This is a genomic window from Aeromonas sp. 97A (assembly GCF_051919185.1).
GTDB lineage: Bacteria > Pseudomonadota > Gammaproteobacteria > Enterobacterales > Aeromonadaceae > Aeromonas > Aeromonas veronii.
The window spans coordinates 749,731-865,073 of record NZ_JBQBFF010000001.1 but is presented as its reverse complement, the minus strand read 5'-3'; the positions used below and the strand labels follow the sequence as shown (position 1 = coordinate 865,073).

The 115,343-nt window shown below is 58.4% G+C and carries 89 protein-coding genes, 3 pseudogenes and 1 CRISPR repeat array (2 of these 93 only partly in view); of the genes and pseudogenes, 36 read left to right on the top strand and 56 right to left on the bottom strand.

Going from position 1 to position 115,343, the window contains the following annotated elements; translation table 11 throughout:
* From nuoH to ACTG27_RS03875, 10 genes and pseudogenes are all read left to right on the top strand, one after another.
* Positions 1-597 carry the 3' portion of an NADH-quinone oxidoreductase subunit NuoH gene (gene nuoH / locus ACTG27_RS03920; protein ID WP_005337244.1) on the top strand. The gene continues 372 nt to the left of window position 1, outside the view, so only the last 597 of its 969 coding nucleotides appear in the window; its start codon lies off the left edge, out of view; its stop codon occupies positions 595-597.
* 10 nt (positions 598-607) lie between these two features.
* Positions 608-1,150 (top strand): NADH-quinone oxidoreductase subunit NuoI, encoded by a 543-nt coding sequence (gene nuoI, locus ACTG27_RS03915; protein ID WP_005337245.1) that lies wholly within the window; start codon positions 608-610, stop codon positions 1,148-1,150.
* Positions 1,151-1,160: 10 nt separating this feature from the next.
* Complete coding sequence (gene nuoJ / locus ACTG27_RS03910; protein WP_069527995.1) at positions 1,161-1,712, top strand: NADH-quinone oxidoreductase subunit J; 552 nt, start codon at positions 1,161-1,163, stop codon at positions 1,710-1,712.
* A complete protein-coding gene (gene nuoK / locus ACTG27_RS03905) occupies positions 1,709-2,017 on the top strand; it encodes an NADH-quinone oxidoreductase subunit NuoK (RefSeq protein WP_005337247.1) in 309 nt (102 codons plus the stop codon). Before nuoJ ends, nuoK begins: the two co-directional genes overlap by 4 nt.
* A pseudogene (gene nuoL, locus ACTG27_RS03900) lies at positions 2,014-3,860 on the top strand (NADH-quinone oxidoreductase subunit L). The gene nuoK and the pseudogene nuoL overlap by 4 nt, the downstream one beginning before the upstream one ends.
* 98 nt (positions 3,861-3,958) lie before the next feature.
* Positions 3,959-5,501, top strand: a pseudogene (gene nuoM / locus ACTG27_RS03895) (NADH-quinone oxidoreductase subunit M).
* A complete protein-coding gene (gene nuoN, locus ACTG27_RS03890; RefSeq protein WP_075115877.1) occupies positions 5,498-6,961 on the top strand; it encodes an NADH-quinone oxidoreductase subunit NuoN in 1,464 nt (487 codons plus the stop codon). The pseudogene nuoM and the gene nuoN overlap by 4 nt, the downstream one beginning before the upstream one ends.
* A gap of 232 nt (positions 6,962-7,193) precedes the next feature.
* Complete coding sequence (locus ACTG27_RS03885; protein WP_439979122.1) at positions 7,194-8,330, top strand: FIST signal transduction protein; 1,137 nt, start codon at positions 7,194-7,196, stop codon at positions 8,328-8,330.
* Positions 8,327-9,784, top strand: a complete 1,458-nt coding sequence (locus ACTG27_RS03880) for an HD domain-containing phosphohydrolase (RefSeq protein ID WP_439979121.1) — start codon at positions 8,327-8,329, stop codon at positions 9,782-9,784. The genes ACTG27_RS03885 and ACTG27_RS03880 overlap by 4 nt, the downstream gene beginning before the upstream one ends.
* A gap of 1 nt (position 9,785) precedes the next feature.
* Positions 9,786-11,330, top strand: a complete 1,545-nt coding sequence (locus ACTG27_RS03875; protein WP_439979119.1) for an HD domain-containing phosphohydrolase — start codon at positions 9,786-9,788, stop codon at positions 11,328-11,330.
* A 64-nt stretch (positions 11,331-11,394) separates the two neighbouring features.
* Here the strand turns inward: ACTG27_RS03875 and purL are convergent, their stop codons facing one another.
* On the bottom strand, positions 11,395-15,306 hold the full coding sequence (purL, locus tag ACTG27_RS03870; RefSeq protein WP_439979118.1) for a phosphoribosylformylglycinamidine synthase: 3,912 nt from the start codon (positions 15,304-15,306) through the stop codon (positions 11,395-11,397).
* A 294-nt stretch (positions 15,307-15,600) separates the two neighbouring features.
* Here purL and ACTG27_RS03865 point away from each other — a divergent pair, with 294 nt between their 5' ends.
* Positions 15,601-16,665 (top strand): tyrosine-type recombinase/integrase, encoded by a 1,065-nt coding sequence (locus ACTG27_RS03865; protein ID WP_064341161.1) that lies wholly within the window; start codon positions 15,601-15,603, stop codon positions 16,663-16,665.
* Positions 16,666-16,699: 34 nt separating this feature from the next.
* On the opposite strand, the gene ACTG27_RS03860 is transcribed toward ACTG27_RS03865, so the two are convergent.
* From ACTG27_RS03860 to ACTG27_RS03790, 15 genes are all read right to left on the bottom strand, one after another.
* Positions 16,700-17,227, bottom strand: a complete 528-nt coding sequence (locus ACTG27_RS03860; RefSeq protein ID WP_064341162.1) for a phage N-6-adenine-methyltransferase — start codon at positions 17,225-17,227, stop codon at positions 16,700-16,702.
* Positions 17,224-17,769 (bottom strand): Rha family transcriptional regulator, encoded by a 546-nt coding sequence (locus tag ACTG27_RS03855; protein WP_064341163.1) that lies wholly within the window; start codon positions 17,767-17,769, stop codon positions 17,224-17,226. Before ACTG27_RS03855 ends, ACTG27_RS03860 begins: the two co-directional genes overlap by 4 nt.
* Entirely contained in the window at positions 17,762-18,028 is a 267-nt protein-coding gene (locus ACTG27_RS03850; protein WP_192848972.1) for a hypothetical protein, read from the bottom strand. The genes ACTG27_RS03855 and ACTG27_RS03850 overlap by 8 nt, the downstream gene beginning before the upstream one ends.
* Positions 18,000-18,224 (bottom strand): hypothetical protein, encoded by a 225-nt coding sequence (locus tag ACTG27_RS03845; protein WP_064341165.1) that lies wholly within the window; start codon positions 18,222-18,224, stop codon positions 18,000-18,002. The genes ACTG27_RS03850 and ACTG27_RS03845 overlap by 29 nt, the downstream gene beginning before the upstream one ends.
* Positions 18,221-18,538, bottom strand: a complete 318-nt coding sequence (locus tag ACTG27_RS03840; RefSeq protein WP_192848973.1) for a hypothetical protein — start codon at positions 18,536-18,538, stop codon at positions 18,221-18,223. The genes ACTG27_RS03845 and ACTG27_RS03840 overlap by 4 nt, the downstream gene beginning before the upstream one ends.
* A gap of 1,091 nt (positions 18,539-19,629) precedes the next feature.
* Positions 19,630-24,118: direct repeats of the CRISPR family, unit length 29 nt; unit sequence CGGTTCATCCCCGCGTGCGCGGGGAGCAG.
* A gap of 83 nt (positions 24,119-24,201) precedes the next feature.
* Positions 24,202-24,495 (bottom strand): type I-E CRISPR-associated endoribonuclease Cas2e, encoded by a 294-nt coding sequence (gene cas2e / locus ACTG27_RS03835; RefSeq protein WP_064341168.1) that lies wholly within the window; start codon positions 24,493-24,495, stop codon positions 24,202-24,204.
* Positions 24,495-25,409 (bottom strand): type I-E CRISPR-associated endonuclease Cas1e, encoded by a 915-nt coding sequence (gene cas1e / locus ACTG27_RS03830; RefSeq protein ID WP_439979117.1) that lies wholly within the window; start codon positions 25,407-25,409, stop codon positions 24,495-24,497. The genes cas2e and cas1e overlap by 1 nt, the downstream gene beginning before the upstream one ends.
* On the bottom strand, positions 25,409-26,035 hold the full coding sequence (cas6e, locus tag ACTG27_RS03825) for a type I-E CRISPR-associated protein Cas6/Cse3/CasE (protein ID WP_234784142.1): 627 nt from the start codon (positions 26,033-26,035) through the stop codon (positions 25,409-25,411). The genes cas1e and cas6e overlap by 1 nt, the downstream gene beginning before the upstream one ends.
* Entirely contained in the window at positions 26,026-26,673 is a 648-nt protein-coding gene (gene cas5e / locus ACTG27_RS03820) for a type I-E CRISPR-associated protein Cas5/CasD (protein ID WP_064341170.1), read from the bottom strand. Before cas5e ends, cas6e begins: the two co-directional genes overlap by 10 nt.
* Position 26,674: 1 nt before the next feature.
* On the bottom strand, positions 26,675-27,811 hold the full coding sequence (gene cas7e, locus ACTG27_RS03815; protein WP_064341171.1) for a type I-E CRISPR-associated protein Cas7/Cse4/CasC: 1,137 nt from the start codon (positions 27,809-27,811) through the stop codon (positions 26,675-26,677).
* A 19-nt stretch (positions 27,812-27,830) separates the two neighbouring features.
* Positions 27,831-28,346: a type I-E CRISPR-associated protein Cse2/CasB gene (gene casB, locus ACTG27_RS03810; protein WP_064341172.1), complete on the bottom strand. Its 516-nt coding sequence runs from the start codon at positions 28,344-28,346 to the stop codon at positions 27,831-27,833.
* Complete coding sequence (gene casA, locus ACTG27_RS03805) at positions 28,343-29,866, bottom strand: type I-E CRISPR-associated protein Cse1/CasA (protein ID WP_234784143.1); 1,524 nt, start codon at positions 29,864-29,866, stop codon at positions 28,343-28,345. The genes casB and casA overlap by 4 nt, the downstream gene beginning before the upstream one ends.
* A gap of 14 nt (positions 29,867-29,880) precedes the next feature.
* Positions 29,881-32,583: a CRISPR-associated helicase Cas3' gene (cas3, locus tag ACTG27_RS03800; RefSeq protein ID WP_439979116.1), complete on the bottom strand. Its 2,703-nt coding sequence runs from the start codon at positions 32,581-32,583 to the stop codon at positions 29,881-29,883.
* Between the two features lie 54 nt (positions 32,584-32,637).
* On the bottom strand, positions 32,638-33,624 hold the full coding sequence (locus ACTG27_RS03795) for a helix-turn-helix transcriptional regulator (protein WP_064341175.1): 987 nt from the start codon (positions 33,622-33,624) through the stop codon (positions 32,638-32,640).
* Between the two features lie 100 nt (positions 33,625-33,724).
* Positions 33,725-33,916, bottom strand: a complete 192-nt coding sequence (locus ACTG27_RS03790; protein ID WP_064341176.1) for a DUF3283 family protein — start codon at positions 33,914-33,916, stop codon at positions 33,725-33,727.
* Between the two features lie 115 nt (positions 33,917-34,031).
* Here ACTG27_RS03790 and umuD point away from each other — a divergent pair, with 115 nt between their 5' ends.
* The 17 genes from umuD to mltF all read left to right on the top strand — a co-directional run bounded on the left by umuD (position 34,032) and on the right by mltF (position 48,565).
* Positions 34,032-34,475: a translesion error-prone DNA polymerase V autoproteolytic subunit gene (gene umuD, locus ACTG27_RS03785; protein ID WP_025327594.1), complete on the top strand. Its 444-nt coding sequence runs from the start codon at positions 34,032-34,034 to the stop codon at positions 34,473-34,475.
* Positions 34,456-35,715: a translesion error-prone DNA polymerase V subunit UmuC gene (gene umuC, locus ACTG27_RS03780; RefSeq protein WP_323968039.1), complete on the top strand. Its 1,260-nt coding sequence runs from the start codon at positions 34,456-34,458 to the stop codon at positions 35,713-35,715. Before umuD ends, umuC begins: the two co-directional genes overlap by 20 nt.
* 452 nt (positions 35,716-36,167) lie before the next feature.
* Positions 36,168-36,608 (top strand): hypothetical protein, encoded by a 441-nt coding sequence (locus ACTG27_RS03775; RefSeq protein WP_439979115.1) that lies wholly within the window; start codon positions 36,168-36,170, stop codon positions 36,606-36,608.
* Between the two features lie 75 nt (positions 36,609-36,683).
* On the top strand, positions 36,684-37,178 hold the full coding sequence (locus ACTG27_RS03770) for a hypothetical protein (protein WP_064341936.1): 495 nt from the start codon (positions 36,684-36,686) through the stop codon (positions 37,176-37,178).
* A 78-nt stretch (positions 37,179-37,256) separates the two neighbouring features.
* Positions 37,257-37,619, top strand: coding sequence for a hypothetical protein (locus ACTG27_RS03765; RefSeq protein ID WP_064341937.1), 363 nt, complete (start codon positions 37,257-37,259; stop codon positions 37,617-37,619).
* Positions 37,616-37,831 (top strand): hypothetical protein, encoded by a 216-nt coding sequence (locus tag ACTG27_RS03760; protein WP_064341938.1) that lies wholly within the window; start codon positions 37,616-37,618, stop codon positions 37,829-37,831. The genes ACTG27_RS03765 and ACTG27_RS03760 overlap by 4 nt, the downstream gene beginning before the upstream one ends.
* A complete protein-coding gene (locus ACTG27_RS03755) occupies positions 37,831-38,166 on the top strand; it encodes a type IV toxin-antitoxin system YeeU family antitoxin (protein WP_439979114.1) in 336 nt (111 codons plus the stop codon). Before ACTG27_RS03760 ends, ACTG27_RS03755 begins: the two co-directional genes overlap by 1 nt.
* The gene (locus ACTG27_RS03750; RefSeq protein WP_421353888.1) at positions 38,156-38,419 is read left to right on the top strand and encodes a hypothetical protein; all 264 of its coding nucleotides are present in this window, start codon (positions 38,156-38,158) and stop codon (positions 38,417-38,419) included. The genes ACTG27_RS03755 and ACTG27_RS03750 overlap by 11 nt, the downstream gene beginning before the upstream one ends.
* Positions 38,420-38,467: 48 nt before the next feature.
* A complete protein-coding gene (locus tag ACTG27_RS03745; protein ID WP_064341940.1) occupies positions 38,468-38,731 on the top strand; it encodes a hypothetical protein in 264 nt (87 codons plus the stop codon).
* Between the two features lies 1 nt (position 38,732).
* Complete coding sequence (locus ACTG27_RS03740) at positions 38,733-39,050, top strand: hypothetical protein (RefSeq protein WP_064341941.1); 318 nt, start codon at positions 38,733-38,735, stop codon at positions 39,048-39,050.
* Positions 39,051-39,306: 256 nt separating this feature from the next.
* Entirely contained in the window at positions 39,307-40,233 is a 927-nt protein-coding gene (locus ACTG27_RS03735) for a DNA cytosine methyltransferase (protein WP_064341942.1), read from the top strand.
* 173 nt (positions 40,234-40,406) lie between these two features.
* Positions 40,407-41,861, top strand: coding sequence for a DNA sulfur modification protein DndB (locus ACTG27_RS03730; RefSeq protein WP_439979113.1), 1,455 nt, complete (start codon positions 40,407-40,409; stop codon positions 41,859-41,861).
* Positions 41,862-41,949: 88 nt separating this feature from the next.
* Entirely contained in the window at positions 41,950-43,197 is a 1,248-nt protein-coding gene (locus tag ACTG27_RS03725; RefSeq protein ID WP_064341944.1) for an AAA family ATPase, read from the top strand.
* 172 nt (positions 43,198-43,369) lie between these two features.
* Positions 43,370-45,343 carry a cobaltochelatase CobT-related protein gene (locus ACTG27_RS03720; protein ID WP_064341945.1) on the top strand — a complete coding sequence of 658 codons (1,974 nt, stop codon included), beginning with the start codon at positions 43,370-43,372 and terminating at the stop codon, positions 45,341-45,343.
* 201 nt (positions 45,344-45,544) lie between these two features.
* Complete coding sequence (locus tag ACTG27_RS03715; protein WP_064341947.1) at positions 45,545-46,102, top strand: helix-turn-helix transcriptional regulator; 558 nt, start codon at positions 45,545-45,547, stop codon at positions 46,100-46,102.
* On the top strand, positions 46,083-46,922 hold the full coding sequence (locus ACTG27_RS03710) for a tyrosine-type recombinase/integrase (RefSeq protein ID WP_064341948.1): 840 nt from the start codon (positions 46,083-46,085) through the stop codon (positions 46,920-46,922). Before ACTG27_RS03715 ends, ACTG27_RS03710 begins: the two co-directional genes overlap by 20 nt.
* Before the next feature lie 158 nt (positions 46,923-47,080).
* Positions 47,081-48,565, top strand: a complete 1,485-nt coding sequence (gene mltF, locus ACTG27_RS03705; RefSeq protein ID WP_005344877.1) for a membrane-bound lytic murein transglycosylase MltF — start codon at positions 47,081-47,083, stop codon at positions 48,563-48,565.
* A gap of 372 nt (positions 48,566-48,937) precedes the next feature.
* On the opposite strand, the gene ACTG27_RS03700 is transcribed toward mltF, so the two are convergent.
* The 20 genes from ACTG27_RS03700 to trmJ form a co-directional block, all read right to left on the bottom strand.
* Positions 48,938-49,162: a zinc ribbon domain-containing protein gene (locus ACTG27_RS03700; RefSeq protein ID WP_005333789.1), complete on the bottom strand. Its 225-nt coding sequence runs from the start codon at positions 49,160-49,162 to the stop codon at positions 48,938-48,940.
* A 123-nt stretch (positions 49,163-49,285) separates the two neighbouring features.
* The gene (gene der, locus ACTG27_RS03695; RefSeq protein WP_005333794.1) at positions 49,286-50,782 is read right to left on the bottom strand and encodes a ribosome biogenesis GTPase Der; all 1,497 of its coding nucleotides are present in this window, start codon (positions 50,780-50,782) and stop codon (positions 49,286-49,288) included.
* A 74-nt stretch (positions 50,783-50,856) separates the two neighbouring features.
* Complete coding sequence (bamB, locus tag ACTG27_RS03690) at positions 50,857-52,041, bottom strand: outer membrane protein assembly factor BamB (RefSeq protein WP_439979112.1); 1,185 nt, start codon at positions 52,039-52,041, stop codon at positions 50,857-50,859.
* On the bottom strand, positions 52,034-52,684 hold the full coding sequence (locus tag ACTG27_RS03685) for a YfgM family protein (RefSeq protein WP_040066512.1): 651 nt from the start codon (positions 52,682-52,684) through the stop codon (positions 52,034-52,036). The genes bamB and ACTG27_RS03685 overlap by 8 nt, the downstream gene beginning before the upstream one ends.
* Positions 52,685-52,687: 3 nt before the next feature.
* On the bottom strand, positions 52,688-53,965 hold the full coding sequence (gene hisS / locus ACTG27_RS03680; protein WP_005351051.1) for a histidine--tRNA ligase: 1,278 nt from the start codon (positions 53,963-53,965) through the stop codon (positions 52,688-52,690).
* 137 nt (positions 53,966-54,102) lie between these two features.
* On the bottom strand, positions 54,103-55,218 hold the full coding sequence (gene ispG / locus ACTG27_RS03675) for a flavodoxin-dependent (E)-4-hydroxy-3-methylbut-2-enyl-diphosphate synthase (RefSeq protein ID WP_005333801.1): 1,116 nt from the start codon (positions 55,216-55,218) through the stop codon (positions 54,103-54,105).
* Between the two features lie 10 nt (positions 55,219-55,228).
* On the bottom strand, positions 55,229-56,197 hold the full coding sequence (gene rodZ, locus ACTG27_RS03670; RefSeq protein ID WP_106844529.1) for a cytoskeleton protein RodZ: 969 nt from the start codon (positions 56,195-56,197) through the stop codon (positions 55,229-55,231).
* A complete protein-coding gene (gene tapF / locus ACTG27_RS03665; protein ID WP_106844530.1) occupies positions 56,187-56,978 on the bottom strand; it encodes a PilW family type IVa pilus biogenesis/stability lipoprotein TapF in 792 nt (263 codons plus the stop codon). The genes rodZ and tapF overlap by 11 nt, the downstream gene beginning before the upstream one ends.
* A gap of 11 nt (positions 56,979-56,989) precedes the next feature.
* Entirely contained in the window at positions 56,990-58,093 is a 1,104-nt protein-coding gene (locus tag ACTG27_RS03660; protein WP_005344856.1) for a bifunctional tRNA (adenosine(37)-C2)-methyltransferase TrmG/ribosomal RNA large subunit methyltransferase RlmN, read from the bottom strand.
* A 167-nt stretch (positions 58,094-58,260) separates the two neighbouring features.
* Positions 58,261-58,689: a nucleoside-diphosphate kinase gene (gene ndk, locus ACTG27_RS03655; protein ID WP_005333805.1), complete on the bottom strand. Its 429-nt coding sequence runs from the start codon at positions 58,687-58,689 to the stop codon at positions 58,261-58,263.
* A gap of 267 nt (positions 58,690-58,956) precedes the next feature.
* Complete coding sequence (pepB, locus tag ACTG27_RS03650) at positions 58,957-60,240, bottom strand: aminopeptidase PepB (protein ID WP_439979110.1); 1,284 nt, start codon at positions 60,238-60,240, stop codon at positions 58,957-58,959.
* On the bottom strand, positions 60,237-61,541 hold the full coding sequence (pepB, locus tag ACTG27_RS03645; protein ID WP_439979109.1) for an aminopeptidase PepB: 1,305 nt from the start codon (positions 61,539-61,541) through the stop codon (positions 60,237-60,239). The genes pepB (ACTG27_RS03650) and pepB (ACTG27_RS03645) overlap by 4 nt, the downstream gene beginning before the upstream one ends.
* A 173-nt stretch (positions 61,542-61,714) precedes the next feature.
* Entirely contained in the window at positions 61,715-62,053 is a 339-nt protein-coding gene (fdx, locus tag ACTG27_RS03640; RefSeq protein ID WP_005333808.1) for an ISC system 2Fe-2S type ferredoxin, read from the bottom strand.
* Between the two features lies 1 nt (position 62,054).
* Positions 62,055-63,902, bottom strand: a complete 1,848-nt coding sequence (hscA, locus tag ACTG27_RS03635; RefSeq protein ID WP_368167021.1) for a Fe-S protein assembly chaperone HscA — start codon at positions 63,900-63,902, stop codon at positions 62,055-62,057.
* A gap of 28 nt (positions 63,903-63,930) precedes the next feature.
* On the bottom strand, positions 63,931-64,449 hold the full coding sequence (gene hscB, locus ACTG27_RS03630) for a co-chaperone HscB (RefSeq protein WP_042013204.1): 519 nt from the start codon (positions 64,447-64,449) through the stop codon (positions 63,931-63,933).
* A 118-nt stretch (positions 64,450-64,567) separates the two neighbouring features.
* Positions 64,568-64,891, bottom strand: a complete 324-nt coding sequence (gene iscA / locus ACTG27_RS03625; RefSeq protein ID WP_005333812.1) for an iron-sulfur cluster assembly protein IscA — start codon at positions 64,889-64,891, stop codon at positions 64,568-64,570.
* A gap of 15 nt (positions 64,892-64,906) precedes the next feature.
* The gene (iscU, locus tag ACTG27_RS03620; RefSeq protein WP_005333813.1) at positions 64,907-65,290 is read right to left on the bottom strand and encodes a Fe-S cluster assembly scaffold IscU; all 384 of its coding nucleotides are present in this window, start codon (positions 65,288-65,290) and stop codon (positions 64,907-64,909) included.
* Positions 65,291-65,331: 41 nt separating this feature from the next.
* A complete protein-coding gene (locus ACTG27_RS03615) occupies positions 65,332-66,546 on the bottom strand; it encodes an IscS subfamily cysteine desulfurase (RefSeq protein WP_021229687.1) in 1,215 nt (404 codons plus the stop codon).
* A gap of 53 nt (positions 66,547-66,599) precedes the next feature.
* Positions 66,600-67,103, bottom strand: a complete 504-nt coding sequence (iscR, locus tag ACTG27_RS03610) for a Fe-S cluster assembly transcriptional regulator IscR (protein ID WP_026035025.1) — start codon at positions 67,101-67,103, stop codon at positions 66,600-66,602.
* A 92-nt stretch (positions 67,104-67,195) separates the two neighbouring features.
* Complete coding sequence (trmJ, locus tag ACTG27_RS03605) at positions 67,196-67,918, bottom strand: tRNA (cytosine(32)/uridine(32)-2'-O)-methyltransferase TrmJ (RefSeq protein ID WP_005359790.1); 723 nt, start codon at positions 67,916-67,918, stop codon at positions 67,196-67,198.
* 186 nt (positions 67,919-68,104) lie between these two features.
* On the opposite strand from trmJ, the gene ACTG27_RS03600 reads away from it, so the two are divergent.
* The gene (locus ACTG27_RS03600) at positions 68,105-68,521 is read left to right on the top strand and encodes a hypothetical protein (RefSeq protein ID WP_123172865.1); all 417 of its coding nucleotides are present in this window, start codon (positions 68,105-68,107) and stop codon (positions 68,519-68,521) included.
* Here the strand turns inward: ACTG27_RS03600 and ubiT are convergent.
* Positions 68,474-69,007: a ubiquinone anaerobic biosynthesis accessory factor UbiT gene (ubiT, locus tag ACTG27_RS03595; RefSeq protein WP_439979108.1), complete on the bottom strand. Its 534-nt coding sequence runs from the start codon at positions 69,005-69,007 to the stop codon at positions 68,474-68,476. The genes ACTG27_RS03600 and ubiT overlap by 48 nt on opposite strands.
* Positions 69,008-69,196: 189 nt before the next feature.
* Here ubiT and ubiU point away from each other — a divergent pair, with 189 nt between their 5' ends.
* Both ubiU and ACTG27_RS03585 read left to right on the top strand, forming a co-directional pair.
* Positions 69,197-70,192 carry a ubiquinone anaerobic biosynthesis protein UbiU gene (gene ubiU, locus ACTG27_RS03590; protein WP_042080116.1) on the top strand — a complete coding sequence of 332 codons (996 nt, stop codon included), beginning with the start codon at positions 69,197-69,199 and terminating at the stop codon, positions 70,190-70,192.
* Between the two features lie 11 nt (positions 70,193-70,203).
* The gene (locus tag ACTG27_RS03585; RefSeq protein WP_139731969.1) at positions 70,204-71,076 is read left to right on the top strand and encodes a U32 family peptidase; all 873 of its coding nucleotides are present in this window, start codon (positions 70,204-70,206) and stop codon (positions 71,074-71,076) included.
* A 64-nt stretch (positions 71,077-71,140) separates the two neighbouring features.
* On the opposite strand, the gene nlpI is transcribed toward ACTG27_RS03585, so the two are convergent.
* The 7 genes from nlpI to queA form a co-directional block, all read right to left on the bottom strand.
* On the bottom strand, positions 71,141-72,085 hold the full coding sequence (gene nlpI / locus ACTG27_RS03580) for a lipoprotein NlpI (protein WP_005351017.1): 945 nt from the start codon (positions 72,083-72,085) through the stop codon (positions 71,141-71,143).
* Positions 72,086-72,175: 90 nt separating this feature from the next.
* Entirely contained in the window at positions 72,176-72,544 is a 369-nt protein-coding gene (locus tag ACTG27_RS03575; RefSeq protein WP_019446086.1) for a rhodanese-like domain-containing protein, read from the bottom strand.
* Positions 72,545-72,628: 84 nt separating this feature from the next.
* Positions 72,629-73,576, bottom strand: a complete 948-nt coding sequence (gene secF, locus ACTG27_RS03570; protein ID WP_005337322.1) for a protein translocase subunit SecF — start codon at positions 73,574-73,576, stop codon at positions 72,629-72,631.
* A 10-nt stretch (positions 73,577-73,586) separates the two neighbouring features.
* Complete coding sequence (gene secD / locus ACTG27_RS03565) at positions 73,587-75,440, bottom strand: protein translocase subunit SecD (protein ID WP_005337324.1); 1,854 nt, start codon at positions 75,438-75,440, stop codon at positions 73,587-73,589.
* 18 nt (positions 75,441-75,458) lie between these two features.
* A complete protein-coding gene (gene yajC / locus ACTG27_RS03560; protein ID WP_005337327.1) occupies positions 75,459-75,794 on the bottom strand; it encodes a preprotein translocase subunit YajC in 336 nt (111 codons plus the stop codon).
* Positions 75,795-75,846: 52 nt separating this feature from the next.
* The gene (gene tgt, locus ACTG27_RS03555; protein ID WP_005337329.1) at positions 75,847-76,983 is read right to left on the bottom strand and encodes a tRNA guanosine(34) transglycosylase Tgt; all 1,137 of its coding nucleotides are present in this window, start codon (positions 76,981-76,983) and stop codon (positions 75,847-75,849) included.
* 74 nt (positions 76,984-77,057) lie between these two features.
* Entirely contained in the window at positions 77,058-78,110 is a 1,053-nt protein-coding gene (gene queA / locus ACTG27_RS03550) for a tRNA preQ1(34) S-adenosylmethionine ribosyltransferase-isomerase QueA (RefSeq protein WP_040066529.1), read from the bottom strand.
* A gap of 212 nt (positions 78,111-78,322) precedes the next feature.
* Between queA and ACTG27_RS03545 the strand changes: the two genes are divergently transcribed.
* The 3 genes from ACTG27_RS03545 (at position 78,323) to ahpF (ending at position 81,720) form a co-directional block, all read left to right on the top strand.
* Positions 78,323-78,769: a CBS domain-containing protein gene (locus ACTG27_RS03545; protein ID WP_041235032.1), complete on the top strand. Its 447-nt coding sequence runs from the start codon at positions 78,323-78,325 to the stop codon at positions 78,767-78,769.
* A gap of 680 nt (positions 78,770-79,449) precedes the next feature.
* The gene (gene ahpC / locus ACTG27_RS03540; protein ID WP_005337335.1) at positions 79,450-80,016 is read left to right on the top strand and encodes an alkyl hydroperoxide reductase subunit C; all 567 of its coding nucleotides are present in this window, start codon (positions 79,450-79,452) and stop codon (positions 80,014-80,016) included.
* 123 nt (positions 80,017-80,139) lie between these two features.
* Entirely contained in the window at positions 80,140-81,720 is a 1,581-nt protein-coding gene (gene ahpF, locus ACTG27_RS03535) for an alkyl hydroperoxide reductase subunit F (protein WP_439979107.1), read from the top strand.
* Between the two features lie 135 nt (positions 81,721-81,855).
* Here ahpF and ACTG27_RS03530 read toward each other — a convergent pair whose 3' ends face one another.
* The 10 genes and pseudogenes from ACTG27_RS03530 to ACTG27_RS03485 all read right to left on the bottom strand — a co-directional run bounded on the left by ACTG27_RS03530 (position 81,856) and on the right by ACTG27_RS03485 (position 107,587).
* Positions 81,856-82,572 (bottom strand): SIMPL domain-containing protein, encoded by a 717-nt coding sequence (locus ACTG27_RS03530; RefSeq protein ID WP_021229694.1) that lies wholly within the window; start codon positions 82,570-82,572, stop codon positions 81,856-81,858.
* Positions 82,573-82,628: 56 nt separating this feature from the next.
* Positions 82,629-83,189 carry a hypothetical protein gene (locus ACTG27_RS03525; protein WP_005337339.1) on the bottom strand — a complete coding sequence of 187 codons (561 nt, stop codon included), beginning with the start codon at positions 83,187-83,189 and terminating at the stop codon, positions 82,629-82,631.
* Positions 83,190-83,275: 86 nt separating this feature from the next.
* Positions 83,276-96,964 carry a beta strand repeat-containing protein gene (locus ACTG27_RS03520; protein WP_439980487.1) on the bottom strand — a complete coding sequence of 4,563 codons (13,689 nt, stop codon included), beginning with the start codon at positions 96,962-96,964 and terminating at the stop codon, positions 83,276-83,278.
* A gap of 492 nt (positions 96,965-97,456) precedes the next feature.
* A pseudogene (locus ACTG27_RS03515) lies at positions 97,457-98,266 on the bottom strand (retention module-containing protein); the annotation flags it as partial.
* 263 nt (positions 98,267-98,529) lie between these two features.
* Entirely contained in the window at positions 98,530-100,455 is a 1,926-nt protein-coding gene (locus ACTG27_RS03510; protein ID WP_439979106.1) for an EAL domain-containing protein, read from the bottom strand.
* A 3-nt stretch (positions 100,456-100,458) separates the two neighbouring features.
* Complete coding sequence (locus ACTG27_RS03505) at positions 100,459-101,211, bottom strand: transglutaminase-like cysteine peptidase (protein ID WP_005350994.1); 753 nt, start codon at positions 101,209-101,211, stop codon at positions 100,459-100,461.
* A gap of 135 nt (positions 101,212-101,346) precedes the next feature.
* On the bottom strand, positions 101,347-102,672 hold the full coding sequence (locus ACTG27_RS03500; RefSeq protein ID WP_421340157.1) for a TolC family outer membrane protein: 1,326 nt from the start codon (positions 102,670-102,672) through the stop codon (positions 101,347-101,349).
* Positions 102,673-102,709: 37 nt separating this feature from the next.
* On the bottom strand, positions 102,710-104,143 hold the full coding sequence (locus ACTG27_RS03495; RefSeq protein ID WP_420939610.1) for an HlyD family type I secretion periplasmic adaptor subunit: 1,434 nt from the start codon (positions 104,141-104,143) through the stop codon (positions 102,710-102,712).
* Positions 104,136-106,280 (bottom strand): type I secretion system permease/ATPase, encoded by a 2,145-nt coding sequence (locus tag ACTG27_RS03490; RefSeq protein WP_439979105.1) that lies wholly within the window; start codon positions 106,278-106,280, stop codon positions 104,136-104,138. Before ACTG27_RS03490 ends, ACTG27_RS03495 begins: the two co-directional genes overlap by 8 nt.
* Positions 106,281-106,657: 377 nt before the next feature.
* Positions 106,658-107,587 (bottom strand): TIGR01212 family radical SAM protein, encoded by a 930-nt coding sequence (locus ACTG27_RS03485; RefSeq protein ID WP_005337371.1) that lies wholly within the window; start codon positions 107,585-107,587, stop codon positions 106,658-106,660.
* 611 nt (positions 107,588-108,198) lie between these two features.
* On the opposite strand from ACTG27_RS03485, the gene gltB reads away from it, so the two are divergent.
* Together gltB and ACTG27_RS03475 are read left to right on the top strand one after the other, a co-directional pair.
* Positions 108,199-112,656: a glutamate synthase large subunit gene (gltB, locus tag ACTG27_RS03480; RefSeq protein ID WP_439979104.1), complete on the top strand. Its 4,458-nt coding sequence runs from the start codon at positions 108,199-108,201 to the stop codon at positions 112,654-112,656.
* Between the two features lie 12 nt (positions 112,657-112,668).
* Complete coding sequence (locus ACTG27_RS03475) at positions 112,669-114,084, top strand: FAD-dependent oxidoreductase (protein ID WP_005346752.1); 1,416 nt, start codon at positions 112,669-112,671, stop codon at positions 114,082-114,084.
* Positions 114,085-114,219: 135 nt separating this feature from the next.
* Here ACTG27_RS03475 and ACTG27_RS03470 read toward each other — a convergent pair whose 3' ends face one another.
* Entirely contained in the window at positions 114,220-114,981 is a 762-nt protein-coding gene (locus tag ACTG27_RS03470; protein ID WP_107682170.1) for an amino acid ABC transporter ATP-binding protein, read from the bottom strand.
* Positions 114,978-115,343, bottom strand: partial view of an amino acid ABC transporter permease gene (locus ACTG27_RS03465; protein ID WP_439979103.1) — the 3' portion only. The gene runs 291 nt beyond the window's last position; the window shows 366 of its 657 coding nt (coding positions 292-657); the start codon falls outside the window, past its right edge; its stop codon occupies positions 114,978-114,980. Before ACTG27_RS03465 ends, ACTG27_RS03470 begins: the two co-directional genes overlap by 4 nt.

Sequence of the window (115,343 nt, the reverse complement as noted above, 5' to 3'; positions counted from 1 at the left end):
TATGCGGTGCTGTTCGCCGGCTGGTCGAGCAACAACAAATACTCATTGCTCGGCAGCTTGCGCGCCTCGGCCCAGACCCTCTCCTACGAGGTGTTTCTCGGGCTATCCCTGATGGGGATTGTGATCCAGACCGGCAGTTTCAACCTGCGGGATATCGTCGAGGCACAGGCAGACTTGTGGAACGTGGTGCCCCAGATCCTGGGCTTTGTCACCTTCCTGTTTGCCGGTGTCGCCGTCACCCACCGTCACCCGTTTGACCAGCCGGAAGCCGAGCAGGAGCTCGCCGACGGCTATCACATCGAGTATGCGGGGATGAAGTGGGGTCTCTTCTTCGTGGGCGAATATATCGGCATCGTGCTGATCTCCTCGCTCATCGTGACCCTCTTCTTCGGTGGCTGGCACGGCCCCTGGCTGCCACCCTTCATCTGGTTTGCCCTGAAGACCGCCTGTTTCATGGTGTTCTTCATCCTGCTGCGGGCCTCCCTGCCTCGCCCGCGCTTTGACCAGGTGATGTCGTTTGGCTGGAAAGTCTGCTTGCCGCTGACCCTGATCAATATGCTGGTCACCGCGGCAGTTGTACTGATAAGTACGCAGTGAGGCACTCAATATGAAAATTGTTAGCATCATTCAGGGTGTCGGCACCCAGTTACGCAGTCTGGCCATGGTCTTCTCCCATGCCTGGCGGCCCCGTGAAACCCTCAACTATCCGGAGCAGGCTGTCTATGCGGCCCCCCGCTACCGCGGTCGCATCGTGCTGACCCGCGACCCCGATGGGGACGAGCGTTGCGTGGCCTGTAACCTCTGCGCGGTCGCCTGCCCGGTCGGCTGCATCTCGCTGCAAAAATCCGAGCGGGAAGATGGTCGCTGGTATCCGGAGTTCTTTCGCATCAACTTCTCTCGCTGCATCTTCTGCGGCCTGTGTGAAGAGGCCTGCCCCACCACCGCCATACAGCTGACACCGGATTTCGAGATGGGTGAGTATCGCCGCCAGGATCTGGTGTACGAGAAGGAGGATCTGCTGATCAGCGGGCCCGGCAAATACCCGGACTACAACTTCTACCGCATGAGCGGGATGGCCATCGACGGCAAGCCGAAAGGGGATGCCGAAAACGAAGCCAAGCCCATCGATGTCAAGAGCCTGCTGCCCTGAGGAGTCAATCATGGAACTGGCATTTTATGCCTCGGCCCTGGTGGCCATTTACAGCACGCTGCGGGTGATCAGCACCAGCAATCCCATGCATGCGCTGCTCAATCTCATCATCTCCCTCATCGCCGTGGCCATGATCTTCTTCTGCCTGGGTGCCGCCTTTGCCGGTGCCCTGCAGGTGATCGTCTACGCCGGCGCCATCATGGTGCTGTTCGTGTTCGTGGTGATGATGCTGAACCTGGGTTCAGCGCAGGCACAGGAGAAAAAGTGGCTCACCCCCATGACCTGGGGGGGCCCTGCCCTGCTCTCGCTGATCCTGCTGGGCTTTCTGGCCCACGGCATTCTCGGAGTGACCGGGGGCCTGATCGGGGTGACCGAGGTGACCGCCAAGCAGGTGGGTGTCGAGCTCTTTGGCCCCTATGTGCTGGCGGTGGAGCTTGCCTCCATCCTGCTGCTGGCGGGTCTGGTAACCGCCTATCACCTGGGTCGGGAAGAGAAGAGCGGTGAAGTGCTCTCCGTCCCGCGCTCTACTTCCCGCTCTGCACAAGAAGGAGGTCAGCAATGAATGGAATCCCCATGGAGCACGGGCTTTTGCTGGCCGCGGTGCTCTTCTGCATCGGCTTGTGCGGTCTGCTGATCCGCCGCAACCTGCTCTACATCCTGATGAGTATCGAAATCATGATGAATGCCTCGGCACTGGCGTTTGTGGTGGCGGGTAGCCGCTGGGCCCAGGCCGATGGCCAGATCATGTATATCCTGGTGATTTCTCTGGCGGCAGCGGAGGCCAGTATCGGCCTTGCCCTGTTACTGCTGCTCTATCGTCGTTACCACACCCTGAACGTGGACACTGTGAGCGAGATGCGCGGATGAGCCTCTTATATCTGACTTTTCTATTTCCGCTGCTGGGATGGCTGGTGCTGGCCTTCTCCCTCGGCCGGTTTGGCGAGCGTACCTCGGCGCTGATCGGGGTGGGCTCCATTGGCCTGTCGGCCCTCACTACCCTGTGGGTCGGCATCGACTTTCTGGGCAACCCGCCCGAGGGGGGCGTCTATATCCAGCGCCTGTGGCAATGGATGGCGGTGGGCAACTTTACCCCGAGCTTCTCGCTGGCACTGGATGGCCTGTCTCTGACCATGCTGGGGGTGGTGACCGGGGTGGGTTTCTTTATCCACCTGTTCGCCTCCTGGTATATGCGCGGGGAAGAGGGTTACTCCCGCTTCTTTACCTACACCAACCTCTTTATCGCCAGCATGCTGTTTCTGGTGCTGGCCGATGACCTGCTGTTTGTCTACCTCGGCTGGGAAGGGGTAGGGCTGTGCAGCTATCTGCTGATCGGCTTCTACTACAAGGATCGCAAGAACGGAGCGGCGGCCCTCAAGGCATTTGTCGTGACCCGGGTGGGTGATGTCTTCCTCGCCATCGGTCTGTTTATCCTCTATCGGGAACTGGGCACCCTCAATATCCACGAGCTGCTGGTTCGTGCCCCGACCCTGTTTGCCGAGGGCTCCCCTGCCCTGTCGCTGGCCTGCCTGATGCTCCTGGGCGGCGCGGTCGGCAAATCAGCCCAGCTGCCGCTGCAAACCTGGCTGGCGGATGCGATGGCAGGCCCGACCCCTGTCTCCGCACTGATCCACGCCGCCACCATGGTGACCGCCGGTGTCTACCTGATTGCCCGTACCCACGGCCTGTTCCTGCTGGCGCCAGAGATCCTCCATCTGGTCGGGCTGGTTGGCGCCATCACCCTGGTGCTGGCAGGCTTTGCCGCGCTGGTTCAGACCGATATCAAGCGGATCCTCGCCTACTCCACCATGAGCCAAATTGGCTACATGTTTCTGGCACTGGGTGTCGGCGCATGGGAAGGGGCCATCTTCCACCTGATGACCCACGCCTTCTTCAAGGCGCTGCTGTTCCTCTCCGCCGGTGCCGTGATCGTTGCCTGCACCATGAGCAGAACATCTTCAAGATGGGTGGCCTGCGCAAGAGTTTGCCGCTGGTCTACGCCTGCTTCCTGGTGGGGGGCTCGGCGCTGGCGGCGTTGCCGCTGGTCACTTCCGGTTTCTACAGTAAGGACGCTATCCTGTGGCAAGTAGAAGCCTCTGGCCAAAGCGCGCTGCTGTGGGCTGGTCTGGTAGGGGCATTCCTCACCTCGCTCTATACCTTCCGGCTGATATTTATCGCCTTCCATGGCAAAGAGCAGACCAAAGCCCATGCGGGCCACGGTCTGGCTCACCATCTGCCGCTGCTGGTGCTGCTGGTGCTCTCTACCGGCATAGGCGCGCTGATCACCCCGCCACTGGCAGGTGTACTACCCGCAGGCCCGGGGGACCATATCGAAGAGGGTCGCCATGCCCTGGAGGTTGCCTCCGGCATCATCGCCATTGCAGGCATCGCGCTGGCCGCGTTTCTGTTCCTTGGTGAGCGCCGGCTGGCCACATCCATTGCCAACAGTGCGCCGGGTCGTCTGCTCAGCACCCTCTGGTTCAACGCCTGGGGCTTTGACTGGCTCTATGACCAGCTGTGGGTCAAACCCTATCTGCTGGCGACCCGTCTGGTCGGGCAGGATCCGCTGGACTGGATGATGGGCCTGCCCGCCTGGTTTGCCCTGCGTGGCAACCAGCTGCTGGCCTGGACCGTGACCGGCAAGTTGCGCTGGTATGCCGCCTCCATGGGGATCGGCGCCGTGCTGGTGCTGGCGCTGTTGCTGCTGGGGTAACGCGATGAACAACCGGACAATCATACAGCCAGGCTGTTTGCTCTCCCTGATGGAACAGGGAGCGCAATCTCATATGAACTTGAACGAGAGCTGATACCGTGACCTTACTCTGGATCTTGCTAATTCCTTTTATCGGCGGCTTGCTCTGCTGGCAGATGGAGCGTCTCGGCGGACAGTTTGTCCGCTGGGTTGCCCTGCTCTCCATGAGCGCCAGCCTGCTGCTCCTGTGCCATCTGGCTAAGTGGTGATTTCTCTCTTGCCACCACCGGCCTCGATAGCGCGGGCGTCTCTGGTGCTGCCTCCGCCTGGGCCGCCGAGTGGCGCCTGCCGTGGATCCCCCGCTTCGGCATCTCTTTGCATCTCGCGGTGGATGGCCTGTCGCTCTTGATGGTGATCCTCACCTGCTTTATCGGAGTACTGGCCATCCTCTGTTCGTGGAAAGAGATCGTGCAGCGCATCGGCTTCTTCCACCTCAACCTGCTCTGGATCCTGGGCGGCGTGCTCGGGGTCTTTATGGCGCTGGACCTGTTCCTCTTCTTCTTCTTCTGGGAGATGATGCTGGTCCCCATGTACTTCCTGATTGCGCTCTGGGGCCACTCGGTCACTGACGGCAAATCACGGATCAACGCCGCGACCAAGTTCTTCATCTACACCCAGGTGAGCGGCCTTATCATGCTGGTGGCCATCATCGGGCTGGTGCTGACCCACCAGCATGCCACCGGAGTCTTCACCTTCAACTATCTGGAGCTGCTCAATACCCCGATGAGCAAGGGCGTTCAGTGGCTGCTGATGCTGGGCTTCTTTATCGCCTTCGCGGTCAAGATGCCACTGGTGCCGCTGCACGGCTGGCTGCCGGATGCCCACAGTCAGGCGCCGACCGCAGGTTCGGTGGATCTCGCCGGTATTTTGCTCAAAACCGCAGCCTACGGTCTGCTGCGTTTTGCCTTGCCGCTCTTCCCCGAGGCGTCCGCCGAATTTGCCCCCTACGCCATGGTGCTTGGCCTGATCGGTATCGTCTATGGCGCCATCGTGGCCTTTGCCCAGACCGACATCAAACGGCTGGTAGCCTACACCAGCATCTCCCACATGGGTTTTGTGATGATCGCCATCTACTCGGGTAGCGAGCTGGCCCTGCAGGGTGCGGTGGTGCAGATGATCGCCCACGGTCTCTCCGCTGCCGGCCTCTTTATCCTCTGCGGTCAGCTCTACGAGCGGTTGCACACCCGGGATCTGCGCCAGATGGGCGGCCTGTGGGGACGCCTGCGCTATCTGCCCGGTGTGATGCTCTTCTTCTCGGTGGCGTCACTTGGCATGCCGGGCACCGGCAACTTTGTCGGCGAGTTCCTGATCCTGGTCGGCAGCTTCCAGGTTGCCCCTGTCATCACGGCGGTCGCCACCTTCGGTCTGGTACTGGCCTCGGTCTACTCCCTCATCATGTTGCAGCGCGCCTGCTTTGGCCCCGCCAAGGATGAGAGCATGCTCAAGGGACTGGATCGCCGCGAGCTGACCATGATGATGGTGATCGCGGGCCTGCTGGTTCTGCTTGGCCTCTATCCCCAACCCGTGATTGACACCGCCAGCAGCAGCCTTATCAACGTGCTGCACTGGTATCTGCTGCCGACTGCTGGAGCCCTGCAATGACTTTCTCCGCTTCCCAACTGCTGGCACTGCTTCCCCTGCTGTTGACCACCGGGGCCATGGCAGCCCTGATGCTGGCCATCGCCTGGCGCCGCTGTGTCACCACCGCCTTTACCGTGACCATTGTTGGCCTCAACCTTGCTCTGTTCTCGCTGCCCATCGTGATGGCGCAAGGGGATCAGGGGGTCACCCCGCTGCTGCAAGTTGACAGTTACGCCGTCTTCTACATGGGACTGGTGCTCATCGGCGCCCTGGCCACCTGCACCTTCGGTCAATCGTGGCTGAAAGCCTACCCGGACAACCGGGAGGAGTTCTTCCTGCTGCTGCTGATCGCCACCGCTGGTGGTCTGGTGCTGGCCTGCTCTCGTCACCTCGCCTCTCTCTTTATCGGGATCGAGATGCTGACCCTGCCGATGTTCGGTCTGGTGGGTTACGCCTACCGCGAGCGCCACTCGCTGGAAGCCGCGGTGAAATACATGGTGCTCTCTGCTGCCGCCACCGCCTTCCTGTTGTTTGGCATGGCGCTACTCTACGCACAGGCGGGCAGCCTGAGCTTTGCCGCCCTGGGGCAGACCCTGGCCGAGAGCCCGGCTCACCATCCGCTGCTGATGGGCGGTTTGGGGTTAATGCTGGTCGGCTTTGCCTTTAAATTGTCGCTGGCCCCCTTCCACCTCTGGACCCCGGATGTCTACGAAGGTGCCCCGGCACCGGTCGCCACCTTCCTCGCCACCGTCAGCAAGGTGGCGGTCTTTGCCGTGCTGCTGCGCTTCTATCTGGCGGTACCGGCGGCGAGCGATCCCATGATCCACTGGCTGCTGGCAGCCATGGCGGTCATCTCCATCCTGGTCGGCAACCTGCTGGCTCTGGTGCAGACCAACGTCAAACGGATGCTGGGTTACTCCTCCATCTCCCACTTCGGCTACCTGCTGGCGGTGATCGTGGCGAGCCGATTCGGCCAGATGCCGGTGGAAGCAGCCGGGGTCTACCTGCTGATGTATCTCTTCACCAGCCTGGGTGCCTTTGGGGTGGTGAGCATGATGTCGAGCCCCTATCGCGGCAAGGATGCCGACTCCCTGCACAGCTATCGTGGTCTGTTCTGGAAGCGCCCCTATCTGACTGCCGTACTGACGGTGATGATGTTGTCACTCGCGGGCATCCCGATGACCCTCGGCTTTATCGGCAAGTTCTACCTCATCGGCGTCACCGTCGAGGCGCAGCTCTGGTGGCTCTCCGGTGCCATCGTGCTCGGCAGCGCACTGGGTCTCTACTACTATCTCAAGGTGATGGTGACCCTCTATCTGCGCGAACCAGGCATGCAGCAGCGGGATGCCAGCGCCGACTGGGCGCTCTCCTCCGGTGGTGTGGTGGTGCTGCTCTCAGCAGTGCTGGTGGTGTTGCTGGGGCTCTATCCCCAGCCGGTCATCAGCCTGGTACAAGGGTTCCAGCACGTGGTATTGCAGTAACCTTTACCGTCGCTACCCCTCATTACCCGCAAAACCGGCAGCCTTGGCTGCCGGTTTTCTATTTGCGTAACAACAGCATCGCGCACTCCGCGAGCCAGCAAATGACAGATCAATCAGCGAGGGTGATGCCCATCATGGTTTTTGCCATACAACCAGAACCGGGCGAGATCCTCATACCCTCTTGAATTCCTTATTGATATATTGGTTATATTCTGGAATGGAGTTCAGATTGATGAAGCAACACTACGTTTGCCAATTTAACCCGACAGAACTGGCCGCCACGCTGGCACCCTTGCAAGGAGGCAAGCTGACCATACTGCTGGCCGAACAGGATTGCGCGCAGGTCCCCCTGTTGCAGCAGTTGTGCCGCGACTTCAACATCGCCCTGAATGGCGTCATCTTCCCCCAGCTGATCGGTGCGCAAGGATTGTTGCCGCAGGGTGCTTGGCTACTGCCCAGAGCCCACCCCTATCACGCCACACTGCTGCCCCTGACACCGCAGGCCAGCGCAGCATCCCTTGCCCACCTGATTGCGGAACAGGTGGAGAACATGCTGGCCACCTGGCCAACCCCTTCGCCGCCACCAACCCTGTTTCTGACCTTCGACAACCTCATTCCCAATATCGCCTCCATTCTGGATGCGCTTTATCTGCAGCTGGCCAATCGCGTCAACTATGCCGGCGCCAACGCAGGCAGCGGCAGCTTCACCCCTATTGCCTGCCTGTTCGACAATCAACGGCAACTTGCCTACGGGGTCACCTGCACGCTGCTGCCCAGCAACAGCTTTCCCTTTCTGGAACATGGTTATCAACTCTCGGCCCAACCAATGCTGGCCACCAGCAGTGAAGCGAACAAGATTGCCTACATCGACTGGCAACCGGCCTTTCAAAAATATCAGGGGCTGATCCGCCAGCAATTCCAGCACACTATTGTGCGCGAGGAGCTCTACCGTTTCGTGGTGCACATGCCACTGGGCCTGCTGCGGGCCAACGGGGATGTGATTGTCAGGATCCCCGTCGAGGCAAACGATGACGGCGCCCTGCTCTGCGCCGGCGAGGTCGCGGAGCACAGCATCCTCACTCTGCTGAAGGCGCCAGAGAGTGCCACCGAACATGCCTGCTCACTGGCCAGGCGCCTTAACCAGCAACAAACCCTCACCCGGGCACACTTGCTGGAGGTCTACTACTGCGCGGGACGCCAGCTGCACTTCGACCAGCAGACGGTGACCGAGCTGCACACCCTGCTGACCCACTCGGGGGCCGGCGATCTGGCAGGAGCCCTCTCCCTTGGCGAAATTGGCAGCGTGCGCCACGGGGATTACCCCCAATGTCATAACGGCACCATTCTCTGTAACGGGGCATTGATATGAACAACGACCACGCCATGGCCATCGTCTGCGATCTGGCGCTCTGCATCGGGCGTGAAGTGACGCTGGATGCGCTGCTCACCAAGATACTGCAACGCTTCATGCATCACTGCGCCACGCCGGTTGGTGCGGTATTGCAGCAACAACGGGAGGGATACAAGCTGCTCAAGGTGATCGGCGACGAGCAGCTTCGCCAGCACACCGGCACCACCCTGGCCCTGCCCGGGTGGGTTAGCGAGGAGGAGCACTGCCTGCTGCAACAGACGCTCCCCCTGCCGGGCAGCCGCCCCTACCAGTTTGCCTATCGGCTCAAGGTTGAAGGGGGTTATCTCATCTTGCTGCTCGCCCCCCAGCCACATCAGCAGATCGTACCGGTCTGCCATCTGTTCAGCCCGGTGCTCGGCAACCTGGCCCGCGCCATTTCCCTGTGCAAGGACAGCGAGCTGCTCGCCCTGCGTCAGCAGGCCGAACTGAAGGATCTGAAACACTTCAACGAATCCCTGCTCAAGGCTATCCCGATCCCGGTGTTCTACAAAGATATCGAAGGGCGGTTTCTGGGCTGCAACCAGGCCTTCAATCAGGTGATCGGCATCGGCAAGGAGGCGCTGCTGGGTCGACAGGTCGAGGAGCTGCTGCCAGTCGGGCTTGCCGAGGCCTACAGCATGCGGGAAGCCGAATTGCTGCGAAGTCGCCAGCCCCAGTGCATCGAACAGCAGTTGCATGACCGCAATGGCATGCGCTATCAGGTCATCTGTTTCAAGGATCTCTTCTATGACCATCAGGGGATGGTTGCCGGCATCATCGGCACCCTAGTCGACATCACCCGCCTCAAGGAGAGCGAGCGCCACCAGCGTGACCTGCTGTTCCAGACCATCAGTGCCCTCGCCAGCGCCATCAGTCACAAGGATCGCAACAGTGCGGGCCATGAGCTGAGGGTGCGCGATTTGGCACTGGCCATCGGGCAGGCCATGCAACTGCGGCAAGAGCGGCTGGATGCGCTTGGACTGGCGGCCATGGTGCACAATATCGGCCTGCTGCAGATCCCCACCGAGATCATCACTCGCCCCCGTGAATTGCGGCCGGTGGAGTTCGAACTGATCAAGCAGCACCCCCAGGCCGGCCACGATATTCTCAAACAGATCGACTTCCCCTGGCCCATCGCCACTATAGTGCTGCAGCACCACGAAAACCTCGATGGCAGCGGCTATCCGCAGGGGCTGGCGGGCAGCGCCATTACCCTGGAGGCGCGCATTATCCGGGTGGCCGATTCGCTGATCGCCATGACCTCCCATCGCCCGTTCCGCCGGGCCATGCCTCTGAGTGACGCCATTGCCGAACTGACCCGCTATGCCGGGATCCATTACGATGAAAAAGTGGTCAACAGCTGTATCGTGCTCTGGCAGACCGGCTACCACTTCGGCCCTCCCATCAGTCAACTTGCAGACAAGGCGGGATAAGATGTCCGAACTCCTCACCTCATGTGCACTCCCCCACCCACTGACCGATGCGCTCCCCTCCTCGGCGCTGTTGCTGACCCAGGTGATGGATCAGCTTCCCTATCGGGTGCTGCTCAAAGACACCCGATTCAGCTACATCGCGGGCAACCGCCTGCTGGCGGCGGATCTCGCCCTCTCACCAGAGGCACTGGTGGGCAAGAATGACTGCGACTTCTTTCCCCCCGAACTGGTACAGCGCTATCGGGAGGATGACGCCCGAGTCATGCGCGAGGGGATACACCAGCACATCGAAGAGCCCTATCTGAAGGGGGGAGAAGCCCGCTGGCTCAGCACCACCAAGTTTCCCCTGCGTGATGAGGCGGGGAGTATCGTGGGGGTCGGCGTCTTCTTCGAAGACATTACCGAGCAGAAGTGGCAGCAGGAGAAACTGCAACAGTACAGCTGGACCCAGCAGGCGATCAGCCGCGCCCACCACGCCCTGCTCAAACCGGGCGATGAGCCGCAACTGCTGCAGGATATCTGCGATGCCATCGCCGTCGATGACCGTTTTCCGCTGGTGGCAGTGCTGCAAGGCCAGCACGATCTCGCCCAACCACCGAGGATCGTTGCGCAGGCAGGCAGTGCCGATGCATCGGAACAAACGTTGTGGTTGAACGATGATGCCCTCACCCAGGCCATCCTCCACCAGCGGCGCCTCAATCAGGTGATCTTCCACGAGCGGCCCCATACCGGTCGCCACCCGTTGCGCTCCCGCCTGCAGATCCCCTTGCCACTGCAGGAGGATCTGGCCGGTGCGCTGATCATTCACAGCGACCAGCCACGGCTGTTCAGCCAGGAGGAGGAGCAACTCTTCATCCAGCTGACCGACTACCTCACCTATGGCCTGCAGGCGCGCCATACCCAGCAGGCTTATCTGCGCTCGCAACAGGAGAAGATCTTCCATGCCCGCCAGCTGGAGCTGGCACTGGAAGATGCGCTGGGTGCCATCGCCGCCGTGCTGGAGCAGCGCGATCCCTATACCGCTGGCCATCAGAAACATGTGGCCAAGCTGGCCCAAGCCATCGGCCGGGAGCTCAGGCTGGAAGAGAAGCGGCTGCGGGGGATCTATCTGGGTGCCATGGTGCACGATATCGGCAAGATCCAGGTACCGGCTGAAATTCTCACCAAACCGGAACGCCTCACGCCGCTGGAGTTCGAGCTGGTCAAGGAACACCCCGCCATCGGCTATCTGGTGCTCAAGGATATCGACTTCCCCTGGCCCATCGCCCGGATGATCCACCAGCACCACGAGTATCTCGATGGCTCCGGCTATCCGCAGAGGCTCAAGGGGGATGAGATCCTGCTGGAGGCCCGCATCCTCACCGTTGCCGATATCGTCGAATCCATGTCCTCGGATCGCCCCTATCGCGCCGCCCTCGGCATTCCCCAGGCCCGTGAGCAGATCATCCAGATGCGCGGCCATCAGCTCGATGCGGATGTGGTGGATGCCTGTCTGCGGATCCTCGACCGGGGAGACTTTATCCCCCAACCGCTCGGCAAGCCGTAACGACACGGATAAAAAAACCGGCCAATTGGCCGGTTTCTGTTTTTATGCGCTGGCGCTGTCTCTATTAACCCAGACGAACCCGGGCGTTGCGGAACATCCGCATCCAGGCGCCGTCCTCGCCCCAGTTGTCGGGGTGCCAGGAGTTGGCCACGGTGCGGAACACCCGCTCCGGGTGCGGCATCATGATGGTGGCGCGGCCATCGGTGGTGGTCACGGCGGTGATACCATCCGGCGAGCCGTTCGGGTTGGCCGGGTACTGCTCGGTCACGCTGCCGCGGTTGTCGACAAAGCGCAGCCCTACCAGACCGCTCTGCTGCAGTGCGTTCAGGTGAGCGGCATCGCGCACCTCGACACGCCCTTCCCCGTGGGAAACGGCAATCGGCATCACCGAGCCTGCCATGCCGGCGAAGAAGGCCGATGGGGACTCCTGCACCTGCACCAGACTGAAGCGGGCCTCGAAGCGCTCGGAGCGGTTGCGCACAAAGCGCGGCCACAGATCTGCGCCCGGGATGAGATCCCGCAGGTTGGACATCATCTGGCAACCGTTGCAGACACCCAGAGAGAGGGTATCGCCACGCTCGAAGAAGCGCTGGAACTGCTCGCGGGCGTTGTCGTTGAACAGGATGGACTTGGCCCAGCCTTCCCCCGCCCCCAGCACGTCACCGTAGGAGAAGCCGCCGCAGGCCACCAGGGTCTGGAACTCTTCCAGCTTGATGCGACCGGAGAGAATGTCGCTCATATGGACATCGACCGCCGCGAAACCGGCACGATCGAACGCCGCCGCCATCTCTACATGAGAGTTGACCCCCTGCTCGCGCAACACCGCCAGACGGGGGGAGACCCCGCGGGCAATGTAAGGTGCAGCCACATCCTCGGACGGGTTGTAAGTCAGCTTGGCATGCAGACCCGGATCGGTGGCGTCCTGACGGGCCGCGTGCTCACTGTCGGCGCACGCCGGATTGTCGCGCAGGCGCTGCATCTGCCAGCTGGTCTCGCCCCAGATGGTGCGAAGGGCAGTGCGGCTGGCACGATAGACCTCCTGACCGCCCCGCTGCAAGGTGATGATATCCCCTTCGCGCACGGTACCGAGCACATGGGAGCAGGCTGCAAGACCGTGACCGGCCAGCAGGGTCATCACCGTCTCTTTGTCTTCACGACGCACCTGAATGACGGCGCCCAGCTCTTCGTTGAACAGCGCCGGCAGCAGCTCGCCGCCGATGCGATCAAGCTGGATGTCGAGGCCACAGTGACCGGCAAACGCCATCTCGGTCAGGGTGACGAACAGGCCGCCGTCAGAGCGGTCGTGATAGGCGATCAGTTTGCGATCGGCCACCAGCGCCTGAATGGCGTTGAAGAAGCCCTTGAGCTGGACCGGATTGTCGAGATCCGGCGCCTTGTCACCCAGCTGGCGATAGACCTGCGCCAGTGCCGAGGCGCCGAGGCGCTGCTTGCCATTGCCAAGGTCGACGAGGATAAGGTCGGTTTCACCGAGATCGGTACGCAGCTGTGGCGTTACAGTGTTGCGCACATCCTCGACCCGGGCAAAAGCGGAGATGAGCAGAGAGAGCGGCGAGGTGACGCTGTGCTCCTTGCCATCCTGCTGCCAGCGGGTCTTCATGGACATGGAGTCCTTGCCCACCGGGATGGTGATGCCAAGGGCCGGGCAGAGCTCCTCGCCCACCGCTTTGACCGCCTCATAGAGACCGGCATCTTCCCCCGGGTGACCGGCAGCGGCCATCCAGTTGGCGGAGAGCTTGACCCGCTTCAGCGACCCGATATGAGTCGGCGCCAGGTTGGTAAGCGCTTCCGCCACCGCCATGCGAGCGGAGGCGGCGTGGGAGAGCAGCGCCACCGGGGTACGCTCGCCCATGGACATGGCTTCGCCGTGATAGCTGTCGTAGGTCGCAGCGGTGACGGCGCAATCGGCCACCGGGATCTGCCAGGGGCCAACCATCTGGTCGCGATTGACCAGACCGGTCACGCTGCGATCGCCGATGGTGATAAGGAAGGACTTCTCCGCCACGGTCGGCAGGCGCAGTACCCGCTCGGCCGCGTCACTCAAAGTGATGCCATCGAGCTGGAGCGCTTTGCCTTGTGCAGGCAGAGTCACCACGTCGCGGTGCATCTTGGGCGCCTTGCCGAGCAGCACGTCCAGCGGCAGATCGATGGGCTGATTGTCAAAGTGGCTGTCAGAGAGGGTCAGATGCTTCTCTTCGGTCGCGGTACCGATGACGGCATAGGGCGCGCGCTCACGCTCGCACAGGGCCTTGAACAGCGGCAGCTTATCTTGTGCTACCGCCAGCACGTAACGCTCCTGGGATTCGTTGCACCAGATCTCCAGCGGGCTCATGCCCGGCTCGTCGCTCTGGATGGCGCGCAAATCGAAACGACCGCCACGCTCACCGTCGTTGACCAGCTCCGGCATGGCGTTGGAGAGACCGCCCGCCCCCACATCGTGGATAAAGACGATAGGGTTGTCGTCACCCAGCTGCCAGCAGCGATCGATCACCTCCTGGCAACGGCGCTCCATCTCGGGGTTGTCACGCTGCACCGAGGCAAAGTCGAGATCTTCGGCTGACTGGCCGGAGGCCATGGAGGATGCGGCACCACCGCCCAGACCGATGTTCATCGCCGGGCCGCCCAGCACGATCAGCGCCGCACCGACAGGGATATCCCCTTTCTGGACATGTTCGGTGCGGATGTTGCCGATGCCGCCCGCCAGCATGATGGGTTTGTGGTAGCCACGCACCTCGACGCCGTTGTGGCTCGGCACCTCCTCTTCGAATGTACGGAAATAGCCGAGAATGGCCGGACGGCCGAACTCGTTGTTAAACGCGGCGCCGCCGAGCGGCCCCTCTTGCATGATGTCGAAGGCGCTGACGATACGGCTCGGCTTGCCGAAATCCTGCTCCCAGGGCTGCTCGAAGCCGGGAATGCGCAGGTTGGAGACGGAGAAACCGACCAGACCCGCCTTGGGCTTGGCACCGCGACCGGTGGCTCCCTCGTCGCGGATTTCGCCGCCGGAGCCGGTGGCTGCGCCCGGGAATGGGGAGATGGCGGTCGGGTGGTTGTGGGTCTCCACCTTCATCAGGATGTCGACCTGTTCCTGGTGATACTGGTATTCGCCGTTGGCCGGGCTCGGGAAGAAGCGGCCACCCTGGCTCCCTTCCATCACGGCGGCGTTGTCTTTATAGGCAGAGAGGACATGATCCGGCGTCTGCTCGAAGGTGTTCTTGATCATCTTGAACAGCGACTTGGGCTGCTGCTCACCGTCGATGGTCCAGTCGGCGTTGAAGATCTTGTGACGGCAGTGCTCGGAGTTCGCCTGGGCGAACATGTAGAGCTCGATGTCGTTGGGGTTGCGACCCAGCTTGGTGAAGTTCTCTACCAGATAGTCGATTTCGTCATCGGCCAGCGCCAGACCCAGCGCCACGTTGGCTTCGGCCAGGGCTGCGCGACCACCGCCCAGCACATCCACCTGGGTGAAGGGGCGCGGCTCGTGGTGAGCAAACAGGGCAGCAGCTTCACTCATCTCGGCAAACACCACTTCCATCATCCGATCATGGAGCACGGCAGCAATGGCGCTGCGCTGGGCGGCACTCAACTCACCCTGCCCCTTGATGGTCAGGTAATAGGCAATACCACGCTCCAGCCGCTTGACCTGTTTCAGGCCGCAGTTGTGGGCGATGTCGGTTGCTTTGGAAGACCAGGGAGAGATAGTGCCGGGGCGGGGGGTAACAAGAAACAGCTGACCGCTGGGGGTGTGTTCGGGGATGGTCGGGCCGTAGCGCAAGAGCTGGCCCAAGGTCGCTCGCTCGGGGGGAGAGAGGGGGCTTGTCAGCTCGGCAAAGTGCACATACTCGGCATAGACATCCTCTATCTCTACTCCACTCTCGTTTCTCATCTGTGCGAAGCGTTGCAGCAGTTTTTGGACACGAAAATCAGACAGTGCTGGGGCACCACGCAAGATATCCATATGACCTTTCTCACCAAGTTTTAAAGTGGGGGGGAATTGAGACGCGCGTATTATAGGGATCTGGCTCACAGCGGACAAACGTTTTTCTCACTTCGTGCAGTGTGACTCTGCGCACACTCCTGGTAGAGAGTGCGGCGCACCGCAAGTGATTGATGGCTCTGGTATTACATGTCGCTAGTTATCCAATATCATTTAGATGACAACCTTTTGATTTGTTTGACTAGCTTAAATCACACTAGCCTGAATACTTTATAATAATGTAAAGTATTGGTCAGGATGATATGGAGACATCAAATGGCATCATTCAAGGAAAGAGCTGGCGGTACAGTATGGGTGCGGGTCAGCGTTAAAATTGATCGGAAATTCAAACAGTTAACGTACACAGCACCCAACATGGAGGAAGCCAAGCTATGGGCTGCAAGACAGGAGGCGGGGCAGAAACTCGAATCTAAAGGTGGTCAGGGGATGACAGTGTTCGAGCTGCATTGTGCTTACATGAACAGAACCCCAAATCCCAGCACAAAGGAGTTCATCAAGTATTGCCTCAATCGAGCACTCAATTGGTTTGGTGGTGTAAGTGAAGGTGACAGCTTAGAGACCAAGCAGGCCAAGCGGAATACCCTGATGCCTCACAACATTACGCCTAACAAAGTAGAAGAGTACCTTAGACAACCAAACTACGACTTCAACACCTTACGCTGCGACATACTGTACCTGCGCCGCATTCTTCGTATTGGAGGCTTTAACCATCTTGACGGAGTGCGAATTGGAGGTGAGCGGGTCAAGCCTAAAAGGCTGATCACTCAAGAGGAATATCAGCAGCTTCTCAATGTTGCCATGACCAAACACATATGGATGATCAGACTGCTGTTTGAGAGTGGCTGGCGAAGAGGTGAGGTATTCAATCTACGCCCATGCGATTTGCGATTCGGTTCTAATCCTGTAGCCGACTTCCTCGATGTGAAGTCAGGCGAGCCCAGGGTTAGAGTGATGACTGAGGGATGTCAGGCTGTATTAATGGATCTGATGGCCGAACATATTCGCCAAGGGAAAGACCAGTACACACGCTTTTGCACCTACCATAACCCTCGGGAAATTTCCCAGATGATTCTACGTTATCGTAAACGAGCGGGATTAGGAGATCATGTCCACCCCCATGCATTCCGCCACCGCTTCATTACTGCTGCCCAATCAAATGCGGGGCTGACGGCCAAAGAGGTAATGTTGTATACGGGGCACACCGATGTGAACACCGTCAATCGGTACACCCAACCAGATCCAAAGCTGGCACAAGAAAAGATGCGCCGTATTAGCCGCGTCACGACAAGCTACCCAAACCCTAAGTTCTTCATGGACTGACCAACAAAAAGCCCCTCGATTGAGGGGCTTTCTATTAGAACGAAGAGACGGCCTTCACCGGTAGCAATGGATCGTCATTGCAAGCCATGAGGGCGTCACGCTCCACGTAGCTCGTCTGCATAGCGCCCCGACCGAAGGGGTGCCACACCAAGAACATGCTGCCCTTGTTGTTGCCTCGCGCCGGTTCGCCGGTCTCGGGGTGCAGGAAGGACAAGCGCCCGCCTGTTACAACCACCACCTCCTGACAAGTCGCCTTCGCTTTCTTAAACCAGCCGGTTGATTGGTCGAGCATGACCAGCATGACCGTCCCGATGCCTTCCGTTCTGGCCTCGTTCGCTGCGTCCCCCCATGGGCCAATGTTGCTGTACGGCGGATTGCACCACGCATACTCCCCAGGCATAGCGAACCACGTCCACGGCGTAGCCAAGGCGTTGTGGCGCTCGTCTATGAAGATGGGCAACTGGGTATTGATGACACTGGCCGCAACGTCCACAACCAACGGATAGCGGGCCGCCATGTACTGGAACACCGGTCTCGGTGTGCGGTAGTGGTCGCGGTTCATTGCGCCCCCAATGTTAACGAGAGGCTATGTTGCGCCTCCCCTCGGAGTTGGAACTCTTCGAGAGCCAAGGTGCGCTTATCAATCCTGCGCTTTGCCAACCCGCCCCCGTGGAAACTCCCCTCGTTTGCCGAGTCCATTGCGCGGAGAGTGTGATCGTTGATGCGCCGATTCAACTCGTCACGCTTGCGGATCATGGTTTCCATCCAGTCGAAGGCGTTGATGAACGCCTCCTTGAATGCGCCCGCTTTGGCTCCTGTAAAGCCCATGATAAGGAACACACAGCCGTTGCGAGTAATCAGGTACTGAGGTTGTATGTCGCCATTTTTATCAATGAAATCAGTCTGCTCAAAATTGAGCGACCTAAACTCATCACTACAGCTAAGCTGCCGGATGGCCCTAAGTACGTTCTTGTGACTTCTCCCAAAAGCCTCCGCAATGATGCGAGAGTTGGTCACTATCTGATCGCCTTTGACCGAAACCAATGCGCGGAACACCCCCTCGTCCAGTTGGTCTTCCACGGTATTCGCTGTGACTTCAAACATGATGAATCCCTTCAAGATGTAAGAGAGCCAAGTAGAGAATGCGCCAGTGCTTGAGGCGCATCACGACTAGGCTGTCGTCTGTTGTCATTCGGTTGCGCCGGTTGATGACCACCGGCACTTCCGGCCCTCTGCTTTTGGCCAAGCTGCGCTCTGCTTGCGCCATCGCCTCCAAGAAGTTGAGGCGCTCCACGCGCTTGGCCTCGATATGAAGAAGGGGCGTCCCCACTAGGTCAGCCCCTCCGGTCATTCGCTCGTTCACACCACCGCCGCCCGATAACGGCGTCATCAGGTGACAGGCCCAAGAGAATGTTGATGCGGCCATACGACAGACCTTCCTCGATGCACTCTTTCAGGCGGGCGTCCAGTTCATCCGTCCATTGGAAGGTGAAGGACGGGCGGTAGAACAGGTGCTTCTGGGTGACAAGGCGCTTCCAGTGCTCAAGGGTGGTGCTCATGCTGGGATCTCCTGCAATGAGGCCACCGGCACGGACACGACCGGCATCATCATCCCAAGCGGGTGATGTGGCAGGATGGGGAGTCTTGCTTGGGCCAAGTTGGTGAAGAACTCGTAACGCAGACTCGGGCCTTGATTGGAGACGAGAATGCAATGCTTGAGGGTCACACCACTGAGACCATGCGCGTGGCTCAAGATAGCCAAGTCGAGGTGAATGACCTCTTCGTTGGGCTCAACGTAGTAGATGAAGATGTCCACGCAGCCATCTTCGTTGACGCCCGCGTAGGTGAATGGATGCCGCTCGGCCATCTTCATTGATGCCCGCATAAGTGAATGGATGCCGCTCGGCCAACTGGGTGAGCGTGACATCGAAGTACCCCTCAAGGGCACTGCGGGCCTGCTGTTTCAACATAACGATCCTTGTTAGTTATCCCGTTGCTTCATCGACCTCGCACACCTGTCGCAGATGAATTGCCACTTCGGGCGCTTCACGCACTTCTTGCAGAACAGGCATGGACGAGTCCAATAGTTGACCTTGAGAGGGGCGACAAACTTCGCGCCGTCAAACTCTCTGATGCCTTCGCGCACCAAGATCCTTTTGAGGGTGTCAACACACACACCTACTCGCTCGGCCTGTACTGGTAAGCTCTCTGGCGGTAACGAACGGAGCCACTCAAGTTGCTCGTTCGTCAGTTTGGTTTTCTTCGGCATAGTTCCCTCTCACACCAAGGCATAAAAAACATACCACACACTCACCCCGTTGCAATCTCAAAGAACATAAACGGGCTAGTGTATTTTTATACAGCATAGCCAAAGGTCTAAAGGGTGTGATGGACACAACAAAACAAACAATCGTCTTTGTCTTTTGGTCAAAAAAATGCTACCCTCAATTCACTTTTTAAGAGGCTCAAGCGGCTTTAGCACGCCCCTCTGCGTTTGCTTCGCACGCAGGGGCGAAGTAAAAGTTGGAAGGATTCTTAAACGGCTTAAACTTTAAGGGTTTACGACTCTTGAGGGGTGGCCAAGTGAATTGAAAAAAGGGGGGCCGCGTGTCCGCTGAAATGTCACTGGAGGAACGGCGTCAGTACGTCCGTGACAACTACCCAGATGTGGCAGAACTAATCAGACTCGCCCGCCTTCACTTCGGTGAGTCTGTCGAGATAGTGGTTACACTGGATGAACCAATAACAAAGGGGCCGTGAGCCCCTTTGTTTATTCCTCGATCCCCAGGATGTCGTTAGCCGTTCGCAGCGGTAGGCAAAGCATTCGGGATGCGTCCTCCGCACTGTGGCCATCGTTGATTAGCTGGTAGACATTTGAGTACTTAGAGTTGTGGCTGTAGCTGGTCTCCATCCCAACGAGCGTGGGGAAGGGCACAGCGCGGGATCAAGCTCAACATCTACATACGGTTCATCCCAACATGCGCGGGGAGCTGCTGGATGCCTTGATAGCAATGCAAGGCCAACTGCGCGGTTCATCCCCACGGGTGCGGGGAGCTGCAAGTGTTCCTCCTCGATCCTGCGACACTGAGCGGTTCATCCCCGCGTGCGCAGGGAACAGCAATGGCGCCTCGCCACGCCACAGCAGAGACTGGCTTCATCCCCGCGTGCGCGGGGAGCAGGAACGATCTGGTGTTGACCGGCTACGTGGTCGACGGTTCATCCCCGCGTGCGCGGGGAGCAGCCGGTACGCACCTCCTTGGCCTTCTCCGGGTACGGTTCATCCCCGCGTGCGCGGGGAGCAGGCCGCCTTGGTGGCCTTCACCACCAACGTGAACGGTTCATCCCCGCGTGCGCGGGGAGCAGTAGCAAACCAACGAGATAGCTAACAGGAGAAACGGTTCATCCCCGCGTGCGCGGGGAGCAGTTAATCTGTGCGTTGGCAGAGTCAGCAACTACCGGTTCATCCCCGCGTACGCGGGGAGCAGGTTGGTGATAGTGCAAGTGAATTCCTCCGCAAACGGTTCATCCCCGCGTGCGCGGGGAGCAGTATCCAGGCGGCGGTACTCTTCGCGGCTGACGCGGTTCATCCCCGCGTGCGCGGGGAGCAGAAGCGAGCGCGAGCACCTGCGCGCCGTGGTCGGCGGTTCATCCCCGCGTGCGCGGGGAGCAGTTCCCCTGGGCATCGACCACAGTGTGATCGGCCGGTTCATCCCCGCGTGCGCGGGGAGCAGCCAAGCAACCCCCCAGAGGCGTTTTAAGAGGGCGGTTCATCCCCGCGTGCGCGGGGAGCAGGCGGCCGTCAGCTCCTGACCCTGCTCGGTAACCGGTTCATCCCCGCGTGCGCGGGGAGCAGCGGCGCAGGATGGCGCAGGCCACGGCCTGTTGCGGTTCATCCCCGCGTGCGCGGGGAGCAGAACGCACAGAGCGCCACCTTGGCGGTAGATATCGGTTCATCCCCGCGTGCGCGGGGAGCAGTGGTGTGCTGGCGCTCACGGCTCCATGTACCCCGGTTCATCCCCGCATGCGCGGGGAGCAGGCAAGGCCTGCGATGCAGATGGCCTTGATAACCGGTTCATCCCCGCGTGCGCGGGGAGCAGTTGCTTGGTGCTCAAAAATCGGAGCGCAAGCCCGGTTCATCCCCGCGTGCGCGGGGAGCAGTCGATCATGTAGAGGTTGTTCATCCGCCACCACGGTTCATCCCCGCGTGCGCGGGGAGCAGAGGCGTCATCCAAACACTCCCAGGCCAGCGGCCGGTTCATCCCCGCGTGCGCGGGGAGCAGTGGGTCAGCGCTGGGCGGTCGCCTGGCTTCCACGGTTCATCCCCGCGTGCGCGGGGAGCAGGAGGATCGTGCCACCTGCCACCACCTCGCGCTCGGTTCATCCCCGCGTGCGCGGGGAGCAGCAGCGCGATGGCCTGCGGGATTTTCTCGTGGTCGGTTCATCCCCGCGTGCGCGGGGAGCAGGATAACGCTCGGCGCACCGACCACACCGATCCCGGTTCATCCCCGCGTGCGCGGGGAGCAGGGCGCGATCCGCCTCAGACTGCGCACGGTCCGCGGTTCATCCCCGCGTGCGCGGGGAGCAGGGGAACCGCTTGAGCGCAATTGTGAATTCCTGCGGTTCATCCCCGCGTGCGCGGGGAGCAGGAGCGGTGCCAGTTCGAAGATCTCTTTGCCGTCGGTTCATCCCCGCGTGCGCGGGGATCAGCGCAGTTTCTTCCCCGCCACCGAGCGGGTGATCGGTTCATCCCCGCGTGCGCGGGGAGCAGTTCAGCCTGAGCGAGGAGCAGGTCAAAGCCAACGGTTCATCCCCGCGTGCGCGGGGAGCAGATAATGCTGAACGACATTATGCGCAGTTGTGGCGGTTCATCCCCGCGTGCGCGGGGAGCAGCTCAAGTTCCCGGTCTATCAGTCGGTTGGCAGCGGTTCATCCCCGCGTGCGCGGGGAGCAGACAAGTGGAATGGAACGTAACATAACAAAAAACGGTTCATCCCCGCGTGCGCGGGGAGCAGAAGCGAAGAAGGTTGAGAGGACCATCACCACGCGGTTCATCCCCGCGTGCGCGGGGAGCAGCGGATTTCTCCTGCTGGTCTGGGTACGGCTAACGGTTCATCCCCGCGTGCGCGGGGAGCAGGTAAACTGGCCGGGGACATCGCTCCCGCCATCCGGTTCATCCCCGCGTGCGCGGGGAGCAGCTATACGGTGTTATTCCGGAGCGGTTCATACACGGTTCATCCCCGCGTGCGCGGGGAGCAGATGACAGACGGAGTGATCGCCCAATGATCGGCCGGTTCATCCCCGCGTGCGCGGGGAGCAGGTTGAATCCCGGGCTGAGTTCGAGGCGCGCCGCGGTTCATCCCCGCGTGCGCGGGGAGCAGCCCCATCTGCTTTTTGCCGGACGCGAGATCATCGGTTCATCCCCGCGTGCGCGGGGAGCAGTGGCGATGATCTCATTGCCGATGATCATATTGCGGTTCATCCCCGCGTGCGCGGGGAGCAGCAGGTCATCATGGAATCAAACCAGGTGCGGTACGGTTCATCCCCGCGTGCGCGGGGAGCAGGTCCAAGCTGAACACCGACACCGGTAATATCGCGGTTCATCCCCGCGTGCGCGGGGAGCAGTGCGTGCCCCCCAGACGGTAAACCTGAATATACGGTTCATCCCCGCGTGCGCGGGGAGCAGAAGAGCCTTGTCATCATCGATGAGAGCCAGAACGGTTCATCCCCGCGTGCGCGGGGAGCAGATCAAACTCGACTTCACCGACGGTAAGGGCAACGGTTCATCCCCGCGTGCGCGGGGAGCAGGCCTTCACTTCAAAGCGTCCCGCTGCTACGTGCGGTTCATCCCCGCGTGCGCGGGGAGCAGGTAATGTTCCCCGCCCTTCTCTGGGCGACGGCTGGTTCATCCCCGCGTGCGCGGGGAGCAGGGGGTGGAGATCAGGATTGCCAAGAAGGCTGACGGTTCATCCCCGCGTGCGCGGGGAGCAGAAAAGCCAGTTAGTTGTAAGCTCGGCGAGCAACGGTTCATCCCCGCGTGCGCGGGGAGCAGTAAAAGTTAAGTCATCCCCTGAAGGGGGAGTGCGGTTCATCCCCGCGTGCGCGGGGAGCAGATAACTGCAGGGTCGTTTTTCAGTCCAATGGTCGGTTCATCCCCGCGTGCGCGGGGAGCAGGCCAATGTTCCATCCAGACTATTGGCGGTGGTCGGTTCATCCCCGCGTGCGCGGGGAGCAGTCCGGTAGCTGTTGTCACCTCCGCCGCTGTCGCGGTTCATCCCCGCGTGCGCGGGGAGCAGTGGACCGCCGAAATCGGCGGCAAGACCGCAGGCGGTTCATCCCCGCGTGCGCGGGGAGCAGGGATATCCATGCCTTCTTTACGGATGGAGTCCCGGTTCATCCCCGCGTGCGCGGGGAGCAGGCCACATGGACGCGGGGAACACGCAGGCCGAACGGTTCATCCCCGCGTGCGCGGGGAGCAGGGTGTAGTGATGAGCAAGGCCCAGGCTGAATACGGTTCATCCCCGCGTGCGCGGGGAGCAGCCAATAGAGAGCCAGCAGGCACACCCATCACCCGGTTCATCCCCGCGTGCGCGGGGAGCAGTAATTCTGACAAAAAAGACCGTAATCATTAGCCGGTTCATCCCCGCGTGCGCGGGGAGCAGAACCTTCCCGCATCCGGTGATGAGGGCGTAAACGGTTCATCCCCGCGTGCGCGGGGAGCAGAGTCTCGCCAGCGCCGCCGAATGCGTCGCCATCGGTTCATCCCCGCGTGCGCGGGGAGCAGCAGAGCTGGCGGTTACAGATTATCACCATCTGCGGTTCATCCCCGCGTGCGCGGGGAGCAGTCGGAATCTGAGACAGGAGTCCACGCCGGTCGCGGTTCATCCCCGCGTGCGCGGGGAGCAGGGCAACGACGCGAAATCACGCCGCGCTAAAAACGGTTCATCCCCGCGTGCGCGGGGAGCAGGTGTTCGGGAGCCGCCCTGATATAGTGTTCGCCGGTTCATCCCCGCGTGCGCGGGGAGCAGCGCCGCCCCGTCACCGGACAGTGCAAAATGACCGGTTCATCCCCGCGTGCGCGGGGAGCAGCGACATAGAACCCAGCTTCGATTACTGGTCTACGGTTCATCCCCGCGTGCGCGGGGAGCAGCAGCTCGCCCGCTATGCCGATGAGTAGCGACCCGGTTCATCCCCGCGTGCGCGGGGAGCAGTTATCTATGGTAAAGCGTATCAAGAAGTCTGGCGGTTCATCCCCGCGTGCGCGGGGAGCAGGCACCATGCCTAAATTCTTCTGGATGCACAACCCGGTTCATCCCCGCGTGCGCGGGGAGCAGATGTCGTTACGCGCTCGGTTCTGCGTCTCTGGCGGTTCATCCCCGCGTGCGCGGGGAGCAGATGAAGCCCCCACCAACCCACAAGCACGTTTTCGGTTCATCCCCGCGTGCGCGGGGAGCAGACTTAATGGATGTTATTGATTTAAATGGCTTTTTCAAACCATAAAAAGCTACCAACTAATCCTGATTGTTAAAGAACGATAACCTATTGATTTTCAAAGGGTAGAAATGAGACTAACCGGCAGCCATCCAAGTCCACCGGCATCCTTCTATTTGCTCCCAAGGTTTGAAAGTCAAACCCTGAGTCGTTGTTAGCAGGCCATGCCATCACGATATTGCCCTGCTCAACCAATGCCTCACACTGTTGCCAGATCATCTCTCGTGCACGGCGCGAGACATCTCCCACATACACACCTGCACGGACCTCCAGCAACCAGATAGCCAGCCGACCACGCAAACGTGGGGGCACATCTTCGGTCACGACGACCAACATGCTCATCACTGACTCCTGTGACCGGCGTCCCCCATGCCGATCGGTTCGGGAATGGCGGGCGGCTGAGCATCCTTGGGAGGCTCAGGCGGGGTGTTCCCCCCTGCAGCAAGCACCTCTTCAATTAGCGGGATCAGCTTTTCCAAGGTGCGCAGTTTGTTAAAACTGTCGCGACAAGCCAAGCGTACTGCGCGATCAGGGTTGGCATTGCCCTTAGCCGCAATCTCAAACGCCTGGGGCACCACGGTTTCAAATTTGATGATGTCGGCTATGTCGTAGACAAACGAGAGCGGCTTGCCACTATGGATAAAGCCGATGGCGGGGGCATACCCGGCAGCCAGTATGGCCGCCTCGGTGATGCCATAGAGGCAGGATGTGGCGGCGCTAATGCATTGATTGGGCAGGTCGCCCTTCTCCCAATCCTTGGGATCATAGCGCCTCCCCTGCCACTTAACCCCATATCGAGCAGCCAACAGTTTGTAGGTCTCACGCACCCTGGCCCCTTCGATCCCACGCAACTGATCTACTGAACGACGGCTGGGAGGTGGCTCGCCAAAGCGCAGCTCAAACATCTTGCGTACTACTTTGAGACGCAGCTCTTCATCCAGTGCAAGTTTGGCCTGAAAGAGTAGCCGGTCGGATCGGGCACCTCCCGGTTGACCTGCAGCATAGAGCCTCACCCCGGCCTCCCCTACCCAAACCAGCAGAGTACCAGCCATTGCTGCCAGCTTGACGGCTGCGTGAGAGACCCGAGTGCCGGGCTCTAGCATCAGACAGGCGACAGTACCAATGGGTATGTGAGTGCGTACCCCCTCTTTGTCCACCAGCACAAAGGCGCCGTCGATCACATCGAGCTGGCCATATTTAAGAAACAGCATGGCCCGGCGATCCTTGATTGGGAGTGGCTTTAGAGGGGGGAGCATCAGGCTTTTCCCAAAGAAAGCAAGCCGCAACCCAGCGACTTGGCTGGGCCGATACCGGCACACAGGGCGGCTCGCAAGACATCAGGCTCGACAACCTGCAAGTAACCCTCGAAGGTCGCAGTCAAGACACTAAGACGGCTTGTTCCCTTCCGCCCATGCTGCATCACAGAGCTACTGACCAGTGCATGGACAAGACTAAAACCGTGACGCTCTCCTTGCCGAGCAAGCCAAGCCAACTGCTCTTCCTCGCTACACAGCCCCCTGCGTTTGCCATCACGGGTTACCGTCGGATTAGCCTGCAGGCGAAAGCGATAGGAACGACCTTGTTCAAGCCATTGCTCGGGTGCAAAGCGCTTCTCTTGCACTTCCCCTTGCAGGTAGTAAGGCAGATCGCGTAACGGCCCCCAGTTCCCCTCGGTTTGCGATTGCACCAGCAGTTGAGGCTGTTGCCAATTGGCTGTTGCCTCGAGACGCCACAAGAAGCGTGCAGGCGCGGTCTCTTCGTCGGGAGCAAAAGCCCTGGCCAAGGTACGATGAAGCTCGTAGGGATTGGCCAGGTCACGACGTGCCTCCTTGCTTCTTGGGTTCAAGATCAATCGACTCAGATGCAATTGATTCAGGGACATGACACCTCCTCAGGCTCCAGTTGCTCAGTGAGCACAAAACGGGGGCCAAAGCGGCGATCTGCAAAAGGGGCTATCGGTTGATCGAGGCGAACTGTCCCTTCTGTCGCCTCCAACAACAAGCGACGCACTTGCAGACCAGCCCCCTTGATCAACTCGGGATAGTCGCGCAGAGCTTCCAGCAAAGCGCTATCTCGCACACCATCAGGCAGATACACTGGCGGTGACGGCAAACACCCCTTGCGGCCCAAGCTAAGAGGCCAATGGGGCGTTTTCAGTGCCTGATGGATTTGATCGAGCAAAGCTCGTTCCCCTTCAAAACCAACCAGAAAAGCGGCATCGCTCAAGTAGTAGCGTGGGCTGACCACGGTGCGCTTCATATCGACCTTGCCAGCCGCGTTAACGATACCGGTGGCCGTCTGATAATCGCGCAACACAACCCCTTCCCTGTCCACCCTCACCCCCATCTGAAGGGCCGCAAGATCATCGACAGACTCGCTTCGATCCCGCCCCAGGGCGGCGCAGATTAGCCCGAGCACTCCCGATTTGGAAGGCTCCAGCTGGGTGTCGCGTTCATCAAAGCGGCTAGTAGTCCCCCAAGATTGCATAGGCCCTTGCAGCCGCAGTAGCAGTGTCGGCATGTTACTCTCCCCACTGGGTCTCGACGACATCGCGTACCCAAGCAGCCAAGTCGCTTACCGAGCTGCGGGCCTGACTGTTCTCGAGCTGCCACTTGCCAGTGAGATCGATATGGGCCCAGCGATCGGTTGCATCTCCGTAGACGGGGGCCAGCTTGCTCTCGTACTCACCAAGCGCCGCCACAGACTGTTCGGTGAGGCTCTTGTCGTGGCGCGGCTGGATCGGACGCTCGAAGGCATTGGCCAGATTGAGAGGGCTTTTACGCAGGCTAACCCCGATAAACTCAGGCAGGTTGTGGGCAGCGAAGCTGTTTTGTTTGCCCGTCGGTATGGCTCGGACCATCGACTGGATCAAAGACTCAATGGCCGATGCTGTCAGCTCCTTGTCATCTTGCAGGTTCTGCAACAACTTGCTCACATCAAGCGCGGCATAGCGGTAGAAGGTAGCGGAGTTGAACTCGACCTGGCCAATCATGCCTGCACCGGTTTCGTCAGGGCCACCCACGTCATCGACAGCAGTAAAGTAGTCAAAGTCGCGCTCGACCCTGTGAGTGCTTATGGCATGGGCTACCTGACAGGCAGCATCCTGATTCACCTGAGGCAAGTCGGCCAGCATTCGGCCAAAGAGGGCAACATCCACCGCCTTGCCACCATCGAGTAGCGCCTTGGCCTGCTTGGCCAACTCAGCTGGAATGGCTGCCTTGCTCTCTTTTTTCCCCTTTTTCTCACCCGCCGCCGGAATGATAAGTGCATCCCAGTGTTCTTCTATCAGAGCGGCAAAACCGGCAATCTCGCGTTCGCCCAAAAACAGCAGATACTCGGTCTTGCCATCATCCTTGAGCTTGAGCCCTGCAGCCGCCAAGGCGGCCTCAATCTTACCGCTCGCTTCCTCCTGATCTCGATCAGCCAGTCTTTCCAGCAACAACGCCTGCAGTTTCTTGGTGCGAAGAGCACGATACTCGGTAGGGATAAGCTGCTGGTCACGGCTATAAAGACGAATGGCGCGCTTGAAACACTGACTACTGACCCGGGCACGGCGTTGGCCACCAAAGATTGCATCCTTGGGTGCTCCGGTATCATCACGGTTCAAATTGGAAGGGGCGAAGTTCTGGATCAGATGCAGTTCAACAAACAGGGTCATAGTTTCTCTCCTTGAAGATTTAGTCGTTTGAAGCGATGTGGGCTGCTACACGGTAGAAATCAGTGGCCCACCGGCGACGCAATTGATCGAGTCGATCGGGGTAGGCCGGGTTAAGCCAGTCGGTGAGATCCCAAAGCAGCCGCTGATAATCAATGGCCATACCATGGGATCTCAACAAGGTGACACAGTGGCGTAACGGCTCGGCCAAGGTCTCGCCATCACACTCAAGCAGCGCGATAAAACGCCCCTCTATGGATGGGCTTTGTTCTTGCTTGCGATAGAGAGCCCCCATCGCCTTGGCCAAGGTCGCCTCGCAATGCTCTGGATGAAGTGCAAACAGCCCCGCCACCAGGTAGTGCGACTGACGACGGGCAGAATCAGGATGCTCGTCTGCTGCGATAAAGGGCTCAACGTAGGGAAAGACGCGCGGCGCCGTGCCAGGGGCAAAGGTGAGACTGCGGCGCAGTTCGGCCAACGCCCCACGGTTGCTCTGTGCGAGTCGCTGCAGATAATCAACAAAGGGCTGATCACTCATTGAACTTCTCCTGTTTCGTTAAGGGCTGTCAGTTGCTCCCGAATGGCAAACCACAAGCGAGACTGAACCTTGGCATTGGCACGCCATACGCTGGCTCCTCCTCCCAAGCAGGTCAGTTGTGCTTCCCAAGCAGCAATAGCGGCCTCTTTCAGCACTTGCTGCCATTGCCTCTCCGCGGCATCGGGGTCTTGTTCGATAAGAGCTAGGGTCGCCATCAGGGCGCGCTCGGCGCGGGCAAAGAAGAGCGGTGTAGCGGGGCCAGCATCAAACAGGGTGCGAGCCCGGCTGCGGGTATCTTTCTGCTGACTGTCTGGCAGGGTATCCGCAATCAGCTGCACTGCGGCTCCTTTAAACGACGCAAACAGAGTCTCGGCCATCTCCAACATCAGGCGGGCCGCTCGGGACACCTCGGGTTGATCCAGCAGAGCCTGCGGCAACTCTAGCTGCTCGACTCGCCAACGCAGCAACTTGGCCTTATCGCTGGCAAGACCCGCTACCAACAGACGAAGATGCGCTTTACCCAGCGATTCGTTTAAACGGGTGGCATTCTCAATGATGGCTGCCGGGCGCGAGCCCCCATCGGGCAGCAGGGCAGGCAGATCACGCCAGAGTGCTCGCCCTTCACTAAAGGTGAGGCGCACGAGCCCATTGCTGCCCTCCCGAAAGTTAGCCATGGGATCAGGAGCGTGAGGATCTTCGTCCAATCCCTGCCCGGCGGCAAAGCGTAACCAGCGGATAGCACCATCCTCCTCTCGTTGAAACAGCACGGCGCGGGTCTGGCGGGTGAAGCGATCGTTGGGGCCAGTGACAAGTAGAGGAGGCGATTTCAGATTGGTAACAGTGAGCGCGGGTCGCTCCCAGCTCGGCAAGTCTTCATGGTCAGGCGAGGCGGGATGCAGGCTCAGGATAAGGGTCTGCGTTAGGGACTCACCCAGTGGCAAGGCGGCCGCCGTATTAGCCAGCGGGCCAGCCTTGTCGGCATCACGAAACACCTTGACCAGACCACCCGGTGTGCACTGTAAAAAACCGAGCAGGGTTCGAATGGCGTGAGCCGGTGAGATGGCGTCAGGCGCGGTGTCCACCGAGTGGTTAAACACCACAGGCGCATTGCCGCTGACGCAGGCCAGATCAATCTGTGCCCAGGGTTTGAACTTCTCGCAGGTCTCGCCCGCCGTGGCCAGCGCCGCCACCTGCATAAAGGGATGCACGGCGTGAAACAGCCAGAAACGATCGCGCCACTTTTCCAAGTAGGCGGTGATGGTCTCGGTGGGCAGCCCATGGCTAAACCAGTGGCGCAGGTCCCGTTGACCCCAGTTAGGCGTCTGTGCGTTCAGGGCTCTGTGGGTAATGGCAAGCAGCAGGCGATATTGGGCCATTAAGGAGGGGGGCGCCGTCTCTGCCAGGGCCACTATCTGCGGCGCCTGCTCAAAGAGGGCTAGCAGGCCCAGCTCCCTGACCTCTCCGCTTAGCATCCTGACCGGCAGCCAAGGCTCGTCGAGCAGATTAAAACGCATTGTCATTGTCACTCCTTTGGTTATTCCCTGTTCCGGTAGATAAGCCCCAACTCCCCATCGAGCCAAACCACTAGCCTGCCATCCAGTTGCGACCTGCCGTCGCTATCGAGCAACAGCGGGTAGCTGTAGCGAAGCAGCGGGCTCTGAGCAAAGGCTTGCACGTCGGGTTGCTGCTTGATGGCCTTAACCAGGGCTTGATTGGAGAGGTTGAGCTGGCGGGCGCAGAGTTGGCAGGCCAGTTCAGTTGAAAGCGGTGCATCGAGCGCGAAGGGCTCAGCATCAGGCGTCAAGGCCACCCCCTTGTCAGAGACAAAGAGCGGGATCACGGTGACGCTGGGTTTGCCCAGCCGGGTGCAGTTAATTAAGCCTTTGTCCTCGCCCTCCCCCTCTTCGTAACCTCTGGGCTTGTTCGAATAGGCAGTACCCGGATCTGCATCGGCCCTGATAACAATATTGCGGGCCAGCTGCCGCTGGTGTTGCTCTGCAGCCAGATAAGTGGCGTAGCTGTATTCCTCGATATATTGGCGTAGCGCCTCACTCACCGAATCGGGCAACTCCCCATCGCCATAGACGGCCTGAACCAGCCGATCGATATCCTGGGGCAGTTGCAAGCTGGTTTCGCCGAGGAGCCGCACCCAGGTCATGGCGAGCAGGTAGGGATCGTAGACAAAGCGCCAACGGGTGGTCGCCAAATCGGGTAATTCACCGGGTAAGAGTCCGGCTACTGTCAACACCGGCTGACGATGAGGCTCGGGGCGGGCTGGGCGCTGATGGCGATGCAAGCGCCCCACCCGCTGCAATAGCAGATCGACCGGGGCGAGATCGCTGATTAAAAAGTCAAAATCAATGTCCAAAGATTGCTCGACAACTTGGGTTGCCACCAACAGGGCCCGGGCCGGACGCTTCCCCTCTTTTCCAAAGGTGGAGAGCACGGCAGCTTCTCGCTGTGCCCGTTCATCGGACGGGAAACGGGCATGAAAAATCTGCAGGGTGAGATCTTCCGGCGCCTTGGCCTTGAGCAGGCTATAGAGCTGCTGCGCCCGCTCGACCGTATTGACGATGATGGCGCCGCAACCGCCGTGGGTCAGGGCCTCAAGTGCTACGCAGAGCAACTCCTCGGGTGTAGTACCGCATCCGGCCAACCGGACGGGCTCCATCATTCGGCTTTCTATCTGGTCATCCCAGTCGAGGCCCCTGTCATCGGCAAGCACCAACCGCGGATAGGCAAGCTCTGGCAGCACTGCAGGGTCAACCCGCCATGCCTTGAGCAAACCATCACGACGCTTGGTTGGCAGGGTGGCACTCATCAGGATAACTGAGCAGCCCAGGCCTTTTAGCCAGCGCAGCAGCGCTTCAATCAGCCCTTCGGTATAGGTGTCGTAGGCATGAACTTCATCGAGCACCACCACTCGATTGGCCAGCCCCCAGAGCCGCACGAAGTGATGTTTGACATTCAGCACAGAGAAGAGCGCCTGATCGATGGTGCCCACTCCATAGGGAGCGATCAGCGGTCGCTTGCGACGGGAGAACCAGCGGGCGGCTTCTACTCCCTCACTCTGCTTGCCATCGTCACCCCACACGTCCTTGAGCGCTGCCATCATCTCGTGACGAGCGGCGCCACCGTGGATCAGTTGCAGATCGGGCGCCGAACCGTGTGCAAAAGCATCCATAAACTGGCGAGCACGGGCAAACAGTGCATTGCCGGTGGCCTGGGTTGGCAAGGCCAGATAGAAGCCGCGATGGCCATTCGTACGCTGCAAGTGCAGATGCGCCATAAAGGCGAGCTCTGTCTTGCCCTCCCCCATGGGGGCCTCCACCAGCAGCAAAGCGGGCCCTTGGCTCGCTTGTAACAACTCTATACCCTGGCTCTGCAGGGCTCGTGGTATGACAGGCTTATCGGCAGCCAACATTTGGCCAAGTTGCCTATCAAGTGGGACGGGTTCTGCTAGCAAAGGTGAAAAGGAACGCCAGCCGATCGCCGTCAGCGCCTCATGAGCCAGTCTTTTGGCATGGAGGTAGTGTTGCCTGAGATCGTCGTGACGAATACCGAGGGGAAACCACTCGGGGTTAGAGCCGATCCAGTCGGAAATAGAAGTCAGCCCTGCCAGCCAATTGATGGCAGGTAGCGCCAGTTCGTCAGCGGTAATCACTCCTGATGGGGTCAGCACCTTCCAGTAGGTATCGAGCAATGCCTGCCGGGCTTGCTGCCATGCCTTATCTTCACGCAGCGGCAAGCCATCCCCAACCTCCTTTGTGGTCAACGGGTAACCGTGATGAGCTCCAACCGCCTCAGCCACATTCAGGCACCAAGGGGTCTCGGCACCTGTGTGTACCGGTAGCCATTTTTTCAAAATGGCGTTCGAGGCACAGTCATGGCGATTACTGCGCAGCGATGTACTGGCAAAGGTCAGTCCTTGAGCCTTGGCAAGTGCCTGCCCTTGCTCCCATTTGGCTTGGAATCCCGGGATGGCCTTGCCCACATCATGCAAACCAGCAAGCGTCGCCAGCCAACGGGGAGCCCCCTCAACCGACATACCAAATTGACTGGCCAGGTGTTGATGGGTAGTGGCGGGTTCAAGCTCGAGGATAGCTTCTGCTACCGCCGCGACATCTAGCATGTGAGCCAGCAAAGGGTGGCCTTGATCCTCGCCACTCTTGGCCCAGAGAACCGCAGCCTGTGGGTCTAGGTTTGAAAACAGAACAGGCTCATTTACTCCATCCATTGCGGGGTCGCCTCCGGCACTCAAGTGTGACTCTCGACTGTCATTATTCCCCTCTCACTGGCTCACCGGCTGAGCCAGTGGTGCCACTGCCTCGTGTTTTTTTAATCCGGCTTCCATGGCCGCTATCACACTCTGACGTAGTTCAAGTGGTGCAAGTACCTCAACCTCGCCACTAAAGCGCATCAGGTCGCGTACCAGTTCGCGTTGATCGGCATAGGGGAAAGTGAGACGAATATGACCGCTTGGCTCTATGGTCTGGAGCTGCTCCCGGTGCCACTGCACATCTCTGACCCAAGGGGTAGCAGATGGGTCAAAGCGCAGCTCGGCCTGTTTCAAATCAGCCCCGGCGAAGATGCCATAGCCATTTGCAAAGAGTGCATCCAGCTCTGGCGTCCCACATTCGCAGGCGGCTTCATCCAGCGATTTGGGTTCGACTATTCGACTCAAGGCAAAGAGGCGCAGGGCCTCTCGTCCATGACACCAGGCAAGCAGATACCAGTTGTCCCGATACCAGCAGAGACGCTGTGGTGATACTTGACGCTCTTCGGACTGATGTTGTGTGGGGTGATAGAGAAAGTGGAGTTGACGCCTGGAAAACAGCGTTTGTACCAGAGGTAGGAATAGCTCTGGGGACACGTATTGGCGCCCGATGCTTTCCACACGCAGGCGGTCAGCTTCATTCTGCCACTGGGGACCCAGCAAATCTCCGATACGTGCCTGCAACTGAGCCAACCCCTGCTGCTGCAGACCCGGTTGCACATCTTGCAGCAGGCGATTGGCCATCAAGAGCGCAAAGGCTTCCGATTCGGTAAGCCAGACGCCCGGCAAGGTAAATCGACCATCATCGGTATCGTAACGATAACCACGAGCGGTCGGGTCCCAGATTATTGGCGCCTGATAACGGTCTCGCAGCAATTCCAGCAGCCGTTTGAAAGTGCTGGCTGAGCACGCAAGTCGTTCGAGTATGACGGAGCGTGGAACAGGGTAACGGAAGTCCAATAGTAACTGGTGTAAGGCAAGGGCTCGGTTAAGTTGTTCCATTCTTCTGTTAAGTTATTGGTTAATAACGACTAGGCTACCACTTAAGGAATGGAAAAACCCTATCGAGTCTCACATATACGCGACCTTTAAAGACCGAGCGTTATCTTAGTTTCTTGTATTTCGCTACTTGTTCGAGGAAGTAGCGACCCAGTTCACCTTGATGTTGGTTCGCTTCGCTTTCTGCGCTGGCCAAGTGACCGTTGCGCTCCTTCCATACCGCATATGCGGCGGCCTTCTCGACCTCGACCCGCTCTTGCTGCTCTTTCGGTAGGGCACACAGATTGTGACTCATACTGACCTCTTTGTTATTTGTTGGCGCCATGGTACGCCATCACTGGCATGCGGGACTTGCGCTGGTTCAAAGGTGGTGCGCTATAATGCCTGTATATAAACACAGGTGTTTTGCCATGAAGCTGTTAACCCCAGACCCATCACCCGCCGAGGTGACCATCCCGCTGTTCTTGCACCGCGCCTCTTGCGGCTTTCCCAGCCCAGCCAGCGACTATCTGGAAGGGAAGTTGGACCTCAACACCCACTGCGTGGCGCACCCTGCAGCAACCTTCTATCTGCGTGCCGAGGGGGAGAGCATGACCGGGGTCGGCATCTTTCCCGGTGACTTGCTGGTGGTCGATAAGAGCCTCACCCCGCGCCATGGTGATGTGGTGATTGCACTACTCGATGGCGGCTTCACGGTAAAGACCTTGCAGCTCAAGCCGAGGTTGCGGCTGTTGCCAGCCAATCCGGCGTTCGCGCCTATCGACCCTTGTATGAGCCTCTCCCTGGAGTTGTTCGGAGTGGTCACCCATGTGATTGGCAATCTGAGGCAGCGTGATGGCTATAGCGCTCGTTGATGTAAACAACTTCTACGCCAGCTGTGAGCGGCTGTTTCGCCCTGAGCTGCGTGGCCGCCCGATCGTGGTGCTCTCCAACAACGATGGATGCGTGGTGTCGCGCAGCCCCGAAGCCAAGGCGATGGGTATCAAGATGGCCGGGCCCTACTTCAAGATCCGCGAGCAGTTCGAGGCGCATGGCGGTGTGGCATTCAGCTCCAACTACGCGCTCTACGGCGATATGTCTGGCAGGGTGATGAGCACGTTGGAGACCATGGCCCCCGAGCTGGAGGTCTACTCCATCGATGAAGCATTCCTGTCACTGTCGGAGTCGTTTGCCGGGGACCTGACAGCCTATGGGCAACAGATCCGGCAGCGAGTGTGGCAGTGGACCGGCCTAACGGTAGGGGTCGGGATCGGCCCCACCAAGACCCTCGCCAAGCTGGCAAACTATGCAGCCAAGAAGTGGCCTGCCACGGGCGGCGTCGTGGACTTGCGTGACGAGCTGCGCCGTGCCCGGCTGATGGCTATCACTCCGGTGGACGAGGTGTGGGGCATAGGACGGCGCTTGGGAGCCAAGTTGGTGGCACAAGGCATCAACACCGTGGCTGACCTGGTGGCTAGCGATGCCAAAGGGTTACGCGCCCAATACGGCGTGGTGGTCGAGCGGATCGTACAGGAGCTGCGTGGCCTGCCTTGTGCAGAGCTGACAGTTGAACCGACGGCGAAGCAGCAGATCCTCTCGAGCCGTTCCTTTGGTGAGCGCGTGACTGACCGTGGAGAAATGGCCCAAGCGTTGTCAGGCTTTATGGCTCGCGCAGCCGAGAAGCTGCGGGCCGAGGGGATGTGTTGCCAGCGGGTGCACCTGTTCGTGCGAACTAGCCCCTTTGACGAACGAGCGCCTTACTACAGTGAGCAGGCTGGCGTCCGGCTGGTCTGCCCTAGCGATGACACCCGGTTGCTGCTGCAGCAAGTGAACGTGCTGCTAGCGCAGATTTGGCGCGACGGTTACCGCTATCAGAAGGGGGGCGTCATGCTGAGTGAGTTCACTCCCAAGGGGCAGCAACAGGCAGACCTGTTTGCCCCGTCCTCCGCTCAATCGGACGCGCTGATGGCAGTGATGGACCAGATCAAAGCCAAGGGATTGGGGCGCGTAGGCTTTGCCAGCCAAGGCACGGGGTCGCCTGAGTGGATGATGCGACAAGAGCACCTGAGCCCCTGCTATACCACCCGCTGGGAGGACCTGCCGGTGGCGAGGTAACCAAAGCACAATGAGGCCGCTACTTGGCCGCAATAGGACGTTTTGGAAAAGTGCTGCGAATGTAAGCGGGGCCCGGTGACGACTTCTAACTGCGCGGCGGCGGGGTCGTCCTCCCCCCCCCTCCTTTTTTCCGACCCTCCCCCCCCCCCCCCTTTTTTGTGTTCGCGAGCTTCTTTTTTCTTTTATCGGGCCCAACCTATCGTTAACCAATTGATTATAAAGACCAATGCGTTTCCTATCATAGGAAACACACCCTCTCTCAATGATGGCTTTTATCTATTGAAATCAAGAGATTCAACGCTATTTTCGATATTACCCCACCCCACAAATAGCCCCATACAGATCCCCATAACTTAGCGAACTGCCTGACTACCCCCTAAAGGGGGTATTAAATCTTGGGGCGACCGGCTCGGATTCCCCGACCGGAGTTCACTTCGATCAAGGAGATCGCCATGAACACCGTCGCTACTACCGCTATGACTGCCCAAGAACTCCACGCTGCCATCGTAGATGGCAAGGTCTCCGTCACCGAGGCCAAGGCCGTACTTCGTGCCCGTATCGCCAAGGCCGAGGCCGAAGGCCGCAAGCCACGCGCTCCGAGCGTCCAACTCCTGAAGGAGTTGGAAGACCTCAAGCCACGCGCCAAGCCAACGGCAGCTACGCTGCCCAATCCCGTGGACGCCCTCAAGGCAGCCAAGCCAGCCAAGCCTGCGAAGCAGCCGCAACCTGCGAAGCAGGCACCGGCCAAGCCTGCGGCCAAGGCCGCTGACGCCAACGCATCCGCGTTGAGCAACGACCAGTTGCTCGACCTGCTCCGCGAACGCGCCGCGTCAGACAAGTCCTTCCTGTCCAGCGTTGGGATGCTGTTCGTTGAACTCACCCAAGCCAAGTAACGAAGCGGCCCCTAAAGGGGCCGTTAACTCTTTGGGCGGCCATTCGGTCGCCCTTTTTCATTTGGAGAAAACGCCATGCGTCACATCGTCAACGCCCACTGGATGGGCCTTTCGTTCACAAAGACTGCCACCAACAGTGGCGACAGCCTCGCCAGCGTCTTGACCGAGGCTTACGAGTGGGCCGACTGGGCCGCCCAAGAAACGGGCGTACCCATAGGCGAACAAGACATCGTTGAAGTCACCACCACCCACGAATACACCGGCCCTCACGCGACAGCGTGGGGGCTTTTTTTATGCCCAAACCAAAAGGTACACACCATGAGCCTCTTCGCACTCAACATGATCGCACTGTCCATGATCGCCCTGACCTGCATCGTTGCCCCGTTCAACGCACATGCTGCCGAGCTGCCACCGCAGCCCACGGCTGCACCCATGATTGGCCATCTTGAACCAGTGCAACCGACACCCGTTGAGCGTCCAGACCAACCCGAGATCGTCCTCGATATGGTTGCGCTCAATGAATCCATCGTGAGTGAGGCACTGGCAACCATCAAGGATGCCAAGCAATAACGCGAGAGATAACGCTCACACATCCCCCGTGAGGCAGCCCTAATGTGGCTGCCTTTTTTCGTTTCAAGGAGAAACAACATGATCGAGTTCAACGATTCATTCAGCCAAGCCGCAGTAGCCGAAGCCCTGCGAGCACACGAAAGCCTGCAAGAGATCGTCAACCGCAACCTGATGGTGCGTGGTTGGGAGTACGACTATGACGAGACCGGCAAGCGCACCAGTCCACCGCACATCAAGCCCGTGCCAACGATGCACAAGACCACGCTGTACGTGAACCCGAGCGACATGAGGGACAACCTGCCCCGTGAGATTGGCTTTGCGTGGTGGGAGCGCCAGTGCAACGAGCATGGCTACCCCGTTGGCGAGTGGAAGCGAACCATCGTGGGTGCCTACTTCAACCACGGCACCAATGAGCAACCGAACTGGGGGAGCCACACATGAAAGTCAGAGTCACCGCCCGCTTCAAGGGCAAGGTCATCGAGACCGCAGTGATGTCAATCGAGGCGCTGATAGAGCGCCTTATTGATGCCAACGAGGTGGCCAAGTGCATGGGTATCCGTGAGCAACTGGCCGACTACAACAAGACAAGCGTGGTGCGCTTTACCCAGTGCGTAAGGGGCAGGCGCTACACCATGACAGCGAGGAAAGAGTGATGAGCATCTTCGAGGGACACACATGGGGACTGGGCACCCAGAACCTGCCCAAGCTGGGGGCTCGGGCCATCCTGCATCGGGGAAACGTGGACTTCCTGGGCGACCGTGCCGGTGTCTACGGTGAGCCAAGTGAAGAGTGGCGGGCCGAGTGCGACAAGGTGTTGTGGCACTTCATCAAGGAGCTGACCGCCATGGCCAAGGCATACCAGATATGCACCGACATGGACGAGGTATTCCGCCTCGAACACAAGGGCTGGGTGTGTGAGGCCAGCCCAAGGCGTAGCTATGGCTACCTCTACATCGACATCTACAAGGAGGCCAACGATGGAGCGTGAAGAAGCACTCAACGCAATGCGTGAGCATGTAGCCGAGTTCATCCAGTTGGAACTGACCGACAAGCTGGAGGCGCAGCTAACCAAGTTACTGGACAGCGGCGCGATTGATACCAGCCAGTGGGATGGAGTGAATCTGGTGATCCCCCGCACTGTGACCGCCGCCTTGTTGAGTGAAGCGGCGAGCCGTGTGTTGTGGCACAGCCAAGAGAGGAAGTACCAAGCCGAAGTCCAGAACCTACGCAGCTTCCTCTAACCCAACGCCCCGCTACTTAGCGGGGTTTCTGTTTCAAGGAGATACAACATGGCCAAGATAACCTTTCGCGCCAAGGTGAATGACGGGTACGTGAAGATCCCCAAGCTGGGCCGTCAGCACTGCGACATGAATGCGTTCCACTATCACCCACGTTACGGGGCATACAGCAACTCAACGCTGTTCCCGCAGTTGCTGGCCCGCATTGCCAGCGACCTGACCAAGGGCACCGGCCACCTTAACGTAGCCAAGCTGCCCGCCAACGTGGAAGTGGACACATCCAAGTTCCTCGCCACCGTAACCATCGAGGTGTGACATGAAGCGAGTCACCATCAACAGCGTGAATGCCAAGACCGGTGAGCCCATGACAGTCACCGGCCTGCCCGCAAGGCTGGTCGTTCAAGGCGAGCTGCTGTACTGCATCGTCAACGATGGGACGCTTACCCACTATGCCAGTGGGCGGGCAATCACCACCAACGTGAACAGCGCCAAGTACCAGCTGCTCTACCACTTCCGACACCAGCGGGTGAGTACCAAGCAAGCGGCGCAGTATGCGTTAGACCTCGTTGTCGAGCGGGTCGGGCTGGCCAAGTTCAAAGAGACCATCGCCAGCGCCCCCGTCATCAACCACTAAGGGGTGTGACATGAAGGTATTCAACCACTCGGCGTTGCTGATGGAGCCAGCAACACAACGGGTATGCCCACGCTGCAAGGGATTCGGCGGGGTGAATCGTGATGATGGCCCGTGTCCCTTGTGCAAGGGGCATGGCCGCTTGTGGATCAGCGCATCCGGTTGGACGAGACCCCTGCACAGCAGGGCTACAGCCAGCCAACTCTACTAACCCCAACGCCCCTCACATGAGGGGCTTTTTGTTTCACGGAGAAACATCATGTTCAAACCAACTGTTCACTCTTACTTCTCAGGCGCTGGCCTGATGGACACCGGCCTGATCTTCGGTGGCCTGCCCATCGCCCGCTCGTTCGAGTTAGATCCGCTGGCCTGCAAGGTGCAGGCTGCCAACCTTGGCGACCACGTTGAGAACGTGGACGTGACCCAGCTGTGTGTGACTGGCCAAGGTGAGGCGGATGTCATCATCGGCACCTACCCATGCACCAAGTACAGCAACATTGCCGACATCAAGGGCACCCGCACGGGTGACGACTTGTTCCTCCACTTCTTCCGCCACATTGCGTTGATGCGGCCCGAGGTGTACGTGGTCGAGAACGTACCTGGGATGACCAAGTTTCCGGTGGTCATGGAAGCAATGACCCAGTTGCCGGACTACTACGTGACCACGTTCAACCCAGTGCGGGCCGAGCACATGGTTCCCCAACGCCGTGACCGGCTGATCATCATGGGCAGTCGCCGCCCGTTCACATGGAATGCCCCCGACAAGGGCAAGGTGCCAAGCCTGATGTCGCTGTTAGAACGTGACCCCGAGATAGTCATCCCGCCCTCGGTCTATGCCCGCCTCAACGGGCAGTATCGTGACAAGCCCATCATTAGCGACCCCTTTAAGGGTGACATCGCACCCACCTGTCTAGCCCACTACGCCAAGGACAAGGGCACCCGTCTGGTGATAGACCCAGTGACCCGCAAGCCGCGTCCTTACACGGTTCGTGAGTACGCAAGGTTGATGGGGCTGCCCGACTTCTTCACCTTTGACGCACCCGATAGCGATGCCTATCGCATGATTGGCAACGGCGTTGTGTTCCACAAGGGCGTGTGGGTGGCGAATGAGATCGTGAGGTATTTTTCTCACTCCCATCGACAATCAAGACCACTCACAAGAGCGGCTTCACATCAGAACGTCTGAAAGATACCCCTTGGTTTTCTCTGACACCTTCTCATTAACTTTCTCACGCTTCATTCGCGCAAAAAAAGAGACCCTAAAGGGTCTCTTAAATCTTGGGCTGACCAATCCGGTCGGCCTTTTTAATGGGGCCGGTTCCTTTGGGGACTGGCCCTTTTCACATCTGGAGAAATGCTATGAACGCAAAAGTAGAAACCACCCTGTACGCCAACATCACCGACCTGTTCGAGCTGCTCAAGGACTTCAACAAGGCCAAGGTCAGACTGACCGGTCGGGGTGCCACCAAGGATGTCATGGGCTGGAGCCGCACGGCGAGTGAGCACGTTTGCTTTGGCTCGGTGACAGGGCGCACCACCGAGCAGAGCTTGCGTATGCACCTGTCGAACCTGCTGAACGAGGACATCGACCACCTCAAGCAGGAAGTGGCGCAGAAGGGCTATGACGCCGTGCTGTCCACCGTCAAGGCGAACCTCTTGGTGTTCAAGGGGCAAGCCAAGCACACCGCCCTGGGTCAGTTGGACGAGCTGCAATCCAAGAGCTTTATGGAGGCAGTGGGCGCACTTCCGCAGCCGACTGAGGGGGTGAGCGAAGCGAACGCCCCGAAGGAGGCGGAGGCCAAGGGGGACGAGTGGGTATTCAACGTGCCCGCCTTGCGTGGGTTGCAGGGTGGCCGTGCTTACTACGCCGTGACCATGCCCTATCGGGTACTCGCCCGCCTGTTGCAGATCCAGACCGGCTTTGCCGCTATCGAGCGAGCCCAACGTGAAGTGAACAAGTCTCGGGTGACTGACCTTGTGGACTACATGGGCCAAGCAGGATACGCCCTGCCAGCCCTGACTGGGTGTGTCGAGGGTAAGGCCGAGTTTACCGGCGACCACATGGGCACACTCGCCATCGACATGGGAGCCAAGATCTTGCTGGCTGATGGCCAACATCGGGCGAGTGCCATCGTCAACAAGGTGGAGGCTGATGCCGCGCTTGCGGGTGAGTCAGTAATCATCCAGTTGTATACCGGCCTCACCTTGGACGAACGGCAGCAGCTGTTCTCTGACCTCAACAGCAAGGCGGTCAAGCCGAACGCCTCGATCAACAACCTCTACAACCACCGCAAGGATGGCAGCCAAGTGGCTCGGGCCGTGGCCAACGCCGTGTTCCCTGGGCTTATCGACTTCGAGCGCACCACCTGTGGTGGCCGCAGTGAGTACCTGTACCCGTTCAAGACGCTCATTGATGCCAACAACGTGCTGATGAACAAGCGTGATGGTGAAGCGTGGCAGGAGGAAGAGAAGGTTGATGCCCTCAAGATCTGGGCGTTGATCATGAAGCGGGTGCCGGTCACAACCGCAGCCGGTTCAGGGGATAACGTGGCCAAGCTGCGTGAAGGCTCGGTGCTCGGCACTGCCGTGGGCCTGATGGTGCTGGTCTGGGTAGCCAAGGTGCTGATGGAACAGGAGGGATTGAACGGGCTCACTCACCTGCGTAAAGCCGACTGGGACAAGGGTTGGTTCGGTTGGCAGGGCAACGTGATGTTGGGGGCCAAGATGATTAAGAACGGCAGCAGTATCAAGGATGGTGCCCGCGCCGTGTTAAGCCTGCTTGATATGCCTGTTACGGGTGTGTCCGGTAATTGACGATACCCCAAGTCATTTTTGTTGCCTTTCAAAGGGTCAAAGAGTTTTCAACATTGGTCGGATCATTTACGGATGTGAGGAAAGCCGCATGACAACCTCAAATGAATCAAAAAAAGAACCAGCCGCCGTCGCCTCGTTAATCATTGAAGCCAGCAAGCACGTCAACAAATCGTGGCAGGAGCTGGCCCACTTGGCGTCCAACTGGATGGTTGCCCAAGGGCTGGAGACACCGATAAGCCAGCAGGATCTCGCCTCGCTGGCAGCTTGCATGATGTTCACCGGCAAGCCCAAAGCCCCAGACGCTGGCGACCGTGACTCGTTCTTCGAGTTCATCGGTGTGAAGCAGAAGCCCAAGGAGGACTTGGGCGCTGGGGTGGCGGTGGAGATAGACGGGTGCAAGGGTATGCTGCGTTACCGTCTGGCCAAGGACATGTTCGATACCACGCTACGTGTCCCGATACCCACCATTGAATGGGCTGACCAAGCCCCGCACTCCGTCCCCCAGATCAATCCCTTCTACGAAGTCACCCCCGTCTTTCACGATGTCTTGACCGCCATGGCTATGGGCTTTCGCTCATGGCTGTTCGGTCATACCGGCACCGGAAAGACGGCGGCTATCAGGGAGATCTGCGCACGGTGCAGCTTGCCGCTGGTGCGGATCAACTTCGATTCGGAAATGACCCGTGCTGACCTCGTTGGCAAGACCGAGTTGCTCAACGATGGCGGCACGACCGTGAGCCGGTTCATTGAGGGTGTGCTGCCCCGTGCTCTCCCGCACGTTGGGGTAGTGCTGCTCGATGAACTGGACTTCATCCGGCCCGACCTCGCCTACGTCATGCAGGCGGTGCTGGAGGGGGATGAACTGGTACTGACCGGTGATAACGGTCGCCGTGTACCGGTGCATCCGCAGTGCTGGATAGTGGCCGCAGCGAATACCTGTGGCCAAGGTGATGATGTCGGCCTGTACCGAGGGGCGCGTGAGCAATCCGCCGCATTCCTCAACCGGTTCCAGACCTTCATCGAGTTTGAATACATGGAGTGGCCCAAGGAGGCGGCCTTGCTGGAGCGTGAGACCAGCCTGCCTACCCACATCTGCGAGAAGCTGTGCCTGTATGCCAAGGAGCATCGGGAAGCGTTCGGCAGGCGTGAGGTGCTCACTCCGATCTCGTACCGCCAGTTGGTCACGATGGCCAACCGGATGATGTTCATGTCACGACATGCAGGCGTCTTGCCACAGGACGGAGTATGGGAGGCCATGGAGTTGGTGGTCTTCAATGCCATGCCTGCACATGAGCGCGTCAAGATGACGGGCATCGCACAACGGTTAAGCATCTAAGGAGGATGTGATGGGTTAAAGCGACATTTCTAACCTGCCCGTGTGGCCGGTCATCCTTCGACTGGGGGGACGGGTACTACACCCGTTCCATTGGTAAGGCGAAACGAATGTAACCGAGCGGTAGCAACGGGGGCCAAGGCGGCCCCCTTTTTTATGTCATGGAGATATGAAAATGAACTCGACCGATCTGGTAATTGAGTGCAACGCGATAGCCCGCGTGTTGGGCAGATCGCAGGTGCGCGTAGAGTTTGCAGGGAGTGAGGCGTGGAATGACGGCTCCCTGATCCGCCTGCCCGAGATAGCTGCGGGCAAGGTAAGTGACGACAAGGTAGCGATGATGCGTGGCTATACCGACCATGAGACTGCGCACTCGCTGTTTACTGACTTTGTGTTTTTCCGGCAACACGACAAGACCAAGGCCGACCAGATCAACTATCTGGAAGACCCACGGATCGAGGCGGCCTACCAGCAGCAGTACCCTGGGGCGTGGAGTAGCTTGAACGCCATGCGTCATGTGTCGGCGCAACTCCAGCTTGATGCACTGGCCAAGGTGCCGCCGCATCTGCTCGACTGGGGGCGGCTGATCTTCGGGGCGGTCAAGTGGACGGCCTCCCAGATGATGGGCCACGGTGGTGACGTACAGCGGGAGCTGGTTGCCATGATACCGGAGCACTACCGGCCACTGGCCAGCGAGTTTGCGACCCGCTCGATGGCGGCCAAGAGTACCCAAGAGATAGCGGCGCTCGTTGACGAACTGTGTGAGCGGTTCAAACAGGAGCAAGCCAAAGAGCCACAGAAAGCGCCTGAGCAGGAGCAGGAGCCAAGCGAAGGGGATGACAAGGACGAGGGCGAGGATGGGCAGGAAGGGCAGCCCAAGGGCGTTGGTGAGGACGGAGAAGGTGACGAGGGCCAAGAGGATGGCGGGGCGTCTGGTGGCCAAGGAGAACAGCAAGCGCCGCTCATTGACGAGGCGGCCATCCTGAGCGGCATGGCCAGCCGTGAGGTGGGCTTGCCCAAGTTCAACCTCCAGCTGTTCGAGTACAAGCACGATGACGCCCACATCTGCGGCGTAGCCTTCTCGGCCAAGGAGAAGGTCGCCATCAGTCCGATGGGTTCCCATGCCAAGAGCATCCTCAAACGTGCGCTGATAGGCGTTGATGACAGTCGCTGGCTGGGTGGCCGTGTCCATGGCTTGCTCGATGCCAACGACTTGGTGCGGGCCTACCAAGGCGAGGATGACGTTTACCGGCAGCGCACCAAAGACCCCGAGCTTGATACCGCCGTCACCCTGCTGATCGACATGAGTTCCAGCATGAGGGGCGAACGGATTGAGTGGGCCACCAAGACGGCGTTGATGCTGGGTGATGCGCTCGACTCGCTGGGTGTGCCACTGTCGATCCTGGGTCACACCACCATGGCCCTGCACAACTACGCCATCTACCCCAAGGCCGATGTGGATCAGGTGTTCGCATTTGCCAACGACAACCGCCACCCCCAACTGTCCTGCTTCAAGTTCCAGAACGCCGACCAGACCGGACGGAAGTTGAAGGGCGGACGCTCGGGCAAGGTGGTTGAGAGGCTGGCCATCAAGGCGTATGAGCGTTACCGGCTGGGCCACTCACTCAACGCGGACGAGGTGTACGGCCTCGGCTGCGCGTTGACGAGTGCCCCAGGGTATATCTCATCCGACCCGTTGGTGATGTTTAATTTGTTAGGGTTCGGGATGAGGATCAGAAACGCCCGTGATGTGATCGAAAGGTTGCCCTATTTAGTGGGTGTGTACGGAGCCAATAACATCGACAACCGTGCTATTGAGTTTGCTGTCAATCAGATTGGGAAGTGTAAACAGAAGCGTAAAATAATTTTAATGTTGTGTGATGGCATTCCATATGCGCGTGGGGCACTTTCTAACTTATTGAATTCCTGTACCCATAACACCCTAGCTAATGTGTCGACCCTTGGTATCAAGGTGATCACTTTCGGCTTTGGTTCAACAAGTGTTAAAGGATGTACCCATTATGATGTAACATCAGGCTCAATCGGGCAGATAGAAAAAACAGTCCTTTTTGTTGTCAATGAAGTGCTAAAAACATCATACCCTCGCCATTCCCCGAGCAGAACTGGTGCAGTGGAGACAACCATATGAAAGCTAGACCGGCATATAGGATTAGGTTGAACTGGATTAGGATGGCTCCTGCACACAGAAAAAGTCTCGTTAAGAACCCAAACTGGTGGGTGCTTGTCGCCCAGCGGGTGAAGTCAGGCGTGAAAATCGAGGATGCTATCAGCCAAGTGGAGAGTGAGTGCGAGGCTAGACTCGCGGCTCGCAAGGCAAATGGAGATTAATATGGATAGTTTAGAGATTGAGCGGATCTTGCATCAGTTTCAAGGCCTGGAGCTACAGAACCGCATTTTGGAAAAGAAGTTTAATAACTTACAAAACGAACATCAGAAGACACTTGATGTAATCGAATCGCTTAAATCGAACCTCTCTGAATTACAACTGCAACTTGCATCATTTGGTATTGCACCATCGCACGACAATGAATCGCTACGAGAACTCAGCGACCTGACTCCACGCCAACACGTTATCCTTCAATTATTTATTGAAGGATTTAACTACGACCAGATGGCTCAACGGATCGGGGTCTCGATTAATACAATCAAGACTCAAGCCAAGGCTATCCGCACCAAGTGGGGCGTGGACAACCGATCCGACCTGATATTCAAGGCCCGCCGTGCCATCGGTAGCGTGGCTGACAATGTGTATGTCGAGATCAGTGGTGGGTTGCCGAAGAACTGGGGTGAAGAGTTCGCTCACCTAGCCAAGGATGCAGACCCACATAACGTGTTGTACCGGCCAAGTAAGGGAAGAGGTGCTGGACATGAAGACGAAGAAGATTGATGGCAAAGAGTTGGCGACCATGAAGGACGCCGCCCTTTGCTACCTATCCGATAAGGAACGGTCAAGATCGACCACTCATATCGTCTCGAAGCTGGCCCCTTTTTGGGGCCAGTTTCGTTTGGTCGATGTGAACCAGCGGACGATGGATGACTACGCCAAGGGGCTGGTCGGGATGGCCCAAGCAACCAAGGCGCGGATGTGCAGGCAGGCCCGCACGGTCTACCTGTACGGGTGCCGTGAGTTTGACCTCGCGCCCAAGGGGATCAAGGTGCCGACCGAGGGCAAGCACTGCGCCGAATTTCTGACCAAGCCTGAACTGGCCAAGTTGTTGGAGGGGCTGACGGATGAAGCCAGGGCCATTGCGACCTTCATGGTCTATACCGGCGCACGGTATTGCGAGGCCCGACTGGTAGAGGTGGATGACCTCAAGCAGATGGGCACGGCGTTGATGTGCCGATTACGCCACAGGAAGGGCAGCGAGACGCTTTGGCGCGAACGCTGGGTGCCGGTGCATCCGAAGGTACAGGAAGAGATTAAGCAGCACGGTAGCGTCTCTGGTGCGCTCTGGCGCAATGGCCAAGGGAACCGCTGGCACAAGGACGCGACTGCGCTACGCAAGCAGATGAAGCGGGTAGCGGCCAAGCTCGGGTTCGAGGCTCGGCCCCATGTACTGCGGCATACCTTCGGGACGCTACTGGCCAACGAGGGGGGAGACCTGCGGATACTGGCGGAACTGATGGGCCATGCCAGCTTGCAGCAGACCCGAACCTACATCAATGCAGGGAATCAGGAGGCCGCCGCGCTGGTCGGGAAATTGTGATGCTTTTAGATATTGGAATCACCCAACTAGATAGGGAGGGCTAGTTTGGATAAAGCAAGATAAGCTCAGATATGGTATGTTATGTTTTGCCATTACCCCTCAATCACTTATCGAACGCCCTTATATTCTCTGGTATAAAGGTGCCTCTTTTTTGACAAATGCCGATTTTTTCAACAAAGGTACTCACCTACTTGCGCTGCATTTTTCGACTGTTTATCGGGCTGTTGTTGACGCTGACGCTGGTTGGCTGCGACTTCTATAGCCCCTCCAGCCAGCTGGAGCAGATCCGCCAGCGAGGCGAGATCCGGGTTGGCACCATCTATGGTCCCACCTCCTATTACCAGCGTGACGACCTCGCCCAGGGGTTCGATTACGAGCTGGCGCAAAATTATGCCGACTGGTTGGGGGTGAAACTCACCATCATCCCGGTCGACACCACTGACCAACTGGTCACCCTGCTGAAAAAGGGCAAACTCGATCTGGCGGCTGCCGCCATCATGGTCACCCCCGAACGGCGCGAGCTGTTTCGCTTCGGCCCGGGCTTCTACCAGGTCTCTCCCAAACTGGTCTACCGCAACGGCAAACCCAAGCCTGCCTCGTTGAACGACATCAAGGGCAAGCTGGTGGTGGCCGCCGGCTCCACCGGTGAAGATCTGCTCAAAGAGATGAGCAAAGAGAATCCGAAACTAGCCTGGAGCACCAGCGACAACGCCGATGTGGAGGAGCTGCTCAAGCAGGTGGTGGATGGCAAGATTGACTACACGGTGGTGCAGGATACCGTGCTGGCCCGTACCCAGCGCTACTACCCGGAGCTCACCGAGGGGCTGACCCTGGCCCAGAAGCAGACCGTTGCCTGGGCCATGAGCAAGCTGCCCGATGACAGCCTCTATGCCAGCGTGATCGACTTCTTCGGTCAGCGCTTTATGGATGGTGCCATCGCCAAGCTGGACGAAAAGTACTTCGGCCACGTGCAGAACTTCGACTTTGTCGATACCCGCACCTTCCTCAAGCGCGCCAAGAGCCTGCTGCCCAAGTACCAGCCGCTGTTCCAGACTCACGCCAAGAATATCGACTGGCGTCTGCTCGCCGCCATCAGCTATCAGGAGTCCCACTGGGACCCGCAAGCCCGCTCCTACACCGGCGTGCGCGGCATGATGATGCTGACCGAGCCCACCGCCAAGGCGATGGGAGTCAACGACCGGCTTCATCCGGAAGAGAGCATCAAGGGTGGCTCCCTCTATCTGCAACAGATGATGGAGAAGGTGCCGGATTCGGTGCCCGATGACGAGAAGGTGTGGTTTGCCCTCACCGCCTACAACATCGGTTACGGCCACATGATGGATGCCCGCCGCCTGACCAAAGAGCTCGGCAAGAATCCTGACGCCTGGAGCGACGTGAAAGAGGTGCTGCCGCTGCTGCAGCAAGCGCGCTGGCACCGCAAGGTGCGTTATGGCTATGCCCGTGGCAGCGAGGCGCGCAACTATGTCAACAACGTGCGCCAGTATTACCAGAGTCTGCTCTGGCTAGACAACGAGCAACAGAAGGCACATCAGCGGGAGAGTCTCGACAACGACAGCGAGCCCGAGCTGGCCGAGCGCCCCACCGCCATCGCCGAAGTGGTCAATCAGATCACCATGCGCTAACCAGCCATTATTCGGCTGTTTTCACGCAAACTTCTCTGTTACCATCGATTCACATCGGAGCCTATCCGAAATCGCATTGTTTTCATTATGTTGAGGGATTAAATAACAGCAATTTCGGATGGGCTCCATCAATGACCCAAGGCCGGGATGGCCAACTGAGTTGGGAGGAGACCAAGATGCAAAAACGTAGAAAAATCAGTCTGGTCAGAAAAGCGAAGTGCAGCTGGAGCCCCAGACGCAAACTCAAGCTTAATGACATCAAGCGCAATCTGTGGCGCAGAAATCGATCCTATACCCTGCTTATTGCAGAGCACACAGCATAAACCCGGCATTCGCCGGGTTTTTTATCTTCTTTCTCACCTGAATACTGTCTTACACCAGCGCCGCCTTGAACTGTACCGACCGCTTGGAGATCAGCGAGTTGCAGTGGTTGCAGAAGTAATCCACCGCGCCGCACGCCTTGAGACGTTCCAGCTCCTGCTGGCAGGTGGGGCAGATGGCCGTGACGCGAACAGGGGCCTGGCACTGGCCACAGGTTTGCTCCTTGCTGCGGGTATCCAGTTCAGCCTGGCATGATGGACAAAGCAGGGCTTCCATAATCAACTCCTCGAAAGTGGATCTGCCATGGTCTTGTTCCATGGCAGATCCCCCTCCCCTTATTCCTCACCTTAACATGGCGAGGATAACAAAGCGGCTGCCGGTGAGGGCAGCCGCAAGGGCTTATTTCTTCTTCATCTTCAGCAGGCGTTTGCGCTGACGTTCCTGACTCAGGGTCATGGTGTTCTTCTTCCCTTCAAACGGGTTGACCGACTCCTGGAACTCGACCCGGATCGGCGAGCCCATGATCTTGAGGGACTTGCGGAAGTAGTTGATCAGATACCGCTTGTAGGAGTCCGGCAAGTCGTTCAGCTGGTTGCCGTGGATCACGATGCGCGGCGGGTTGTAGCCACCGGCGTGAGCATACTTGAGCTTGACGCGGCGACCGTTGACCATCGGCGGCTGGTGATCTTCCTGCGCCATCTGCATGATGCGGGTCAGCATGGCCGTGCTGGTACGACGGGTGGCGGACTGGTAAGCCTCCTGAATGGATTCAAACAGATGGCCGACACCGCTGCCGTGCAGGGCGGAGATGAAGTGGACGCGAGCGAAGTCGATGAAGCCCAAGCGACGATCCAGCTCGTTCTTCACATCCTCTTTCACCTTCTGATCCAGACCATCCCACTTGTTCACCACCAGCACCACGGAGCGACCGGCGTGGAGCACATAGCCAAGGATGCTCAAGTCCTGATCGGTGATGGTCTCCTGGGCGTCGATCACCAGCAGGCAGACGTTGGCATCTTCGATGGCTTTCAGGGTCTTGATAACGGAGAACTTCTCCACCGTCTCGTGCACCTTACCACGACGACGCACACCGGCGGTGTCGATGACCACATACTTCTGCTCGTCACGCTCCATCGGAATGTAAACGGAGTCACGAGTGGTGCCGGGCATGTCATAGACGATGACCCGATCTTCACCCAGCATGCGGTTGGTCAGGGTCGATTTACCGACGTTGGGACGACCAACGATGGCGAACTTGATGGGCAGGTCGGCGAACGGGGTCTCCTTGGTGTCCTCTTTGGTATCGAGTTCACCGGCAGCCACCATACGCAGCAGGGCTTCTTCGTCGAAGTCCTCCTCTTCCTCATCCTGCGCATCTTCATCGGTAGCGGAGTCGACCAGGGTCTCCAGATGGGGAGCCAGGGCCAGTTCCAGCAGGCTCAGCACGCCACGACCGTGGGCGGCAGCGATCTGGTAGACCTCGCCCAGCGCCAGACCGTAGAACTCGGAGACCGCGGAATCACCGTCGATACCGTCGGTCTTGTTGGCCACCAGAAATACCTTCTTGTGGGCCTTGCGCAAGTGCTCGGCGATGGCTTGATCCGCCGCGGTCAGACCGGCACGGGCATCCACCATGAACAGCACGACGTCCGCTTCTTCGATGGCCAGCAGGGATTGCTCGGCCATCTTCAGCTCGATCCCCTCTTCGGTGCCATCGATACCGCCGGTATCGACCACGATAAATTCCAGCTCGCCCAACTTCGCCTGACCGTATTTACGGTCCCGGGTCAGACCGGGAAAATCGGCAACCAGGGCATCCCGAGTACGGGTCAAGCGGTTAAACAGGGTGGATTTCCCCACGTTGGGGCGGCCCACCAGGGCTACTACAGGAGTCATAAAAGCCTCATTCTCAAGACGACAAAGGCTCCGGGTCCGAAGACCAGGAGCCGGATATTCACATTATCGGACGATCAAGGACGCTTGAGGGCGTACAACTTGCCGTCACGGCTCTGCACATACAGGGTCTCGCCATCCACCAGCGGGGCGGCATAGAGACCACTGCTATCGAGCTGCTGCATCGCCTTGATGGTACCGTCGGTACGATCAAGCCAATACAGGTATCCTTCCACATCACCCACCACCACATAGTCACCGAAGATGACTGGTGCAGTGACGGTACGATTTTCCAGCTGGGTGTTGGACCACAGCTCCAGACCGTTGCGACGGTCGATGGCAAACAGATGGCTGCGGCTGTCGGTCAGCACGATGGCATTACCGGTCATCGCCAGATCGCGATAGCCGGAATACTTGCGCTTCCACACTTCATCGCCGGTCATCAGTTTGCGCGCCATCAGCTGACCGTTGTAGGCGATGGCGTAGAGCTCATCACCGGCAATCAGCGGGCTGGCATCGACGTCAACCATGCGGTCCAGCTCGGTGGCACCGCGCGGATCAGCCACCTTGGACTGGCGCACAGGCTGGCCGTTGCTCAGCAGGGCGATGCCCACCTTGCCATCGGCACGACCGTAAATCACGGCGCCGTTGGTGATCACCGGTGCACCGGCACTGCGCAGGGTCAGTGGCGGCTGCTCTTCGGAGAGCGACCACTGCATCTTGCCTTCGTCGGCATCGAGCGCAATCAAGCGACCGGAGGTGGTCAACACCACCACGCGGCCATCTTCCACCGCAGGGCTTGCCACCACTTCGCCGGGCACATTGGTCTGCCACAGCACTTCGCCATTCTCTTCGTTCAGGGCGTAAACCCCCCCGTTCTCGGAGCCGAGGAACAGCTTGCCGTAACGGGAGACCAGACCACCCGAGAGGCGGGCGCTGCGCTTGTCGGCGTTGACCGGCAGGTCAGCCAGATCGACACTCCAGAGGCGATCACCACTGGCACGGTCAAAGGCGCTGACATCGCCGTCACGAGCCGCCGCGTAGATGCGATCCTCTTCCACCACCGGCTTTAGCTGGGAGTAGAAGTCACCGATGCCATCACCCACAGTTGATGACCATGCGGTGTCGGCCGTGAAGGCAGATTCAACCTTGGGCAGCGGCGCCATCGGGTTGAGATCCTCTTCGGAACTGAACAGGGAGCAACCCTGCAGAGCGAAGGAGACCGCAGCCCCCAGCGCCACCATCTTGAATAGATTACGCATCCGGTGCCTCACCAGTCGCAACGGCCGGCAGGGCCAGATCGTCCATTTTCAGCTTGAGCTCGGCGCTACCCTGCAGGCCGCCGGCATCCGCCGCCGCCTGATAGGCATCACGAGCCTCTTCGGTCTTGCCCTGCTTTTGCAGCACATCACCACGGGCTTCGGCTACCTGCGCCTTGAAGGCCTCATTCTGGATGGTCGCCAGCTTGGCCAGCGCTTCATCTGCCTTGCCCTGATCATTCAGCACACGGGCCAGACGCAGCGCCGCGATGGGACGAATGCTCTCGTCACCCGTGGTCGCCACCAGCTCCAGCTGCTCGACAGCCAGATCCAGCTTGCCCGCCTTGACGGCAGCGGCAGCCAGTTGCAACGCGGCCAGTTCACCGTAGGAGTCACCCTTGTTGGCGGTGACAAACTGCTGTGCCTGCTCGAAACCGGCGGCATCGCCCTTGGCCAGCTGCTCAATCACCTGGTTGTAAGAGTGGGAGGAGGCCTCCATGGTCTCTTGCTGGTGCTGGTTGTAATAGCGCCAGCCGAACAGACCGACCAGACCGATCACGGTCCCGGCAATCACCGAGGTTCCGTTCTCTTTCCACCACTCCTTGATAACCTCAACCTGTTGTTCTTCGGTGGTATAGACTTCCACAGCTTACTCTCCTTTGGCTGCCAGCAGGGCAATGGCGGCGTCAACCTTGACGGTCTGTTGCTCGGCCTGACCACGCAGATATTTGATAGTGATCTCCCCGTTTTGCACCTCGGTCTCACCAAGGATCAGGGCGATTGCCGCGCCGCTCTTGTCGGCACGTTTGAGTTGTTTCTTGAAGTTGCCACCACCGCAGTGGCTCATGAGGCGCAGGTCCGGCAGGGCATCGCGCAGACGCTCGGCCAGCTGAAAGCCAGCCTGTTCGGTCCCCTCGCCCACCATCGCCAGATAGACATCCACCGCCGGGCGGATATCGGCGTTGAGCTCGAGAGTTTCCAGCATCAGCACCAGACGCTCCATGCCCATGGCAAAGCCCACGGCCGGGGTCGGTTGACCGCCCAGCTGCTCTACCAGACCATCGTAGCGGCCACCGGCACAGACGGTGCCCTGGGCACCCAGACTGCTGGTGACCCACTCGAACACGGTCAGGTTGTAGTAGTCAAGACCACGCACCAGACGCTCGTTCACTTCGTATTTGATACCGGCAGACTCGAGCAGGCGCTTGAGCCCCTCGAAGTGGGCCAGGCTCTCTTCGCCCAGATGGTCGAACAGACGCGGGGCACCCGCCAAAATGGCCTGCACCTTTTCATCCTTGGAATCGAGCACCCGCAGCGGGTTGCTGTACATGCGGCGCTGGCTCTCTTCGTCCAGCTGCTCCTTGTACTGCTCCAGATAGGCCACCAGCGCATCGCGGTAAGCGGCACGCTCGGCGCTCTGACCCAAGGTGTTGAGCTGCAGGGTGACATGCTCGCTGATGCCAAACAGACGCCACAGACGGTGGGTCAGCATGATCAGCTCAGCGTCAATGTCCGGCCCGTTGATGCCAAACAGCTCGACACCGAACTGATGGAACTGGCGGTAACGGCCCTTCTGGGGACGCTCGTGACGGAACATGGGGCCCATGTACCACATCCGGCGTTCCTGGTTGTAGAGCAGACCGTGTTCGATACCGGCACGGACGCAGCTGGCGGTCCCTTCCGGACGCAGGCTCAGGCTGTCGCCGTTACGGTCTTCAAAGGTGTACATCTCTTTTTCGACCACGTCGGTCACTTCACCGATGGCGCGCTTGAACAGATGAGTCTGCTCGACAATCGGCATGCGCACTTCGCTGTAGCCATAGCTGGCAACGACCTGGCGCAGGATCTGTTCAACCTTCTGCCATACCGGGCTCTGCTCCGGCAGGCAATCATTCATACCGCGAATAGCTTGGATCTGTTTTGCCACGTTGATACTCGAGAAAAAGAGGTAAAATTTGGCCGCATTATAGGGATTTTCCCCCCAAGGTAAAATCAGGGAATCCGGATGCGGGATTTAAAATCAGTCACCTGGAAAAAGGGCCACCCAATGTGGCCCTGTTTCGCTCACTCCTTGTCCATCGGGATCCGGTTGGCGGGATCCAGCATGGCGGCGCGGGCGCGAATGCGGCGCTCCAGAGTTGGAATGAGATCCTTGTTGTCGAGCCGATCGACCCGCTGGCCCCCTTCATAGAAGGCACTCTTGTTGGCGGCACCGGCCAGACCAAGGTCGGAGACCAGCGCTTCGCCCGGCCCATTCACCACACAGCCGATGATGGAAACATCCATCGGGGTGATGATGTCTTCGAGCCGCTCTTCCAGTGCATTGACGGTAGCGATCACATCGAACTCCTGCCGTGAGCAGGATGGGCAAGCGATAAAGTTGATGCCACGGGAGCGAATACGCAGGGATTTGAGGATATCGAAACCGACCTTCACCTCCTCCACCGGATCCGCCGCCAGCGAGATACGCAGGGTATCGCCGATGCCGTCGGTGAGCAGCATGCCCAGACCAATAGCAGACTTCACCGCGCCGGCACGGAAACCGCCCGCTTCGGTGATGCCAAGGTGCAGCGGCTGCTCGATCTGCTTGGCCAGCAGGCGATAGGCACCGACGGCCAGGAACACATCGGAGGCCTTGACGCTCACCTTGAAGTCCTGAAAGTCGAGGCGATCGAGGTAGTCCACGTGACGCATGGCGGACTCTACCAGCGCTTCGGGGGTCGGCTCGCCGTACTTCTCCTGGATATCTTTCTCCAGCGACCCGCCATTGACCCCGATACGGATCGGGATATTGAGGTCGCGCGCGCAATCGACCACCGAGCGCACCCGCTGCTCGTTGCCGATGTTGCCCGGGTTGATACGCAGGCAGTCGGCACCGTACTCGGCCACTTTCAGGGCGATGCGATAGTCGAAGTGGATATCGGCAACGATGGGGATGCGGGTCTGCTGTTTGATCAGCCGGAAGGCTTCCGCCGCTTCCATGGTGGGCACGGAGACACGGACGATATCGGCACCGACCCGCTCGATCCGCTGGATCTGCTCGATGGTGGCGGCGACATCTGTGGTCTTGGTGTTGGTCATGGTCTGCACGGTAATGGGGGCATCGCCCCCAACCGGTACATTACCAACCATGATCTGTCTGGATTTACGACGAATGATGGGTGATTCGTGAGAAGACATGGGAAACAGATTACTCCTGCGGCAGTGAGAAGCGGGCTGTACGACCGTTGTTGTAACGGCTCATATCAAACGACTGACCCTTGTAGTCAAGCTTGACGGCCATGGGCGCGCCAATGATGAACTTCAGGGGCTCGGCGCCTTCCAGCACCAGCTCGTCGTTGGCCTTCTTCAGACCACTGAACAGGGTCTTGCCGTTAGCATCCTTCACATCCAGCCAGCAATCGGCGGTGAAGCTCATCTTCAGTTGCGGCGCAGTCGCCGGATCAACGACAGCCTCTTCAGATTCAGTGCCATTGGCACCGGATACTGCTGCATCGGTCGCAGTGCCGACAGCCGCGCTGACATCGCTCGGGGCAACAGCCGCAGAAGCAGGCGCCAGGGTAGCCGTCGCATCGGAGATCACTGCAGGAGCAGTCACGTCCGTGGCGGCCGGTGCGATGGCTGCGCCTTCCACCGGGGCGGTGTTGATCACATCGGGCGGCGTGATAGCAGGTTCAGCCGGAGTCGAACTGGTTGCACTCATCTCGGTGGCTGCCAGCGCTTCATCACCGGCGGAGCGACGGGAAGTACTCTGCCACCACCAGGCGACCGAGAGCGCAATCAACACCAGGATCACCAGCCAGGTCACCACCTTGAGCCGACTGTCGTTGGCTTGCTGGCGGGAGCGACGGGAGAAGCTCTGCATGTCGATATTGTCGGGAGGAGTCAGACCCAGCTTGTCGTAAGCAGCCAGAATGGTCTCGTCGGGGATCCCGACCAGCTTGGCATAGGTACGCAGATAGCCCCGAATAAAGGTATGGGAGGTGTGCTTGTCGTAGGTATCCGATTCGATAGCGGCGATCAGGGTCAGACGAAGGTGAATGCGGGACGCAACCTGTTCTCGTGTCCAGCCAAGCTGTTCACGGGCGTTGCGCAGCAATTGGCCTGGGCCTACTGCCTGGGAGTCGTCTTGGAAATCGTGTTGCTGTTCAATAGTCATTGGCTAAATAACGCTTGGCTTGTTGCGAAGTGGGATATTGCCTTACCAGCTCAGTCCCGAATTGGTGAAGTAATGCCGGCTTGTCCATCGCCTGTGCCAGCCGAAGTCTCAACCAGAGACTCTCCTCGTTCTCGTCTGACACATCGGCAAAACGGGCGAGGTAGGACTGCACATCAGGCAGCTTGCCATCTTTCATGGAAAGCTCGGCCAAGTCCAGCAATAACCCTGGATTGCGGGGATTATACCCCAAGGCCAGGCGATAGTACTCGCCTGCTTTATCATTTCTGCGATTTTGCAGCGCACAAAGTGCCGCATTTTCATAGGTATCGGCAATTTTTACATAGCCTGGCTGAATAACAGCCTGGTTGAACGCCTGATCTGCCTCGGCATACCTGCCGCGATCACAGAGGAAGGCACCATAGTTGTTCATTGCGTCAGCATTGGACGGATCCATGGCAAGTGCGTTCTTGTAATGGGTCTCGGCTGCCTTGAAATCTCCTACCTTCTGGTAAAAGTAGGCAAAACCGATCTGGGTCTGGGGGTTGGAGGGGTCATACTGGAGGGCGCGGTCAAGATTGAACTTGGCCTGCTCGGCATTGCCCTGACGCAGGTACTGGATACCCAGGTCGAGGCGGGTTTGGGCAGCCGCCTTGAGGTCAGGACCCACTTCACGCTGGGTCGAGTTCTGGCCAGCGTAAGTGGTCTCGGTCACACAGCCTGGCAGCGCGCAGAGCGCTGCCACTACGATCAATGTACGTGTATCCATTCCCTGTCTATACAATGGCTTAGCATTTAAACCATTTTGACGGAAATCCCATCCTGTTGCATCCGATTTTTGATAGTTCGCTTGGTACGGTCAATCACGTCACCCACCAGCTGACCACAGGCGGCATCGATGTCATCACCACGGGTCTTGCGGACAATCACGGTGAAACCGTACTCCATCAGCACCTTGGAAAAGCGATCGATACGGCTGTTGCTCGGCTTGCCGTAAGGGTTGCCTGGGAAGGGGTTGAACGGGATCAGGTTGATCTTGCTCGGAGTGTCCTTGAGCACCTTGGCCAGCTCGTGAGCATGCTGCATATCGTCATTGATATGATCGAGCAGCACATACTCGACGGTCACCCGACCACCGTTGGCATTGGATTTGGCCAGGTAACGACGGACACCGGCGAGGAACTCCTCGATGTTGTACTTGTCGTTGATCGGCATGATCTCTGAACGCAACTTGTCGTTCGGGGCGTGCAGGGAGATAGCCAGCGCCACGTCGATCTGGTCACCCAGCTTGTCCAGCGCAGGTACCACGCCAGAGGTGGAGATGGTCACCCGGCGTTTGGAGATGCCAAAGCCGTAGTCATCCATCATCAGACGCATGGCAGGCACCACGTTGGCGAGGTTAAGCAGCGGCTCGCCCATCCCCATCATCACCACGTTGGTGATGGGACGCTTGCCACCGACCACACGGGCCGCACGCCACACCTGACCGATGATCTCGGAGACTTTCAGATTGCGGTTGAAGCCTTGTTGAGCCGTGGAGCAGAACTTGCACTCCAGCGCACAGCCAACTTGAGAGGAGACGCAGAGGGTCGCGCGGTCATCTTCCGGGATGTAGACGGTCTCTACCTCCTGATCACCCACCTGCAGGGCCCACTTGATGGTGCCATCGGCAGAGCGCTGCTCGCGGCTGATCTCGGGCGCCTTGATCTCGGCGATCGCCTTGAGGCGCTCTTTGAGCACCTTGTTGACATTGGTCATCTGATCGAAATCATCACACCCAAAGTGATAGATCCACTTCATGACCTGATCTGCCCGGAATGGCTTCTCGCCCAGTTCGACGAAAAAGGCACGCATGGCATCCCGATCAAGATCCAGCAGGTTGATTTTTGTTTCGCTCATCAATGGCCTCAGTTCAAACACTTCATCAATTATTGGCTGACGACGTCAGGGGGCGGCATTGTACAAATAATGGGTCTGGCTTTCCACCTGGAGAATAGAGGGATATTGCGTAAACAGCGAAAACAACAAAGGGAGCCGAGGCTCCCTTGGGTCATCATCCACAAAAATCAGCCGCGCGGGCAGATCTCGTTGTCAGAGAAGAAGTAGGCAATTTCGCGGGCAGCGGATGCCGGAGCATCAGAGCCATGCACTGCGTTGCGATCGATGCTCTCGGCATAACAGGCACGCAAGGTACCAGCCAGCGCCTCTTTCGGGTTGGTAGCCCCCATGATCTCGCGATTGCGACGGATGGCGTCTTCCCCTTCCAGCACCTGCACCATGACAGGGCCAGAGGTCATGAAGCTGACCAGATTGTCATAAAAAGGCTTGCCCTGATGCTCGGCATAGAAACCGGCAGCCTGTTCACTGCTCATGTGCAGCATTTTGGATGCCACCACTTTCAAGCCTGCGCTTTCGAAACGGCTATAGATGGCACCGATCAGGTTCTTGCTGACAGCATCCGGTTTGACGATAGAGAAGGTACGTTCGATGGCCATTGATATCTTTCCTTAACTACAGAGTTTTATTGTTAGAATCCATGTTCGCTGGCGATTATACGTAAACAAAAACCGGAAAAACACACAAACAAGCAACTTTTTATTAAACATCACTCCCTTGCAATCAACATCCATACTCATCTTGACCGAGCAGAGCCGGAAAATATGTGCGCTTGCGCACGATAGTTACCTTAAGCCGCCAAAACCCCATCTTTTGTTCACAATTCGAACAGCATGAAAAAGGCACCCGAAGGTGCCTTGTCTCGCCTATTTGGCTTCCGCCAGCAAGGCCCGCGCTATGGTGCGCATCCCCAGGGTATTGGCTCCCGGCGCCCAGAGGGCATCGCCGTTGTCACTGAAGCAGGCGGCCAGATCGATATGCAACCAGCCCATCCCCTCGTTGGCAACGAAACGGGAGAGGAAACCCGCAGCGTTGGAGGCGCCACCCGGCCCGCCCCCCTTCACCGGACGGCTGTTGGCCGTGTCGGCGTAATGGGAGGGGCACTGCTGGCGGTGCCAGGGCTCCAGCGGCAGCGGCCAGGCAGGCTCATGCTCAGCATCGGCATAGGTCATGGCGCGGCTTACCAACCCTTTGTCGAGGCCGAACAGAGCATTGTAGCGCCCACCCAGCGCCATCACGGCTGCGCCGGTCAGGGTCGCGGCATCGATGATCAGCGGTGCGCCGGACTCGCTCGCCAGTTGCAGGCCGTCGGCCAGCACCAGCCGCCCCTCGGCATCGGTATTCACAATCTCGACCGTGGTGCCGTTCTTGTAGGTGAGGATGTCGCCCAGCTTGTAGGCGTGGCCGGAGACCAGGTTCTCGGCGCAGCAGAGGATCAGCTTCACCCGCTTGTCGAGCCCGCGCAGCATAGCCAGCGCCAGCGCACCGGTGACAATCGCCGCACCACCCATGTCGCACTTCATGGTGAGCATCCCCTCGGAGCTCTTCATGGAGTAGCCGCCGGAGTCAAAGGTGATCCCCTTGCCCACCAGCGCTGCCGCCACCGGCGCCTTGGGGTCACGCCCCGGGTTGAAGTCGAGCTCCAGCAATACCGGTTCGCGCGCACTGCCGCGGCCCACTTGGTAAAGGCCGACCCAGCCCGCCTGTTGCAGCGCTTCGCCTTTCAAAATGCGATGACTCACCTTGTCCGGCGCCAGCTCGGTTATAAAGGAGGCAGCTTCCACCGCCAGCTCCAGCGGGCCCAACTGCTCCGGGGTGGCATTGGTCATCTCGCGCACCCAGCGGCCGCAGAGCCAACGCGCTTCCAGCTCCTCTCTGTCCTCTTCCGAGGACATGGCCCACTGCAGTTGCACCTCCGCCTTGGGGGTTTGCAGCCCTTGGGCAAAAGCCCACTGTTGTTCACGCTCCCAGTGACCAGCCAGGGTCACTTTCTGGACCCCCTGCTGGCAAAGGCGACGGGCCGCCTGCTGGATATCGAGCAGCGGATTGGCCGTCACCAGATGGATCACCATGCCGTCGGCACGGTGAGAGAGCAGCGCCCCCTCCCCCCACTCGGCCGGTGCAAATTCACGACTCAGCCAGACATTCATGCGGTCACCTCCTGCAGCCAGCGGGCGATGGTACGCAGACCGTGCCCCTTGGCGCCGGTCGCCCAGAGATCATTGCCCGATTTCTGATAAGAGGCTGCCAGATCCAGGTGCACCCAGCCCTTGCCCTCATCGCGCACGAAGCGGGAGAGAAACGCAGCAGCCGTGGTGGCACCGGCCGTGCCCTCTGCCGAGGCGACGTTGCCCAGATCGGCAAAGGCCGAGGTGAGCTGGCTGGCATGCCAGGGCTCCAGCGGCAGCGCCCACGCCTGTTCGTTTTCCACCTTGGCAGCGGCCAGCACACGCAGCTGTTCGGTCTCATCGAGGGCAAACACCGCATTATAATCGCGCCCCAGCGCCATCTTGGCGGCGCCGGTCAGGGTGGCTGCGTCAAGGATATAAGCCGCACCGCTGTCGGAGGCCGCCATCAGGCCATCGGCCAGCACCAGACGACCTTCCGCATCGGTGTTCTGGATCTCGACCGAAACCCCATTCTTGTAAGTGAGGATGTCGCCCAGCTTGAAGGCGTGGCCGGAGACCAGGTTCTCGGCGCAGCAGAGAATGAGCTTCACCCGCTGGTTCAGACCGCGGCTGATAGCCAGCGCCAGCGCGCCGGTCACCATGGCCGCGCCGCCCATATCGGACTTCATCGGCAGCATGTTGTCAGAGGACTTCATGGAGTAGCCACCGGAATCAAAAGTGATCCCCTTGCCCACCAGCGCCGCCACCACGGGCGCATTGCGATCACCGGTCGGGTTGTAGTCGAGCTCCAGCAGCACAGGCTCGCGCTCGCTGCCACGGCCAACCGACCAGATCCCGATATGGCCGGACTCGCGCAGCGCTTCACCGGCGGTGATGCGGGCAGTAACCTGATCCCCAGCCAGACCACGAATGAGCAACAGGGCCGATTCCGCCAGACTCATGGGGTAGATCTCTTCCGGACAGCCATTGGTGATGTCACGTACCCAGCGAGCCGCCTTGAGCAGCGCATCCAGTTCACGGGCTTCCGCGTTGCTCTGCTGGCCAAAATCCAGTTCACGCGCTCCCTTGGCGGCGTAGAACCCCTGGGCGAACGCATAGCGACGCTCCAGATCCCAGCCTTCACCGACCAGCGTCACCCGCTTGATCCCGCTCGATTCGAGGCGACGGGCGGCGCGCTGAACGGTGCGCAGAACATCCTTCTCCTGACCGGCGGCACCAAGATGGATCAGTGCCTCGTCGCCATTGAAACTGAGCTGGGCGCCCTCGCCCCAATAGGCGGCCGCAGCCTGGGTGGATAACGCTACCTTCATCATGTCAGCCATCGTGTTTGCTTCCTTTTTACTGGCACTATGTATAAGCACTCTTTATGGGAAAGAGCTTATTGGCAAAGAGAGAATAACGAATACAAAAAAGGCCGTGCCCACGAGGGTCACGGCCTTCCACCATATCACTGAAGCACCACAGGATGCTGCACGTGCAATTCACTCATGTGTAATTAATGGCGTTCAGAGGCAAGGTTCAGGGTGTACTTGGGCAGTTCCACCACCAGATCCTCGTCCGCCAGTTTTGCCTGGCAGCTGAGACGGGATTCCGGCTCCAGCCCCCACGCCTTGTCCAGCATGTCGTCTTCCAGCTCGTCGCTCGGCTCGAGCGAGTCGAAACCTTCGCGCACAACGCAGTGGCAGGTGGTGCAGGCACAGGATTTCTCGCAGGCGTGCTCGATTTCGATACCGTTGCGCAGCGCCACATCCAGAATGGTCTCGCCGCTTTGCCCCTCGAGGGCGGCGCCATCCGGACAGAGTACGGGATGAGGAAGAATGATCAGTTTTGGCATATTACACCTTGTTGACGTTTTGTCCGGTCAGCACCTTGCGGATGGAGGCGTCCATCCGGCGGGCTGCAAACTCGCCACTGACAGCATCGGCTGCCTCAATGGCTTCTTTGATTTGATGGGTTGCGCCGCTGTTGCGTATGGTCAGCAGATGGGCGATGGCGGCATCAATCTCGGCACGCTCGGCAGCATTGAGCAGGGCATCGCCATCGGCGGCCAGCGCCGCATTGAGACTCTCGACCACCCGGTCGGCTTCAACCTGCTGCTCGGCCAGCATGCGGGCATCCATATCCTGCTGGGCGTTCTCGATGGAGGCACTCAGCATGTTGAGGATATCCTGCTCCGCCAGCCCGTAAGAGGGCTTGACCTGGATCTCGGCCTGCACGCCGGAAGATTTCTCCATGGCGCTGACCGAGAGCAGACCATCCGCATCCACCTGGAAGGTGACGCGAATATGGGCGGCGCCGGCTGCCATCGGCGGAATACCAGTCAGGGTAAAGCGGGCCAGGGAGCGGCAATCGGCCACCAACTCGCGCTCACCCTGTACCACGTGAATGGCCATGGCGGTCTGACCATCCTTGAAGGTGGTGAACTCCTGGGCGCGGGCAACCGGAATGGTCGTGTTGCGCGGGATCACTTTCTCGGCGAGACCACCCATGGTCTCCAGACCCAGCGACAAGGGGATAACGTCCAGCAGCAGCATCTCGGCATCGGGCTTGTTGCCCACCAGAATATCGGCCTGGATGGCGGCGCCAATGGCGACCACCTTGTCAGGATCGATACTGGTCAGCGGCGTACGCTGGAAGAACTCGCCCACCAGTTCACGCACCAGCGGCACCCGGGTGGAGCCACCGACCATCACCACTTCCAGCACTTCCACCTGCTCGAGACCGGCATCGCGCAGGGCGCGGCGACAAGCCAGCAAGGTCCGTTTCACCAGCGGGGTGATGAGTTCATCAAACTGGCTGCGGCTCACTGAACCCTGCCAGCCAGCAAAGGTGCACGCCACTTGCTCGGCATCGGTCAGGCCGTGTTTGACGGCCGCGGCCACATCCAGCAGCTCGCGCTGCAGATGGGCATCCAGCTCACCGGAGAGGCCCGCCTGCTCCTTGATCCAGTCCGCCAGCAGGTGATCAAAATCATCACCGCCGAGGGCGGAATCGCCGCCGGTCGCCATCACTTCAAACACACCGCGGTGCAGACGCAGGATGGAGATATCGAAGGTGCCGCCCCCCAGATCGTAAACCGCGATCACCCCTTCCTGACCGGAGTCAAGGCCATAGGCAATAGCAGCCGCGGTCGGCTCGTTGAGCAGCCGCAGCACGTGCAGACCGGCCAGACGGGCCGCATCCTTGGTGCCCTGACGCTGGGCATCATCGAAATAGGCGGGCACGGTAATGACCACGCCATCGAGATCGCCCCCGAGTGTCTGGGCGCCACGTTCGGCCAGCTTTTTGAGAATTTCGGCCGAGACCTGTACCGGATTGACCAGCCCCTGACGGGTTTGCAGTTGCGGCATGCCATTGTCGGCAGCGATGAACTGGTAGGGCTGCTGGCGGGTATCGATATCGGCCAGCGCCTTGCCCATCATCCGTTTGACCGAGACGATGGTGTTGTGAGGATCGAGCGCCGCTTCGCGCTTGGCATCAATTCCGACTCGAATGGCGTCGTTTTGATAGTGCACCACTGACGGGAGCAGGTCGCGCCCTTGCTCATCGCAAAGGGTATCGGCGTGACCACTGCGAACCGCAGCGACGAGAGAGTTGGTGGTGCCAAGATCGATGCCGACGGCACGTTTGTGCTGATGAGGAACAGCGCTCTGGCCGGGTTCGGCGATTTGCAGTAATGCCATGGGTAATGAAACTTCCAGCGTTAAAGGATCAAGACTCGAGAAGCGAGTCTTCGAATCGTTCCAGCTCTTCGAGGAGCTTGTCGACAAACTTGAGTTTGCGAACGCAATCAGCGGCAACGAGATCTTTGCCGGCGGCAAGAGACTCGGTCAGCTGCTGCATCAACATCTGGTGATCATGCCTGATCTCGCTGCGAAAATCCTTGATGGCGCGCTCAGGGTCGGCGTCATCTTTCAGATCGGCCAGACGCTCGCGCCACTCCAGCTGCTGCATCAGAAATGCGGTATCTTGCAGGGTCTGCTGTTCACCACGGATATCGGTGCCACGCAGGGAGAGCAGATATTCTGCACGGCGTAGCGGCGCCTTGAGGGTGGTGAATGCTTCATTGATCTGGGCGGCACGTTGCACAGCAGCCAGCTGCTCCCGTTCGGGGGCGGTGGCAAAACGATCAGGATGGAATTGGGTTTGCAGCTGGCGGTAGGTATCAGCCAACTGACGGGTATCGAGCTCGAAGCCTTCAACCAGCCCAAACAGCTCGAAATGATTCATGCAAACCTCTTGGAAACGTTCGCCACAACCTCACTCGCCCCTGGCAAATGAGATGTGGTTGAACGGGTCATGGGCGACCCGCTCAACCACAGACGAAGGATCATTGACGTCAAACATCTCAGACACTGAAGCTTTCGCCGCAACCACACTCGCCTTTGGCGTTGGGATTATTGAACTGGAAGCCCTCGTTGAGGCCCTCCTTGACGAAATCCAGCTCGGTGCCATCCAGATGGATCAGGCTCTTGGCATCGACAATAATCTTGACGCCCTGCTGCTCAAACACCTGATCCTCATCGGTCAGTTCATCAACGAACTCAAGCACGTAGGCCAGACCGGAGCAGCCGGTGGTTTTGACGCCGAGGCGCAGGCCAATGCCCTTGCCCCGGTTAGCCAGAAAAGAGGAAACCCGTGCCGCGGCGGCATCTGTCATGGTAATAGCCATACTGCTCTCCGGCGCTTAGAGACCTTTCTTCTGCTTGTAATCGGCGATGGCTGCCTTGATGGCGTCCTCGGCCAGAATGGAGCAGTGGATCTTCACCGGTGGCAGAGCCAGCTCTTCGGCGATATCGGTGTTCTTGATGCCAGCAGCTTCGTCCAGGGTCTTGCCCTTGACCCATTCGGTCACTAGGGAGCTGGAGGCGATGGCAGAACCGCAACCGTAGGTCTTGAACTTGGCATCTTCGATGATGCCTTCGTCGCTGATCTTCAATTGCAGCTTCATCACGTCGCCACAAGCGGGCGCACCGACCATGCCGGTTGCAACGCTGGGATCATTCTTGTCGAAACCACCGACGTTGCGAGGATTCTCGTAGTGGTCGATTACTTTTTCACTGTAAGCCATATCTCACTCCTGCTAATTCTGTTGCTCACTGACCCAGTGGATCAGTGATGAGCCCATTCGACCGTGTTCAGATCGACGCCGTCTTTGTACATCTCCCACAGGGGGGACATCTCGCGCAGACGACCGATGGAGTCACGAATAAGCTTGACCGCGTAGTCAATCTCTTCCTCGGTGGTGAAGCGACCCATGCTGAAACGGATGGAGCTGTGCGCCAGCTCGTCGTTCAGACCCAGTGCGCGCAGCACATAGGAAGGTTCCAGGCTGGCGGAAGTACAGGCCGAACCGGAAGAGACCGCCAAATCTTTCAGCGCCATGATGAGGGATTCCCCTTCCACATAGGCAAAGCTGACGTTGAGGTTGCCCGGAACACGCTGATCCAGATCGCCATTGATGTAGACGGCTTCAATGTCCTTGATGCCATTCCACAGACGCTGACGCAGTGCCAAGATACGCTCGCCTTCACTCACCATCTCTTCTTTGGCGATGCGGAAAGCTTCGCCCATCCCGACGATCTGGTGGGTCGGCAGAGTACCGGAACGCATGCCGCGCTCGTGGCCGCCACCGTGCATCTGGGCTTCCAGACGAACGCGGGGTTTGCGGCGAACAAACAGTGCACCGATCCCTTTCGGACCATACACCTTGTGCGCAGAGACGGAGAGCAGATCCACTTTCAGTGCTTCCACATCTACCGGGATCTTGCCCACACTCTGAACGGCATCCACGTGCAGCAGGATCTTGCGGGAACGGCACAACTCGCCGATGGCGGCAATGTTCTGAACCACGCCGATTTCGTTGTTCACATGCATGATGCTGACCAGGATGGTGTCATCACGCATGGCATTCTCGATCATCTCGATAGTGAACAGGCCGTTTGGCATCGGCTCAAGATAGGTCACCTCGAACCCTTCACGCTCCAGCTGGCGACAGGTATCGAGCACCGCCTTGTGTTCGGTCTTGGAGGTGATGATGTGCTTGCCCTTGCTGGCATAGAAGTGGGCAACACCCTTGATGGCCAGGTTATTGGATTCGGTCGCACCGGAAGTGAAGACGATCTCGCGGGGATCGGCACCGATCAGATCTGCCACTTGATTACGGGCCAGATCCACCGCCTCTTCGGCTTGCCAGCCAAAGCGGTGAGAACGGGAAGCCGGATTGCCGAACAGACCATCCATGGTGAGACACTGCATCATTTTTTCTGCAACACGCGGGTCCACCGGACAGGTTGCCGAATAATCAAGGTAAATAGGCAGTTTCATGTTTTTCTCCGTCACAGTCCGGGTCATACAGAGTCCCGCTGTGGAAAGCACGTTTATAGTTGGACTTTCAAGCTCACATCGCCGTGTTCTGCCCGATCAACCAGGGACAACACGGTCTTCATTTGTTCATCTTGCTTGCCGGCAATGCGGCGCACATCGGCCTGGCGTACCAGCTCTGCCAGCGTGATATCCCCGAGGAAGCTGGAGATCCTCTCACTCAGGTCGCGCCACAGGGAGTGAGTCAGGCACTGGGTACCGCCGTGGCAACCGCCCTTGCCGAGGCACTTGGTTGCATCGACCGACTCATCGACCGCGGTGATCACCTGACCAACCGAAATCTCGCCTGGGGCCAACCCGAGGCGATAACCACCGCCCGGGCCACGCACGCTGCTCACCAGACCATGTTTGCGCAGGCGGGCAAAGAGCTGCTCGAGATAGGACAACGAGATGCCCTGGCGCTCGGAAATATCGGCAAGGGGGACGGGCCCCTGCTCTGCATGCAGCGCCACGTCGAGCATGGCGGTTACAGCGTAACGTCCTTTTGAAGTCAGTCTCATGTGCCTTACCGTCTTGCGAAGCAATTTAATGGGGCACATGGTCACATACCCGACCAAATCAGTCAAGTATATGGTTGAGTAAATCAGTCGGATTAATCCGGTACGCGCGCTTTCTGCACCGAGGTCAGAATACCGCGCAGAATGTTGAGCTCAGCTGCTTCCGGCCGAGCCCGATTGAACAGGCGACGCAGCTTGCTCATTACATGACCCGGATGGTCATCGGCAATAAAACCGGTCTTCATCAGGGTTTGTTCCAGGTGCTGATAGAACCCTTCCAGCTGGGCGGCACTCGGATAGGCCATCTCATCTTCAGGCTCGGCGGCCTGCCCCTGCAGCCAGCGCATCCGCACTTCGTAACAGAGGGTCTGCACCGCCATGGCCAGATTGAGAGAGCTGTAATCAGGATTGGCCGGAATGGCCACGTGGTAGTGGCACTTTTGCAATTCGTCGTTGGTGAGACCGGTGCGTTCACGGCCAAACACCAGCGCGACCGGGTGCTGCATCCCCTCAACCACCGACTTTTCGCCGGCCTCACGGGGATCGAGCATGGGCCAGCTCAGGGTTCGAGAACGGGCGCTGGTGCCAATCACCAGACCACAATCGGCGATCGCGTCATCCAGAGTCGGGACGATACGGGCATTGGCAAGCACATCGCTGGCACCAGCCGCCAGGGCGAAGGCATTGTCATCCGGCAAGGCTTGCGGATCAACCAATACCAGCTGGGTCAACCCCATGGTCTTCATGGCGCGTGCCGCAGACCCCATGTTGCCGGTATGAGAGGTGTTTACCAAAACGATACGAATCTGATCCAACATGCCCAGTCAATCTTCAGTCAAAAATGGCGCGCAATTGTAACATAAGAGAACACGATGTTGGCACCGTAAAAGCCGAGCCATTTCAGAACAAAACCACCTGTTTGTATAACAAACCAGCATGAGGGAAGTGAGAGGGGGGGACTAAACTTGATGGATATCCGATAAACGCACAGGAGACACCACGCCATGCTTCCTCCCTTTATCTATGAGAGATTGCCCAGCCTCTACCTGCTGGCAGCCATTGCCATTATTACGTTGAGTGAACAGCCCCTGCTCTGGTTTGCTGGCGCCTTGCTGTTTATCGCCGGTGCGGTGACCTGGATGATGCGCTCCAGCTACCGACGTACCGATCTGATTATCTTTCCGAGCAAACGCTGGCTACAGCCGGAGTGGCTGTATGAAGCGCAACCCTTTATCTGGCTGGCTGCGGGGCTGGCCATGTCACAGCTGCCCGCCCCTGCGGCACTCATCGCCTTGCTGCCCTGTCTGTGGGCCTGTCGCTGCCTCTGGGCACGGCACCATTATCGTCGCCATGCCCATGGGGTGATTGCCCACTTAAGACGGGATCCCGCCCGGCGCCGTCTGCACCGGAGCCTGCGCTGACGCGGTACGGGCGCGTTCGATAAACGTCGCCAGATCCATCAAGGGATACTTCATCAGGCTTGGCAAGCCATCGAGATCCAGACTGTCCATCAGGTTTTTCACCTCAAGACCCAGTTCGGTATCCCCTTCTATCTTCAGCTTGCGCTGGAAAAAGAGCGAATCCGGATCCTCTTTGCGACCGGCAATCAGGATCAGGTCGTTGGCGGTACCGCTGAAGCAGACATCGGCCTTGTCACACTCGCGAGCCACCACCAGCTGGCCATTCTGCTCACTGATAAACCAGCACAGCTCCAGATCAGAGACGTCGACTTTCAGCCACTTGTCTGCCAGAAACTCGAAATCGCCATCTTCGATAGCCTCTTTGAAAACCCGGGCCAGCAAACTCTCCATCAGCTGCTTTTGCAGATTGAAGGGAACAAGCTTGAGGGGATGGCGCAAGAAGCGCGGAGCCTGTTCGACCAGGCGGCGTTGCAGTTGTTGAAACACGATAGACTCCCTTTTTTGCGCATTCAAACACAGGGAGAGTGGCAAGATCCTGTTGGAAATCAAACTTGTGCAGGGTTACCTCAAGAAGGGTAAAGCCACACAAAGCTGCCTCAGGTCAAAAAGCGGGTGTGCATGGCTGCATACAATCAGGGCTCGTTTGCCCTTCATATGCACTCTCGGAGCGTACCAATGGAATTACTCTGTCCGGCAGGCAGTTTGCCGGCACTGAAAACCGCCGTGGATAACGGGGCCGATGCCGTTTATATCGGTTTCAAGGATGACACCAATGCCCGCCACTTTGCCGGTCTCAACTTTACCGACAGCAAACTGGAGAAGGCGGTGGATTATGTGCATCAACATGGTCGCAAGCTGCATATTGCTATCAATACCTTTGCCCATCCCGGGGCCGATACTCGATGGAAACAGGCGGTTGATCGCGGGGTAGCCCTCGGCGCCGATGCGTTAATCATCGCCGATCTCGCCGTGCTGGAATATGCCAGCCGCCACTACCCCGAGATGGAACTCCATGTCTCGGTGCAGGCCAGCGCCACCAATGCCGCCGCCATTCGCTTCTATCAGCAGCAATTCAATGTCACACGGGTGGTGCTGCCCCGGGTGCTCTCAATGCATCAGGTCAAGCAGCTGGCCCGCGAAACCGATGTTGGCCTTGAGGTATTCGCCTTTGGCAGCCTCTGCATCATGGCCGAGGGGCGCTGCTATCTCTCCTCCTACATGACTGGCGAGAGTCCCAACACCGTCGGCGCCTGCTCACCGGCCAAGTTCGTCCGCTGGGAAGAGACCCCGAATGGTCTCGAGTCGCGGCTCAACGAGGTGCTGATCGACCGCTATGGCCCGGGCGAAAATGCTGGCTATCCGACCCTGTGCAAGGGGCGTTTCGACGTGGATGGCCAGACCTACCACGCGCTGGAAGAGCCCACCAGTCTCAATACCCTGGGTCTCCTGCCCGAGCTGTTCAAGACCGGGATCCAGTCGGTCAAGATTGAAGGGCGCCAACGCAGCCCCGCCTATGTGGAGCAAGTGACCCGGGTCTGGCGTGCGGCCATCGATGCCTATCAGGCCAATCCCGAAGCCTATCAGGTCAAAGCCGAGTGGGATGCCCAGCTCGCCCGCGTCTCCGAAGGTAGCCAGACTACCCTCGGCGCCTACCATCGTCAGTGGCAATAAGGAGTCCACCCATGCAATTTTCTCTCGGGCCTCTGCTCTTCTACTGGCCCAAAGCCGATACCGAAGCCTTTTACCATGCCGCCGCCGACAGTCAGGCCGACATCATCTATCTGGGGGAGACAGTCTGCAGCAAGCGGCGCGAACTCAAAGTCGATGACTGGATTGCACTGGCCCGTCAGGTGGCCAGCTCCGGCAAGCAGGTGGTGCTCTCGACCCTCGCCCTTATCTCCGCCCCTTCCGAGCTCAAGGAGGTGAAGCGACTGGTCGACAATGGCGATCTTATGGTCGAAGCCAACGATCTCGGTACGGTGCAACTCGCCTGGGAGGCAGGGATCCCCTTCGTCTGTGGCCCCGCCATCAACGCCTATAACGCCGATGTGCTGCGCATGCTGCTTAAACAGGGGATGAAACGCTGGGTCATGCCGGTGGAGCTCTCCCGTGACTGGCTGATCCAGCTCAATCAAGATCTGGGCCCCCTGCGCAACCAATTTGAGGTGGAGGTGTTTGCCTACGGCCATCTGCCGCTCGCCTACTCGGCGCGCTGCTTCACCGCCCGCTCCCTCGACAAACCGAAAGACAACTGCGAGCTCGCCTGCATCAACTACCCCACCGGACGACTGGCCAACAGCCGCGAGGGGCAACGGGTGTTCAATCTCAACGGGATCCAGACCCAGTCCGGTTACTGCTACAACCTGGGTAACGAGCTGGCTGGTATGGAAGGTCTGGTAGATGTGGTCAGGCTTTCGCCGCAAGGGATGGAGACGCTGGAGATGCTGGCCTGCTTCAAAGCCAACCGGCAGGGCCAGGCCCCCCTCTCCTTGCAGCAAGGAAGCGACTGCAACGGCTACTGGCGCCAGATCCCCGGCATGAGCCTGGTGGAGTAAACCGCCATTCGCCCAACAAAAAGGCCTCATCGCGAGGCCTTTTTTACCACTATCTGACAGCTGTTCAGGAGGGCTGATCACCCTTGTTACGAGCGCTCTGGGCACCTGGCGGCAAGGGTTTGCGCGCCATCAACTCCAGCTCCAGCAGCGCATAGCGGTGCTCGATGAAGTCATAGACGTTGTTAGATAAGGCCAGCTTGAAGTAGCTGATGGCTTCCTTGCGGTTGCCTTTGCCCAGCTCGAACTTGCCCAGATAGAAGTAGGTTTCGCACAGGCGCTCGGCAAGCTCCCGGTTATCCTTCACCCCTTTCACCACGTTGCCCATCAGCTGGGATGCGTTGATCTCGCCGGTATAGAGGCGAACCAGATCCCAGTTCCAGGCATCGTCATCGTACTTGTTGAGACGCTCACGCATCCGGCTCATGGCGGCCGACGGGTCGAGTTTCTGCTCGGCCAGATAGAGCCAGATCACCCGATAGGGGTCTTCCGGCTGCGCCTCGTAGAAACGCTTCATATCGGCCGCGGCCAGTTCGGGACGGTTGCCGTAATAGAGGGCGATGCCACGGTTGAGATAGGCATAGTCATAGTCCGGCGCCAGTTCGAGGGCGGAATCGAACGCATCATAGGCTTCGTCGTAATTCTGCTGCTGTACCAGATAGACGCCGATGAAGTTGTAGGCTTCGGCGAAATCCGGTTTCTCCCGCAGGGCACGGTTGAAATCGAGCCGCGCGAGGGAACGCAGACCAACCCGATCAAACACCACGGCACGCTCATAGAACAACTCTGCCCGTTGCTCGGTGGTCAGTTCCATTTCACTGAGCATCTGCCCGAGTCGGGCAAGCGCCAGCTCACTCTGGTAGGAGACCTGCAGGGGGGTCGCCAACACCAGTGAAGCAGGCTGCGGCTTGGGAACCTTGGGGGTGTTAACCTGACTGCTACTGCTGCAACCCCACATGGGAAGCAACAACAGGATACCGAGGAGGTATCCAATCCCTTTCCTGACGTTCAATGAACACTCCGACGCTTACGCTTGACCCCGCATATGGTAAAGGTCAACTGCCGCTTTGTCATGTAGCTGTGCCCCTCTACCTCAAATAAATCAGGATTCGACAGGGTATCCGGCATCGCACCAACCGCGAAACCCGCCGTCGACGCTGATCACCTTGCGATAACCCATCTGTTGCAGGTTGTCCGCAGCCAGAATGGAGCGAAAACCACCACCACAATAGAGGTAGAGCTCGGTCTCAAGATCCGGGAACTGGGTCTCGATATCCCGCTCAATCACGCCACGACCCAGATATCGGGCACCGGGCAGATGGCCTTTGGCCCACTCGCTCTCTTCCCGCACGTCGATCAGGTGAAACGTGCGCCCTTCGTCCTGCCAGCGCTTGATCTGGTGAACATCGGTTTCGGTGATGCGGGAGCGGATCCCGTCAACCAGCGCCAAAAAACGGGGATTGTGATGCATGACAAACTCCTGTTGTTTAAATCATGTGCGTCAGCAAACGACACGCAGAGATAAGAAAAGAGCGCCATGAGGCGCTCTTCACTGTTACGGCAGGATTTCCTGTTGGTCCGCACCCTCTTTCTCTACCTGGGTGGGCAGCATGTGCTCGCGCTTGACGCCGAGGAACATGGCAAACGCACTCGCCACATAGATGGAGGAGTAGGTACCGAACGCCACACCGATCACCATGGCCACGGCAAAACCGTGGATCAGCGCCCCCCCCTTGAGCAGCAGCGCCAGCACCACGATAAAGGTGAGGCCGGAGGTGATGATGGTACGACTCAGGGTCTCGGTCATGGAGAGATCCAGAATGTACTCGGTATCCCCTTTACGCACCTTGCGGAAGTTCTCCCGCAAGCGGTCGAACACCACGATAGTATCGTTCAGGGAGTAACCCACCAGGGTCATCAGTGCCGCCAGTACAGTCAGGTCGAACTCGTACTGGAAGTAGGCAAAGACACCCAGCGTGATCACCACGTCGTGCACCAGGGAGAGAATGCCCCCCAGCGCCAGACGCCATTCGAAACGCACTGCCACGTAGGCCAGGATACAGAGGATGGATGCCAGCATGGCCAGCGCACCGTCTGTCGCCAGTTCATCACCCACGGAAGGGCCGACGAACTCGACGCGTTTGAGCACTGCGCCCTCGTCGAGCTGCTTGGCCGCCGCCAGCACTTCGTTACCCTGTTGTTCTACCTTGACCCCCTCTTTCGGGGTCAGGCGGAACAGCACGTCACGGCTGGAGCCAAAGTGTTGCAGGGTTGCCCCTTCAATCTTCTGCTCTTCCAGAGCGTCGTGGATCTTGTCCAGGCTCACCGACTGCTGGAACCCCACCTCGATGGTGGTACCACCGGTAAAGTCCAGGCCCCAGTTCAGCCCCCTATCAAACAGGAAGAACAGGGCTACCACCATCAGCACGGAAGAGAAAACCACACCCGGCTTGGCATAGCGCATAAACGGGATCGGTTTTTCAAAATGTAGAATCTGAAACATCTCTCTATCCTCAGATGGGCAGCTTGTCGATACGCCGTCCACCCCAAGCCAGGTTGATAATGGCACGGGAAACTGTGATGGCAGTAAACATGGAGGCGGTCAGACCAATGCCCAGCGTCAGGGCAAAGCCCTTGATGGCGCCGGTGCCGATACCGAACAGGATCACACAGGTGATCAGCGAGGTCACGTTGGAGTCGGCGATGGTGGAGAATGCTCGATCAAAGCCCAGATGGATGGCTTGCTGAACACCACGACCGTTGCGGATCTCTTCACGAATACGCTCGTAGATCAGTACGTTGGCATCCACCGCCATACCCAGCGTCAAGACGATACCGGCGATACCCGGCAATGTCATCGTGGCCCCCGGGATCATCGACATGATGCCGACAATCAACACCAGGTTCATACAGAGCGCCAGGTTGGCAACCCAGCCGAACGCGCGGTAGTAGATCCCCATGAACAGCACGATCACCAGCATGGCCCAGCCGATGGCTTCCATACCGCTGTCGATGTTCTGTTGACCCAGGCTCGGGCCAATGGTGCGCTCTTCCACGATCTGGATCGGGGCGATCAGGGCACCGGCACGCAGCAGCAGCGCCAGGTTGTGGGCTTCGTTGGCGTTGTCGATACCTGTGATACGGAACTGGCTGCCAAGACGCGACTGGATGGTGGCGACGTTGATCACTTCCTCCTGCTTGCGGAACTTGCGCTTGCCATCCGGACCCGGTTGACCGACCGGCTTGTACTCGATGAAGACGGTCGCCATCCCTTTACCGACGTTATCCTTGGTAAAGTTGGCCATCTTGTTGCCACCCTGGCCATCCAGCTTGATGTTGACCTGGGGACGGCTGTACTCGTCGAAACCGGACTGGGCTCCCACGATGTGGTCACCGGTCAGGATCACCCGCTTTTGCAGCACCACGGGACGACCATTGCGATCGTTGTAGACCTTGGAGCTGGGCGGGACACGGCCATCGGCCGCAGCCTGGATGTCGGCAGTCTCATCGACCATGTGGAATTCCAGGGTCGCGGTTGCACCCAGGATCTCCTTGGCGCGGGCGGTATCCTGAATACCGGGCAGTTCAACGACAATGCGCTCGGCGCCTTGCTGTTGTACCAGCGGCTCGGCCACGCCCAGTTCGTTGACCCGGTTACGGATGATGGTGATGTTCTGCTCGAGGGCGTACTTCTTCACTTCCTTGATCTTGGCTTCGCTCAGACCCGCCAGCAGGATGAACTCATCCCCTTTCTGCTCGGTAGTGAAAGTCAAATCAGGGTTCTGACGACGCAGATGAGAAACGGCGCGTTCCTGATCGGCTTCGTCACGGAAGATCACCTGCACCTGATCTCCGACCCGGCGTACGCCGGAGTAACGGATCTTCTGGGTGCGCAGCTCGGAGCGGAAATCCTGCACCATCTGCTCTTGCTGCTTGGTCAGTGCTTCGGCCATGTCCACTTCCATCAGGAAGTGCACACCACCGCGCAGATCAAGACCCAGCTTCAGAGGCGCCGCACCGATGGCTTCGAGCCAGGCGGGAGTGGAAGGTGCCAGGTTGAGTGCGGTAATGAAGTTGTCGCCCAGCTTGTTGGCAACGATATCGCGCGCCTTCAGCTGGTCTTCGGTGTTCTTGAAACGGATCAGGATAAAACCGTGCTCGAATGCAGCATGTTTGACCGGGATCTTGGCCGCTTCAAGGGTCTCTTTCACCAGATCAAGAGTATCTAGCTTGACTTCGGCACCACGGCTGGCAGAAACCTGCAAAGCCGGATCTTCGCCGTAAAGATTGGGGGCTGCATATAGAAAACCGATGGCGATCACCAGGATCACCATCAGGTATTTCCACAGCGGATAGCGATTCAACACGCTGTGCTCCTTGGGAGATTAAAGGGACTGGATAGAACCCTTGGGCAGAACGGCAGAGACGAAGTCCTTTTTGATGGTGACTTGAGTCTGGTCGTTCAGGGCGATCACCAGGTAATCGCTGTCTGCAGCCACTTTGGCAATTTTGCCAACCAGGCCACCGGAAGTGAGCACTTCATCACCCTTGGACAAGGAGCTCATCAGATTGCGGTGATCCTTGGCACGCTTGGCCTGGGGACGATAGATCATGAAGTAGAAAATCAGGCCGAATACGGCCAGCATGATGATCATTTCCATACCACCACCCTGTGCACCCGGTGCTGCGCCTTCTGCATACGCCTTGGAGATAATGCTCATTTAACAACCTCTTATTGATGTAGATTTAAAAAAACAAAATTATATGTTGTTGTTATTTAACGTCATTTTCAGCTAACGGAGGCACAGGCTTCCCTTGCCGACGGTAAAACTCTGTTACAAAGTCGTCTAATTTACCCTGCTCGATCGCGTCCCGCAAACCCTGCATCACACGCTGGTAATAACGCAGGTTATGAATCGTATTCAGACGGGCACCGAGGATCTCGTTGCACTTGTCCAGATGGTGCAGGTAGCTTCGGCTGTAGTTCTTGCAGGTGTAGCAATCACACTCGGCATCCAGGGTACTGGTGTCGTTGCGATGTTGGGCGTTGCGGATCTTCACCACACCATCGGTGGTGAACAGGTGGCCGTTGCGGGCGTTGCGGGTCGGCATGACGCAGTCGAACATGTCGATACCGCGGCGCACCCCTTCCACCAGATCTTCCGGCTTGCCGACACCCATCAGGTAGCGCGGCTTGTCAGCCGGAATTTTCGGGCAGACGTGCTCGAGGATACGGTGCATGTCCTCTTTGGGTTCACCCACCGCCAGACCACCGACCGCATAACCGTCGAAACCGATCTCCAGCAGCCCCTTGAGGGAGACATCACGCAGATCTTCGTAGACCGAGCCCTGGATGATGCCGAACAGGGCGTTCTTGTTGCCCAGCGCATCAAACTTGTCGCGGGAGCGCTTGCCCCAGCGCAGGGACATCTCCATGGACTTGCGCGCTTCTTCATAAGTGGCCGGGTACGGAGTGCACTCGTCGAAGATCATCACGATGTCGGAGCCCAGATCGTACTGGATCTCCATGGACTTCTCGGGGTCGAGGAAGATCTTCTCGCCATTGATGGGGTGACGGAAGTGGACGCCCGCTTCGGTGATCTTGCGAATATGGCCCAGGCTGAACACCTGGAAACCACCGGAGTCGGTCAGGATCGGGCCCTGCCAGTTCATGAAGTCATGCAGATCGCCGTGGGCACGCATCACTTCCTGACCCGGACGTAGCCAGAGGTGGAAGGTGTTACCCAGCAGGATCTGGGCGCCGGTTTCACGCACTTCTTCCGGGGTCATCCCCTTGACGGTGCCGTAAGTCCCGACCGGCATAAAGGCCGGTGTTTGTACCACACCACGTTCGAAGACCAGTTGACCGCGACGGGCACGGCCGTCGGTGGTTTTCAGTTCAAATTTCATTGCTACCTCGGCTGCGTCAGATAAACAGTCTGACAATAGGAGGGCCGCTCACGGCCCGGTAAATAAGCTGAAGCTTATGCTTCAACCTGGCGACGGGTGACGAACATGGCGTCCCCGTAGCTGAAGAAACGGTACTGCCCGGCCACGGCTGCCTGATAGGCCGCCATCACGTTGTCATAACCGGCAAAGGCGCTGACCAGCATGATCAGGGTCGACTCCGGCAGATGGAAGTTGGTGACCATGGCATCGACAATCTGGAACTGGTAACCAGGGAAGATGAAGATATCGGTGTCACTAAAGAAGGGCGCCAGCGGTTTGCCCTGCGCCAGGGTGACCTTGGCCGCGCTCTCCAGCGAACGGACCGACGTGGTCCCCACCGCGATCACCCGGCCACCACGGGCACGGGTGGCCGCGATGGCATCTACCACCTCTTGCGGCACTTCCGCATACTCGGAGTGCATATGGTGATCTTCAATCTTATCTACCCGCACCGGCTGGAAGGTCCCCGCCCCTACATGCAGGGTGACGAAGGCCGTTTCAACCCCTTTGGCCCGAATTTTCTCAAGCAGCGGCTCATCAAAGTGCAGACCGGCGGTCGGCGCCGCGACGGCGCCCGGCTTTTGATTGTAAACGGTCTGGTAGCGCTCCTTGTCGGCATCCTCGTCGGGACGGTCGATATAGGGGGGCAGCGGCATGTGGCCGATGGCCTCCAAAATCTCCAGCACCGGACGCGGGTCGAGGAAGTGGATCTCGAACAGGGCGTCGTGACGGGCGCGCATCTCGGCTTCAACACCACCATCCATGATCATCCGGGTGCCGGGCTTGGGCGCCTTGGAGGCACGGACATGGGCCAGCACGCTGTGCTCGTCCAGAATGCGCTCGACCAGTACCTCCAGCTTGCCGCCGCTGGCCTTCTGGCCAAACATGCGCGCCGGAATGACACGGGTGTTATTGAATACCAGCAGGTCACCCGGATTGAGCTGATCCAGCACATCCACAAATTGACCGTGGCGCAGGGCGCCAGTCTGACCATCGAGCTGCAACAGGCGGCTGGCGGTACGCTCTGCCATCGGATAGCGGGCAATCAGCTCGTCTGGCAGATCAAAATGAAAATCGGATACTTGCATCTTTCACCTCGGGGGGAATCGGCGGCTAGTCTAGTTATCCCCATCTTCCAAGGCAACCCAAAAGACCAAAAACCCAAGAGAGACAAGGGGTAGCGAGCAATATTGAGACACACATCCGGTTAATGATTCTTTAATGTTCTGTATTGACCCTGATCATGTTTTGCCAGTTGGGGCTGGGCTAGGGTGAAAGCAGATACACAAGGAGGCCCACCATGATGACCCTATCCGAAATCATGACCGAACACCCCTTCACTCTGGGTCCGTCAAACAGTGTCAAACAGGCGATGGACCTGATGCAGCAGGAGCGGATCCGCCACATTCCCATCGTCGATGAGCAGCATCACCTGCTGGGGTTGGTAACCCTCACCGATATCCTGGCCACCCGGGAATCCAAGCTGCTGCTCATCAGCCCGGAGCGGGAAGCCGAATTTACCGACAGCGTGCAACTCGACGAGATCATGACACGGCAAGTGGCGAGCGTAGATCCTCACGCCGGCATCAAGGAGGCGGCACTTTACCTACAGCGGCACAGATATGGCTGCCTGCCGGTACTCAAAGGACGCAAGCTGATCGGCATTGTCACCGAGTCGGACTTTATTGCAGTGGCCATCAACCTGCTGGAATTGATGGAAGAGCAGGAACCACCTATCGACTTTTGATAGATCTAGCTGTAATTAAATTACAATAAAAGCGTTTTCAGCCGTCAAAATAAGCTGAAATGATGAAACACTTTCATTTTGATTGAAAAATTACACCAAATGCTTGCCTTGTGATCTACGTCACACTATCATCCCTCTCATGCAATAGTTGCCGAGGGGGAGACGAGGGATTGTGCACCCATTATCTTCCTCTCATATGTCTGCAAGTTTGCACACCCCGTAGTTAGTCTTTGCTGTAAAGCATTTGTTTATATAGCCATTCCTTGTTTGATGACCCGGCCCTGTCGTTGCGATAGCGCCGGGATTTTTTTATCCGCGTTTTCTTGTCAGCACATCTCCATCGCTGCGAGCAGCGGCCTCAACCTCCTGCACCACCTGTTTGCTCCACCGTTTATCTCATCGTGTCATCGTGGCTCTGCACACATCTTCCCATGTCTTGAAAAGGCGATGTAGCGCACAGATATTGAACCACGACAAGGAGTTATCTCAGTAGGCTAGAGATATTCATGTTAGGTACAGCCATAGTGAGCTATCTAATAAGTAGATTTAAGCGATTCAAAATTGCGGCTTTTATCGATTAACTGAAGCCCCTATGATGAATCCATCGAAAGTTAAGCGCCTCGTCTGGCAAGACTCTTCAACACCAGACCGGCATATGTACATCACCAAGGAGCAATTACATGTCTACCTACATCAACACTGAAATCAAGCCGTTCAATGCTACCGCCTACCACAATGGCAAATTCGTTCAGGTGTCTGACGCTGACCTGAAAGGCAAGTGGTCCGTGGTCTTCTTCTACCCGGCTGACTTCACCTTCGTTTGCCCGACCGAGCTGGGCGACCTGGCTGACAACTACGCTGAATTCCAGAAACTGGGCGTCGAGATCTACTCTGTCTCTACCGATACCCACTTCACTCACAAAGCATGGCACGACACTTCTGACACCATTCAGAAGATCCAGTACCCGATGATTGGTGACCCGACTGGTACCATCACCCGCAACTTCGGCGTGATGATCGAAGAAGCTGGTCTGGCTGACCGCGGTACCTTCGTAATTGACCCGCAGGGCATCATCCAGATCGTCGAGATCAACGCTGGCGGCATCGGCCGTGATGCACTGGAACTGCTGCGCAAAGTCAAAGCAGCCCAGTACGTTGCCTCCCACCCGGGTGAAGTGTGCCCGGCTAAATGGAAAGAAGGCGAAGCCACTCTGGCCCCGTCCCTGGACCTGGTAGGCAAGATCTAAGCCTCCCGCTTCCAAGACCGGCCCGCATAAGGGCCGGTCTGCTTTCCGGCATTGCCAAATAGGCCTGAAAGCAGACCGACTCACATTTAATGCCAACTCGCCATTACAAGAAGGAATTCGACCATGTTGGATACCAACCTCAAACAACAGCTGAACACCTATCTGCAGTACATCGTCAATCCCATCGAGATCAGCGTGTCCGGCAACGACAGCGACAAATCTGCAGAGCTGCTGGCACTGGCCAGCGAGATCGCCGAGATGTCCTCCAAGATCACCCAGACCTCTGGCACTGCCGCTCGCAAGCCTTCCATGAGTGTCGCGCCGCAGGGCCAAGCCCCGCGCGTTCACTTTGCCGGTATCCCCATGGGTCATGAATTTACCTCTCTGGTGCTCGCCCTGCTGCAAAGCGGCGGCCACCCCTCCAAGGCCGATGCGGCCGTGCAGGAGCAGATCCGCAATCTCAAGGGTGAGTATCACTTCGAGACCTATATCTCCCTCTCCTGCCACAACTGCCCGGACGTAGTACAGGCCCTCAACCTGATGGCGACCCTGAACCCCGGCATCACTCACACCATGATCGACGGCGCCCTGTTCCAGGAAGAAGTTGCCGAGCGTCAAATCATGGCGGTACCGAATGTCTACCTGAACGGCCAACCGTTCAGCCAAGGGCGGATCTCGCTGGAAGAAATCGTCGCCAAACTCGACACCGGTGCCGCCGAGCGCAAGGCTGCCGAGCTGAATGAGAAAGATCCCTACGACGTACTGGTGGTGGGCGGTGGCCCGGCTGGCGCCGCAGCGGCCATCTATGCCGCCCGTAAAGGCATTCGCACCGCCATCGTTGCCGAGCGTTTCGGTGGTCAGGTGATGGACACCGTCGGTATCGAGAACTTTATCTCAGTGCCCTACACCGAAGGCCCCAAGCTGGCCGCCAGCCTGGAGCAACACGTCAAACAGTACGGCGTTGAAGTGATCACCGAGCAGCGCGCCGCCGCCATCAGCAAAGATGGATATGTGAACGTGGATCTCGCCTCTGGCGCCACCTTGAAGAGCCGCGCCGTGATCCTGGCGACCGGTGCCCGCTGGCGTGATCTGAACGTACCGGGCGAGCTCGAGTACCGCACCAAGGGCGTGGCCTACTGCCCGCACTGCGATGGTCCCTTCTTCAAGGGCAAGCGAGTAGCTGTGATCGGTGGCGGTAACTCCGGCATCGAGGCAGCGATCGACTTGGCTGGCATCGTCGAGCATGTGACTGTGGTGGAGTTCGCCGACACCCTGCGAGCCGATGAAGTGCTGCAGAAGAAGGCTCGCTCCATGGGCAATATCGACATCATCATGAGCGCTCGCACCACCGAAGTGATCGGTGATGGCAGCAAGGTGGTCGGTATGGACTACGAAGATCGCACCACCGGTGAGATTAAACACCTGGCGGTGGCGGGGATCTTCGTCCAGATCGGCCTGGTACCGAACACCGAGTTCCTGAAAGGGAGCGAGATTGCCCTGACCCGCTTTGGCGAGATCGAGATCGATACCAAAGGGGCGACCTCCCTGCCCGGCGTCTACGCCGCAGGGGATGCCACCACGGTACCGTTCAAGCAGATCATCATCTCCATGGGTGCTGGCGCCACCGCCGCACTGGGTGCGTTTGATTACCTCATCCGCAACCCGGCTCCTGAAGCGACCCAGGCTGATGCTGTGACCGCCTGATAAAACCCGCCAACAAAAAGCCGACGCTCGATTAAGTAAACACGAGCGTCGGCTTTTTTATATCTGCATCGATGCGCAATAAAAACCCCGCAGCAAATGGCGGGGTTGTTCATGACTGGACTTAAACGACGGGCATCACTCCAGCAAGAAAACAGCCTCGATATTATCACTTACCGTGATCTGCTGTTGTTGATAGCTGTTGTCCGCCATATCCGGCGCGGGAGCTGCCATCGCCATGGCCTGCACCACCTTCAGGTTGCGGCTGTAGGCGGTAATGGGCGAAGCATTGCGGTACTCCACACTGTAGACCTTGCCAAGCTTCATCCCAAACGCCTTGGCCAGAGATTCAGCCTTGGTTTTGGCATCCTCAACGGCATTCAAACGAGCCTGCTCCTTGATGACCTGCGGCGACTTCAACCCGTACTCAATCTGGGATACGGACTCCAGCCCGGCTTTGAGTGCGGTATCCATCAGGGGGCTCAACTTGTCGAGCTGATAGAGCTTCACCGCCAATTGCCGCTGGGCACGGTATCCCAGCAATACCGGCTTCTTGTTCTCGCCATACTGATATTCCGGAGAGACCATCAGGTTGCCAGCCTCAACATCGCTGCGCTTGATCCCCAACCCTTCCAGTTGGCTGAAAAAGGCTGCGACCTTGGTATCGACCTGCTGCTTGGCCTTGAGGCCCTGCTTATCCAGTGCACTCACCGCCACATTGAGGGTGAGCATATCGGGTTCGGTCTTCTGCTCGGCATAACCGCTCACCACCAGATGGGGCGCTTGCGGCACTTCAATCGCCAGCAGCGGAGCACTGACAACCAGAGCGGAAAGAGTAAGAAGGGGACGCCACATAGAAAAAAACCTCAATCGGAAAGATTGAGGCCATTATGCCCGTGCAGCTACGGGATTCATATATCGTGCAAGGGGGGGAGCTGATCCAGTATCTGATTGGTCAGATCGAGACTAATGGTGACCATGCTGCCGGGATCCTGGCTCTGGTTTGCCATATCCAGCGCAGGAGCCGCGCCACAGACCAACACCTCATCATCGAAATGGAACGAGTCCCACGACAGAACGTGTCCTTGCACCGCCTGTCCGATATTGGTGCCACCACTATCCTCCTCCATCGCAGACCAAGGGATGGTATCAGATGGTCCTAGCAAATCTTGCAACAACGGAGAGTGAAAACTGGCCAGCGGATACTCCTGCTGCCCCTGATGATGGCCAACCAGAATCATGTTATGGGCAGACTCGGTATCCATGACCGGCACATAAGTGATAGAGGCCGTAGCGAAGTCAACATAGAGCGAGCCCGCTACATCACCGGCCTCATTCTCAATCTCCATCCCATCCAGCCGATCCCCCGCGATCGATGCCTGATAGCCAAACTGGCCTGCGCAGGTAATGTTCCCCTGCCCATCCCAGCTATAACGGATGCCATCAATGTCGACCCAGTTGAATGACTGCATGATTACCCCTCTCCTCTACTGCCGCTATCTTATCCATCCCCTTGGGGAAAAAACAGGGGCCAGGCAAGCCCGGCCCCGAGACAAGGTTACAGATCAACCTTCAAGTTACCGTCACCCAGCAACTTCTGAATGATCTCAAGGTCACTGTTGCCCAAGGTTGTCAGGTCAATACTGTCAAATTTTATGACGTGGGTGGTTCCTCCATTCGTACCATCCAAATCAATCGTCAATGTTGATTTGTTTGTGCCTGGCCCATCACTACTGAAATTGAGGTACGCATCAAGCGAACCAGAGTTGGCATGTTCGCCAGTGAGCAGCTCGCTTATATCCAGCACATCTCCACCGTCACCAGTTGTGAAGTCTTTGATAACGTCCACACCACCGGCATCACCCGCCCCCCACTTAAAGGTGTCTTTACCGCCTCCACCTGTCAGGGTGTCGCCATCAGCACCACCAAGGAGCAAGTCATCGCCGCCACCACCGCTCAAGATGTCGCTTCCAACCAAACCGCTCAGTACGTTGGCATTGCCATCCCCCGTCAGACTGTCGTTGAACATGGAACCCACCAGATTTTCCATATTGCTCAGACTGTCAGTACCCGCACCACCGGTCGCCTGATTATTACCATTGACCTTAACAGTGACACCGGCCGTACTATCGATGTAACTGGCCGTGTCGTTGCCAGCACCACCGTTCAAGTTATCGTTGCCTGCACCGCCAACAAGAATGTCGTTGCCCTCGCCACCATTCAAAGCGTCGTTACCGGCACCGCCCAGCAGAATATCATTTCCAGCATTGCCGTTGAGCGTATCCGCCCCCGTCCCGCCGATGAGGATCTCGTCCAGATATCCTCCTGTGAGCGTTGCCCCGCTTTGAACATCCACGAAGACCTTGGCCGTATCTGTGGTCGAGCTATTGGTGTAGTTGAATGACCCTTCGTAGCTACTGGGGGTTGCGCTGCCAGAGGTATCATCGAACGTCACCGAACCCGCGTTATCTGTCACTGTTCCGCCAACGGCCCCAGAAACACCCGTAATAATCTGGGTCGCAGCCAGCGGCCCGGTATCATTGACAAGCAGTGCCCAATCCGGAACGGTTACAGGGTCCTGGTTGGTGATGATGAAATCATCACGCACCGCAGTGGGACCAACCGCTGGCCTGATAACGATGGCCAGGGTGCTGGACGCTGTGTCCCCGTCCTTATCGGTAACGCTATAGCCCACGACCTGGTTTATGCCCCCTGCCGGTATAGCAGACGGCGGAGTATAGGTATACGCCCCGTTGTCCATATCTACCTTGAGGGTGCCGCCAGCCAGCGCAATCATCCATTCGTTTGTTGATTGGTTAAAGGTCCCAACCGACGTATCGCCAGATGGGGTATCCGTGTTCTGGTTGTAGGTATACGTTATCCCCCCAACAGTAATGGAGCTGAGCCAGCCACCATCCGCCCCGGCACTGGCCACTATGCCATTGATTATTTGACCCGCCAGCGGTGGCGCCACAACGGTACTCAAAAGCGTAGCGGCCAATTGACTGAAATCAGTCACAACCACAGCGGTTGTATTCGCTGGGCTCGCGCCGCTGACACCATTGTAAGCGATGGGATCAAGTGCAGACTGGGTAGATCCCGAGCCCATCCCTAGCGCAAAGGAGTTAATATTGTTCGCTTTAAGGAAATCAGCCCAATCTTTGGTTTCTCCACTCAGTGTCGAGCCGTCACCATCAATGCCATTGCCACCACCAAGGGAGTTATCTCCATCCAGGACAGAAGCGGCTGAGCCACTCAATGCGTTCGCTGTAGGCTGACCATCTGACATAAAATAGGAGACATTTTGTGCGTTAATCTGCCTGCCTGTATCGCCAAAGGCCTTGATCGCCTCATTTAGAGCATCGTCATAGTTAGTACCACCTGATGGTTGCAGCCCCAATATGGTCGACTTGGCCACATCCACATTGACCCAGATACTGGTTGGGTTAGTAGCAGAGGATGCAAATGTGATGATATTGACCATAACGGTGCCATAGGCACTGTACTTGTCGAGCAACTCCAAGGCAGATTTTTGCATCACCTGCATCCGGGTCATGCCTTGATAGCCCGATGGATCACCCATACTGCCGGAAATATCGAGGATCAACATCAGGTTGGTATTTTGCACCTGAGTGGCCTGACCCGTGTTAGTTGCTACCGATGCAATCGGCCCATCGTCGTTGAAGCGTACCTGACCCGAAATATCTGCTGTCGTACTCTGCACGGTGTCGTTGTCACCGTCTTTCAGGGTGACCGTGACCCCCAACGAACTGGCTGCCAGTGCAACGGATTCGTCGTAGCTGTTGTAGCTATTTCCTGCCACGGCTTCCGCCGGGTGATCCAGCGACAGGTATTGCTCTACCGTCATCACGCCCGTCGCACTGTCTATCTGGATAGCAAACGCCGCCTGGCCAGCAAAGGCTCCGCCCACCACCTGGCCGACCACCACCCCGTTGTCCAGTTGCACCAGGGTTATGGCCGAACCGTCGGTCAGCGCCAGGCCCGAAGTGGCATTACTCACCACCAGGTTGTACACCTTGCTGCCTGCCACAGCCGCGCCATCCGCCCCGTAGGCTTCGGTTGTCAATGTCACAACGGCGCCATTACTGCTGGCCTTGCTGATATACCCAGCCCCACTCACATCCGGATCGTTACCTTTCACCACCGCTCCGGTATCAAGGGTGGCGGTACCGCTGGCACCACTCTCATCAAGCCCCGCCACCGCACTGCTGTTGACGCTGATAGCCACGCGCGGACCATCGTCGTTGAAACGTACCTGACCCGAAATATCTGCTGTCGTACTCTGCACGGTGTCGTTGTCACCGTCTTTCAGGGTGACCGTGACCCCCAACGAACTGGCTGCCAGTGCAACGGATTCGTCGTAGCTGTTGTAGCTATTTCCTGCCACGGCTTCCGCCGGGTGATCCAGCGACAGGTATTGCTCTACCGTCATCACGCCCGTCGCACTGTCTATCTGGATAGCAAACGCCGCCTGGCCAGCAAAGGCTCCGCCCACCACCTGGCCGACCACCACCCCATTGTCCAGTTGCACCAGGGTTATGGCCGAACCGTCGGTCAGCGCCAGGCCCGAAGTGGCATTACTCACCACCAGGTTGTACACCTTGCTGCCTGCCACAGCCGCGCCATCCGCCCCGTAGGCTTCGGTTGTCAATGTCACAACGGCGCCATTACTGCTGGCCTTGCTGATATACCCAGCCCCACTCACATCCGGATCGTTACCTTTCACCACCGCTCCGGTATCAAGGGTGGCGGTACCGCTGGCACCACTCTCATCAAGCCCCGCCACCGCACTGCTGTTGACGCTGATAGCCACGCGCGGACCATCGTCGTTGAAACGTACCTGACCCGAAATATCTGCTGTCGTACTCTGCACGGTGTCGTTGTCACCGTCTTTCAGGGTGACCGTGACCCCCAACGAACTGGCTGCCAGTACAACGGATTCGTCGTAGCTGTTGTAGCTATTTCCTGCCACGGCTTCCGCCGGGTGATCCAGCGACAGGTATTGCTCTACCGTCATCACGCCCGTCGCACTGTCTATCTGGATAGCAAACGCCGCCTGGCCAGCAAAGGCTCCGCCCACCACCTGGCCGACCACCACCCCGTTGTCCAGTTGCACCAGGGTTATGGCCGAACCGTCGGTCAGCGCCAGGCCCGAAGTGGCATTACTCACCACCAGGTTGTACACCTTGCTGCCTGCCACAGCCGCGCCATCCGCCCCGTAGGCTTCGGTTGTCAATGTCACAACGGCGCCATTACTGCTGGCCTTGCTGATATACCCAGCCCCACTCACATCCGGATCGTTACCTTTCACCACCGCTCCGGTATCAAGGGTGGCGGTACCGCTGGCACCACTCTCATCAAGCCCCGCCACCGCACTGCTGTTGACGCTGATAGCCACGCGCGGACCATCGTCGTTGAAACGTACCTGACCCGAAATATCTGCTGTCGTACTCTGCACGGTGTCGTTGTCACCGTCTTTCAGGGTGACCGTGACCCCCAACGAACTGGCTGCCAGTGCAACGGATTCGTCGTAGCTGTTGTAGCTATTTCCTGCCACGGCTTCCGCCGGGTGATCCAGCGACAGGTATTGCTCTACCGTCATCACGCCCGTCGCACTGTCTATCTGGATAGCAAACGCCGCCTGGCCAGCAAAGGCTCCGCCCACCACCTGGCCGACCACCACCCCGTTGTCCAGTTGCACCAGGGTTATGGCCGAACCGTCGGTCAGCGCCAGGCCCGAAGTGGCATTACTCACCACCAGGTTGTACACCTTGCTGCCTGCCACAGCCGCGCCATCCGCCCCGTAGGCTTCGGTTGTCAATGTCACAACGGCGCCATTACTGCTGGCCTTGCTGATATACCCAGCCCCACTCACATCCGGATCGTTACCTTTCACCACCGCTCCGGTATCAAGGGTGGCGGTACCGCTGGCACCACTCTCATCAAGCCCCGCCACCGCACTGCTGTTGACGCTGATAGCCACGCGCGGACCATCGTCGTTGAAGCGTACCTGACCCGAAATATCTGCTGTCGTACTCTGCACGGTGTCGTTGTCACCGTCTTTCAGGGTGACCGTGACCCCCAACGAACTGGCTGCCAGTGCAACGGATTCGTCGTAGCTGTTGTAGCTATTTCCTGCCACGGCTTCCGCCGGGTGATCCAGCGACAGGTATTGCTCTACCGTCATCACGCCCGTCGCACTGTCTATCTGGATAGCAAACGCCGCCTGGCCAGCAAAGGCTCCGCCCACCACCTGGCCGACCACCACCCCATTGTCCAGTTGCACCAGGGTTATGGCCGAACCGTCGGTCAGCGCCAGGCCCGAAGTGGCATTACTCACCACCAGGTTGTACACCTTGCTGCCTGCCACAGCCGCGCCATCCGCCCCGTAGGCTTCGGTTGTCAATGTCACAACGGCGCCATTACTGCTGGCCTTGCTGATATACCCAGCCCCACTCACATCCGGATCGTTACCTTTCACCACCGCTCCGGTATCAAGGGTGGCGGTACCGCTGGCACCACTCTCATCAAGCCCCGCCACCGCACTGCTGTTGACGCTGATAGCCACGCGCGGACCATCGTCGTTGAAACGTACCTGACCCGAAATATCTGCTGTCGTACTCTGCACGGTGTCGTTGTCACCGTCTTTCAGGGTGACCGTGACCCCCAACGAACTGGCTGCCAGTGCAACGGATTCGTCGTAGCTGTTGTAGCTATTTCCTGCCACGGCTTCCGCCGGGTGATCCAGCGACAGGTATTGCTCTACCGTCATCACGCCCGTCGCACTGTCTATCTGGATAGCAAACGCCGCCTGGCCAGCAAAGGCTCCGCCCACCACCTGGCCGACCACCACCCCGTTGTCCAGTTGCACCAGGGTTATGGCCGAACCGTCGGTCAGCGCCAGGCCCGAAGTGGCATTACTCACCACCAGGTTGTACACCTTGCTGCCTGCCACAGCCGCGCCATCCGCCCCGTAGGCTTCGGTTGTCAATGTCACAACGGCGCCATTACTGCAGGCCTTGCTGATATACCCAGCCCCACTCACATCCGGATCGTTACCTTTCACCACCGCTCCGGTATCAAGGGTGGCGGTACCGCTGGCACCACTCTCATCAAGCCCCGCCACCGCACTGCTGTTGACGCTGATAGCCACGCGCGGACCATCGTCGTTGAAACGTACCTGACCCGAAATATCTGCTGTCGTACTCTGCACGGTGTCGTTGTCACCGTCTTTCAGGGTGACCGTGACCCCCAACGAACTGGCTGCCAGTGCAACGGATTCGTCGTAGCTGTTGTAGCTATTTCCTGCCACGGCTTCCGCCGGGTGATCCAGCGACAGGTATTGCTCTACCGTCATCACGCCCGTCGCACTGTCTATCTGGATAGCAAACGCCGCCTGGCCAGCAAAGGCTCCGCCCACCACCTGGCCGACCACCACCCCGTTGTCCAGTTGCACCAGGGTTATGGCCGAACCGTCGGTCAGCGCCAGGCCCGAAGTGGCATTACTCACCACCAGGTTGTACACCTTGCTGCCTGCCACAGCCGCGCCATCCGCCCCGTAGGCTTCGGTTGTCAATGTCACAACGGCGCCATTACTGCTGGCCTTGCTGATATACCCAGCCCCACTCACATCCGGATCGTTACCTTTCACCACCGCTCCGGTATCAAGGGTGGCGGTACCGCTGGCACCACTCTCATCAAGCCCCGCCACCGCACTGCTGTTGACGCTGATAGCCACGCGCGGACCATCGTCGTTGAAACGTACCTGACCCGAAATATCTGCTGTCGTACTCTGCACGGTGTCGTTGTCACCGTCTTTCAGGGTGACCGTGACCCCCAACGAACTGGCTGCCAGTGCAACGGATTCGTCGTAGCTGTTGTAGCTATTTCCTGCCACGGCTTCCGCCGGGTGATCCAGCGACAGGTATTGCTCTACCGTCATCACGCCCGTCGCACTGTCTATCTGGATAGCAAACGCCGCCTGGCCAGCAAAGGCTCCGCCCACCACCTGGCCGACCACCACCCCGTTGTCCAGTTGCACCAGGGTTATGGCCGAACCGTCGGTCAGCGCCAGGCCCGAAGTGGCATTACTCACCACCAGGTTGTACACCTTGCTGCCTGCCACAGCCGCGCCATCCGCCCCGTAGGCTTCGGTTGTCAATGTCACAACGGCGCCATTACTGCTGGCCTTGCTGATATACCCAGCCCCACTCACATCCGGATCGTTACCTTTCACCACCGCTCCGGTATCAAGGGTGGCGGTACCGCTGGCACCACTCTCATCAAGCCCCGCCACCGCACTGCTGTTGACGCTGATAGCCACGCGCGGACCATCGTCGTTGAAACGTACCTGACCCGAAATATCTGCTGTCGTACTCTGCACGGTGTCGTTGTCACCGTCTTTCAGGGTGACCGTGACCCCCAACGAACTGGCTGCCAGTGCAACGGATTCGTCGTAGCTGTTGTAGCTATTTCCTGCCACGGCTTCCGCCGGGTGATCCAGCGACAGGTATTGCTCTACCGTCATCACGCCCGTCGCACTGTCTATCTGGATAGCAAACGCCGCCTGGCCAGCAAAGGCTCCGCCCACCACCTGGCCGACCACCACCCCATTGTCCAGTTGCACCAGGGTTATGGCCGAACCGTCGGTCAGCGCCAGGCCCGAAGTGGCATTACTCACCACCAGGTTGTACACCTTGCTGCCTGCCACAGCCGCGCCATCCGCCCCGTAGGCTTCGGTTGTCAATGTCACAACGGCGCCATTACTGCTGGCCTTGCTGATATACCCAGCCCCACTCACATCCGGATCGTTACCTTTCACCACCGCTCCGGTATCAAGGGTGGCGGTACCGCTGGCACCACTCTCATCAAGCCCCGCCACCGCACTGCTGTTGACGCTGATAGCCACGCGCGGACCATCGTCGTTGAAACGTACCTGACCCGAAATATCTGCTGTCGTACTCTGCACGGTGTCGTTGTCACCGTCTTTCAGGGTGACCGTGACCCCCAACGAACTGGCTGCCAGTGCAACGGATTCGTCGTAGCTGTTGTAGCTATTTCCTGCCACGGCTTCCGCCGGGTGATCCAGCGACAGGTATTGCTCTACCGTCATCACGCCCGTCGCACTGTCTATCTGGATAGCAAACGCCGCCTGGCCAGCAAAGGCTCCGCCCACCACCTGGCCGACCACCACCCCATTGTCCAGTTGCACCAGGGTTATGGCCGAACCGTCGGTCAGCGCCAGGCCCGAAGTGGCATTACTCACCACCAGGTTGTACACCTTGCTGCCTGCCACAGCCGCGCCATCCGCCCCGTAGGCTTCGGTTGTCAATGTCACAACGGCGCCATTACTGCTGGCCTTGCTGATATACCCAGCCCCACTCACATCCGGATCGTTACCTTTCACCACCGCTCCGGTATCAAGGGTGGCGGTACCGCTGGCACCACTCTCATCAAGCCCCGCCACCGCACTGCTGTTGACGCTGATAGCCACGCGCGGACCATCGTCGTTGAAGCGTACCTGACCCGAAATATCTGCTGTCGTACTCTGCACGGTGTCGTTGTCACCGTCTTTCAGGGTGACCGTGACCCCCAACGAACTGGCTGCCAGTGCAACGGATTCGTCGTAGCTGTTGTAGCTATTTCCTGCCACGGCTTCCGCCGGGTGATCCAGCGACAGGTATTGCTCTACCGTCATCACGCCCGTCGCACTGTCTATCTGGATAGCAAACGCCGCCTGGCCAGCAAAGGCTCCGCCCACCACCTGGCCGACCACCACCCCGTTGTCCAGTTGCACCAGGGTTATGGCCGAACCGTCGGTCAGCGCCAGGCCCGAAGTGGCATTACTCACCACCAGGTTGTACACCTTGCTGCCTGCCACAGCCGCGCCATCCGCCCCGTAGGCTTCGGTTGTCAATGTCACAACGGCGCCATTACTGCTGGCCTTGCTGATATACCCAGCCCCACTCACATCCGGATCGTTACCTTTCACCACCGCTCCGGTATCAAGGGTGGCGGTACCGCTGGCACCACTCTCATCAAGCCCCGCCACCGCACTGCTGTTGACGCTGATAGCCACGCGCGGACCATCGTCGTTGAAGCGTACCTGACCCGAAATATCTGCTGTCGTACTCTGCACGGTGTCGTTGTCACCGTCTTTCAGGGTGACCGTGACCCCCAACGAACTGGCTGCCAGTGCAACGGATTCGTCGTAGCTGTTGTAGCTATTTCCTGCCACGGCTTCCGCCGGGTGATCCAGCGACAGGTATTGCTCTACCGTCATCACGCCCGTCGCACTGTCTATCTGGATAGCAAACGCCGCCTGGCCAGCAAAGGCTCCGCCCACCACCTGGCCGACCACCACCCCGTTGTCCAGTTGCACCAGGGTTATGGCCGAACCGTCGGTCAGCGCCAGGCCCGAAGTGGCATTACTCACCACCAGGTTGTACACCTTGCTGCCTGCCACAGCCGCGCCATCCGCCCCGTAGGCTTCGGTTGTCAATGTCACAACGGCGCCATTACTGCTGGCCTTGCTGATATACCCAGCCCCACTCACATCCGGATCGTTACCTTTCACCACCGCTCCGGTATCAAGGGTGGCGGTACCGCTGGCACCACTCTCATCAAGCCCCGCCACCGCACTGCTGTTGACGCTGATAGCCACGCGCGGACCATCGTCGTTGAAACGTACCTGACCCGAAATATCTGCTGTCGTACTCTGCACGGTGTCGTTGTCACCGTCTTTCAGGGTGACCGTGACCCCCAACGAACTGGCTGCCAGTGCAACGGATTCGTCGTAGCTGTTGTAGCTATTTCCTGCCACGGCTTCCGCCGGGTGATCCAGCGACAGGTATTGCTCTACCGTCATCACGCCCGTCGCACTGTCTATCTGGATAGCAAACGCCGCCTGGCCAGCAAAGGCTCCGCCCACCACCTGGCCGACCACCACCCCATTGTCCAGTTGCACCAGGGTTATGGCCGAACCGTCGGTCAGCGCCAGGCCCGAAGTGGCATTACTCACCACCAGGTTGTACACCTTGCTGCCTGCCACAGCCGCGCCATCCGCCCCGTAGGCTTCGGTTGTCAATGTCACAACGGCGCCATTACTGCTGGCCTTGCTGATATACCCAGCCCCACTCACATCCGGATCGTTACCTTTCACCACCGCTCCGGTATCAAGGGTGGCGGTACCGCTGGCACCACTCTCATCAAGCCCCGCCACCGCACTGCTGTTGACGCTGATAGCCACGCGCGGACCATCGTCGTTGAAACGTACCTGACCCGAAATATCTGCTGTCGTACTCTGCACGGTGTCGTTGTCACCGTCTTTCAGGGTGACCGTGACCCCCAACGAACTGGCTGCCAGTGCAACGGATTCGTCGTAGCTGTTGTAGCTATTTCCTGCCACGGCTTCCGCCGGGTGATCCAGCGACAGGTATTGCTCTACCGTCATCACGCCCGTCGCACTGTCTATCTGGATAGCAAACGCCGCCTGGCCAGCAAAGGCTCCGCCCACCACCTGGCCGACCACCACCCCATTGTCCAGTTGCACCAGGGTTATGGCCGAACCGTCGGTCAGCGCCAGGCCCGAAGTGGCATTACTCACCACCAGGTTGTACACCTTGCTGCCTGCCACAGCCGCGCCATCCGCCCCGTAGGCTTCGGTTGTCAATGTCACAACGGCGCCATTACTGCTGGCCTTGCTGATATACCCAGCCCCACTCACATCCGGATCGTTACCTTTCACCACCGCTCCGGTATCAAGGGTGGCGGTACCGCTGGCACCACTCTCATCAAGCCCCGCCACCGCACTGCTGTTGACGCTGATAGCCACGCGCGGACCATCGTCGTTGAAGCGTACCTGACCCGAAATATCTGCTGTCGTACTCTGCACGGTGTCGTTGTCACCGTCTTTCAGGGTGACCGTGACCCCCAACGAACTGGCTGCCAGTGCAACGGATTCGTCGTAGCTGTTGTAGCTATTTCCTGCCACGGCTTCCGCCGGGTGATCCAGCGACAGGTATTGCTCTACCGTCATCACGCCCGTCGCACTGTCTATCTGGATAGCAAACGCCGCCTGGCCAGCAAAGGCTCCGCCCACCACCTGGCCGACCACCACCCCGTTGTCCAGTTGCACCAGGGTTATGGCCGAACCGTCGGTCAGCGCCAGGCCCGAAGTGGCATTACTCACCACCAGGTTGTACACCTTGCTGCCTGCCACAGCCGCGCCATCCGCCCCGTAGGCTTCGGTTGTCAATGTCACAACGGCGCCATTACTGCTGGCCTTGCTGATATACCCAGCCCCACTCACATCCGGATCGTTACCTTTCACCACCGCTCCGGTATCAAGGGTGGCGGTACCGCTGGCACCACTCTCATCAAGCCCCGCCACCGCACTGCTGTTGACGCTGATAGCCACGCGCGGACCATCGTCGTTGAAGCGTACCTGACCCGAAATATCTGCTGTCGTACTCTGCACGGTGTCGTTGTCACCGTCTTTCAGGGTGACCGTGACCCCCAACGAACTGGCTGCCAGTGCAACGGATTCGTCGTAGCTGTTGTAGCTATTTCCTGCCACGGCTTCCGCCGGGTGATCCAGCGACAGGTATTGCTCTACCGTCATCACGCCCGTCGCACTGTCTATCTGGATAGCAAACGCCGCCTGGCCAGCAAAGGCTCCGCCCACCACCTGGCCGACCACCACCCCGTTGTCCAGTTGCACCAGGGTTATGGCCGAACCGTCGGTCAGCGCCAGGCCCGAAGTGGCATTACTCACCACCAGGTTGTACACCTTGCTGCCTGCCACAGCCGCGCCATCCGCCCCGTAGGCTTCGGTTGTCAATGTCACAACGGCGCCATTACTGCTGGCCTTGCTGATATACCCAGCCCCACTCACATCCGGATCGTTACCTTTCACCACCGCTCCGGTATCAAGGGTGGCGGTACCGCTGGCACCACTCTCATCAAGCCCCGCCACCGCACTGCTGTTGACGCTGATAGCCACGCGCGGACCATCGTCGTTGAAACGTACCTGACCCGAAATATCTGCTGTCGTACTCTGCACGGTGTCGTTGTCACCGTCTTTCAGGGTGACCGTGACCCCCAACGAACTGGCTGCCAGTGCAACGGATTCGTCGTAGCTGTTGTAGCTATTTCCTGCCACGGCTTCCGCCGGGTGATCCAGCGACAGGTATTGCTCTACCGTCATCACGCCCGTCGCACTGTCTATCTGGATAGCAAACGCCGCCTGGCCAGCAAAGGCTCCGCCCACCACCTGGCCGACCACCACCCCATTGTCCAGTTGCACCAGGGTTATGGCCGAACCGTCGGTCAGCGCCAGGCCCGAAGTGGCATTACTCACCACCAGGTTGTACACCTTGCTGCCTGCCACAGCCGCGCCATCCGCCCCGTAGGCTTCGGTTGTCAATGTCACAACGGCGCCATTACTGCTGGCCTTGCTGATATACCCAGCCCCACTCACATCCGGATCGTTACCTTTCACCACCGCTCCGGTATCAAGGGTGGCGGTACCGCTGGCACCACTCTCATCAAGCCCCGCCACCGCACTGCTGTTGACGCTGATAGCCACGCGCGGACCATCGTCGTTGAAACGTACCTGACCCGAAATATCTGCTGTCGTACTCTGCACGGTGTCGTTGTCACCGTCTTTCAGGGTGACCGTGACCCCCAACGAACTGGCTGCCAGTGCAACGGATTCGTCGTAGCTGTTGTAGCTATTTCCTGCCACGGCTTCCGCCGGGTGATCCAGCGACAGGTATTGCTCTACCGTCATCACGCCCGTCGCACTGTCTATCTGGATAGCAAACGCCGCCTGGCCAGCAAAGGCTCCGCCCACCACCTGGCCGACCACCACCCCGTTGTCCAGTTGCACCAGGGTTATGGCCGAACCGTCGGTCAGCGCCAGGCCCGAAGTGGCATTACTCACCACCAGGTTGTACACCTTGCTGCCTGCCACAGCCGCGCCATCCGCCCCGTAGGCTTCGGTTGTCAATGTCACAACGGCGCCATTACTGCTGGCCTTGCTGATATACCCAGCCCCACTCACATCCGGATCGTTACCTTTCACCACCGCTCCGGTATCAAGGGTGGCGGTACCGCTGGCACCACTCTCATCAAGCCCCGCCACCGCACTGCTGTTGACGCTGATAGCCACGCGCGGACCATCGTCGTTGAAACGTACCTGACCCGAAATATCTGCTGTCGCACTCTGCACGGTGTCGTTGTCACCGTCTTTCAGGGTGACCGTGACCCCCAACGAACTGGCTGCCAGTGCAACGGATTCGTCGTAGCTGTTGTAGCTATTTCCTGCCACGGCTTCCGCCGGGTGATCCAGCGACAGGTATTGCTCTACCGTCATCACGCCCGTCGCACTGTCTATCTGGATAGCAAACGCCGCCTGGCCAGCAAAGGCTCCGCCCACCACCTGGCCGACCACCACCCCGTTGTCCAGTTGCACCAGGGTTATGGCCGAACCGTCGGTCAGCGCCAGGCCCGAAGTGGCATTACTCACCACCAGGTTGTACACCTTGCTGCCTGCCACAGCCGCGCCATCCGCCCCGTAGGCTTCGGTTGTCAATGTCACAACGGCGCCATTACTGCTGGCCTTGCTGATATACCCAGCCCCACTCACATCCGGATCGTTACCTTTCACCACCGCTCCGGTATCAAGGGTGGCGGTACCGCTGGCACCACTCTCATCAAGCCCCGCCACCGCACTGCTGTTGACGCTGATAGCCACGCGTGGCACATCATCTTCCACCTTGATGGCAAAGCTCCCCGCCGGGAAGCTATCTGTAAGCTGATCTCCGTCACCATCGGTGGCGGTCAGTACGCCAGAGAAGTCGATCCCCACGCCAGTCAGTTGTTCGCCGTCATCACCATCCGCTGTCGGATGGTCCAGCGGACCAATCAGGGTAAAGCTGTAGCTGCCATCCGCCCCTACGGTCAGGGTAAAGACCGGCACACCGCCTGCATTGGCGGTCAACACATTACCCACCACGCTGTAGCTGAGCGCTACACCGCCACTGGTCAGTCCCAGCCCCACCAGACTGCTGACATCACTGCCCAGACCAAAGCTGCCTACCCCATCGGCACCAAAGTTGACCAAGCTATTGAGGGTACCGGCCGCACCGCTGGCGCTCACACTCTGACCCGTCCCTTCGCTATTACCGCTGGTCAGCGCATCTTCATGGACCAAACTGCGCACAGATAGTTCTTCCCTATCAACCAGAGTTGGTATGTCATCCAAAATGGCGACATCAAGGGTATCGCTAGCCGTATCACCATCACTATCGATCAGCACAACGCTGAAGCTTTCGCTCAGGGAGGTGTCATTGACGGGTCTTGTATGGTCTCCATTATCGCCAAGGGTATAGCTGTAACTGACTTGCCCTTCACCGGTCACCGGGTTGTAGGTCACCGCTGAGATAGTCAGTACATTTCCTAACGAGCTGATAATGGATTGTGGAAACGATGCGCCTAACTGGCCATTGGTGATTAATGTAACGCCAGCCAAGGTCAAACTCTGGACGCCATCAGGGGCATTAAAAGTAAACACCCCACTTTGAGTTAACGCGGCAGCGTTAGGTGCCGAACCGTCGACCAAGTTGGCATCACTGACCAACACCTCTCCCCCTTCCAGAGTCAGCCCATCAAGGCCTACCGCCTCATCTACCGGAGTAATGGAGATAACGAGTGTTGAAGTCACTGTATCCTGGCCATCAGTTACCTGATAGTTCACTGGGGGAACTGCGCCATCATAGTTAGGCGCAGGAGTAAAGATATAGCTCCCATCCGGATTGATGATCAGCGTGCCCACTCCGGTAATGGTGGCAGCAACACCAGCAGGGACTCCGATATTGATACCCCAGTCATATGAAACGATAGAGGCATCAGCAGGCCCATCTGGATTAGTACTATTGTCGAGCAAATTCCCACTGATCTGAGTGTCTTCCAGGGTCACGGCGGTTTCGCCCAAATCATCAAGCTGATTTTCAAGAATCAAATCTTCGGCCTGATTTTCATTGATGACAGCGGCCGTATCGTAGGTGGTATCAAACCCTGCAGCCGCTATCGTGGCATCGCCTGTTCGATCAATTGTTACGAAACCACCATTACCACTGGCCCCCGCAACCCCACCAATACCGCCACCACCACCGGCCGCTGGTGCCCCACCAGCAGCAGAAGCCTCAAAGTTTTGAGTCGGGTCAACACCCTGCAGAATCGATTCTTGCAATGCGGCAATATCTGAAGGTGCGCCTTCCTGGCTGGCCGCCACTTGCGGTTGAGCAGGTTCAGCGGACTCGGAACCTGCCGGAACATCCGATGCTGGAGTATCGTCATAAGGGGAAAGAGCCAGCTTGGCGTCATCAGCTATGGTCAATTTGGCTCCGGGTTGGAGAATTTCCCCTTTTTGCAGAGGGCGGCTGCTTCCATCAGCCAGCACAATCTCCACATTGCCTTCGATAGCTGAGACAACCACGGACTTGTCGATGATTTGGGTACGCATATCCATTGCTCCAAGGTGACAGATCTTGATGTCTACACCGTAGAAGGAGATAGCGCGCTGTTCCTTTGCAAAAAAGCGTACGTTCGAGAGGAATTCAACAAATGGACGGAAAAAAATCGAAGAGTTGGAATTTCTTAATACAAATCAGAACCCTAGGCACAGCCCCATTCAAGACTGACCTTGAGTTGGTTATAGAAAAATGGCGAAAAGAGAAGTAACTGGTATAAAAAAGGCCCCTATCGGGGCCATTTCCAGCATTTAATTCAAGACAATGGGAAGGCAGGATGAACAAATCCCTGGTAACCATCGATATGCAACTTGGAAAGCAGTTCCACTTGATGTTGATCCTCGACACGGGTCGCAATGGTGGTCACACCGGCATTATGTGCGGCGCGACACACTGCAGCCAGGAATGAGGTGTCAGCCCCCGGCTCCATGACCTGACTGGTATAACCGTGATCAACCTTGACATAAGCCGGCGACAACTCCTCCAGATAGCCCAGAGACTGGAAGTGACGACCATAGTGGTCAACCCCCCACTGGAAACCATGAGCTTGCAAGGTGCCAACCAACGCAGCCACGTTGTCTTTATGTTTCATGATGGCAGCTTCAGGTATTTCAAATAACAACCGCTCTTTGAGCTCTGCATGCTCGGTCAGATAGCGCGTCAGCCAGGTTAAAAACTCATCCGAGCAGAGCGAGCCAGCAGTGATGTTGATCGCCAGTACCAGATCAGAGTGTTTTTGCAGTAATGGAACGCAAGCATCAAGCACCGCTTGGTCAAACTCGCCCCCCAATTTGAACTGTTCAATCGCGGGCAAGAACTGACCGGCAAAATAATCAGTGCCATCCCGAGAGATAGAAGCAAACAGCTCGGCATGCAACCTTGCTCCATTATCAAACCGGCAAGCTGGTTGTGCTTTGAAGCGCCAAAGTTGTCGTGAAATTGCATCTTGTACCAGATCTCGCCAGGCCAAACGCCCCATCAAACCTTGCTCGGTACCCCCTTCCATCACCACAGCACCACGGCGTTCATTGCGCGCCTTGCCAAGCGCATTATCGGCTTTGGTCAACAAGGCAGAGAGATCATCATTGCCATCACGACCGGCAATACCGATGACGGAGAGCGCATCCCCTTCGCCCATTGGATTCACCACCAGATCGGCAATGCGGCTATTAATCACTTCAGCCAGCTCTTTTAGCTGAGTCAGATCGTCAGTTGGACAGAGCAGCGCATATTCCGTCGCGGAGATCCGTGCCAAGGCTGCGCCATCCCACCCTTTTAATTGCTCTTTCAAAGCCTGAGCTATCGATTTGACCATGTTGTCACGGGCAGCAAAGCCTTCATCGCGATAGATATCATCCAGCATGTCGACCGCAACCAGCATGACGCCACCTTGGCCAGCCTCCGCTATCCATGCGTTTACCTGACCCACAAAATAGGCTCGGTTGCCAAGCCCCGACACGGCATCGACATAAACCCGCTCACGCAATTTCTCGGCCTCATCGGCTTGCTCTTTGAACTGCAACGCCAACTTGCTTGAGAGGGTGTTGATCGCCTGAACGACCTGCTTCAATTCATGGGTTTTAGGCTCCGGGATCGTATGACCGAAATGGTGCAGCTCGATCTCGACGGCTTGATCACAGATCTGTTTGAGTGGCTTGAGCAAGTAGTTGAGTGCTCTCATCAACAAAATTGTGGTGATCAAAAAGCCGACCAGAAACCAGCTCGCCAGCTCGCTCATCCCCCGCCACAACTCGTAATAAGCCTGGCCGGGGTGACCCACTACTTTTAATTTTCCAAGCTGCAACCAGCCAGACGTCAGAATTGACTCGTTGGATACCTCAGGAAACAGACCCAAATTCACAAACCACTGCGGCACCCCCTGAATATTGTTGGTATTTTCCTGCTCGATGACATCCTTTGATGCAAGCAGGTCAAGGCGAACCAGTCGATAATAGCCGCCATCAAAAATAGCCTGGATCACCGACTCGGCACCGACCTTGTCACCGTTTTCCAGATAGGGGGTGAGCGCAAGCCCCAGCGAGGTTGCCGTATTGATGACCGTTGTTTCCTGTTGCTGCGCCAGATAAGTGCGGGTTGAATTGAATTGCACCCAGTATGTGGCCGCAAATAACAATCCAAACAGCAGCAGCATGGTGGCTAATAACTGTCGATAGAGCGTCATAGGTTAATCATCCAAATTCACCACTGGCCGAGCCAATCGCCCCGAGGTCATGCGATTGCGTAAATCATTCCATAGTCCCAAGCGGGATGATTGACCAGCCAGTTCCCCTTGGCCTCGTGCCTTCATCAACCACAAGTGACTACCGTTAAAACTGTAAATAGGCACCAGATCACGCCGCTGTGTGGCAGGGCGAATCGAGCCTATCAAATTATCCAAAATAACCGGAACGGAAGAGGGTGTCTCATAATATGCCACCACCATGTGAAACTGGTTGTAATCAAGCGCCTTGACGTACACCATCCGCATTTTATCATCCGGGATCCCAAGCTCGAGCAGCGTAGAGTATTTGGCGATACTGAAATCTTCACAGTCTCCCCCGGCGGCTCCCAAAAATTCCAGCGGGGTTGCCCAATAATCCTTTTTGCGCCACAACTTGATATCGTCAATAAAACGCATTCGATTGAAAAAATTATTTACCCGCTCAAGCTTTTTTTCTTCGCTCAGGGCCCTGCCCTTCGTCTCCATGACCAACATACGCCAACTGGTTACACGCTTGCCGGCTCTGGCGCCATAGGTCTGCTCCGCCCGTTTTATCAAGTTGAGATCTTCCTGTGGCAGAGGCTGACTGGCACAGAGCAGAAGTGAGAAGGGTAACAGCAGGATCCATAAGGAGTGGCGCAGAGCGCGTAGTGATCGGTATCTCCATTCATTGAGAAGATAACACCATCGGCTACCGGTTCCGCGCTGGAGTGTCACATCATATTCCTGCTGCATTATTACTGCTGCACTCCTCAAAGCTCGTACAACAACCTGCGTTAGCCAAACATGGTGACTGCCAGCTGCAATCACCATGTTGGCGTTCATGATCCCTGCGGGATCATGAACAAACGGTTATTGCCTGGCCTGCCATTCAGCGGGTTGTTTGACGCTAAATGCATTGAGCAGACTGCCTGTCGCGTTGAGAATGCGATAGTCAGCCAGCAGTGCATCATACTCGGCAGTGATATAGCTGCGACGCGCCTCGAACAATTCGTTCTCGGTGTTCAATACGTCCAGCAATGTCCGTTGACCCAAACCAAACTGCTTCTTGTATGCCTGTACGGTGTCATAGCTGGCGTCAACATGCTCTTTCAGGAAGGTCTTCTGCTTGGCCAGCGACTCTTTCGCGTTCCAGGCGAGACGAGTGCCTTCCTCAACCTGGCGAAACGCATTCAAATGAATGTCTTTCGCCTGAGAGTAGAGCGCCGATGTTGCATTGCTCTCTGCCACATCAGAACCGCCACGGAACAGGTTGTAACGCATGCGCACCATTGCGGTCAGATCATCGTTGCGCCCTTTGACCGCATCGATATCCTCATTCCAGTTCTGATCGACCTCGAATGTTACATTCGGGTAGAAACCGGATTTGGCGCCTTCATGTTGATACTTGGCCGCTTCGATATCCTGCAGGGAAGAGAGCAGGGTCGGGTGGACTTCGGTCGCCGTTTTCAGCGCACTATCGAGGCTGGTCGGGATAAGCTCGGTATTGGGAACCGGCTGTACCAGATCTTTGGGAACCTCGTTCACGACACGAATAAATTCACTCTCTGCGTCGCGATAGTTGTTTTCAGCAGCGGCCTGATTTGAATAGGCCCGGGCAACACGACCTTCAATCTGGGTCTGATCCGCAGTAGAACCAAGCCCTGAATCAGTCCGCTTGCTGATGTCGCTGCGGATTTGTTCGTGGGTTTCCAGGTTCTGTTTGGAGAGTTCCAAAATCTCCTTCTGACGCAGCATATTGAGGTAGACCTCAGCCACCCGCAGCGCAGTGTTTTCTGCTTCGGAGATCATCGCCAGACGCTGGGCATTGGCTTCAGCTTCGGTTCTGGAGACGTTGTTGCTGACATCAAAGCCATCAAACAACATTTGCCGCAGACTGAGTCCAGCCTCTTTGCGAGTCATGGAATCATCAATATTGCTGTTGGCGCTGGCAGCACGGGTAGAAGGGCTGTCAGTTTTTTCATAGCCTACGCCGCCACGCAGATCGATCGTAGGATAATAGCCACCCTTGGCTCCATCATGCTGATAGAGTCGTGCCTGATACAGATCAAACGCTTCCTTTATCTTGGGATGCGTAGCAAGTGTCTGTGCCACCGACTCTTCCAGAGTCTGGGCCTGACCCAAACTCGGGATCAGGATGCAGCCACTGACCAGCATGGCAACAATCGTTTTTTTCATGTTATCTCCAGTCATGTTTTGTTTTTAGATTGTTGGCTTATCGTTCTCTCAGTGCCGACTGCTTTGCCCGTAAAATCGGCTTAAGCAAATAGTCTAGGACACTTTTTTTACCAGTAATGATATCAGCACTGGCTAACATACCGGGGATGATGGGAAGTGCGTTAAGCTCATCGCCCAAGTAACTCTTCTCTGTTCGAACCCGAACCAGATAAAAGGAGTTCCCCTCCTCATCCTGGATCGAATCCGCACTTATCTGTTCAACCTTGCCATGCAATCCTCCATAGATTGTAAAGTCGTAGGCAGTAATTTTGACGATGGCATCCAGCCCTGGTCGCAGGAAGGCGATATCTTTCGGTGACACCTTGGCTTCTACCAGCAAGGTATCCTCCAGTGGCACAATCTCCATCAAATCCATGCCGGGCTGAACCACGCCGCCCAGGGTGTTGATCTTGAGTTTTTTGATGGTGCCCTTGAGCGGAGCAATCACACTGGTCCGGTCGACCCTGTCTCGCAAGCCAACCTGCCCTTCTGACAACTGGCCAAGTCGCCCCTGCTTCTCGTTCAGTTCAGTCTGGGAGTCAGCTCTGAACTTCAGCGCAATATCATTACGCTTGGAGATGGTCTCACGCAGCACCGAATTGAGTTTTGGGATCAGCAGACGGTTGCTCTCCAGCTCCCCCTGCATCTCGTTGACCTGCCGCTCCAGCTTGATTAGCTCCACTTGAGGCACTATACCCTCTTTCGCCAGCGGACGGCTAATATTCAGTTCCTGTCTGGCCAGATCCACACTGCGATTCACGGTGCGGATCTTGGCATTCAGTTCAATCAACTCCTGCTCTTTCTGTTCGATTTGCTGACCAAGAATATAGAGCTGGTTCTTCAGGTTATTGAGGCGATCCCGCTGTACAGACCGCTCACGGTGTGCGTATTCGGCAAAGACGGTTTCATAACCATCGGGGAACTGGATTGGCGCTTCACCTACCACGACCTGTTCACGCCACCCCAGTGCCGGGTCGTTTTTCACCTCGACGCTGGCCATCTCGGCGCGCAGACGGGCCACATCCCCCTTGAGGGTGACTACCTCTTGCTCCCGTTCTCTAAAGTCGGAGCGGAAACGGGTGTCATCAATACGCAGCAGCGGCTGCCCCTTTTCGACGATATCCCCCTCTTTAACGAAGATCTCTTTGACGATCCCCCCTTCCAGGTTCTGGATCACCTGCAGCTGACGGGACGGAATAACTTTGCCCTGACCCACGGTGACTTCATCCAGTTCGGCCCAGGCCGCCCAGACAATGGCACTCATGAAAAAGAGGAAACAGCACCATAGCAGGATACGAGCTCCGGTCGGCGTGGTCAGCAGTACAGCTGCCGCGCCGTCATCGACAAATTCCAGATGCTCGGGTGCTGGCAATACCTCGCCGGAAGGCGCCCTTTTGCTGCGCTTGAACCAGTCCATGAGCCCCTTAACCATGGGACACCTCCTGCACGCGCACCTTGCCTTCCTTCAACTGCTGCAACACCACCTCTTTGGGGCCATCAGCAACGATCTGCCCCTGCTCGATAACGATCACTCGCGATGCCACATCCAGCATCGAGGTTTTGTGAGTGATGAGGATCAAGGTGGTTTCCGGGCCGAGTCGAGCCAGCTCCTGTTTCACCTGCATCTCGGACTGGTTATCCATGTTGGAGGTCGGCTCATCCATCACCAGAATGGGGGGATCATTGAGCAGGGCCCGCGCCAGCAAGATCGCCTGACGCTGGCCACCGGAGAGCTGGCGGCCCCCCTCGCCGATCTGACGGTCAAGCCCGTTGGGATCCCGGTTGGTAAAGTTGGTGACGCCCGCCCGCTTGGCAGCACGCAAAACCCGCACATCATCCACCAGTGGATTGCCCAGCATGATGTTGTCCCGCACCGAGCCGAAAAAGAGAATAACATCTTGCGGAACACAACCGATATTGCGGCGGATCACCGCCGAGGGCAGCTGATCCAGTTCAAATCCATCGATGCGTACCGAACCATCGGTCGGCCGATACAGTCCCATCAGCAACTTCTCGAGGGTCGTTTTGCCTGCACCAATCCGGCCGATAATCGCCACCTTTTCACCCGGCTGAATACGCAAATTGATATTGTGCAGAGTGCTGGTTTCCATTCCCGGATATTTGAAGGAGACATTTTCAAATTCAATGCGACCGGCAATCACCGGATGATGAATATATTGCTTGCCCTCCTCCTGCTCCCCCGGGGTTTGCATGATTTTTTCCAGAATATCCAACGCAGACTTGGCCTGGTTATAGCGGGTCGACAGCACGGAGAGCTGCACCATGGGCGCAATCGCACGGCTGGAGAGCATCACGGCGGCAATCATCCCCCCCATGGTGACCAAGCCCTCGGATATCTGGTAAACACCGACGATCACCAGGCCGACGGTTACCACCTGCTGGATATAGCTGGCCAGCGATGACATGGAGTTGGTAATGCGGCGGGTCTGTACGCCCCAGGTGGAAATATGGGAGACGGCCTGTTCCCAGCGATGCTGGAACATGCTCTCGGCGCCGAAGATCTTGACGGTTTCCAGCCCGGAAATACTTTCAATCAGGTTGGCGTTTTTCTGGGACGCAAGGCGCGAACCCTCTTCGATGGACTGCTTGAGAGGCTCCTGAATATAAAAGCTGTAAGCGATGAGGATCAGCATGGCGACGATGGGGACCACCACCATCACACCGGCAAACATCCAGATAATAAAAAGGAAGAAGACGGCAAAAGGGAGATCGATAAGAGTAGAAACCGTTGCGGAGGTGTAAAACTCCCGCACCGATTCAAATTCCTGCAGATGTTTGGCGAACGCGCCGGTGGAAGCGGGACGAGATTCCATCCTCATGCCCATCACCTTGGCGAAAATCTTGGCGGACAGCAGCACATCAGACTTTTTGCCAGCGATATCGATAAAGTAGCTGCGCAACTGCCGCATCACAAAATCGAAGGTAAAGACCACCATGGCCCCGACCGCCAGCACCCAGAGTGAATCAAACGCCAGATTGGGCACAATCTTGTCATAGACGTTCATGGTGAAAAGAGGGCTGGCGATGGCAAACAGGTTGATCAGAATGGAGGCGATCAGCACATCGCGATAGATGCCGCGGGATTCGAACAAGGTGCTCCAGAACCAGTGGCCATCACGGGTTTCCAGCACCTTGGGCGAGCGTTCGTCAAACTTGAACTGCTTCTTCACGTAGAAGAGGCGTCCCAGATACTCATCACCCAACTGGGCTGCGGTCAGCCATTGCGCGGCATCACCGGCCTGCGGGAAAATCACTTTCCCCTGGCTGCGATCTTCGTTCCACTCCAGCAAAATGCAGGCGCCACCACTGCGCATCTGCAATACGCAAGGCAGCAGCAAGGGAGAAATATCGGCCAGTGGCTGGATCACTTCACGGGCGGATAACCCGCCCCGCTCGGCAGCACGGCAAAAGAGTGCGGTTGTCAGGCGTCCGGAGACCAGTGGCAACCCGGTCGTCAGGGCATCCTGACTGTTGGGTACACCATAAAAACGGGTCAAAAAGACCAGACACTCCAATAACTCATCAATACGACTTGTTTCTGCTTGCATAGCATCCTGTCACTGCATAAATGAGGTAGATAAGAGCGTTCATCGCTCATATTTCCCTGCTATAGCCACGCTAAAACCGAGTGGCCTTCCCGCTGATGAGACTGATCAGGGGATAAACCTGTCCAGATAGATCGCGACACTCATCCCCAATTTCCCGGCACAGCAGCAATGGCGGCATGATTCGTTATTGGTAAAAATAATCGACTCATCAACACCATGCTAACACTGCAACCAGGGTGAATGTCGGAGTTAATTGATAATGACATTTATTATGGCGCACCACTATATCAACCGGCACGTACCAAAACTATAGTTTAGGGTATGAAGTTTTTTATATAACCCTATGTTTTACGTGAAAATAATAATCTGGTGCTCAATTATAGGTCAGGAAGTATGAAGGGTCTGCCCAACGCGTGACCTTGCGGGCCGCTCAATGAGAGTGCTTTGGCAATATCCGCCATGGCAGTCCAGCGATTTTCACACCAGGCTGGCGCCAACAGAGTTGGACGGCGCGCGGAGGCCGAAATCCGGTGATACACCACCTCGGGCGGCGTGTGCTGGATCATGGCAACGGCCGCTTCCACATACTGCTCCAGCGTCAATACCTCAAGCCGACCCGCCTGCCACGCTTTGCCAAGAGTACTACCCTCAACAACATGAAGCGGATGCAACTTGATCCCCTCAACACCGGTCTCAACGATACGATGCAGGGTATCGAGGCTGTCCATCGGCACCTCCCCCGGCAGGCCGACGATCAGATGAGCACATACCTTGATGCCGCGCTGATGGGCACGTCTTACCGCATCCTCATAGGCGGCATAACCATGGCCGCGGTTGATCCGTTGCAGGGTCTTGTCATTGGCACTTTGCAGCCCGAGCTCCAGCCACACCTCGTAACCCCGGGCCTGATAGCCCGCCAACAGATCCAGCACCGCATCCGGCACGCAATCGGGGCGAGTGCCCACACAGAGCCCCACCATATCGCTCACTGACAGCGCCTCTTCATACATCCGCTGCAGATATTCGACCTCGGCATAGGTGCTGGTATATGCCTGAAAGTAGGCAAGATAGCGTTTGGCACGGGTGACTTCGTCCCGGCGAGCCAGCAGTTGTTGCACCACGGAGAGTTGTTGGGCCGACTCGTCGGCAAAAGAGGAAACGTTGCAGAAGGTGCAGCCACCACGGCCCAGGGTGCCGTCCCGGTTCGGGCAGGTGAAGGCCCCATGGATGGAGAGTTTGTGGATCTTCTGACCATGACGCTGCTTGAGATCCTGACCGAATGTATTGACGAGTTCGTGTAACTGCATGACACCTCCGCTAAAGGAGCGCCATTGTACGAGCTTGCGCAAAACAGGGGCTGAGCTGGATCAAGCTAGCGGAGAGGGTAAAACATATAAATACCCGACCAATTTTGAATAAATATAGATAAAAAGCGCAAAAAAAGGATTTTTACAGTTCTTTGATGATTAAAACAGTAAACATCAATATGAAAATGAGACCTGATAACCCACTGTTGAACAATGAAAAATTCAAAGAGACCCGACAGCACACAATTGCAAGCATGGGATATTGAAAATGTGATCCCTTCCGCTGTCGGCCACATCGGGTTGGTAAAATTACTACATTCGCCCATAGTCGCCGAGCGCACCATTGAGCCCGTCAATGGCGATATATTTAACCAACAAAATCAAACCACACAGAATAAACACTCAATAACTGCGAGTTAATCCCCCTAACCCGACATTTTGTTATGCGAATGTAACCATGAAGACAAACCTGACCTGCGATTGACCTCGCCAGAAAATCCCATTAGTTTGGAGATTCGCCACGTCAGGCAGACGGAACCACAAGAGCCAATCGCAATTTATGCAGTCAGGTGATGACTGTGCGATACAAGGCCGAGCAAGGGAGAAATGCAATGTCACTATATGATCCAAAGCTGGAGAGGGATAACTGTGGCTTCGGCCTGTTGGCCCACATGGAAGGGGAAGCCAGCCACAAGCTTGTCCGTCTCGCGATGTCAGCATTGGCTCGCATGCAGCACCGCGGCGGGATCTCCGCCGATGGCAAGACCGGCGATGGTTGCGGTCTGCTGCTGCAAAAACCGGACAGCTTCTTCAGAGCTGTCGCCGAGGAGAAGGGATGGCACCTTGGCCGCAACTATGCGGTCGGCATGCTGTTTCTCAACCCTGACCCCGTATTGGCCCAGGCAACTCGCGACATCATCGACGAGGAGCTGGAAAAAGAGACCCTGAGTCTGGTCGGCTGGCGCAAGGTGCCTGTCGATACCAACGTACTCGGTACTATCGCCAAAGCCTCCCTGCCCAGCATTGAACAGGTCTTTGTCAACGCCCCGCCCGGCTGGGTCGACAAGGATCTCGAGCGTCGCCTCTATATCGTGCGTCGTCGCATCGAAAAGCGCGTCAACGACGACTACTTCTATGTGGTCAGCCTCTCCAACCTGGTCACCGTCTATAAAGGGCTGTGCATGCCAGTGGACTTGCCGCGCTTCTATCTGGATCTCGCCGACATCCGTATGCAGGCCGCCATTTGCGTCTTCCACCAGCGCTTCTCCACCAACACCAGTCCGCGCTGGCCGCTGGCCCAGCCGTTCCGCTATCTGGCCCACAACGGCGAGATCAACACCATCGCCGGCAACCGCCAGTGGGCCAAGGCTCGCAGCTACAAGTTTGCCACCCCGCTCATTCCCGATCTGCAGGAAGCGGCCCCCTTCGTCAACACCACCGGCTCTGACTCCTCCAGCCTCGACAACATGCTGGATCTCTTCCTCGCCGGTGGCATGGACCTGTTCCGCGCCATGCGTCTGTTGATCCCGCCAGCATGGCAAAAACATCCGAACATGGATGACGACCTGCGCGCCTTCTACGACTTCAACTCCATGCACATGGAGCCGTGGGATGGCCCGGCTGGTATCGTCATGACCGATGGCCGCTACGCCACCTGCGCCCTTGACAGAAACGGCCTGCGTCCGGCCCGCTACGTCATCACCAAGGACAAGTTCATCACGCTGGCCTCCGAAGTTGGCACTTGGGACTACACCCCGGACGAAGTGCTGGAGAAGGGCCGGGTCGGTCCGGGCGAGCTGTTCGTGGTGGATACCAGCAACGGCAAGGTGTGGACCAGCTTCGAGATCGATGACGATCTCAAGAGCCGCCACACCTACAAGCAGTGGATGGACAAACATTGCCGTCGCTTGGTCCCCTTCGAGCAGATGGACGACAGCCAGACCGGTAGCCGCGAGTTCTCCGATGAGCAGCTGAAAACCTATCAGAAGCTGTTTGGCTACTCCTTCGAGGAGCTGGACCAGATCATCCGGGTTCTCGGTGAAAATGGTCAGGAAGCGGTGGGCTCCATGGGGGATGACACCCCGATGGCTGTGCTCTCTTCCAGCGCTCGCACCCTCTATGACTACTTCCGCCAGATGTTTGCGCAAGTGACCAACCCGCCCATCGATCCGCTGCGGGAAAACCACGTCATGTCGCTCGCCACCTGTATCGGTCGCGAGCAGAACGTCTTCAACGAGACCTTCGGCCACGCCCACCGGGTACTGTTCCAGTCACCGATCCTGCTCTACTCCGATTTCCACCAGCTGCTGGCACTGGAGGGGGAGTACTACCGCCACAAGGTGATCAGCCTCAACTTCAAGCCCGAAGAGGGGCTGGAGGCCGCCATCCTGCGCATCTGCGAGGAGGCCAAAACCGCTGCCAAGAGTGGCACCGTACTTCTGGTGCTGTCGGACCGCGACATCAGCATCGATACCCTGCCCATCCCGGCCGCCATGGCGGTGGGTGCGGTGCAGCGTACTCTGGTGGACAACAACCTGCGCTGTGACGCCAACATTCTGGTGGAGACCGCGAGTGTACGCGATCCGCACCACTTCTCGGTGCTGCTGGGCTTTGGCGCGACCGCCATCTACCCCTATCTGGCCTACGAAACCCTGGCCAAGCAGGTTGAAGAGGGTGTGCTCTCCATGCCCCTGCGCCAGGCGATGGTCAACTACCGCAACGGCATCAACAAGGGGCTCTACAAGGTGATGTCCAAAATGGGCATCAGCACGGTCGCCAGCTACCGCTGCTCCCAGCTGTTTGAAGCGGTGGGTCTGGCCAAAGCCGTGGTCGAGACCTGTTTCCGCGGCGTATCGAGCCGTATTCAGGGCGCCGACTTTGCCGACATCCAGCAGGATCAGCTCAAGCTGGCCCGTCAGGCCTGGCTGGCCCGCAAGCCCCTCGCCCACGGCGGCCTGCTCAAGTTCGTTCACGGCGGCGAGTACCACACCTACAACCCGGATGTGGTGCAGACCCTGCAAACCGCGGTGCGCTCCGGCAACTATGCCGATTACAAGGAGTACGCCCGTCTGGTCAACGAACGCCCGGTCTCTACCTTGCGTGACCTGTTGGCCCTGAAGAAGGTCGACAATCCGGTCGCACTGGATCAGGTTGAGCCGGCCGACAAGCTGTTCCCCCGCTTTGACTCCGCCGCCATGTCCATCGGAGCCCTCGGCCCTGAGGCCCACGAGGCACTGGCTGTTGCCATGAACCGCCTCGGCGGTCAGAGCAACTCCGGCGAAGGTGGCGAAGATCCCAAGCGCTTCGGCACCGAGAAGAACTCCCGCATCAAGCAGGTGGCTTCCGGTCGCTTTGGCGTCACCCCCCACTACCTGATGAACGCCGATGTGGTGCAGATCAAGGTGGCTCAAGGCGCCAAGCCCGGAGAAGGGGGCCAGCTGCCCGGTGACAAGGTGACAGCCCAGATCGCCCAGCTGCGTTATTCCGTGCCCGGCGTGACCCTGATTTCACCGCCGCCGCACCACGACATTTACTCCATCGAGGATCTGGCCCAGCTCATCTTCGACATCAAGCAGATCAACCCGAGCTGTCTGGTGTCAGTGAAACTGGTCTCCGAACCCGGCGTTGGCACCATTGCCTGCGGCGTGGCCAAGGCCTATGCCGACTTCATCACCATCTCCGGTTATGACGGCGGCACTGGCGCGAGCCCCCTCACCTCGGTCAAATATGCCGGCTCCCCGTGGGAGCTGGGTCTGGCTGAAACCCAGCAGGCGCTGGTCGCCAACGGTCTGCGCCACAAGGTGCGGCTGCAGGTGGATGGCGGCCTCAAGACCGGTCTCGACATCATCAAAGCGGCCATCCTCGGCGCCGAGAGCTTCGGCTTTGGCACCGGTCCCATGGTAGCGCTCGGTTGCAAATACCTGCGGATCTGCCACCTGAACAACTGCGCCACTGGCGTTGCCACTCAGGATGAGAAGCTGCGTCGCGAGCACTTCACCGGCCTGCCGGAGATGGTGATGAACTACTTCAAGTTCATCGCCGAGGAGACTCGCGAGCTGATGGCCCAGCTGGGTGTCACCCAGCTGACCGACCTGATTGGCCGCACCGATCTGCTGGAAGCCCTGCCCGGCCTCACAGCCCGTCAGGCCAAGCTGGATCTCTCCGGCATTCTGGCCCGTCCGGTTGCTCCGGCAGGCTCCAGCCTGTTCAGCCAGCAGCACAACCCCACCTTCGACAAGGGGCCGCTAAACCTGAAAATGGTGGAAGATCTGCTGGAAGCGGTGGAAACCTCAAGCGGTGGCGAGTTCCGCTACGACATTCGCAACACCGACCGCTCGGTGGGTGCGCGCCTCTCGGGCGAGATCGTCAAACGTCACGGCAATCAGGGGATGGCGGCGGATCCGGTCAAGGTGCACTTCAACGGCACCGCTGGCCAGAGCTTCGGTGTCTGGAACGCGGGTGGCCTTGAGATGATCCTCACTGGCGATGCCAACGACTATGTGGGCAAGGGGATGACCGGCGGCAAGCTGGTGATCAAGCCCCATGTCGGCGTGGCGTTCAAATCCCACGAAGCGGCCATCATCGGCAACACCTGCCTCTACGGCGCCACCGGCGGCAAACTCTACGCCGCAGGCACTGCTGGCGAGCGTTTCGCGGTGCGCAATTCCGGCGCCCTGGCGGTAGTCGAGGGGATTGGCGACAACGGCTGTGAATACATGACCGGCGGCATCGTCACCGTGCTCGGTCAGACCGGCGTCAACTTCGCGGCGGGCATGACCGGCGGCTTTGCCTACGTGCTCGACGAGTGCGGCAACTTCGCCAAGCGCACCAACCCCGAGCTGGTGGAACTGCTGGACGTGGCGGATCTCGCCATCCATCAGGAGCACCTGCGCGGCATCATCACTGCGCACCTCAATGAGACCGGCAGCTCGCGCGCCGAGGAGATCCTGGCCAACTTCGACTCCTATGTGCCCAAGTTCAGGCTGATCAAACCCAAGTCCAGCGACGTGAAATCGCTGCTGGGTCACACCAGCCGTTCCAGTGCAGAACTCAGAATCCAGGCGCAATAAGGAGGGAACCCTATGAGCCAGAACGTATTTCAGTTTATCGATGTGCAGCGGGTCGACCCGCCCAAGAAGCCACTCAAGATCCGCAAAATCCAGTTTGTGGAGATCTACGAGTCCTTCAATCAGCCGCAGGTACAGATGCAGGCGGATCGCTGCCTCGAGTGCGGCAACCCCTACTGCGAGTGGAAGTGTCCGGTCCACAACTACATCCCCAACTGGCTGAAACTGGCCAAAGAGGGGCGCATTCTTGAGGCGGTGGAGCTCTCCCACCAGACCAACAGCCTGCCGGAAGTGTGCGGTCGGGTCTGCCCGCAGGATCGCCTCTGCGAGGGCTCCTGCACCCTCAACGATCGCTTCGGCGCGGTGACCATCGGCAACATCGAAAAATACATCACCGACAAGGCGTTCGAGATGGGCTGGAAGCCCGATCTCTCGAACGTGGTCAAGACCGGCAAGCGGGTCGCCGTCATCGGCGCCGGCCCGGCGGGTCTCGCCTGTGCCGACGTGCTGGCACGCAACGGCGTCACCCCGGTGGTGTTTGACAAGTATCCGGAGATCGGCGGCCTGCTCACCTTCGGCATCCCCTCCTTCAAGCTGGAAAAAGAGGTGATGCAGCGTCGCCGCGAGATCTTCCAGGGGATGGGCGTGGAGTTTCGTCTCGAGACCGAAGTTGGCAAGGACATCACCTTCGCCGATCTGCTCGGCGAGTTCGACGCGGTCTTCCTCGGGGTCGGTACCTACAAGTACATGAAGGGTGGCTTTGCCAACGAAGAGGCGCCGGGAGTCTATGACGCCCTGCCCTACCTCATCGCCAACGCCAACCGCTTGCTGGGGTTCGAGAAGGCGCAAGCCGACTACATCGATTTCGCTGGCAAGCAGGTGGTGGTGCTGGGCGGTGGTGATACCGCCATGGACTGCGTGCGTACCGCTATTCGTCAGGGAGCCGCCAAGGTGATCTGTGCCTATCGCCGCGACGAGGAGAACATGCCGGGCTCCAAGCGGGAGGTGAAAAACGCCCGCGAGGAGGGGGTTGAGTTCATGTTCAACCTGCAACCTGTGGCAGTCGAACTGGATGCCAGCGGTCGCACCGTCGGCATCAAGGTGGTGAGCACCGAGCTGGGTGAACCCGATGCCAATGGCCGCCGCAACCCGGTGGTTATCGAGGGCTCCGAGCAGGTGCTGGCCGCCGATGCGGTGGTGATGGCGTTTGGCTTCCAACCCAACCCCCAACCCTGGATGGCGGAGTTTGGCATCGAGCTCGATAACCGGGATCGCATCAAGGCGCGCGAGCAGGCGGAATATGCCTTCCAGACCAGCAACCCCAAGGTGTTCGCCGGTGGCGATGCGGTACGCGGATCCGATCTGGTGGTCACCGCCATCTACGAAGGGCGCAAGGCAGCCGAAGGGATCATGGACTATCTGGCGGTCTAACCTGCACTTCCTCAGTCAACCCAAAACAGAGCCCCGCCAGTGCGGGGCTCTTCTTTTCAGACTCGGGATTCAAGGCTAGGAGTTCTCACTGGCAGCTTGTCACCTATCACTCCACCCACCTCGTCCGGGGAGCGGCTAGATGCTCCAGCTCTCCGGCAACCGCTCGGTGAGGGTGGAGATGTACTCGAAGGTACGCGCCCGCTTGGGAGTGGTGAACATCTGGCGTGCACTGCCTGCTTCCACCACCTCACCCGCCTCCAGAAAGATCACCTGCTGCGCTATCTGGGCGGCCAGCCGCAGATCGTGGGTGGCGATTAGCATGGTGGTTCCCTCGCGGGCCAGCTGGCGCAGCACCGTCACCACCTCCTGGGCAAGCTCGGGATCCAGCGCCGAGGTGGGTTCATCACAGAGCAGTACCTTGGGCGATGGCGCCAGCGCCCTCGCAATGGCAACCCGCTGCTGCTGGCCACCGGAGAGGGTGGCAGGCACCGCCTCGGCCTTGTGCCTGAGCCCCACCTTGTCGAGCAGTTGCAAGCCGCGCACCTCCGCTTTCGCTCTTGGCCACTTCAACACGGTCACGAGCCCCTCAATCACGTTTTCCAGCACCGTCATGTGCGGGAACAGTTGGAAATTCTGGAATACCATGCCGGTCTGCTGGCGCAATGCCTGCACGCTCTGGCGAGGCAGATGGTGAGAAAAATCGAGTTCGCTCCCCCCCAACACCAAGTGCCCCGCATCCGGCCGCTCCAGCACATTGACACAGCGCAACAGGGTGCTCTTGCCACTGCCAGAGGGGCCAATCAGGGCGGTCACACTGCCCGCCACCATGGCAAGATCGATCCCCTTGAGCACCCGCTGCCCGCCAAACTGCTTCTCGATACCACGCAACCGGATCATAGGGCGACCTCCCGGGTCTCTTTGTGGGTCAACTTGCGCTCCAGCCGGTCTTGCAAGGTGGAGAGCACCGAGCTAAACAGCAGGTAGATGATGGCCGTCTCTATGTAAAGGATCAGCAGCTCATAGGTGACAGAGGCGAGCCGCTGGGCCGCCTGAAACAGCTCAGGAACGGTCACTGCCGCCGCCAACGAGGTGTCCTTCACCAGCGAAATAAAGGTGTTGGAAAGCGGTGGCACCGCAATGCGCGCCGCCTGCGGCAGGATCACCCGCCACATCACCTGGGGCCAGTTCATGCCAATCGAATAGGCTGCCTCCCACTGCCCTTTCGGGATCGCCGCGAGAGTAGCGCGGATGATCTCCGA

Bases quoted from the DNA above. Each gene is read 5' to 3' on its own strand.
- nuoI (WP_005337245.1), top strand. From the start codon at position 608: ATGAAAATTGTTAGCATCATTCAGGGTGTCGGCACCCAGTTACGCAGT.
- nuoJ (WP_069527995.1), top strand. From the start codon at position 1,161: ATGGAACTGGCATTTTATGCCTCGGCCCTGGTGGCCATTTACAGCACG.
- nuoK (WP_005337247.1), top strand. From the start codon at position 1,709: ATGAATGGAATCCCCATGGAGCACGGGCTTTTGCTGGCCGCGGTGCTC.
- nuoN (WP_075115877.1), top strand. From the start codon at position 5,498: ATGACTTTCTCCGCTTCCCAACTGCTGGCACTGCTTCCCCTGCTGTTG.
- ACTG27_RS03885 (WP_439979122.1), top strand. From the start codon at position 7,194: ATGAAGCAACACTACGTTTGCCAATTTAACCCGACAGAACTGGCCGCC.
- ACTG27_RS03880 (WP_439979121.1), top strand. From the start codon at position 8,327: ATGAACAACGACCACGCCATGGCCATCGTCTGCGATCTGGCGCTCTGC.
- ACTG27_RS03875 (WP_439979119.1), top strand. From the start codon at position 9,786: ATGTCCGAACTCCTCACCTCATGTGCACTCCCCCACCCACTGACCGAT.
- purL (WP_439979118.1), bottom strand. From the start codon at position 15,306: ATGGATATCTTGCGTGGTGCCCCAGCACTGTCTGATTTTCGTGTCCAA.
- ACTG27_RS03865 (WP_064341161.1), top strand. From the start codon at position 15,601: ATGGCATCATTCAAGGAAAGAGCTGGCGGTACAGTATGGGTGCGGGTC.
- ACTG27_RS03860 (WP_064341162.1), bottom strand. From the start codon at position 17,227: ATGAACCGCGACCACTACCGCACACCGAGACCGGTGTTCCAGTACATG.
- ACTG27_RS03855 (WP_064341163.1), bottom strand. From the start codon at position 17,769: ATGTTTGAAGTCACAGCGAATACCGTGGAAGACCAACTGGACGAGGGG.
- ACTG27_RS03845 (WP_064341165.1), bottom strand. From the start codon at position 18,224: ATGAGCACCACCCTTGAGCACTGGAAGCGCCTTGTCACCCAGAAGCAC.
- ACTG27_RS03840 (WP_192848973.1), bottom strand. From the start codon at position 18,538: ATGAAGATGGCCGAGCGGCATCCATTCACCTACGCGGGCGTCAACGAA.
- cas2e (WP_064341168.1), bottom strand. From the start codon at position 24,495: ATGAGCATGTTGGTCGTCGTGACCGAAGATGTGCCCCCACGTTTGCGT.
- cas1e (WP_439979117.1), bottom strand. From the start codon at position 25,409: ATGCTCCCCCCTCTAAAGCCACTCCCAATCAAGGATCGCCGGGCCATG.
- cas6e (WP_234784142.1), bottom strand. From the start codon at position 26,035: ATGTCCCTGAATCAATTGCATCTGAGTCGATTGATCTTGAACCCAAGA.
- cas5e (WP_064341170.1), bottom strand. From the start codon at position 26,673: ATGCCGACACTGCTACTGCGGCTGCAAGGGCCTATGCAATCTTGGGGG.
- cas7e (WP_064341171.1), bottom strand. From the start codon at position 27,811: ATGACCCTGTTTGTTGAACTGCATCTGATCCAGAACTTCGCCCCTTCC.
- casB (WP_064341172.1), bottom strand. From the start codon at position 28,346: ATGAGTGATCAGCCCTTTGTTGATTATCTGCAGCGACTCGCACAGAGC.
- casA (WP_234784143.1), bottom strand. From the start codon at position 29,866: ATGACAATGCGTTTTAATCTGCTCGACGAGCCTTGGCTGCCGGTCAGG.
- cas3 (WP_439979116.1), bottom strand. From the start codon at position 32,583: ATGGATGGAGTAAATGAGCCTGTTCTGTTTTCAAACCTAGACCCACAG.
- ACTG27_RS03795 (WP_064341175.1), bottom strand. From the start codon at position 33,624: ATGGAACAACTTAACCGAGCCCTTGCCTTACACCAGTTACTATTGGAC.
- ACTG27_RS03790 (WP_064341176.1), bottom strand. From the start codon at position 33,916: ATGAGTCACAATCTGTGTGCCCTACCGAAAGAGCAGCAAGAGCGGGTC.
- umuD (WP_025327594.1), top strand. From the start codon at position 34,032: ATGAAGCTGTTAACCCCAGACCCATCACCCGCCGAGGTGACCATCCCG.
- umuC (WP_323968039.1), top strand. From the start codon at position 34,456: ATGGCTATAGCGCTCGTTGATGTAAACAACTTCTACGCCAGCTGTGAG.
- ACTG27_RS03775 (WP_439979115.1), top strand. From the start codon at position 36,168: ATGAACACCGTCGCTACTACCGCTATGACTGCCCAAGAACTCCACGCT.
- ACTG27_RS03770 (WP_064341936.1), top strand. From the start codon at position 36,684: ATGCGTCACATCGTCAACGCCCACTGGATGGGCCTTTCGTTCACAAAG.
- ACTG27_RS03765 (WP_064341937.1), top strand. From the start codon at position 37,257: ATGATCGAGTTCAACGATTCATTCAGCCAAGCCGCAGTAGCCGAAGCC.
- ACTG27_RS03760 (WP_064341938.1), top strand. From the start codon at position 37,616: ATGAAAGTCAGAGTCACCGCCCGCTTCAAGGGCAAGGTCATCGAGACC.
- ACTG27_RS03755 (WP_439979114.1), top strand. From the start codon at position 37,831: ATGAGCATCTTCGAGGGACACACATGGGGACTGGGCACCCAGAACCTG.
- ACTG27_RS03750 (WP_421353888.1), top strand. From the start codon at position 38,156: ATGGAGCGTGAAGAAGCACTCAACGCAATGCGTGAGCATGTAGCCGAG.
- ACTG27_RS03745 (WP_064341940.1), top strand. From the start codon at position 38,468: ATGGCCAAGATAACCTTTCGCGCCAAGGTGAATGACGGGTACGTGAAG.
- ACTG27_RS03740 (WP_064341941.1), top strand. From the start codon at position 38,733: ATGAAGCGAGTCACCATCAACAGCGTGAATGCCAAGACCGGTGAGCCC.
- ACTG27_RS03735 (WP_064341942.1), top strand. From the start codon at position 39,307: ATGTTCAAACCAACTGTTCACTCTTACTTCTCAGGCGCTGGCCTGATG.
- ACTG27_RS03730 (WP_439979113.1), top strand. From the start codon at position 40,407: ATGAACGCAAAAGTAGAAACCACCCTGTACGCCAACATCACCGACCTG.
- ACTG27_RS03725 (WP_064341944.1), top strand. From the start codon at position 41,950: ATGACAACCTCAAATGAATCAAAAAAAGAACCAGCCGCCGTCGCCTCG.
- ACTG27_RS03720 (WP_064341945.1), top strand. From the start codon at position 43,370: ATGAACTCGACCGATCTGGTAATTGAGTGCAACGCGATAGCCCGCGTG.
- ACTG27_RS03715 (WP_064341947.1), top strand. From the start codon at position 45,545: ATGGATAGTTTAGAGATTGAGCGGATCTTGCATCAGTTTCAAGGCCTG.
- ACTG27_RS03710 (WP_064341948.1), top strand. From the start codon at position 46,083: ATGAAGACGAAGAAGATTGATGGCAAAGAGTTGGCGACCATGAAGGAC.
- mltF (WP_005344877.1), top strand. From the start codon at position 47,081: ATGCCGATTTTTTCAACAAAGGTACTCACCTACTTGCGCTGCATTTTT.
- ACTG27_RS03700 (WP_005333789.1), bottom strand. From the start codon at position 49,162: ATGGAAGCCCTGCTTTGTCCATCATGCCAGGCTGAACTGGATACCCGC.
- der (WP_005333794.1), bottom strand. From the start codon at position 50,782: ATGACTCCTGTAGTAGCCCTGGTGGGCCGCCCCAACGTGGGGAAATCC.
- bamB (WP_439979112.1), bottom strand. From the start codon at position 52,041: ATGCGTAATCTATTCAAGATGGTGGCGCTGGGGGCTGCGGTCTCCTTC.
- ispG (WP_005333801.1), bottom strand. From the start codon at position 55,218: ATGTCTTCTCACGAATCACCCATCATTCGTCGTAAATCCAGACAGATC.
- rodZ (WP_106844529.1), bottom strand. From the start codon at position 56,197: ATGACTATTGAACAGCAACACGATTTCCAAGACGACTCCCAGGCAGTA.
- ACTG27_RS03660 (WP_005344856.1), bottom strand. From the start codon at position 58,093: ATGAGCGAAACAAAAATCAACCTGCTGGATCTTGATCGGGATGCCATG.
- ndk (WP_005333805.1), bottom strand. From the start codon at position 58,689: ATGGCCATCGAACGTACCTTCTCTATCGTCAAACCGGATGCTGTCAGC.
- pepB (WP_439979110.1), bottom strand. From the start codon at position 60,240: ATGAATGTCTGGCTGAGTCGTGAATTTGCACCGGCCGAGTGGGGGGAG.
- pepB (WP_439979109.1), bottom strand. From the start codon at position 61,541: ATGGCTGACATGATGAAGGTAGCGTTATCCACCCAGGCTGCGGCCGCC.
- fdx (WP_005333808.1), bottom strand. From the start codon at position 62,053: ATGCCAAAACTGATCATTCTTCCTCATCCCGTACTCTGTCCGGATGGC.
- hscA (WP_368167021.1), bottom strand. From the start codon at position 63,902: ATGGCATTACTGCAAATCGCCGAACCCGGCCAGAGCGCTGTTCCTCAT.
- hscB (WP_042013204.1), bottom strand. From the start codon at position 64,449: ATGAATCATTTCGAGCTGTTTGGGCTGGTTGAAGGCTTCGAGCTCGAT.
- iscA (WP_005333812.1), bottom strand. From the start codon at position 64,891: ATGGCTATTACCATGACAGATGCCGCCGCGGCACGGGTTTCCTCTTTT.
- iscU (WP_005333813.1), bottom strand. From the start codon at position 65,290: ATGGCTTACAGTGAAAAAGTAATCGACCACTACGAGAATCCTCGCAAC.
- ACTG27_RS03615 (WP_021229687.1), bottom strand. From the start codon at position 66,546: ATGAAACTGCCTATTTACCTTGATTATTCGGCAACCTGTCCGGTGGAC.
- iscR (WP_026035025.1), bottom strand. From the start codon at position 67,103: ATGAGACTGACTTCAAAAGGACGTTACGCTGTAACCGCCATGCTCGAC.
- trmJ (WP_005359790.1), bottom strand. From the start codon at position 67,918: ATGTTGGATCAGATTCGTATCGTTTTGGTAAACACCTCTCATACCGGC.
- ACTG27_RS03600 (WP_123172865.1), top strand. From the start codon at position 68,105: ATGCTTCCTCCCTTTATCTATGAGAGATTGCCCAGCCTCTACCTGCTG.
- ubiU (WP_042080116.1), top strand. From the start codon at position 69,197: ATGGAATTACTCTGTCCGGCAGGCAGTTTGCCGGCACTGAAAACCGCC.
- ACTG27_RS03585 (WP_139731969.1), top strand. From the start codon at position 70,204: ATGCAATTTTCTCTCGGGCCTCTGCTCTTCTACTGGCCCAAAGCCGAT.
- ACTG27_RS03575 (WP_019446086.1), bottom strand. From the start codon at position 72,544: ATGCATCACAATCCCCGTTTTTTGGCGCTGGTTGACGGGATCCGCTCC.
- secF (WP_005337322.1), bottom strand. From the start codon at position 73,576: ATGTTTCAGATTCTACATTTTGAAAAACCGATCCCGTTTATGCGCTAT.
- yajC (WP_005337327.1), bottom strand. From the start codon at position 75,794: ATGAGCATTATCTCCAAGGCGTATGCAGAAGGCGCAGCACCGGGTGCA.
- tgt (WP_005337329.1), bottom strand. From the start codon at position 76,983: ATGAAATTTGAACTGAAAACCACCGACGGCCGTGCCCGTCGCGGTCAA.
- queA (WP_040066529.1), bottom strand. From the start codon at position 78,110: ATGCAAGTATCCGATTTTCATTTTGATCTGCCAGACGAGCTGATTGCC.
- ACTG27_RS03545 (WP_041235032.1), top strand. From the start codon at position 78,323: ATGATGACCCTATCCGAAATCATGACCGAACACCCCTTCACTCTGGGT.
- ahpC (WP_005337335.1), top strand. From the start codon at position 79,450: ATGTCTACCTACATCAACACTGAAATCAAGCCGTTCAATGCTACCGCC.
- ahpF (WP_439979107.1), top strand. From the start codon at position 80,140: ATGTTGGATACCAACCTCAAACAACAGCTGAACACCTATCTGCAGTAC.
- ACTG27_RS03530 (WP_021229694.1), bottom strand. From the start codon at position 82,572: ATGTGGCGTCCCCTTCTTACTCTTTCCGCTCTGGTTGTCAGTGCTCCG.
- ACTG27_RS03525 (WP_005337339.1), bottom strand. From the start codon at position 83,189: ATGCAGTCATTCAACTGGGTCGACATTGATGGCATCCGTTATAGCTGG.
- ACTG27_RS03510 (WP_439979106.1), bottom strand. From the start codon at position 100,455: ATGACGCTCTATCGACAGTTATTAGCCACCATGCTGCTGCTGTTTGGA.
- ACTG27_RS03500 (WP_421340157.1), bottom strand. From the start codon at position 102,672: ATGAAAAAAACGATTGTTGCCATGCTGGTCAGTGGCTGCATCCTGATC.
- ACTG27_RS03495 (WP_420939610.1), bottom strand. From the start codon at position 104,143: ATGGTTAAGGGGCTCATGGACTGGTTCAAGCGCAGCAAAAGGGCGCCT.
- ACTG27_RS03490 (WP_439979105.1), bottom strand. From the start codon at position 106,280: ATGCAAGCAGAAACAAGTCGTATTGATGAGTTATTGGAGTGTCTGGTC.
- ACTG27_RS03485 (WP_005337371.1), bottom strand. From the start codon at position 107,587: ATGCAGTTACACGAACTCGTCAATACATTCGGTCAGGATCTCAAGCAG.
- gltB (WP_439979104.1), top strand. From the start codon at position 108,199: ATGTCACTATATGATCCAAAGCTGGAGAGGGATAACTGTGGCTTCGGC.
- ACTG27_RS03475 (WP_005346752.1), top strand. From the start codon at position 112,669: ATGAGCCAGAACGTATTTCAGTTTATCGATGTGCAGCGGGTCGACCCG.
- ACTG27_RS03470 (WP_107682170.1), bottom strand. From the start codon at position 114,981: ATGATCCGGTTGCGTGGTATCGAGAAGCAGTTTGGCGGGCAGCGGGTG.